Origin of the sequence: Paracoccus saliphilus (genome assembly GCF_028553805.1) — a bacterium.
GTDB classification, from domain to species: Bacteria; Pseudomonadota; Alphaproteobacteria; order Rhodobacterales; family Rhodobacteraceae; genus Paracoccus; species Paracoccus saliphilus.
The window spans coordinates 1,649,078-1,761,960 of sequence record NZ_CP067140.1 but is presented as its reverse complement, the minus strand read 5'-3'; the positions used below and the strand labels follow the sequence as shown (position 1 = coordinate 1,761,960).

The window sequence follows — 112,883 nt, the reverse complement described above, 5'->3', positions numbered from 1 at the left end:
CCTCTTGCGTGGATTCGGTCCGGATCGTCGTGCCGCCCTTGAAATCGATGCCGAAATTCAGACCGAACATCACCAGGAACACGACCGACAGCACGATCATGGCAGAAGAGATCCCGAAGGTCAGGAACTGCCAGCGAAAGAAGTCGATCTTGGTGTCCTGGGGAACCAGTTTCAGACGGAAAGCCATGTTACACCTCGATCTGGCGCGGGCGGGCGCGTTCGAACCATGTGACGGTCATCAGTCGCGTCACCCACAGTGCCGTAAAGACCGAAGTGACGATGCCGATGCTCAGCGTCACCGCAAAGCCCTTGACCGGACCCGAGCCCAGAGCGAACAGGATCGCGGCGATGATCAGCGTGGTGATATTGGCATCCACGATCGCCGACATCGCCTTTTCATAACCCAACTCTATCGCGCGGGCCGGACCGCGGGCGGTCCTCAACTCTTCTCGAATACGCTCGAAGACCAGCACATTGGCATCGACCGCCATGCCGATGGTCAGCACGATCCCCGCGATGCCGGGCAAGGTCAGTGTAGCACCGATCATCGAGAGCACACCAAAGATCAGTCCCATATTGATGGCCAGCGCGATCGAGGCGAATACCCCGAATTTTCCGTAGGACAGGACCATCAGCACGATCACGGCCACGAAACCCACCATCGAGGCAATCTTGCCCGCATCGATACTGTCCTGCCCCAGTTCCGGTCCGACCGTCCGCTCTTCGAGGAAGGTCAGCTCGGCGGGCAATGCACCGGCACGAAGCAGGATGGCCAGTTGGTTGGCCTCATCGAATGTCATGGAGCCCGAAATCTGCCCCGATCCGGTGGTGATGGCCTGCCGGATCACCGGGGCCGAGATCACCTGATCGTCCAGAACGATGGCGAAGGGCTGGCCGACATTGGCCGATGTGTAGGCACCGAATTTCCGCGCGCCAGTCGGGTTGAAACGGAAATCGACCGAAGGCTGCCCGTTCTGATCGGTCGAGGGCAACGCGTCGTTCAGCTCTTCGCCGGAGACGACGGGAGTTTCCTCGATCGTGTAGTAAACCCCCTCCTGCTCGGCATCGGGCAGCACCACCTGCCCCACATCGACCGGTGCATCCGGATCCGAGCCGGTGCCCGCGACGGGGTTGAAGGTCAGTTTGGCGGTCGTGCCGATCAGCGCCTTGAGTTCCTCGGCCGAACCGATGCCCGGCACCTGGATCAGGATCCGGTCGGTGCCCTGCCGCATGATGGTGGGTTCACGGGTGCCGACCTCGTCCACGCGCCGACGGATGATCTCGAGGCTTTGCTGGATGGTCCGGTCATCGGTTGCGACCTTTTCGGCCTCTGACAACTGGATCGTCATCGCGTTGCCATCGGCATTGATGTCCAGGCTGGACTGCCCTGCCCCGGTCAGGCTGGCAACGGGATCGGAAAAGCCGCGCGCGATCTCGACCGCCCGCGCCATCTGGTCGGGGTTGCCGATCTCGATCTTCAATGTGCCTTCCGAAGACTGCACCCGGCGGATCGTACCGATCGTGGCGCGCTCATCGGCCAATGCACGGCGCAGATCGGGCCAGAGCGCGTCCATGCGCGACTTGTAGACCTCGCTCACCCGCACCTCGGCCAGAAGATGCGCACCGCCACGCAGGTCGAGCCCCAGATTGACCAGCCCGTTCGGCAACCAGCCCGGCCAACCCGCTTCCGCCGCCTCCAGCTCCGGAGTGCTGACGCCGGTCTTCTCGACCGTGGCCACGGCATCATTATGCGCCTCGACCCGTTCGTAGAACAGGTTGGGCATGGCATAGGCCAGCCCCAGCACGCAGATCCCGATGATCAGGATGCGTTTCCAGCGGTCGATCTGAAGCATTTGGCGTCGAGCCCTCAGTTATTGGCGGCGGCCGGGGTGGTCGCGGTGATGACCTGGGCAATCGTCGAACGGACCACGCGGACCTTGACGCCCTGCGCGACCTCGACTTCCAGTTCGTCGTCGCGGGCGCTCGCGACCTTGCCGATCAGCCCACCCTGGGTGACGACCTGGTCGCCCTTTTTCAGCGCCGCAACCATTTCGCGATGCTGCTTGGCCCGCTTTTGCTGTGGCCGGATCATCAGGAAATACATGATCGCGAAGATCAGGATCAGCGGGATGAACTGCGCAAAGGCTGCGCCACCGGAACCTCCGGCGGCCTGAGCAAAGGCAGGGGTAGCAAACATGCGGTTTCCTTTCGGCTGTCAGGCCGGACCTTGAGGCCGACCAATTCGAGTTGGCGCGCAACCTATCTGCGCGGCCGGGCATTGGCAAGAAACTGCACGACACAGGATCGAGTATCGGTAAACGAAGCTGCCGAAATTGCCGTGATCCGGATGAAAATCCCCGATCTTAAGGGGTTATTAACAGTAGAGCGGCAAGGATACCCGGCATCCGAATCGCGCCAAACGCCCCAACCAAGCCGGAGTGGAATATGAAATGCATCCCCATCATGGCAGCTGTCGTCATGCTGTCATCCGCCGCTTTCGCGAAAGATTCCCCCTCCACCACGCTTTCCTCGGCGATCGAAATCGGCGACCGGAGCATCGGAGGCGACTGGAAGGGCTTTTATGCCGGATTGCAATCCGGCTCGGGCAACGCATCCCTGACTGACGAAAATGGCATCGAAGACCTGGGCGATTTCACCGGCTACGGGCTTCATTTCGGCCGTCTTGTCGATCACGGACGCTTTCTCGCCGGGGCCGAAGTCGATGCAGCCATGATCCGGCGCGACGCCGACGAGGGTCGGCATAAACTGCTGCGATTCAAAACCGTTTTCGGTGTCGATCTTGGCAGATTTGCACCCTACGGAGTTTTCGGAACCGCATATTTCATCCCTGACAGCCCGGATCTGAACCCGTCTTCCGGGCTGGTTTACGGATTGGGCGCGAATATGCAGGTTACGGATCATCTGACGCTTGGAATCGAACATACGAAACAGGGCTTCGACGATTTCAGCGGATATCCCGAAACCGACGTGAATGCCGCGCTGACACAGTTTCGCGCCTCATTCAGGTTTTGAGCCTGTACCACGGATTGATCTGTTTGCGCCGCCTGTACAGGGGTTGAACCGACCGCCCAACCCCCTTTTCAGAATATCATGTCATTTACGATGCCGGCTGCCCGCGTTCGACCAGCCGCGCGAAAAAGCTTGCGCCGAGCGGAGCGATCTCGTCGTTGAAATCATAACCGGGATTGTGAACTCCGGGCCCCTCGCCCTGCCCGAGGAACAGGTAACAGCCCGGACGCACATTCAGCATATAGCTGAAATCTTCCGCTCCCATCTCGCGGCCGATCGAATCCTCGACATTGGCATCTCCCGCCACCTCGCGGGCGATTTCGGCCGCAAAACTGGCCTGATCGGGATCGTTCACCGTGGCCGGATAGCCTTCGATATAGGTCAACTCGGCACTGACATCATAGGCCGCGCCCTGCCCCACGCAAATCTCGGAGAGGCGGCGTTGGACCATCTCGCGGACCTGGGGGTCGAATGTCCGCACCGTCCCGCAGATCCAGGCATCGTCGGGCACGATATTGTCGGCGCTGCCTGTATGGATCTGGGTCACCGAGATGACCAGATCGTCCAGTGCATAGTGATTGCGGCTGGAAATCGTCTGGATCGCGTTCACGATGGCCACCGCCGCGACGACGGGATCGGCGGTCAGATGCGGCATGGCGCCATGCCCGCCACGCCCCTTCACGTCGATCTCGAAACTGTCCACCGCCGCCATGATCGGTCCGGGCGTGGTATAAATGCTGCCCGCCCGATGGTTCGGGCTGTTATGCATCGCGAAGACCCGGTTGATACCAAAACGCTCCATCATGCCCTCGCGCACCATCGCGTCGCCACCGCCGCCATTCTCTTCGGCGGGTTGGAAGATCAGCGCCGCACGGCCGGCAAAATTCCGCGTTTCGGCCAGGTATTTGGCGGCCCCCAACAGCATCGTCGTATGTCCGTCATGTCCACAGGCATGCATCCGTCCCGGCACTTTCGAGGCCCATTCCGCGCCGGTGGTCTCTTCCATCGGCAAGGCATCCATATCGGCCCGCAGACCGATTGTCGCCCCCTCGCCCCGCCCCTTCACGATGGCGACGATTCCGGTCTGGCCGATTCCCTCGTGAATTTCATCCACACCGAATTCGCGCAGCCGGGCGGCGACGAAAGCCGCCGTCTCGTGACAGTCGAAGCCCAGTTCGGGATGCTGGTGCAGGTGTCGCCTCCACGCGGTCATCTCGTCGGTATAATCGGCGATACGGTTCAGGACTGGCATGTGGACTCACCTTCCGGGCTGTGGCAATCGATCCATCGGAGCCGAGGACGGGATGGATTGCAATGGCAGACAGCATGGATGCGGGAACCGAGATCGCCCGCCTGATCGATATCATGGACAAGTTGCGGGATCCTGAAACCGGTTGTCCATGGGATATCGAGCAGGATTTCACCTCTATCGCGCCCTATACGATCGAAGAGGCGCATGAGGTCGCCGACGCCATCGACCGAAAGGCATGGGACGAATTGCCCGGAGAACTGGGCGATCTGCTGCTACAGGTGGTCTTTCATGCGCAGATGGCGCGTGAAAAGGGGATGTTCGATTTCGCCGATTGCGCGGCGGCGATTTCCGACAAGCTGATCTTCCGCCATCCACATGTCTTCGGCGATGAGAGCCGCGATAAATCCGCCGAACAGCAGGTCAAGGATTGGGAGGCTATCAAGGCCGCCGAACGTGCCGGCAAGGCCGAACGTGGGACGCTGGACGGTGTGGCCCTGGGCCTGCCCGCCCTGACCCGGGCGATCAAGCTGCAAAATCGCGCCGCACGGGTGGGCTTCGACTGGCCCGGCGCCGAAGACGTTCTGGACAAGATCTCCGAGGAAACCGCCGAACTGGTCGAGGCGCGCGATGAGCTTGGACCCGATGAGCTCGAGGAAGAATTCGGCGATCTGATGTTCGTGATGGCCAATCTGGCGCGGCATCTGAAGATCGACCCGGAAGAAGCCTTGCGCCGGGCCAACACCAAGTTCACCCGCCGCTTCCAGTCGATCGAAGCCGCGCTGGCCGCCGAGAGCCGTCGCCCGGAAGACAGCGACCTGGCCGAGATGGATCAGCTCTGGAACCAGGCGAAGATCGTGGAGAAAGCCGACAAGTAAGAGCAGGCCGGGCCTTCACCGGAGTGCCGTGCAATACTTGCTTTGTTATCGCTAACAGAATATAGTCGTCCCAAAGCCAGAGGAGGCCGCAAGATGACCCTTCACGCCACCATCGACCGCGTCACCGACCGGATCCGCGAACGCTCGCAAGACAGCCGCGGCAAATATCTGAAAAAGATCGCCAAGGCGGCAGAGGACGGTCCCCGCCGCGCGCATCTTTCCTGCGGCAACCAGGCACATGCCTATGCCGCGATGGATGACAAGGAAGACATGGCGACGACGCGCAAGCCGAATATCGGCATCGTCACTGCCTATAATGACATGCTCTCGGCGCATCAGCCCTATGAGCGTTATCCCGACATTATCCGCCGCGCGGGCCATGCGGCTGGCGCCACGGTGCAGGTCGCGGGCGGCGTGCCCGCCATGTGCGACGGCGTCACACAGGGCCGCGCCGGGATGGAGCTGTCACTTTTCTCGCGCGACGTGATCGCGCTGGCGGCCGGGGTGGCCCTGTCGCATGATTGTTTCGACGCGGCGCTTTACATGGGCGTTTGCGACAAGATCGTGCCGGGGCTGGTGATCGGCGCGGCGACTTTCGGCCATATTCCCGCCGTGTTCATTCCCGCAGGTCCAATGCCCTCGGGCCTGCCGAATGACGAGAAGTCAAAGGTCCGCCAGCAATTCGCCACGGGTGAGATCGGGCGCGATGAGTTGATGGCAGCCGAAATGGCCTCGTATCACGGGCCCGGCACCTGCACCTTCTACGGCACCGCCAACAGCAACCAGATGCTGATGGAATTCATGGGCTTGCACCTGCCGGGATCGAGCTTCGTCAATCCCAACACACCGCTGCGCGAGGCGCTGACCGTGGCCGGGGTCGAACGCGCCGCCGCGATCACTCGCTTGGGTAATGACTACCTGCCTGCGGGCGATGTTCTGGACGAACGCGCCTTCGTCAACGGCATGGTCGGGCTCATGGCGACAGGGGGATCCACCAATCTTGTCATGCACTTACCGGCGATGGCTCGGGCTGCGGGCGTGCGGCTGGATATCGAGGACTTCCACGACATCTCCGAGGCCGTGCCGCTGATGGCGCGGGTCTATCCGAACGGGCTGGCCGATGTAAACCATTTCCACGCGGCGGGCGGAATCGGTTACATGATCGGGCAATTGCTGGATGCCGGGCTGTTGCATCCCGATGTCAAGACGATCAACGGCACCGGGCTGGACGGCTACACCGCCGAGCCCAAGCTGGAAGGCGAGCGCGTCCGGTGGGAAGCTGGCGCGAGGGAATCGCTGAACGACAAGATCCTTCGCCCGGCCCATGATCCTTTCGCAAAAACCGGCGGCCTGAAACAGCTTGAAGGCAATCTCGGCCGGGGTGTCATCAAGATCAGCGCGGTGGCCGAAGAACGTCACGTGATCGAGGCGAAAGCCCGCGTGTTCAGCGATCAGGAACAGGTGAAAGCCGCATTCAGGGCTGGAGAATTCACCGAGGACACCATTGTTGTCGTGCGTTTTCAAGGACCTCGCGCGAATGGCATGCCCGAGCTGCATTCCCTGACCCCGACCCTCGCGGTGCTGCAGGATCGGGGACTCAAGGTCGCTCTGGTGACCGATGGGCGGATGTCGGGGGCGTCGGGCAAGGTGCCCGCAGCGATCCATATTTCGCCCGAGGCTTCGGTCGGCGGGCCGCTTGCGCGGGTGCATGACGGCGACATGATCCGGATGGATGCGACCATGGGCACGATCGACTGCCTTGCCGAGGATTTCGATGATCGCAAGCCCGCCGCCTTCGACCCCGCGCCGAGCAGCGAGGGCATGGGGCGCGAGATGTTCGCCGCCTTCCGCGCTGTCGCCGGTCCCGCGACCGAAGGGGCCGGCGTGGTGGTCTGACGCGGCCCCGCAACACCAGCGCGCGTTGCGCTTTGGTGTTGCGCAACGCAAGACAACGCGCTTGACCAACAATTGCCGGGTTTTTGGCCGCACAGCGCGTACACAACCCGTACACAGCCTGTACACAGGGCGTACACAGGCAGCGTACGCTCCCGCCTGCATTCACATTTCCGTGCAGGCTGCGGTGGTGTGGCCGCGCCAGAGCGGTTTCACCCGCCAGAGATCGCCCCTCCCTTCTTCTTCATGGAAATATCCCACGGGGGTCCGGGGGTGTGAAACCCCCGGCCATCGCGGGACGCAATAAGCCATCACCCGGCGCAACCGGTAAACTCAACCGGAACCGAAACCGCTCAGGCCGCGGCCGCGGCCACCTCTGCCACCTCGTTCACCGCGCGACGCAGGTAGCAGGCGAAATCCGAAGCCAGGCAGCGGGCCGGTCCATCCGTGACATAGGCGTTCAGCCATGTCGGCGGCAGTGGCGGCAACGCCCCGCCGTGATCGATTGTCTCAAGCCCTGTCAAAGCAATTCCCGCGACCTGCAGATTGACCCCTAGATCCGCCGCCGCCAGCATCCGCCACGCCTCGCAGCCACCATCGCCGACCGACTGGCTCCATTCGATCCCGGCCTGTTCGAGCGCAGCGATGCCGACCGGGTAATAGGCGCAACGTGGCGAATTCGCGAGCGGTAGCGGCCGCTGCCGCCAGGCCGTGCCGCCGATCGCCCCGACCCAGATCAGGTCGAGCTTGGCAAGATGGATCGCACCCGGCGGCGCCTCGAATTCCGTCGTCAGGATCACATCGTGATCGCCGTTCTTCATCTGCTTGCGCAGATCCACGGTATTGCCGTCGTTGATGATCAGTTCGACCCGGGGATTATGCTCCCGGAATGCCCGCACTGCCTGCGCGACCTTGTCCAGCAGCCAGTCAGAGGTAAGCCCGACCCGCAACCGTCCCTCGGGCCGTTCCCCGGTGAAGCGTGACATGATCCTGTCATTCATCGCCACGAGCTTGCGCGCCTCGACCAGAAGTTCCGAGGCCATGTCCGACAGCACGACCCCGCGCCCCTGTTTCATCAGCATCGGCTGACCGAAGATCTCTTCCAGCCGTTTCATCTGCATCGACAGGGCGCTTTGCGTCATGTTCAGCGACTCTGCCGCGCGGGTCACCGCGCCATATTCGGCCACCGCCTGCAGCGAGCGCAGCGTGGCGATATCGAGATTCCGCATCCTTCAATCCTCCTGATGCCAACCATCAAAATCATTCGTTTTACGAATACATCCGGAAGGCGTAAATATCAACCCATCGGATGGTAAGTATCAATATTATCATCCTTCTTGATGCAATAGATCACCGGAGGTGAAGAATGGCACAGAAATCCGCAGCAATGCTACGCGTCGTGACCGGGCAAGGCATCGTCCCGCGCCCCGGTTGGATTGAGCGTATCCTGACCATGTTCGATGTCCGCAAGACGCGCATCGACCTGTCGAACCTGACCGACGAGCAATTGCGCGATGTCGGCCTGACCCGCGACGATGTCGCGGCCGAACTGGCCCGCCCCATCTGGGATGTCCCCCCGCATTGGCGCCACCGCTAAGCCTATGTGCAGGCCCTGCCCTATTCGATCGAAATGGATTTGCAGGGCCTGCACGCCGAGTGAGGAGTTCTAGGACATCCCGCCCGACAGAGCAGCGACCAGAAGCGCACCCGCCAATCCCAACCCGGCGAGTGCGCCCCCCATACCGCCCGAAGAATCGTCCGAGTCATCCTCCCCGTCACCGTTTTCCCCGCCGGATTCATCCCGCATTTCTGCCGGAGCCAACGACAAGGGAAGTTCCTCTTCGTCTTCGGGAGTGACGTCTTGTACAGATTTCGCAGAAACGCGGGGGTCAGGCGTTTTTCCGTCATCCGCCTCGGAACCATCGTCTTGCCCCGAATCGGGTTCGCCGTCTTCGGCCAGGAACTCCTTGACCCATTGCGATGGATCGATTGCCAGATTCCCCCCCATCAGTATGGTAATGATCGTGCCGTCGGGTGCCGTGATGAGGAGATCGCCCGGATGATCGTCGGTCTCGCCGGGCACGACCTCTAGCGCGGATTCGAACTCCTGCAGATCGGCGAAGAGATCACCAACGCTCAGAACATCCCTGTCGATCTCGAAATCTGCAATTGTGATCCTCTGGGCTCCATCCAGTACGAAGCTGTCATTGCCTGCCGAACCAGTGGCGATGACCTCTTCTCCGCCCAATTTCAGGACGTCACCGCCGCCGCCCCCATCAAGGACCGAGATCGCGCCCGTCGCGATAAGCCTGTCATCGCCACCCTGCCCGTACAGATAGTCATCGTGATCCGCGCCGATCAGAACATCGTCGCCATCCTGCCCGTAAAGGAAATTATTGGCGCCTTTCGTTCCGATGATCCTGTCATCTCCGTCGCTGCCCAATCCCAGGCCTAGCTTTTCCACCGGGTCAAAGCGCGACTCGGGATCGTGATCGCTCGCGGTTTTCTCGTTCCGCAGCCTTGCATCGATGACCTGTACCTCGCCATCACCCTCCAGGTCAGAATCCGCAGTGAAGGCGTTCATCGCGGCGGCATAGCTGTCCTGATGCCGAATCTCGATCTCGCCCTTTTCACCGATATAGGCCAGGCCCGAGCCGCCGGTATTGGCGCCGGGAAACCATGCGACAGCGATGTCGTTCTCGGCAAACCAGCCCAGCATCCGCGAATACTGGAAATCGGGGGCGTGATCCGAATCCGGATGATTCGTGGTTTCCCCGAAGCTGTTCGTCTCGGTCAGCACGATCGGATCGCCATCGACGACCGAGATGAACTCGGCCCAGTCCTGCTCGCGCTCGGCGCTGCTGCTCCCACCGATATTGCCCCAACCCGGATAGTGATGCACCGACCAGACGAGGTCCTCGCCAATATCCGCTCGCAGCCTGTCGATGACCGAGACACCGTTTTCACCGGTCTCGGCAAGCGGTTCGAACTGCGCACTCCACCCCCATGCCCCGACATAGATATCGCCGTCGTAAAAGCCATCGATGATCGCGGCGGTTTCGCTCATATGCTCGGCGTAGAGGCCGGTATAATGCGCAAGGCCAGGTCCCCCCTCGGCCTTGGCGAGATCGGCGGCCGCCGCGTAGCTGGCCGGTTCATTCATGATCTCGAGCCCGACGATCGCCGGCTTCATCTCGGGATTGCGCTCCAGCCAATCGCCAAATCGGGTCCAGCCGGTCTGCAGCCGGTCCAAGTATTCCCCATCCAGCGCCTTTTCGAGCCGTCCGGCTGTCATTCCCTTTTCTTCACCAAGATAGGCGGCACCATAGCCGGCATAGGTGAAGATCAGATTCTTGCCGTTATCGAGAGAGTCCTGAAGGAAGGCCTCGTAGTCGGCATGCAGATTGCCATTTCCGTCAAAGGCGTTCTCGTTGAAGCCGATCCGGAACGTGTTCACCGCGGGTAATGCGGCCGCCAATCTCTCCACCATCGCAGGCGTATAGCCCAATGGCTGGACCTGGTGATCGCCGAACGCGAGGTAATGTTTGTCGAAAGCTTCGCGGTTCTGAACGAAAACCCCGGAAGCCTTGTCCTGCGCCAACTTATCCTCTGCCCGGACCTGGATATTGATGATGTTCAGATGAGCACCGGCATTTGCCATGCGAATGATCCTTCCTGCAACAGACATGACGAGGTCGGACCGCGACACCGCAGGGGTGAAGCGGGCGGGAATCTCGCCCTTTGGACGGGTCGGGATCATTCAGGTGACGGTAGTCGACCGAAGTCGGGGCGACCGCCCCGAGAGGACAGGGCCTGCCGATATGCAAAGATTCATAACCTGATGATTCACCTTAACCGCAAATCAACCCCTGATTGCGCTTCAAGGCATGAATAAACGGTTAACCACGGCACGCGGATCGAAAGAATTATCTCTTTCCGGCCGGAATCGATTCCGTGTGATGCAATGTTGGTGTACTCAGATCAAAGCAGGAATCATGCTCTCCGGGGCAAGGAAACCCCAGATATCCTGCTGACAAAAAATAGATATGTTAAACGCCATTCAATGGCGGACCAAAGCGCTCAAGCATTCGCGTTCGAATCTGGTCCCGTGTCTGGCGATAGGCAGCCAGCTTGGCCTCGCGCCCCTCGGCCAGGCCGGTCGGATCCATGATCGGCCAATATTCAACCTCAAGGTGAAACAGGCGTGTCATCTCCAACGCAAGACGCTGGCTTGCGGGCGACAGGGCGACGATCATATCGAAACCGCCAAGATCGTCTCCCCAATCTTGCATCTCCTCGAAGCTCCGGCTGCGGTGGCTGGACAATTCGATCCCGATCTCCTCGCAGACCGCGATGGCGAAACCGTCGATCTCCAGGTCATTCTTGACCCCCGCCGACTGAACATAGGCGGCACGGCCATAGAATTGCTTCATCATCCCTTCGGCCATCGGCGACCGGACCGCATTGTGATCGCAGCAGAACAGAACCGAAGCGGGTATCTTATCCTGCGCCATGCGATCAGCCCTGTGGAATCAGCGCGCAGATCAGAGTGAAGAGGCGCCTTGCCGTGTCGATATCCAACTCGGCCTTGCCTTCCAGCCGTTCTTTCAGGGTCCGGGCACCCTCGTTGTGAATCCCCCGCCGCGCCATGTCGATGGCTTCTATCTGCGCGGGTGGCAGGCGTTTCACGGCATCGAAATAGCTTTGGCAGATCTGGAAATAATCCTTCACGACCTGCCGGAACGGCCCGAGTGACAGGTGAAACTCGGCCACTTTCTCGGCACTCTCGCCGGTGATGTCGAAAACCAGCCGTCCCTCGCGAATATCAAGCGACAGGACGAAAGGCCCATCCGGGGCAGGCTGCCCCTCGCGCCCCGGAATGGCAAAGCTGTTATCCTCGATCAGGTCGAAGATCGCCACCTTCCGCTCCTGCTCCATCTCCGGCGTGGCGGGCGCGATCGCGGAATCGTCGATCTCTATGCGGGTGATCCTGGTCATTCCGCCTTCCTTTCGTTCAGCGCCTTCAGACGCGCCTCGACCGAGGCACCATGCGCCTGCAATCCTTCCGAGGCGGCCAGTCGCGTGGCGGCGGGACCGATGGCGGCCAGGGCACCGGGTGTCAACCGGGCCATGGTCGTGCGCTTGAGGAAATCCATCACCGACAGGCCCGAGGAAAACCGCGCCGAGCGCGCCGTCGGCAGAACATGATTCGGACCGCTCACATAATCGCCCACCGCCTCGGGCGTATAGGGTCCGAGAAAGATCGCCCCGGCATGACGGCATTTCCCGGCCAGCGCCTCGGGGTCGTCCACGCATAGTTCCAGATGCTCGGGCGCGATGCGATCGGACAGGGCCGCCGCCTCGTTCAGATCGCGGGCGATGATGATAGTGCCGTAATCACGCCAGCTCGCCCCGGCGATCCCGGCGCGCGGAAGTGTCGGCAGGATCCGGTCCACCGCCCCGGCAACGGCATGGCCAAGCGCCTGATCGGTGGTGATCAGGATCGACTGCGCATCGGCGTCATGCTCGGCCTGGGCCAGCAGGTCCAGCGCCAGCCAGTCGGGGTCCTGCTCTCCCTCTGCGATGATCAGCACCTCGGAGGGACCGGCGATCATGTCGATGCCCACGCGCCCAAAGACCTGCCGCTTGGCCGCCGCGACATAGGCATTGCCCGGTCCGGTGATCTTGTCGACCGGCGGGATGGTCTCGGTCCCATAGGCCAGCGCGGCGATCGCCTGCGCACCGCCGATGCGATAGATCTCGTCCACGCCCGATAGCTGCGCCGCCAGCAGGACCAGCGGATTTATCACCCCGTCCGGCGTCGGCACGCAGACCACCAGCCGCTCGACCCCGGCCACCCGCGCCGGAATTGCGTTCATCAGGACCGAGGACGGATAGGCCGCCTGCCCCCCCGGCACATAGAGCCCGGCAGCCGATACCGGCGTCCAGCGCCATCCCAGGGTCGCGCCCTCGGGATCGGTCCAGCTCACATTCTCCGGCATCTGCCTTGCGTGATAGGCGCGGATACGCTCTGACGCGAGCGCCAGCGCGGCCCGATCCTCGGGCGAGACCTTGGCCACCTCGGCCGTGATCTCCTTGGCGGAAAAGCGCAGCCGGTCCGGCGTCAGGTCCAGCCGGTCGAATTTCGTCGTCAATTCGCACAGCACCGCATCGCCGCGCGTGCGCAAATCGGCGATGATCCCGGACACGACATCGTTCACATCGGGGGAATCCTCGCGCTTGGCCGACAGCATCGCGGCAAAGCGGGCCTCGAAATCGGCATCGGATGTGTTCAATGTGACCGGCATGGCATTCCCCTGCAATTGCGCCTTGTTAGCGGCTTGCAGTCTCGGCCTCAAGCAGGTGGAATCCGCAAATCTCCGGGCCGCGTCCGAAAGGCGGCAGAACCGTCGTCCCCACGGCCTGCGCCGCGCGAGCCGGCGGAAGGACCAGGCCTGTGAGCGAATCACGGATCGTCGCCGGATTGTGACGCCTTGTCAGGACTTTCCCGGACAATTCCCTTTCCTTTCGCGCGGAACTAAGCCAGCCTGCAAGGCGTTATCATGGTCACTCGGGAACGGGTCCATCAAGCATATGCGCGGCACAGCCTCTGCCGCATACAAGACAGGAAAGGGAGACAGATGAACCTCCGCATGACTACCATTCTCGCCGCGTCAAGCCTGGTCGCCCTCGGCGCCTGCACCGATACCACCGGAACCGGAACCGGCATGAACCGCACCCAACAGGGCGCGCTGGCCGGGGCCGCCGTCGGCGCCGTGCTGGGCGGCACCCGCGACGATGACAAGAACAACCAGGGCCGCGATGCCGCCAGGGGCGCGATCCTCGGCGCCGCCGCGGGCGCGATTGCCGGCAATATCCTCGACCGTCAGGCCGCGGCGCTGGATCAGGCGATCACCAATCCCAATGTGCAGATCGTCAATCACGGCTCCTACCTGCAGGTCATCCTGCCCGAGGGCATCCTCTTCGCCACCGATTCGGCAGCCGTGTCGGGCCCGGCGCAGAACGATCTCTACGCCGTTGCGCGCAACCTGAACCAATACCCGAACAGCCGCGTCGAAGTGATTGGCCATACCGACAATACCGGCAGCGCCGCCTACAACCAGGACCTGTCGCAGCGCCGCGCGCAATCGGTCGCCGGTATCCTGACCGCGGGCGGCGTCTCTTCGGGTCGCGTCGTCGCCGTGGGCCGCGGCGAGTCGCAGCCCGTCGCCTCGAACGGCACGGTCGAGGGCCGCGCCCAGAACCGCCGGGTCGAGATCATCATCCGCCCGACGCAGTAAAGCCAAACGAAATCGACTCAGGGGGCCGGACCAGTTCCGGCCCCTTTCCCATGGCGCCTCGGATCGCGCAGAACGATTGCTGCCACGATCCGCCCCTTCTTCTTCATGCAAATATCCCGGGGGAATCCGGTCCGGATGGGCCGGATGGGGGCAGCGCCCCCTGCCCCTCGATCTCCACCGTCACCACCTGATCGGCCAGCACGGCACCGAACCGGGAAACGGGCTCTGCTGTCCGCGACGGGGACCGATCCCGGTTCCGGCACCGGATATGATCAGTCATCTTCGCTCTAGACTGGCGGTCGGTAGCCTTCAAAGGTGATATTGTCGGCGATACCCCGCGCCGCCTCCTCTTCCTCGGCCGAACGGACGGTCCAGCACAGGATCGGCACGCCCTGCGATTTGAGCGCATCGACGCGAAGATTGTCCAGATTGCCCTTGTGATGCGAGATGAAACAGGCGCCCACCTGGTCGAAATCCATGATCGAGGCCAGGTGACTACGGGTTTCCTCGGTCAGCATGGGCCAGTCCTGCGCCGGAAAGCCGCAGCTCGTTATCCCTACGGGTATATCGGGGCTCGCCTCGTGAAACGCCTTCACGATATGCGGATTGAAGGACATTATTGCGACCGGCCCCTCGTAACCTTCCAAAACCTCGGCCACCCTTTGATGCAGCTCGCCGATCTGCGGGCCAAGCCGGCCATCCTGATCCTTGATCTCGATCAATAGCGGCACCTGCCCCGCCACCAGTTCCAGCATCTGCGCGAGCGTCGGGATCGGCTCATCGCTGCCCTGCAGGCGCTTGTCGGCCAGGAAAGCGGCGGTATAGCCAGAAATGGGACCCTTCTCCCCCGTCAGCCGTTCAAGATCGTCATCGTGAAACACCATCGGCACGCCATCGGCGGCGGGCTGGATATCCATCTCGATACCGTAACCCGCCGCGATGGCCGCACTCGCCGCCGCCAGGGAGTTCTCCGGCACCCCCTGCCCATGCAGCCCGCGATGGGACATGGGAATGCGGCTGAATTCTGGCGGCAGCTTGCGCATCACTCCACCTCGAAGATCGCTTCGATCTCGACCGCGACGCCCAGGGGCAGTGCGGCGGCCGAAACCGCGGCGCGGGCATGGCGGCCTGCATCGCCAAAGACCTCGACCATCAGGTCCGAACAACCATTGATCACCTTGGGCTGATCGGTGAAATCGGGGGTCGAGTTCACGAAGCCGGTCAGCTTGACCACCCGTTTGACCTTGTCCAGCGACCCGGTCGCCGCCCGCAATTGCGCGATCAGGGCAAGACCGCAGCGCCGGGCGGCGGCAGCGCCCGCCTCGACATCCAGGCTTTCGCCCAGCTTACCCTTGATCAGCCCGTTCTCGTCGGCGCTGATCTGGCCCGAGACGAAGATCAGGTTGCCCGAGCGGGCAAAGGGCACGTAATTCGCCGCCGGGGCGGGGGCGTCCGGCAGGGTGATGCCATTGTCGGCCAGTGTCTTTTCAAAGCTCATAGGTTCCTCACCAGTTGATATGATTGCGAAAATCGGACAGCAGGACTGTCCAGCCATCCAGTACTTCATTGAAATTGCGCCGTCCAACCCCGTCCTCGGCCAGGTTGATATCCAACTCGATCACCGGATCGCCCTCGGCATCCAGAAAGGCACTGCCGAAACGATATTCCCGGTTCCAGGCATTTACCAGAGCCAGGCCGCGCGGCTGCGCACCGTCAAAAACCGATTTGAGTTGCAATGCCCGGCATGGACCGTCGCCGCAATCGTAGAAATAGACGCTGAACAGGGTGTCGTCGACGACGCTGCGGATCCGCGGGTCACCATAGCTGTCGGTATCGCGGTAGACCGGAAATCCGGCATCCTGCATCAAGATTTCGATCACCTCGGGATCGCCTGTCACCTGCGCCGCAACATTCATCGGCATCAAGGCGAGACACAGGCTGGCGGTCAGTCGTCGCATCCGTCTCCTCATGCAGTGTTCAGGGCCCAACCTAATGCGGATTGAAAGCGAATGAAACGCCCGGACCTGCCTGCCGGTGATTTTCAACCCATGCCCAAATTTTGCCGCTGGACGCACGCAAGCGGTGTACAGGTTGTGTACATCCTGTGTACGCGCGGTGTACGGGTTGTGCAGCCGGATTCCCAGCATTTGCTGGATGAAATCGCGTCCCTGTTGCGCATGGCGACAGATGCAACGCACGGTGCCGTTGCGCGGGCCTCAGGCGACCAGCGCTTCGGCGCGTTTCAGATCGACGCTGACCAGCTGGCTGACCCCCTGCTCGACCATTGTCACGCCGAACAAACGATCCATCCGCCCCATGGTCACCGCATGGTGGGTGATGATCAAGAAGCGCGTGTCGGTGCGCTGGGTCATCTCGTCCAGCAGATCGCAGAAACGGTTGACATTGGCGTCATCCAGCGGCGCGTCCACCTCGTCCAGCACGCAGATCGGTGCGGGGTTGGCCAGGAAGACCGCGAAGATCAGCGCCAGGGCGGTCAGGGTCTGCTCGCCACCGGATAGCAGGCTGAGCGTGGACAGTTTCTTGCCCGGCGGCTGGCACATGATCTCCAGCCCGGCCTCCAGCGGATCATCGGATTCGACCAGCACCAGCCGCGCCTCGCCGCCCCCGAACAAGGTTCTGAAAAGCGTCGAGAAATTGCCGTTCACCGTGTCGAATGCCGTCAACAGCCGCTCGCGCCCTTCGCGGTTGAGACTGCCGATCCCGGCGCGCAGCTTGCGGATCGCCTCTTCCAAATCCGCCTTTTCGCCGGCCAGTTGGTCGCGCTCTTCTTCCAGTTCGCGCTTGTCCTCGTCGGCGCGCAGATTGACCGCGCCCAGGGCATCCCGCTGCGTCCGCAACCGCGCGATCCGATCCTCCAGCGCAGCGGCGGGCGTCTCGGTATCGGCATCCTCCAAGCTGTCGCGCAGCGCCTGCGGCGTCGACTCGGTTTCCTCGAAAATCCGTGCCCGAGCAACCGCCTCGCTGTCCCGCGCCGCCTCGGCCCGCGCCTCGCGTGCGGCCCGGGTTTCACGCGCCTCCGAAGCAATGCGCTCGGCATCACGCTCTGCATGGGCGGCGCTACGGGCCGCATCATCGGCGACCGACAAAGCCTCGCGCGCACGCGTCAGCCGTTCCTCGGCCTGCGCCTCACGTTCGCTGAGGCTGTCACGTTTCTCAGCCAGAACAGCGGGTTGCTCCTCGGCCTGTTCCAGTTCATCGGCGGCGGCTTCGCGGCGGCTCGCCAATTCCGAGGCCCGCGTGCCCGCCTGTTGCAGGCGCAGTTTCCAGCCCGATTCCTCCTTGGCGATTTCCTGCAAACGCTTCTGCCGGGCATTCCCTTCGCGACGCAATTCATCCAGCGCGGTGCGACGGGTCATGGTCGCGATCCGCGCCGCCTCGACCCCTGTCCGGGCATTCTCGACGGCCTGCGCAGCATCGCCGCGATCCGGCAGTTCGGCCAGCGCCCGTTCGGCCTGAGTCAGCCGGGTCTGCGCATCCGAGGCATCCGCCCGGTGCCGGGTCACCTCGCCCCGCGCCGATTCCACCCGGCTATTCGCCATCGCCAGATCGGATTCCGCCCGGGTCGAGGCCCGCGCCGCATCCGAGAGAAGCCGCTCTGCCTCGCGCCGTCCGTCGCGGGCGGATTTCTCGTGCATCGAGGCGTCGTTCAGGCGCGCCTTGGCCTCGTCATGGGCGTCAACCGCCGCATCCGCACGTTCTTGTGCTTCCTCAACTTGTGCGCTGATCTCGTTGAGTTGATTTACTTTCTGCAGATGCAGCGCGGCCGAGGAAGACGCCTCGCCAGCCATCACCCGCATCCCGTCCCAGCGGAACAGATCGCCCTCGAGGGTCACCAACCGCTGACCGGGCAACAAGTCTGCCTGCAGCTCGGCCCCGGTTGCCGCATCCGTGATCAACCCGACCTGCGAGAGCCGTCGCGCCAAGGCCTCGGGTCCGGTGACATGCTGCGCCAGCGCCCGCGCCCCTTCGGGCAAGGGCTGTGGCGAATCCCAACCGGGCAGGCCATGCCACCCGGTTTCCCCGTCCTCGGCCAGCCCGGCCCGCAAATCGTCGCCCAGGGCGGCACCGAAGGCGACCTCGTATCCCTTGGCCACCTGCACCCGGTCGAGGATCGCCTTGCCATCCGACTGCCCTCGCTCGACCAGCCGCTTGAGCGCCGCCATCTCTGCGGCCAATGCTCCCGCCTCGCCCTCGGCCTCGGATCGGGCGGCGCGGGCAGAGACTTCGGCGGCTTCGGCTTCGGTGCGGGCGGCTTCCGCGCCGCCCAAAGCTTCCTCGGCGGCCTCGGCCCGGTCGCGCGCGGCCTCTTGCGCCTCTTCAGCGTCCCGCAATGCCTCCTCGGCAGCACTCCCGACCTCGGCAGCGCGCTTGGCGTTTTCGTCGGCCTCGGCGGCGGCGCGTTCCGCGCGCTCCAACATGTCACGCAGATCCGAGGCCAGCCGCTCTGCGGATTGATGGCGGGCGGCAAGCCGCGCAGCCTCGTCGGTCAGTTCGGCCAACCGCCCTTCAACTTCGCGCAGTGCCTCGGCAGCCTCATCCGCAGCAGCGGCGGCTGCATCCACGCGTGCGTCATGGCCCTGCCCGGATTTCTCTAGCTCGGTCCGCTCCCAATCGAGCCGCTCGACCACTTCGCCCGCATCGCGGTTCAGCGCTTCCTCGCGTTCGATATCCCGGTCAAGCTGCGCGATCCGGGCGACCAGAGCCGAAACCTGCTCGGCGGCTCGCGCCTCGGCCTCGTCCAGCGCCTCGCGCTCCACGGTCAGGCGTGACAGGATCGCCGCCGCCACCTGCTCCTCCTCGCGCAGGGGGGGCAACGCCTCATCCGCCGCCTCGCGTCGCTCGGCCGCCAAGCGCGACGTCGCCTCGGCCTCAGCCGCCGCCCTGACTGCCGCCGTCAAAGCCTCGGTCGCCGCCTGCCGCGCCTCTTCGGCCTCGGACCAACGGCGATAGAGCAGCAAGCCCTCGGCCAGCCGCAAGGCCGCCCCGATCTCGCGATATTTTGCCGCCGCCCGCGCCTGGCGGGCAAGGCTCGCCGCCTGCGTGGAAAGCTGATCCAGCGTATCGTCCACGCGGGTCAGGTTGTTCTCGGCCCCGTTCAGCTTCAACTCGGCCTCGTGCCGGCGTTGATAAAGCCCCGAGATCCCCGCCGCCTCCTCAAGGATCCGGCGGCGGCTTTTCGGCTTGGCATTGATCAATTCGCTGATCTGCCCCTGCCGCACAAGCGCCGGGGAATGCGCCCCCGTCGAAGCATCTGCGAACAGCATCTGCACGTCGCGCGCCCGCACATCCTTGCCCGCGATCTTGTAGGCAGAACCGGCGTCGCGGGTGATCCGGCGCACGATGTCGAAATGATCCTCGTCATTGAAACCGGCAGGCGCCAGCCGGTCACGGTTGTCCATGGTCAGCGTGACCTCGGCATGTCCCTTGGCCGAGCGGCGCGAAGTGCCGGCAAAGATCACGTCTTCCATCCCGTCGCCCCGCATGGCGGTGGGGCGGTTCTCGCCCATGACCCAACGCATCGCCTCGAGCAGGTTAGACTTGCCGCAGCCATTGGGACCGACGACACCGGTCAGCCCCTCGCGGATGACCAGGTCGGTCGGATCCACGAAGCTCTTGAAGCCGTTGAGACGAAGGCGGTCGAAGCGCAAGGGCGAGCCCTTTCCAGAATCAGATCTATTGGGGATTGTTGCCGCGAGACCGCAACAAGTCAACCTGAACCCCAAGATATGGATGATTCAATCAAGTTATCCACAAGATGCGCACAGGCTGCCCCGGCATGAAACGGCATATTCGGATGTGATGCAAAGCCGTCTGGCACAGTCCGCATCGCTCGGCTAGCCTGCCTGTCATGATAAGCACATTGGCCATCATCCTGTCGTTCCAACTGGCCGGCGAGGTTATCTCACGCGCCCTGGCCCTGCCCTTGCCGGGGCCGGTCGTCGGGCTGATCCTGCTGCTTCTGACCTGTATCCTGCGCCCATCCGTCGCGGCCCTGATCCGGAGCACGGCGCTCGGGCTACTGCAGCATTTGTCGCTGTTCTTCGTCCCCGCCGGGGTGGGCATCGTCGCGCATTGGGAGCTGTTGCGCGAACATGGGGCAGGTCTGGCCCTTGCGCTGATGGGATCGACGGCGCTGGCAATCGCGGTCGGAGCATGGGTCTTCGCGGCAGTGGCGCGCTGGACCGGATCGACCGACCCGGATGCCCGGAAAGATCAGGGCGATGCGTGATCCGCTGCTGATATGGTCCTACCTGGCGCAGGGGCCGCTCTTGTGGCTAACTGCTACTCTCGTCACCTACCTGGCGGGGGACGCCTGTTTCCGCGCTGTCGGGCGGCAAAGCTGGGCAAATCCGGTGCTGATCGCGGTGATCCTGCTGGCCCTGTTGCTGTGGCTGACAGGCACCGATTACACGACCTATTTCGAGGGCGCCCAATTCGTCCATTTCATGCTCGGTCCGGCAACCGTCGCGCTGGCCTTGCCGCTTTACGACAACCTTCCCCGCGTCAGGAAAGCCGCCCTGCCAATGCTTGCCGCGCTGGTCGCGGGTTCGGCCACTGCCGTCGTCTCGGCCCTTCTCATCGCCCGCGCCTTCGGCATCAGCGGCCCGGTTCTCGCATCCCTGGCCCCGAAATCCACCACCGCCCCGGTCGCCATCGGCATTGCCGAGCGCATCGGAGGCCAGCCCACCCTCACCGCCGCATTGGTCCTGTTGACCGGCATTTTCGGCGCGATCATCGTCACGCCTTTGCTCAACGCCCTGAAGATCCGCGATTGGCGCGCACGCGGTTTTTCCGTCGGTGTCGCCGCCCATGGCATCGGCACCGCGCGCGCATTTCAGGTCAATGAAACGGCCGGAGCCTTCTCGGGCATTGGCATGGGACTGAATGCCGTCTTGACCGCCGTCATCGCACCGCTGGCGCTGCGCCTGTTTGGCGGTTAGGCCAGATTTTGGATATTTAAGTGAAGAAGAGCCGCTTACCCTTTCTTCTTCATATAAATATCCAGTCGGCAGATCCCGCCAGGCGGTTCACTTGCCCTTGGGGCGAAACGCCTTGATCCGTGCCGGGTCTGTCTCGATCCGGGCGGCCCCCATCAGATCCAGACAATAGGGCACTGCGGCAAAAACTGCATCGAGGCAGGTTGCGATAGCGGCAGGCTTGCCGGGAATCGTGATGATCAGCGAGGCACCACGGGTCACCGCCGTCTGGCGCGAGAGAATCGCGGTGGGAACTTCGGCCAGCGAGGCGCGGCGCATTTCCTCGCCGAAGCCCGGCAACTCCCTTTCGGCCACGTCGAACACCGCCTCGGGCGTCAGATCGCGCGGCGCGGGACCGGTGCCGCCGGTCACCAGGATCAGGTCGGCGCCGCCATCGGCCAACTCCCGCAGCTTGGTGGCCACGGTGTCGCGGCCATCCGGGACGATGTGCCGGTCGATCTGAACCGGCGAGGTCACGACCCCACGCAGCCATTCCTCGGCGCCCGGACCGCCCTTGTCCTCGTATTCCCCGCGCGACGCCCGGTCGCTGACGGTGACGATGGCGATGCGGGCGGTCAGGCGCTGTTCACTCATGGCTTGATACGGGCGTTGCGGTTGCCGATCAGTTTCAGGCGCAACGCGTTCAGGCGGATGAAGCCCGCCGCGTCCTTCTGGTCATAGGCGCCGGCGTCATCCTCGAAGGTCACATGCGCCTCGGAATAAAGCGAATGATCCGATTTGCGGGCCACCGTCCGGGCAAGACCCTTGTAAAGCTTGAGCCGCACCGTGCCGGTGACATGTTCCTGCGACTTGTCAATCAGCGCCTGCAGCATTTCGCGCTCGGGGCTGAACCAGAAGCCGTTATAGATCAGCTCGGCATATTGCGGCATGATCTGGTCCTTCAGATGCCCTGCGCCGCGATCCAGCGTGATTTGTTCAATGCCGCGATGGGCTTCCAGCAGGATGGTGCCGCCGGGGGTCTCGTAGATGCCGCGAGACTTCATGCCGACAAAGCGGTTCTCGACCAGGTCGAGGCGGCCAATGCCATGTTTGCGCCCGTATTCGTTCAGCGCGGTCAGGACCGTGGCCGGAGACATCCCCTCGCCATTGATCGCCACCGGATCGCCCTTCTCGAAGGCGATCTCGATGAATTCCGGCTGATCGGGCGCGTCCTCGGGATGGACCGTGCGCTGATAGACGTAATCGGGCGCCTCTTCACCCGGATCCTCCAGCACTTTCCCCTCGGACGACGTATGCAGCAGGTTCGCATCCACGCTGAACGGAGCCTCGCCGCGTTTGTCCTTGGCGATCGGGATCTGGTTCTGCTCGGCGAATTCCAGCAGCCGGGTGCGCGAGGTCAGGTCCCATTCCCGCCACGGCGCGATCACCTTGATCGAGGGATCCAGCGCATAAGCAGCGATCTCGAAGCGCACCTGGTCGTTGCCCTTGCCGGTCGCGCCATGGGCGATGGCGTCTGCGCCATGTGCTTGCGCAAGCTCGACCAGCCGCTTCGAGATCAGCGGGCGCGCAATCGAGGTGCCAAGCAGGTAGCAGCCTTCATAGACCGCATTGGCGCGGAACATCGGAAAAACGAAATCGCGGACGAATTCCTCGCGCAGATCCTCGATATGGATATTCTCGGGCTGAATGCCCAGCATCTCGGCCTTCTTGCGGGCGGGGTCGAGTTCCTCTCCCTGCCCCAGATCGGCGGTGAAGGTGATGACCTCGCAGCCATATTCGGTCTGCAGCCATTTCAGGATGATCGAGGTGTCGAGTCCGCCCGAATAGGCGAGGACGACTTTTTTCGGCGCGTCGGACATGCGGCTTAACCTTTTAGCAATTTTGCGCAGGGAATAAGCCCCTTTGGCGATTGTCACAAGGGGAAGCGGCAGATAGCGTTTGACAATCGCAAGTTGAGGTAACCAGCATGATCGCTTTCCGTATCGTCAAAACTGCCTTCATGAACATTTTTGTGGATTTCCCGCAAACACTTAGAATTTTTGGCCTGCCCATCATATTGGCCGCCGCCTATTTCGCCACGCTTTTCTACGTCGCTCAATCAAGCCCAATGCTGATCAGGCAAGGATACTTTCTTGCGCTGACGATCGTGGTACTTGGTTGTCTTGCGCTTTGGGCGACGGTGAATTTTCATCGCCACATCCTTCTGGACGAAAAGTTCGGCTGGCTGCCAAGGCCGCATTGGATGGAAATGCTGCGTTATCTGATGCTGATGATCCCCATGGTGATCCTGCTCGCGATCATCGGTTTCCTCCTCACCATGGCGACGAGCGGATTTGTCATGCGACTTGTAATGCATGGCGATGGCATCGCTGGCCCAATACTGATTGGGGCCATCTACTCCGTGCTGCTCGGCACCATCGGCCTGAGGTTTTATGCGGCGTTGCCAGCCGAGGCCATCGGTGAAAGTTACGCCTTCTCGTTCCGGAACGGCCATAATGTCTTGCTCGACATCTTTCTTGTCACGGTCCTGCTGACCCTCTTGCAGGTCGCCTGGAGTTTCGTTGAGCTGTGGATGATCCATGGAAACCTGTCGCCGATGGGCAATCAGACATCGCCGTCACCATTCGCCGTCGGAGCTGTTTTTGTCTATCAGTTGGTTGTTGCCGTGCTATCGGCGGTTTTCGGTATATCCCTTCTCACGACGATCTATGGCCACTACTCGGGGCGCAGGCCGGTGCGCTGACCCTTGCCAAATCCGCTCTTTCGCGGCATGGGGCGAACATGGAAAATTTTGTCGCCTCCGTCCGTCAGGCCGAGGCCGCGCTTCGCGACCTGTTCGAGCCTACACCGCTGCAACGCAACGACCATCTGTCGGCGAAATACGGCGCCGATATCTGGCTCAAGCGTGAAGACCTGACCCCTGTCCGCAGCTACAAGCTTCGCGGCGCCTATAACGCCATGCGCAAGCTTATCGCGGGCGGTGCGGGCAGCAATGCGCATGTCGTTTGCGCCAGCGCCGGTAACCACGCCCAGGGAGTCGCATTCGCCTGCCGTCATTTCGGCGCGCGGGGGACGATCTTCATGCCGGTCACGACGCCCAGGCAAAAGATCGACAAGACCCAGATTTTCGGAGGCGATGCCGTCGAGATCGTCCTGACCGGGGATTATTTCGATCAGACCCTTTCGACGTCGCAGGCGTTTGCGAAGGAACATGACGCGCAGTTCCTGTCGCCCTTCGACGCGCCGGACGTGATCGAGGGACAGGCAACCCTCGGGCTTGAATTCCTCGAACAACTGGGGCGCGCGCCCGATCTGGTTGTCTTGCCGGTCGGTGGCGGCGGCATGTCATCGGGCGTCACGCGCTATCTGGGCGAGGCTGCACCCCAAACCGGGATCGCATTTGCCGAGCCGTTGGGTGGCGCCTGCCTGCAAGCCGCATTGCAGGCCGGCGCACCGGTCGCCCTGCCCGCGATCAATACCTTTGTCGATGGCGCGGCGGTTGCGCGCATCGGCGGGCTTCCTTTCGAGACATTGTCACGTTTCACCCCGGAGGATGTACATATCGCCCCGGAGGACCGCATCTGCCGCACCATGCTGGAGATGCTGAACACCGAGGGTATCGTACTGGAACCCGCGGGGGCGCTGGCGATCGATGTGCTGGACGATCTTGGCGATCTGACCGGCAAGACGGTGGTCTGTGTCTGTTCGGGTGGAAATTTCGATTTCGAGCGTCTTCCGGAAGTCAAGGAACGCGCGCAGCGCTTTGCCGGGGTGAAGAAATATTTCGTTCTCAGGATGCCGCAGCGCCCCGGGGCCCTGCGCGATTTCCTGCAGCTTCTGGGCCCGGAGGACGATATCTCGCGCTTTGAATACCTCAAAAAATCGGCGCGGAATTTCGGCTCGGTCCTGATCGGGATCGAAACGACGGACCCTGCCAGCCTGACCCGGCTTGCCGAGCGGCTGGACCAGTCCGGCTTTGCCTATCGCGATATTACCGGCGATGAGATACTGTCCGAGCTTCTCGTGTAGGGGTCTGCAGGGTTCGTTGCGGAACCCGTAAAACTATAACGATTCTGGTGCTTTGGGTTCATCGCCTGTTTACGCGGACGGGATTAGACCCCTGTCATGAACCGTGCCGACCGATCCCTGCCATCCGCCCCGACAGACCGCCGTTTCAGGCGGCGGGCGTGGCGGGTGCTGGTTATCAGCGATCTGGCCGAACAGTGCCGGGAACTGGCACGGGCGGGTTATGATGTCGAGGCGACCGATTCAGCCGTCAAAGCCCTCGCCATCTGCCAGGTGCGGAAACCGGATTTCATTATTGCCGACTGGTCGATGCCCGACATGTCGGGCGTCGAGTTCTGCCGCGCGTTTCGCAGCATTGATCAAGGCGGCCATGGCCATGTCATCCTCTTGACCCACCATCAGGAGGGTGCGGTGGAAATCGCGACCGGTCTCGACGCGGGAATGAACGATTTCCTGACCACGCCGGTGAAAGGACCGGAATTGCAGGCGCGCTTGCTGATCGGTGCGCGAAACCTGCGGATCGGGGAAGGTCTGCGGCAGGAAAACATCCGCCTGCGCAAACTGCTGCGGCAACTGAAAGAGCTGCAGGACAGCGCCGAACGTGACCTGCTCGACGCGGGCAGGCTGCAGCAAGCGATGATGCGCGAGAATGCAGGGCAATTCGGCGAGGCGGCGATATCCATGGTGCTGCGTCCGGCACGCGAGGTTGGTGGCGACTTGGTAGGGTTCTTTCCCATCAACGATCACCGGGTCGGTATCTTTGCCCTGGATATCGCTGGCCACGGTGTCGCCGCCGCCTTGGTAGCGGCAAGGCTCTCGGCGCATCTTTCGGCAGATTCCGATCTGAACGAGGTGCTGCGTCCTCAACGGGACGGTGGCGATCCCCTGACTCCGGTGGCGCTGGCCCACCGGCTGAACCGCCTATTGCTGGAGGAGGAAAATTTCGACAGCTACCTGACGCTGATCTATGCCGATCTCGATCATGCCAATGGCCGTATCAGGATGGTGCAAGCGGGTCATCCGCACCCGGTCCTGCAGACTGCAGACGGCAGCTTTCGCCAGCTCGGCAGGGGCGGCATGCCGATCGGACTGTTTCCCAAGCCGATATTCGACGAACTCGAATTCACGATGCGGCCCGGAGAAAGGATGCTCATCGTCTCGGACGGGATCACGGAATCCTTCGATCCGGATGGCAACTCATTGGATAATGGCGGGCTCGAGGATCTGATGACCGCATATTCACGAAGTCACGGCCACGCGTTTCTCGAAGCGATGATGCTCGCACTCGACGAACGCAGCGGCTGCAGGATCCGGGATGACCGTTCAGCAGTGCTGGTTGAGTTCGGTCTGCCCCGATCAACTCGCCCGGATATCGCAACAATGAGACCACCGCCGGATCAGGACGGTCAAAAGAATGTCCAACCGTCCCTGCCGCGGCTCGGTTGCACGCGATGCAAATTCAACGGCAGTTGCGGCGATCGCGGCTAGGGCGCCCCGGAACCATCTCTATCGCCGCCCTGGAGCCGGGATCGGGCAACAGCCTCAAAGCCTGATCCAGGGAAACCCAATGCGCCTCATGACCGGGTTCGAGCGGTGCCGTGACGCGCATCACCGGTCGGGCAAGCCAGACCGAACACATCTTTTCGGCATGAAGATCATATTCCGGCATATAGCAGTAGCGCCGATATGCACAGATCCGGCGGGGGGTGGAGATCGTCCAGCCGGTTTCCTCCATGACCTCTCGGTGCAAGGCGGAAATAGGCCCCTCACCGGGATCGATCCCGCCACCGGGCAACTGGAATTCCGGTTCGGGCTCCTCCTGATGCGTCAGCAAGACCTGCCCCTCGCGCAGCAGGATCGCATAGGCACCGGGGCGGCGCCGATAATGGCGGGCGGGTTCTGGCGTGGCGCCGAAACGAGGGATCATGGAGCACTCCTCACGATACGATCCATCCCTAACGCGAAGCTCCGGCATGGGAAAGCATGTCCCTGCCCCCTTGGGATCGTCCGTGAAACCTCTATATTGGGGGCGACCCGGCCCGCAATTGCGGGCCTGACGCAATTTCAAGGATCAGTCATGAACAAGATCAACCAGATTGCCTGGGACGATACGGTCCTGCCCTTTCAGCTCGACCGTTCGGATATCCGCGGCCGAATCGCGCGGCTGGATGGTGTGCTGGATCATATCCTGTCGCGCCACAACTATCCCGCTGCGGTCAGCGCTCTCGTGGCCGATCTGGCATCGCTGGCCGCCTTGATCGGTCCCACCATCAAGCTGCGCTGGAAACTGAGCCTCCAGGTTCGCGGCAACGGTGCGGTTCGCACTATCGCCGCCGATTACTTCGCCCCGACGGCCGACGACGAACCCGCCCAGATCCGCGCCTGGGCCAGTTTCGACGCGGACCGGCTGGACGACCGCCCCCCGTTCGAGCAGATCGGCGAAGGTTATTTCGCCATTCTCATCCATCAGGGCACGGATATGCAGCCTTACCAGGGCATCACGCCCCTGGCCGGGGGATCGCTGTCCGCCTGCGCGCAAAGCTATTTCGCGCAATCCGAGCAATTGCCGTCGCGCTTCTCGTTGGCCCATGGCCGCTCGCAACTCTCGGGCGAGCCGGAGCATTGGCGGGCCGGTGGCGTCATGCTGCAGACCCTGCCGGGGCAACCCATGGAGCCGGGCAATGGCAGCAGCCGGGAAGACGGGCTGATCGAGGCATCGGATATCCTGCAAGGTGCCGAATCCGAGGATTGGAACCGTGCCAACCTGCTCTTGGACACGGTGGAATCGCTGGAATTGATCGGCCCTTCCGTGGGCCCGACCGATCTGCTCTTGCGGCTGTTTCACGAAGAGGAACCGCGGGTGTTCGACACGCAGCGGGTCGAATTCGGCTGCCCTTGCAACTCGGAGCGGGTCCGCGACACGCTGTCGATCTATTCGGCCAAGGATATCTCGCATATGACCACCGATGCGGGTATCGTTACCGCCGATTGCCAGTTCTGCGGCGCGCATTACGAGTTCGATCCCGACAGCCTCGGCTTCGAGGCCACCATCGATGCCGATGGCGCGCCGCTCGACAGCGAGAACGAAGGCAGCGGGAAAGGCAGGGCAGCCGAGTGACTTTGAAATGGTCCGAGGAACGTCTTCGCGCGGCCCTGTCGGTGGCGGCAGAGCCCAGTTCGGATTACGAGCTGAACGATGCGGCACCACCCGACACGCCCTTGCGGCCCGCCGGTGTGCTGGCGGCATTTCACGAGGATGACGGGCGGCTGGTGCTGACGAAACGCGCCTCGGGGCTGCGGCACCATCCCGGCCAGATCGCCTTGCCCGGCGGCAAGGTCGATCCCGGCGACACCGATGAAATCGCCGCCGCCCTGCGCGAGGCGCGCGAGGAGGTCGGACTGGACCCGGCGCAGGTCGATCTGATCGGGACACTGCCTCCGCATCGGACGGTTACCAGCTTTGCCATGACCCCGGTGCTGGGCATCATCCGTGGCAGCTTCATCCCCATCGCCGAACCCGGCGAGGTGGAGGAGGTCTTTACCCTGCCCTTCGCCCATATCTCCGACCCCACGCTCTACCGCATCGAGCAAAGGCGCTGGCGTGGCGGTTGGCGCAGTTATCATGCCGCGCCGCACGGGCCCTATTACCTGTGGGGTGCGACGGCGCGAATCCTGCTTGGGCTGGCCAGAAGGTTACAGGCATGACCCGGTTGCCTACCACGATCCTGGACGATCCGGCATTGATCGCGGTGCTGGATGCTGTCGAAGCACAGGGCAACCGCGCCTATCTGGTCGGTGGCGCAGTGCGCAATGCATTGCTGGGGCAACCGGTCGACGATATCGATATCGCCACCGACGCCCGGCCCGAGGATGTCCAGCGTCTGGCCCGGTCTGCGGGATTGAAACCGGTTCCGACAGGGATCGAGCATGGCACCGTCACCGTGGTCTCGGACGGGCGCGGTTTCGAGGTCACGACCTTCCGTCGCGATGTTGAAACCGATGGCCGCCGCGCCGTAGTGGCCTTCTCGGACAGTCTCGACGAAGATGCGAAACGCCGCGATTTCACCATGAACGCGCTTTATGCCGATCGCAGCGGGGCGGTGATCGACCCTGTCGGCGGCCTGCCCGACCTGGAGACGCGGCGGCTGCGCTTTGTCGGCAACCCCGAGCAACGTATCCGCGAGGATTACCTGCGCATCCTGCGGTTCTTCCGCTTTCACGCCTGGTATGGGCGCGATGCGGATCCCCAAGCCGTCGCAGCCTGTGCAGGCCTGAAAGACGGGCTGCGGCAGATCGCCCGCGAACGGATCGGCAGCGAGATGAAGAAGCTTCTGGCGGCTCCGAACCCCGTGGCCTCGGTTCTTCTGATGGCGGAAACCGGGATATTGCCACAAATTCTGCCCGATGCGGAAACTGGTGCTTTGGCCGACCTGGTGGCTCTGGAGGCACGCGAGGACATCCCTCCCGCATGGCCCCGGCGTCTGGCCACCCTGAGCGGCGGCGGGGGTTGCGCCGATGCATTGCGCCTGTCGCGGGACGAGGCCCACACGCAAGCCGCACTGGCCGAGGCAATGGCCGCGAAATGGTCCCTAAACGAGGCCGGTTATCGGCTCGGGATCAAGGCAGGCACGGATTACGCCCTGCTTGCGGGCAGTCGGGGAATGACATTACCGTCGAACTGGCCACGGCTGATCGCGCGGGCCGCCGAGGCGGGATTGCCGATCTCGGCCCGGGATCTGATGCCGCAATTATCCGGACCGGCTGTCGGACGCGGGCTGAAGGCAGCCGAGGCCCTGTGGATCGAAAGCGGTTTCACCCTACCCGCCCCGGCACTGATAGACGCAGCCCTGCAAGCAGGAGAAGATGAATGACCCTGCATCGCCGCCTCGGCCAGTTGATCGACGCGTTCCGCCCGGCGGATGGCGCGCCCCCCCGCAACCTGCTGGCCTTCTTCCGCTGGTGCCTGTCCGGCGCATGGGGCGGGCTGTCGCTGGCAGCGGTCGCCTCTGCCCTCGGCGGGGTCGCCGATGTTCTGGCAGCGGTGTTGTTGGGGGCTGTGGTTGACGCGGTGGCCCTTGGTAATCCCGCCAGCCTATGGAGCGAGAACGGCTTGCTGATCGCTGCATTCGTCGGCTTCTTCCTGCTCTTGCGCCCAGTGATTTTCGGAATCTCTTCTGCCACCTCCAGTGTGATCGTCGGGCCGAATGTCCTGCCTCTGGTGCTGTCGCGCCTGCATCGCTGGACGATGGGGCATTCGGTCACCTTCTTCGATAATGATTTTGCCGGGCGGCTGGCGCAAAAACAGATGCAGACCGCCCGCGCCGTGACCGACGTGGCGACCGAGATGGTCAATGTGGTAGCCTTCGCGCTGGCCTCGGTGCTGGGCTCGGCTGCGTTCCTGATCTCGGTCGATGGCTGGGGGGCGGCGGCGCTGATCGTCTGGCTGGGCGCCTATCTGGGGCTGATCCGCTTTTTCCTGCCGCGCATCCGGTCGCGCTCCTCTGCACGTGCCTCGGCCAGAGCCATGGTGACCGGGCAGGTCGTCGACACGATCACCAATATCAAGACGGTCAAGCTTTTCGCCCATGCCGAGCACGAGGATCGTGCCGCCCTTGGCGCGATGGCCGGCTTCCGCGAGCGGGCGCTGGATTTCGGCGTCATCAGCAGCAGCTTCCGCCTGTCGCTGATGTTCATCGCGGGGTTGTTGCCAGTGATCCTTGTCGGCGGCTCGATCATCTTGTGGCGCGAAGGTCTGGCCACGCCAGGCGATATCGCTGCATCCGGCGCCATCTCGATGCGGCTGAGCCAGATGACCGGTTGGGTCAGCATGGCGCTGATGGGGATGTGGGGCAGCATCGGCGAGGTCGAGGACGGGATGCGCACCCTTTCGCCACCCCATGCCCTGACCGACGCCCCCGATGCCGAGGATCTGGATCGCGTGGCGGGCCGGATCGAATTCGATGATATCAGCTTCGCCTATGGGCGCGACCTTGGCGGGCTGCAGGACATTGGCCTGCATATCCAGCCGGGTGAGAAGATCGGCATTGTCGGGGCCTCGGGCGCAGGAAAATCGACATTGGTGGCACTGCTGCTGCGGCTGTACGATGTCGAGGGCGGCGCGATCCGCATCGATGGCCGCGATATCCGCGACGTGACCCAGGAAAGCCTGCGCCGCCAGATCGGCATGGTCACGCAGGAAACCGCGATGTTCAATCGTTCGGCCCACGACAATATCCTTTATGGCCGTCCCGACGCCACGCAAGAGGATATCGAGGCCGCGGCCAAGTCCGCCGAGGCGCATGAATTCATCCTCGGGCTTCAGGATCATGCGGGGCGCAAGGGCTACGAGGCGCATCTGGGAGAGCGCGGCGTCAAGCTGTCCGGCGGTCAGCGCCAGCGGATCGCCCTGGCCCGCGCTTTCGTGAAGGACGCGCCGATCCTGGTACTGGACGAGGCGACCAGCGCGCTGGACAGCGAGGTCGAGGCGCAGGTTCAAGACGCGCTTTCCCGCGCGATGAAGGGCAAGACCGTTCTGGCCATCGCACACCGCCTGTCGACCATCGCCCAGCTTGACCGGATCATCGTCATGGATGCGGGCCGGATCGTCGAACAGGGCACGCATGGGCAGCTCTTGGCTAAGTCCGGGCTTTATGCGCGCTATTGGAATCGGCAATCGGGCGGCTTCCTGGGCACCGAAGAGGCGGCTGAATGAGCCTCTGGCAGATCGAACGGCTTGGGCGGCGCGGCGATGGCGTAGCCATTGGATCGGATGGGCGCGCCCTCGCCCCGCTGACCCTGCCCGGCGAAGAGATCGAGGGAGAGGCGCAGGATGGCCGCATCGCCTCTCCCCGCATCCTGACACCTTCGCCCGACCGGGTGAAACCGGTCTGCAAACATTACCGCGCCTGCGGAGGCTGCTCTCTGATGCATGCCTCGGAAGGGTTCACTGCGGCATGGAAAGCGCAGGTGGTGGAGGCGGCGCTCGCAGCGCATGGTCTTCGTGCCCCCGTGACGGGAATGCATATCTCGCCGCCACGATCCCGCCGCAGGGCGGTGCTTTCGGGTCGGAGGACAAAGAGAGGGGCGCTGATCGGATTCCATGCGCGTGCCTCGGATGTGATCGTGGAGCTGCAGGAATGTCATGTGCTGCATCCCGGGATCATGTCAGCTCTTCCCATCTTGCGGCAGATCGTGGTGGCCGGCGCATCGCGCTCGGCAGAGATCGGCCTGACCGTCATTCATAGCCCTGCCGGCCTGGACGTGGCGGCACGCGGGGGAAAATCGCTGGATGCGGCATTGTTCCAGGCGCTGGCGGGGCTCGCGGATGAGGGAGATCTGGCCCGGCTGGATTGGGACGGTGAAACCATCACCCGCCGCAGACCCGCCCTGCCGATGGGACGCGCCCAGGTGGTGCCCCCGCCCGGTGCCTTCCTGCAAGCCACCGACGAGGGCGAGGCCGCCCTGTTGGCGGTTGTGAAGGATATGACACTGGGCGCGAAACGGATCGTCGATCTGTTTGCGGGCTGCGGGACATTCTCACTGCCCCTGGCCGAGACGGCGCAGGTCCATGCGGTCGAAGGTCTGGCCGCTCCGCTGGCGGCGCTGGACGCTGCCTGGCGCGATACCCATGGCCTCCAGCGCGTCACGACAGAGATTCGCGATCTGGCCCGCCGCCCGCTGATGGCGGATGAATTGGCTGGCTTTGACGCAATCGTGATCGACCCGCCGCGCAACGGGGCCGAGGCACAGGCGCGTGAAATGGCCGCATCCGGGGTGCCGAGAATCGCTTTCGTCGCCTGTGATCCGGTTAATTTCGCCAAGGATGCGGCAATATTAACGAATGACAACTACATGTTGTCGCGCCTTCACATCGTCGATCAGTTCCGCTGGTCACCGCATATCGAAATCGTCGCCGAGTTTCGCCGCAGCTAGTCAACAACCTTAACGTTGTGCTATTTAGCGCATATAAAATAAAAAAATCCGAGGCAGTGATGTATCGAGCAACCCGTCGGACGGTCACATTCTCGCTGTTGGCCTTGCTGGCAGCCTGTGGCAAGCCGTCCTCCAAGTTCAAGTCCTATAGTGGCCCTCCGGTGACTCAAGTCGTGGTCAACAAGGGCAAGCGCCGCCTCTATCTGCTGAGCGGCAAGACCGTGCTGAAGGCCTATGATATCGGGCTGGGCAATGTGCCGGTCGGACACAAGCGGTTCGAAGGTGACGGAAAAACCCCGGAAGGGGTCTATTTCATCGACCGTTTCAATCCCAAGAGCCGCTATCACCTGTCGGTGGGCGTGTCCTATCCGGATCCGCAGGACAAGGCCTATGCGGAAGCCGTGGGACGCAAGCCGGGCGGAGATATCTTCATCCATGGCTGGGGGCCGGAGGGAAACGCGCTGGCACCGAAAAAACGAGATTGGACAGCAGGTTGCATCGCCGTGAAAGACGAGGAGATCGAAGAGATCTTCGCGATGCTGCGTCCCGGTGTGCCGATCGTCATCGCCCCCTGAACACGGCAAACGGAATTTCAAAAGCCCCGGCGGACCGGCCGGGGCTTTGTCATTTCTGCAGCAATGCGATCAGTTGCCGCCGGTCAGCAAGGTCCACCAGATTTTACCCGAGGATTCCTGGTACCACGCGATTCCCAGCCTGGTCGCCTTCGGGTCCATGATCACGTCGCGGGTGTCGCGTGTCGCCATCCACGCGTTCAGTGTCCGGATGTCATTCTCGTAGGTTTCCGAGATATTCTCGCCGACGAGATGCCCGTAGTAACCTTGGTTGCGCACTCGCTCCAGCGGAGACGAGCCATCGGAACCCCAATGCCATGCGCGGTTCTGCGCGGACATGTCACGCGAATGCGCCAGGGCCGCTGCCGTCAATTGCGGGTCCAATGTCAGCTGATTCAAGGAAATATTGGCGCGAAGAGTGTTGACTTGCTGCAACACCCGGCCAGGAATTTGGGCCTCTTCACGGGCGTCGATCTTATAGGCGGTTGGCAGTGGCTGGCCATCCGGGCCGAGTTGAGCGGCCATGCGCGGCTGACATGCGGCCAATGCGATCAGCGCAAGCACCGAAATTACTTTGAGTTTTCTCATTTATCCTGTCCCTCGACTGCTCTTGGTCATAGGCTTACCGAATGGCGGGCGGACCTTCAAACGCAAGAATGCGTGATCTTAACAGGTTTTTACTCGCAGTATTTCTCGCATCTGTTTGATTTGGCGGCTCTCTCGAAGCGCGCTATATATCTGCCATCCGCAATAGTCGGAGCAGTAAGGTCGCCCCAAAAGAGCGGCCAGAGGAACGAGGATACTTGCTGATGAGCATGACAGCTTTCAATCGCCGGGCATTTCTGGGCTCGGCCGCTGCGCTTGGCGCCACCAGCCTGGCGGCACCGGGTTTTGCGCAGCAATTCGACCCTTATACGGGGCAACCCATCTATGGTGGCGCAACAGGCGGCGGTGCCACGCCCGATGCCGGGGCGGTCCAATATGACAGCGGGACCGACCAGCGCCACAACATTTCCAGCTTCCGTGCCCAGGACTGGCGTCCCTATTTCGACAATCTGACCAATGGCGCGATCCTGTGCGACATCACCTCGCGCGCGGTCCATTTCTGGTCCGAGGATGAAAGCGTCTATCGCGTCTATCCCTCGTCCATCCCGGTCAGCAAGGACCTGACCCGGTTGGGCCGAACCGAGATCATCAAGAAGGTCGAAGGCCCGTCATGGGCACCGACGCCCGAGATGAAAGAGCGCAATCCCTCGTGGCCGGATTTCGTGCCGCCGGGGCCGGACAACCCGCTTGGCACCCATGCGCTGTGGCTGAGCTGGCAATATTACCGGATCCACGGCACCCATGACACGCGCAAGATCGGACGCAAGTCGTCGAATGGCTGCATCGGCCTGTATAACGAACATATCAAGGAACTGTTCGGCATGGCCAAGATCGGCACCCAGGTGCTGTTGATCTAGTCCGCACAGTCACCACCTGATGACAAGGGGGCCAACGGCCCCCTCTTTTTCATTTCAGACCCAACCGCCGATATTCTCGCGGATGACATTCATCATCACGTCGATATGCGCCGGATCGTCATTGAGGCAAGGAATATAGGTGAACCCCTTGCCGCCCGCATGTTCGAAGGCCTCACGGATCTCGCCGTTGATCTCTTCCAGCGTCTCGATGCAATCGGCGGCGAAGGCGGGGGATATTACCGCGATGTCGGAATGCCCCTGCCGCGCCAGCTCGGCGACATGTTCGACCGTGTAGGGGCGCAGCCATTCCTCACGGCCGAAGACCGACTGGAACGATGTGTCGATGATGCCATCCTCCCAGCCCAAACGCTCTTGCAGCAATCGAGAGGTTTTCTGGCACTGGCAGTGATAGGGATCGCCCTGCATCAGGTAGCGCTTCGGCATCCCATGATAGGAAGCAACCAGCTTCGAGGGCTTGCGTCCCTCCAGCACCCGCTCGACCGAACCCGCCAGCGCATCGACGTAATCGGGCCGATCGAAATAGGGATCGCAGGTGCGGACCGAGGGCTGCCAAGTCTGCTCCATCAACGCCCGGAAAAGCTGGTCATTCGCCGTGGCCGAGGTCGCCCCGGCATATTGCGGATAGAGCGGCAGGAAGATGATGCGGCGGCAGCCCGCCTCGACTATGCGGCCCAGGACCTCATGGGTCGAGGGATTGCCGTAGCGCATGCAGAACTCTACCATCACCTGATCGCCCCATTCGGCGGTGGCACGTTCACGCAAGGCCTGTGCCTGGTCGCGGGTGATGGTCATCAACGGGCTTTCGCCCTTTTCCTCGTTCCAGATGGTCTTGTAATTCGCGCCCGAACTGAAAGGCCGCTTTGTCAGGATGATGCCCTGCAGGATCGGCTGCCATTTCCAGCGCGGCAGGTCGATCACCCGCCGGTCCGAGAGAAACTCGTTCAGATAGCGGCGCATCGACCAGTAATCATAACCGTCCGGCGTGCCCAGATTGGCAATCAGAATCCCGGTTTTCGCGGCTGGAAACCGGGGATGATCCGCGGGCATGTCTGCTGGCGTCATGGCTTGTTCCTGATCTCGTTGAGCGCATCGGCAAGGCTTTTCTGTGCAGAGCCGGGGCGCAGGGGTTTCTGCTGTGTTTCGGACGGGGCCCATCCGGTCAGGAAAACCAGATCGAAGCTCGCCTGGATACGGGACGGATCGTCGCGGTCGGGATGGGCCTGTGCATAGACCGCCCCCGCGCGGGCGAATATCTCGCGCCGGGTGGGCCGGCGCAATCGCGCGGCCATCGCGTTCCCCTCGCCCATCGCCCGCAGGTCTTGCGCCAGATGCAGCAGGTCACGATAGCTGGCGCGCTGGCTGACCAGATCGGCGACCGGCAGTGCCAGACCCGCGCGTGCAAGCAGCGCGCCCATATCGCGGATCTCGCCCATCGGCAGGATGCGCGGCGACAGCCCCCCGGTAACTTCCGCCTCGGCCTGTGCCATGGCGGCGCGCGCCTCATGCAAGGTCTGGCCACCGAAACATACGGCAATGAATAACCCGTCCTCGCGTAGCGCCCGGGCCGATTGCACGATCTGCCCGACCGGATCGTCAGCCCAGTGCAACGCCATCGCATGGATGACCAGGTCATGCGATGCCGGGGAGAGGTCCAGCACGGGATCGTCGGATACCACCTTCGCCTGCGGAAACTCTGCCGACCAGAAGCCGGGAAAGCCGGTCACGATCGCGGGCGCATGAAAATCCCTGTTAACCTCTGACAGCCTATCCTTCATCTCTGCCGCCGCGATTCGATGCAGCACATCGGCATGCCCCCGGGACACGGCCCGGCGCCGCTGCCGCTGCAGCGCCTCAAGATCGGTCAGGGACGGACGGTCGGGACTGGATTGGGAAGAACTGCTCATGGGGATGGAACATAAGGTGCTTCGCCGCCCTATAAAAGCCGTCCTGCGCATGCTTTACCCGTCACAATGCCTTGCCTGTGGCCAGATCGTCATGAGCGAAGGCAATGACGCGCTCCCGCAGCGTGCGGCCACTGATCTCTGCCCCGATTGCTGGCAAGACACGCATTTCATTTCCGGCCTTGCCTGCACCCGTTGCGGTGCGCCGCTTCCCGATGACGGAATTGACTACGATCAGGACGTGACATGCGATGATTGCCTGGCCTTCCCCCGCCCATGGCATGACGGCCGGGCAGCGATCCTCTATTCCGGCACCGGACGGAAGCTGGTCCTGACACTCAAGCATGGCGACCGGCCGGATCTGGCCCCCGCCCTCGCAGGATGGCTGTCAGTGGCGGCCGCGCCGGTCATCCGTCCCGGTATGATCGTCGCGCCGATCCCCCTGCATTTCCGCCGCCTGCTGAAACGGCGCTACAATCAATCCGCCCTGCTCGCGCGGCATCTCGCCAAGGCGCACGGCTTGCCTCATATACCCGATCTGCTGTTGCGCAAGCGCCATACACCCGCCCAGGATCACCGCGGCGTCTCTGATCGTTTCGCCAATATCTCTGGCGCGATCATGGTCAATCCGCGTCGTATCTCGTGCATTTCAGGGAAACCCGTGCTGCTGGTCGATGATGTCATGACCTCAGGTGCGACCCTTGCCGCCGCGACCGAAGCGCTGCTGGCAGCGGGTTCCGGGCCGGTTTTTGTCACAGTGCTGGCGCGCGCCGTGAAGGATGACTAGATAGGGGCATATCCGTAAAGTGGAAAAGCCTATGACCGATCAACCGCGTATTGAAATCTACACCACCAGAACCTGCCCATTCTGCATTTCGGCAAAGTCGCTGCTGCAGCGCAAGAATCTCTCCTTCGAAGAGATCGATGTCGGCGCTCAGCCCGAATTGCGTGGCGAAATGGTCCAAAGGGCAAATGGCCGCCGTACCGTTCCGCAGATCTTCATCGGTGATACGCATGTAGGTGGTTGCGACGAGTTGTTCGCGCTGGACCGTAACGGAAAGCTGGACCCTCTGCTGGCAGGATCAGCCGCATGACCTCCGCGACGCCTGCCCCGCTAAAGGTCGCGTTGCTGCAACTCAATACCGGCGACGACCCTTACGCGAATCTCTCCGCCACGGTTCCGATGATCCGCGAGGCGGCGTCGGCAGGCGCGACATTCGTGCTGACACCCGAAGCCACGAACCTGCTGTCCCCCGACCGCAAGCGGCAGGCAGCCGTCCTGAAACCCGAGGCAGAGGACCCGACCCTGTCGGCGCTGCGGGCCGAGACCAAAGCGGCTGGCATATGGCTGTTGATCGGCTCTCTGGCCCTGAAAGGCGACGATCCCGGCGACGAGCGTTTCGTGAATCGCAGTTTCCTGATCGATCCGGAAGGCACCGTCGCCGCGCGATACGACAAGCTGCACATGTTCGACGTCACCATATCGGAGACCGAGCAATATCGCGAAAGCTCTGCCTACCGCCCCGGCGACCGGGCGGTGCTGACGCGCGCAGCAGGACAGCCGGTCGGCATGACGATCTGTTACGATGTGCGTTTCCCCCATCTTTATCGCCAGCTGGCACAGGCGGGTGCGCGCATTCTGACCGTCCCCTCGGCCTTCAGCACCACCACCGGCAAGGCCCATTGGGAGGCTCTGCTGCGTGCCCGCGCCATCGAAAACGGCTGCTTCGTGCTGGCCCCGGCGCAATCCGGCACGCATCCCGCACCGCATTCTCCCGACCGCCTGCCACGCCAGAGCCATGGCCATTCGCTCGCGGTAGATCCTTGGGGCAACATATTGGCCGATGGCGGAATATCGACGGGGGTGACCCTTGTTTCACTTGACCTTGAGGCGGTTGACAGGGCACGGTCCCGCATCCCGTCCCTGACACATGACCGGCCCTTCGATGGCCCATGAGGCGATGACCACGACGAAAAACGACATCGAGCGCGACCAAAGCAGCGACAGGCTGGCCGCCAGCCTGTTCGCCGAGGTGTTCATCGCGGATCAGCTGTCACGCAGCCTCATCAGCCATGCCCTGCCTCGCGGCATGCAGATCTCGCATTTCTCGGTGCTGAACCTGCTGGCCCATGTGAACGAGGAACGCACCCCCGCGCAACTGGCCGAAGCCTTTCACGTCACCCGTGGCGCCATGACCAATACCCTGTCCCGGCTGGAATGGGCGGGTCATATCCATATCCGCCCCGATTGGGACGATGCGCGGCGCAAATTCGTGTCGATCAGCCCGGCGGGCCGGGCCGCCCGCAACGCCGCCATCTCGGCCTTCATGCCGATCATCGGCGAGATCGTGCGCGATATCGGCGCCGAAAGGGTCCGGCTTGCTCTGCCCGTCCTGCGCGAGCTTCGCCGCAGGCTCGAGGGGGATGGCGACTAATCCGGCCGGCGTGCTGCGATGGCGTAATTCACCGACAGGTCACGATCCGACAGGCTCCAGTTCCAGGTCAGGGGATTGAAGACCATCCCCCTCGCATCGACCGGGTTCAATCCCGAAGCACTCGCCATCTCTGACAGTTCCGCCGGCGTGATGAAGCGGTTCCATTCATGCGTGCCCTTGGGCAGCCAGCGCATGATCCATTCCGCGCCGATAATGGCCGCGCCGAAGCTTTTCGCCGTGCGGTTCAGGGTCGAGACGATGGCAAGTCCGCCGGGGCGCAGCAGGTCGTGACAGGTGGCGATGAAAGCCTTTGGATCGGCGACATGCTCGACGATCTCCAGCGCCAGCACCGCATCGAACTTCTCGCCTGCACTGGCCAGTGCCTCGGCAGTCGTGGCGCGGTAATCGATCTGCAACCCCTGCTGTTCGGCATGCAGCCTGGCCACCGCGATATTGCCTTCGGCGGCATCCGCGCCTACGACCTCGGCCCCCAGGCGCGCCATCGGCTCGGCGATCAGCCCGCCGCCGCAACCGATATCCAGCAGCCGCAAGCCCTCAAAAACCCGCAGGCTGCGGCGGTCCCGCCCAAATTCAGCGGCAATCTGGCTCACGATATAGTCAAGCCGCACCGGGTTCATCATGTGCAGCGGCTTGAACTTGCCCTTCGGATCCCACCATTCCGCCGCCATGGCCTCGAACTTGGCAATTTCGATGGGGTCGATGCTTGTCATGACGGGTCCTTCTGGCGAGTTGCGGCAGTTGGGCTTATAGTCGGTCCATGGACAGATTGGCAGGACAAATCGGCGCGTCGAATGGCCGCCTCTATCGCTCGACCGAACCATATGAGCGGCGCATCGTCGATACCGGCGATGGGCATCGCCTGTATGTCGAGGAATGCGGCAATGCGGAAGGCCGCCCCGTCATCGTGCTGCATGGCGGCCCCGGCGGGGGATGCAGCCCCTATATGCGCCGCTTCTTCGATCCGGAACACTACCGAATCGTACTGTTCGATCAGCGGGGTTGCGGGCGCTCGCGCCCGGCCGCCTCGGTCGAGGGCAACACCACCGCCGATCTGGTGCGCGACATCGAACAGATCCGCTCGGTTCTGGGCATCGAGACCGCGCTGCTCTTTGGCGGCAGTTGGGGGGCCACGCTGGCGCTCGCTTATGCGCAGGCGCATCCCGAACATGTGGCGGGGCTGATTCTGCGCGGCGTGTTCCTGGGCAGACAGACCGAGCTCGACTGGTTCTATGGCGGCGGCGCGGGACGATTCTTTCCCGATCTCTGGGCACGTTTCTGCGATCCGATCCCCGAACCGGAGCGGGACAACATGATCGCCGCCTATCACCGCCGGCTATTTTCCGACGATCTCGGGCAACAGGGGCGCTTTGCCTTGCCCTGGCTGATGTGGGAAAATGCACTGGCCGGACTGCAGAATTCTGCAACCGGCCACGCGCCGCCCGAATATGCCCGCGCCTTCGCCCGGTTGGAAAACCACTATTTCGCCAATAAATGCTTCATGGATGAAAGCCAGCTTCTGCGCAACCGCCACCGGATCGAGCATCTGCCCGCCGTGATCGTGCAGGGCCGCTATGATATGGTGTGCCCACCGCTCTCGGCCTATGAACTGGCGCAAGGATGGGAGAAATGCGACCTGCGGCTGGTGCCCGCCTCGGGACATGCATTGTCGGAACCCCGGATCTCGGCAGAGCTGGTCCGGGTCATGGATGCGATCCGCGATGACGACCGCCGCGATGTGGAGGGGAAGAATTGATGCCCGCCCATGCCATCGCCCGCTTGCAATCCCGCGGATTCGGTCCTATATGCGGGTCAACAGCGGTGCAGGCTTCCACCCCCTGCCCACCGGAAGTTTCGCACGGGCCCGCTGACGGCCCGTTTTTTGTATCCGAAAGGAAGTCATGTCCAACGATCTGATCGCCAAGACCGCCATCGACCGGCGCCTTGCCGAGATCATCACCCCGGTGATCGAGGATCTTGGCTTCGAGCTGGTGCGCGTGCGCCTGCAGGGCGGCAAGACCTCGACCCTGCAGATCATGGCCGACCGGCCCGATGGCGGCATTAACGTGGATGACTGCGGCGATATTTCCGTCGCCGTCAGCGCCACGCTGGATGTCGAGGACCCGATCGAGGAAGCCTATCACCTCGAGGTCTCCAGCCCCGGCATCGACCGCCCGCTGACCCGGCTCAAGGATTTCGCGGCTTTCGAAAGCTACGAGGCCAAGCTGGAAACCAATCAGCCCATCGACGGGCGCAAGCGCTGGAAAGGCGTGCTGGCGGGTATCGAGGGCGACGAGGTCCTTTTGAATATCGAAGAGGGCGGCGAAGTGCAGACCATCGGGCTGAACTTCGACTGGTTGTCGGATGCCAAGCTGGTCCTCACCGACGACCTGATCCGGGAAATGCTGCGTCAGAAGAAAGAGGCCGGTGTCGAGATCGACAATCTGGACGAGGCCACCTTCGACGCGATCGAAACCGACGAAGACAACGAACCGGGCGCGAACAGCGCCGATGACGCAAGGAGTAAGTGATGGCGATCACCTCTGCCAACCAGCTGGAACTGCTGCAGACGGCCGAAGCCGTGGCACGCGAGAAGATGATCGAGCCTGAACTGGTCATCGAAGCGATGGAAGACAGCCTCGCCCGTGCCGCCAAGTCGCGCTACGGCGCCGAGATGGACATCCGGGTCAAGATCGACCGCAAGACCGGCAACGCGAGCTTTACCCGCGTCCGCACCGTGGTCGAGGATGACGCGGTCGAGAATTATCAGGCCGAAGTGACGGTCGAACAGGCCCGCCCCTATCTGGACGACCCAAAAGTCGGCGACGTGATCGTGGACGAAGTGCCGCCGGTCGAGCTGGGCCGGATTGCCGCGCAATCGGCTAAGCAGGTCATCCTGCAGCGCGTTCGCGAAGCCGAGCGTGACCGTCAATACGAAGAATTCAAGGATCGCGCGGGCACCATCATCAACGGTGTCGTCAAGCGCGAGGAATACGGCAATATCATCGTCGATGTCGGCCGTGGCGAGGCGATCCTGCGCCGCAACGAGAAGATCGGCCGCGAAAGCTATCGCCCGAACGACCGCATTCGCGCCTATGTCAAGGATGTCCGCCGCGAGACCCGCGGCCCGCAGATCTTCCTGTCGCGCACCGATCCGCAATTCATGGCGGAACTGTTCAAGATGGAAGTGCCCGAGATCTATGACCACATCATCGAGATCAAGGCCGTGGCACGCGACCCCGGCTCGCGCGCGAAAATCGCCGTGATCAGCTATGACAACTCGATCGATCCGGTCGGCGCCTGCGTCGGCATGCGCGGCAGCCGCGTTCAGGCGGTGGTCGGCGAATTGCAGGGCGAGAAGATCGACATCATCCCGTGGAACGAGGATCAGGCGACCTTCCTCGTGAACGCCCTGCAGCCCGCCGAGGTCAGCAAGGTCGTGTTCGACGAGGATGGCGGCCGTATCGAGGTTGTCGTACCCGATGAACAGCTTTCCCTCGCCATCGGCCGCCGCGGCCAGAATGTGCGTCTGGCCAGCCAGTTGACCGGGCTCGATATCGACATCATGACCGAGGAAGAGGAATCCAAGCGCCGGCAGGCCGAATTCAATGCCCGCACCAAGCTGTTCATGGATGCGCTGGACCTGGATGAATTCTTTGCCCAGCTTCTGGTCGCCGAAGGCTTCACCGATCTCGAAGAGGTCGCCTATGTCGAACAGGGTGAATTGCTGACCATCGACGGGGTGGATGAAGGCACCGCCGAGGAACTGCAGGCCCGCGCCCGCGATGTTCTGGAAGCCCGCAACAAGGCGGCGATGGAAAATGCCCGCGCGCTCGGTGTCGAGGACTCGCTGGTTGAATTCGAGGGTCTGACACCCCAGATGATCGAGGCGTTGGCGAAGGACGGCATCAAGACACTGGAAGACTTCGCTACCTGCGCCGATTGGGAATTGGCTGGCGGCTGGACCACCGTGGATGGCCAGCGCGTCAAGGATGAAGGCCTGCTGGAGCCCTTTGACGTCTCGCTGGAAGAAGCGCAGAATATGGTCATGACGGCGCGCGTCAGCCTTGGCTGGGTCGATCCGGCAGAACTGGAACCGGCGGCGGACCCGGAAGAAGCCGAGACCGAAGCCGAAACCGATCAGGAGGCCGGGGCCTGACCGCCCCGGATCTGGCAAGGCCGTGAGCCGAGGCGGGCGGGATAAAACGCGCGAGCAGCCCGAACGGCGCTGCATCGTCACCGGCGAGGTGCAGCCCAAGCTTGGGCTGATCCGCTTTGTCGTGGGACCGGATAGTCTGGTCGTGCCAGACTTGGCGGAAAAGCTGCCCGGTCGCGGCATCTGGATCGCCGCCGATCGTGCGGCCATCGAAAAGGCCGCAGCCAAAGGGCTGTTTTCGCGCGCCGCCAAGGCGCAGGTGAAAGCACCCGAGGATCTGGTTGGGATGGTCGAGACCGCCCTTGCACGGCGGGTCGTGGAACTGGTTTCGCTGGCCCGCAAGTCAGGCAAAGCGGTGGCGGGGTTTGAAAAGGTGAAGGGCTGGCTGGCCGATGGCAGGGCGCGTGTGCTGCTGCAGGCCAGCGATGGCTCGGACCGCGGGAAGGGCAAGCTGTGGACGCCAACGGGCGGACGCTGGTTCGGTTGCCTCACCGCCTCAGAATTGGGTTTGTCCTTCGGGCGCGATCATGTCATACACGGCGCGCTTGCGGCGGGTGGCCTGACGGACAAGGTGATCTTGGAAGCCGGCAGACTGACGGGTCTGCGCGGGCATGACGGCGGCAATACGGCCGCCGGGAAGGAATGAAGACGCAGATGAGCGATAAAGACGGTAAAAAGACACTCGGCCTCGGCGGCTCCAGCGGTCGTTCGGGTCAGGTCAAACAGAGTTTCAGCCATGGCCGCACCAAGAGCGTGGTCGTGGAAACCAAGCGCAAACGCGTCATGGTGCCAAAGACCAGTGCGGCGCAAGCCGGTGCCGGCGACAAGGCCAAACCCTCGAGTTACGCCAAGCGTGGAGGCGACCCGTCGAAACGACCGGCCGGGATCTCCGAAGTAGAGATGGAACGACGCCTGAAGGCCCTCGCTGCTGCCAAGGCACGGGAGGCGGATGAAGCGGCCGCCCGTGAGGCCCAAGAGAAAGCCCGTGAGCAGGAACGCGAACGCCGCCGCGCCGAGGCCGAAGAAAAGGCCCGCGAAGAGCGTGAACGCGAAGAGGCCCTGAAGGCGAAAGCCGAAGAGGAAGCCCGGCTTGCCCGCGAGACCGCGGAAAAAGCCAAGCAAAAGGACGCGCCGAAGAAGGCAGAGCCGGCCAAGCCAGCCGCTGCTCCGGCTGCTGGCACTGCTCCGCAGGATCAGGCAGCCGTCGAAGCTGCCGCTGCCCGCGCCGAAACGAAAGGTGTTTCCTCGACCGGTCCGCGCAAATCCGAGCGTGATCGCCCCAATCGCGGCGTCGCGGATCGTGACAGTCGCGGCAAGGCTGCCCGTGATGACAATCGCCGCTCGGGCAAGCTGTCGCTGAAACAGGCGCTGGACGGTGAAGGTGGCCGCCAGCGCAGCATGGCCGCGATGAAGCGCAAGCAGGAACGCGCCCGGCAGAAGGCGATGGGCCAGCAGCAACGCCCCGAAAAGCAATCGCGTGAAGTGCAGTTGCCGGACGCCATTGTCGTGCAGGAACTAGCCAACCGCATGGCCGAGCGTGCCGCGGATGTCGTCAAATCGCTGATGAAGATGGGCATGATGGTATCGATGAACCAGTCGATCGATGCCGATACTGCCGAGCTGGTGATCGAGGAATTCGGCCACAAGGCCGTGCGTGTCAGCGATGCCGATGTCGAACAGGTCATCGACATGATCAAGGACGCACCCGACGATCTGCGTCCCCGCCCGCCGATCATCACCATCATGGGCCATGTCGACCACGGCAAGACCTCGCTTCTGGATGCGATCCGCAAGGCCAATGTCGTCTCGGGCGAAGCCGGTGGGATCACCCAGCATATCGGCGCCTATCAGGTGCAGGCGGAATCGGGTGCGGTTCTGACCTTCCTCGATACGCCGGGTCACGCCGCGTTCACCTCGATGCGGGCGCGTGGCGCTCATGTCACGGATATCGTGGTTCTGGTGGTGGCTGCCGATGATGCGGTGATGCCGCAGACCATCGAGGCGATCAACCACGCCAAGGCAGCCAAGGTGCCGATGATCGTGGCGATCAACAAGGTCGACAAGCCGGAAGCCGATCCCGACAAGGTACGTACATCGCTTCTGCATCAGGAAGTGATCGTCGAAAAGCTGTCGGGTGATGTGCAGGATGTCGAAGTTTCGGCCATCTCCGGCCAGGGACTCGACGAATTGCTGGAAGCCATCGCGCTGCAGGCCGAAATCCTGGAGCTGAAATCCAATCCGGATCGTGCGGCACAGGGTGCCGTCATCGAAGCTCAGCTTGATGTGGGCCGCGGTCCGGTCGCCACGGTCCTGGTTCAGAACGGCACGCTGAAACGCGGCGATATCTTTGTCGTCGGCGAACAATGGGGCAAGGTCCGCGCATTGATCGACGATCAGGGCAAGCGCGTCGAAGAGGCAGGCCCCTCTGTCCCAGTCGAGGTCCTGGGCCTCAACGGCACTCCCGAAGCGGGCGACGTCCTGAATGTCGTCGAAACCGAGGCGCAGGCCCGCGAGATCGCCGATTATCGGACTCAACAGGCCAAGGACAAGCGCGCCGCCGCAGGTGCCGCGACCACGCTGGAACAGCTTATGGCGAAAGCCAAGGCCGACGAAAGCGTCGCCGAACTGCCGGTGGTGGTGAAGGCCGACGTGCAGGGTTCGGCCGAAGCGATCATCCAGGCGCTGGAAAAGCTGGGCAATGACGAGGTGCGTGTTCGCGTCATCCATCATGGCGTCGGCGCGATCACCGAATCGGACATTACCCTGGCCGAGGCGTCCCAAACGCCCGTCATCGGCTTCAATGTCCGCGCCAATGCTCCGGCCCGCACTTCGGCCAACCAGAAAGGCGTCGAGATTCGTTACTATTCGGTCATCTATGACCTGGTGGACGACATCAAGGCAGCCGCTTCCGGCCTGCTATCGGCAGAGGTTCGCGAGAACTTCATCGGCTATGCCGAGATCAGGGAGGTCTTCAAGGTCACCGGGGTCGGCAAGGTCGCTGGCTGTCTGGTCACCGAAGGTATCGCCCGCCGTTCGGCCGGTGTTCGCCTGCTGCGCGATAGCGTGGTGATCCATGAAGGCACATTGAAGACGCTGAAGCGCTTCAAGGACGAGGTCAAGGAAGTGCAGTCCGGTCAGGAATGCGGTATGGCCTTCGAGAATTACGACGATATCCGCCAAGGCGATGTCATCGAGATCTTCGAGCGTGAAGAGGTCGAACGCAGCCTGTAAGCTGCCGATTTCGATCTGGAATCCGAAAGGGGTGCCACCATGTGGCACCCCTTTCTCTTTATAGCCGTTCTGACAGGAAAAATAACGGGTTACTTGGATACAGGCTTGCCCTCATAGGTCTGTTTGCCGACACGAACGACGACATTCCCATTCGGGCTCATCCGTTCAAACAAGCCCTGAACCGAGATATAGCCACCGATCTGAATTGTACGAATCATGACACCCCTCCTGGATGCGCCGATACTTGCCTATCGCGAGCGGCGAATGAAGCGAATTATCGCTAAAATCACACTTTAGGTGGGAAAAGCTCTACCTAGAGATGTATCAGAGCCACATCTGCAAGATCGGAAGCAGGGGAATATCGGCGGGCGGCATGGGATAGTTGCGTAGATCCCGCGCATGGACCCATTTCAGCTTCTGCCCCTCTTGCGGTTGCACCACGCCATTCCATTTGCGGCAGGCGTAAAGCGGCATCAGCAGGTGAAAATCTTCGTAACAATGGCTGGCGAAAGTCAGCGGGGCGAGACAGGATTGCCAGGTGTCGATACCCAGCTCTTCCTGCAATTCGCGGATAAGCGCGACTTCCGGGGTTTCTCCGGGTTCGACCTTGCCGCCCGGAAACTCCCACAATCCCGCCATCGATTTGCCCTCGGGGCGCTGTGCCAGCAGCACGCGCCCGTCAGTGTCGATCAACGCCACGGCAGCAACAAGAATCGTCTTCATCACGAGCGGTAATCGGCGTTGATATCTATATAGCCATGGGTCAGATCGCAGGTCCACATGGTCTGCGCCCCCTGCCCCAGCCCCAGATCGACAGAGATCAGCAGTTCCTGATTCTTCATATAGGCGCTGGCCTTGGCTTCATCGTAGTTCTCGGCCCGCCAGCCATTCTCGGCCAGGATCATGTCGCCGAACCGGATGGTCAGCTTGTCGCGATCGGCCTCGGCCCCCGATTTGCCGACAGCCATGACGATACGGCCCCAATTCGCGTCTTCGCCGGCTATGGCCGTCTTGACCAGTGGCGAATCGGCGATGGCCTTGGCTATTTTCTTGGCATCCGTGTCCGAAGCCGCGCCCGTTACCCGGACCTCGACGAATTTCGTGGCACCTTCGCCGTCACGCACCACCAGATGCGCAAGCTCGCGCATGACATCCTGCAGCGCTTTGGCAAAAGCCTGTCCCGCCGGGCTGTCCAGCGAAGTGATTTCGGCGGCAGCACTGCGTCCCGTAGCCGCCAGGATCAGCGCATCCGAAGTGGATGTGTCGCTATCCACCGTGATCGCGTTGAACGTCGAGCCAAGGCCAGAATCCAGCGCATCCTGCAGTAATGGTGCGGCGATTTTCGCGTCGGTAAAGATATAGACCAGCATCGTCGCCATATCGGGCGCGATCATGCCCGATCCCTTGGCAATGCCGGTGATGCGGATCTCTCCGCCATCCCCGGCGAAAATGGCCGAGGCGCCCTTGGGAAAGGTGTCCGTGGTCATGATAGCGCGGGCCGCTTGCGCAACTCCGGCCTGATCGAGGTCACGGGTCAGGTCACCGATGATCGAAACGATCCGTTCATGCGGCAATGGCTCTCCGATAACCCCGGTCGAAGAGGAAAACACATGCGAGGCGGGAATGCCCAGTTCCGACGCCACGGCCCCGGTCACCGCATCGACCGATTCCTGCCCGCGCGCGCCGGTAAAGGCATTGGCATTGCCGGAATTCACGATGATCGCCGCGCCCGCATCGGCGGAACCGCCCCTGGTCAGCTTGGCCTGATTGTCCAGCACGCAGGCCGCACGGGTCGCCGACTTGGTGAAGGCCCCGGCGATCTGCGCCCCCTTGGCGATGCGTATCAGGGTCACATCCGTGCGACCCTGATACTTCACCCCGGCGGCAGCGCTGGCGAATTCGACGCCATCGATCGCCGGCAAGTCCGGAAATGCCGCTGGTGCCAGGGGCGATACGGGAAGACCCGCCTCGCCCATGATTACTCAGCCTCCAGCAGATCGGCCTTGTTGAGCAGCGCCGGATCGATTCCTTCGGTCTTTTCGACCTTGGACTCGCTCGACACGCGCTCGATCTCGGCTTCGATCTTGTCCCGGTGGATCTTCTGCACCAACTGCTCGCGCACCTCGTCGAGCTTCGGAGCCTCTTTCACGCGGGTTTCGTTCAACTTGATGATATGCCAACCGAAATCAGTCTGGACGGGATCGGAAACCTGCCCCGGCTCCATCGCCTTCACGGCTTCGGCGAAGGGTGGGACCATCTGATCGGGAGCGAACCAGCCCAGATCGCCCTTGTTCGGTCCACTCGGGCCGGTTGAGTTCTCTTCGGCGAGCGTGCCGAAATCGGCACCCTCATCCAGCTCTTTCTTCAGCTCCTTCGCCTTTTCCTCGTCCTCCACGAGGATATGGGCGGCCGAGAATTCGGTCGTCGGCTCGGCATCGGCGAAAAGCTCTTCATATTCGGCCTGGACCTCCTCATCCGTGGGCTCGCCCCCGGACAGTTCGGTCACGGCCGCGGCGGCCAGCGTATTGCGGCGCTGAAGCTCCAACTGGGCGCGAACACCGGCATTTTCCTTGCCATTCGCAGCCACGGCCGTCTGGCGGATCAACTGATCCAGCAGCAGGTCCCATACCGCCTGATCGGGCAGCTCGGCCATCTGGGGATCCTGCATCGACTGCTTCATCACGATCATCTGGCCCAATGTGATCGGCTGATCGTTCACGGTGGCGACAACGGTGTCGGCATTGCTCTCTTCGGCCAGCAGGGCACCGGGCACCATCATGGGCGCCGCGATCACGAAGGCGGCCAGAATCGAAGGTTTCAGCATGGAAGTTCCTTTTTTAGTCATACCCGAATCCCCCTTGGGGAAGGGCCAGCGTTGACAGTCAGGCAGGCGAGGCATACATCGCACGCAACCGTGGAAGGCGCCGCCGCCGCGTTTCGTTCAGGCCCCTGATACGGCAATGCGGCAGGTACGGGCAAGTGGCCCATATGTAACAGCCTTTCCCAACAACGTGACTGTGAAGGTAACATGCTCGGCATCGGAACTCTGGCGAAGAAGGTCTTTGGCACGCCGAATGACCGCAAGGTAAAATCGACCCGCTCGCTGGTCGCCCGGATCAACGCATTGGAAGATGAATTCAAGGCGCTGTCCGATGAAGGGCTGATCGAGAAGACCCGCGAATTCCAGCAAAGGGTACAGGGCGGAGAGCCTCTCGACGCGATCCTGCCCGAGGCATTTGCCAATTGCCGCGAAGGTGCGAGGCGCGCGCTCGGTCTGCGGGCCTTCGATGTGCAGCTGATGGGCGGGATTTTCCTGCATCAGGGCAATATCGCCGAGATGAAGACCGGCGAGGGCAAGACGCTGGTCGCCACCCTGCCCGCCTATCTGAACGCGCTGACCGGCAAGGGCGTGCATATCGTCACGGTCAACGACTACCTGGCCAAGCGCGATGCCGAATGGATGGGCAAGGTCTATCTGCAACTCGGCATGACCACTGGCGTCGTTTATCCCTTTCAGCAGGAGGCCGAGAAGCGCGAGGCTTACGCCGCCGACGTCACCTATGCCACGAATAACGAACTGGGCTTCGACTATCTGCGCGACAACATGAAGGGCAGCGTCGAAGAGATGGTCCAGCGCGATCACCATTTCGCCATCGTGGACGAGGTCGATTCGATCCTGATCGACGAGGCGCGGACACCGCTGATCATTTCGGGGCCATCGCAGGATCGTTCCGAACTTTACAAGGTGCTGGACAAATATGTCCCGCTCCTGAGCGAAGAGCATTTCAAGCTGGACGAAAAGGCCCGCAACGCCACCTTCACCGAAGAGGGCAACGAGTTCCTGGAGCAGAAACTCGCCGAGGATGGCGTCCTGCCCGAGGGACAGACCCTCTACGATCCCGAATCGACCACCATCGTTCACCATGCCAGCCAGGCGCTGCGCGCGCATAAGCTGTTCCTCAAGGACCAGCATTACATGATCCGCGACGGCGAGGTCGTGCTGATCGACGAGTTTACCGGCCGGATGATGAAGGGGCGCCGCCTTTCGGACGGGTTGCATCAGGCCATCGAGGCCAAGGAAGGCGTGGATATCCAGCCCGAGAACGTGACGCTGGCAAGCGTGACCTTCCAGAACTATTTCCGGCTTTACGACAAGCTTGCGGGCATGACCGGCACCGCCTCGACCGAGGCCGATGAATTCGCCGAGATCTACAAGCTGGGCGTGGTCGAGGTGCCGACCAACCGCCCGATTCAGCGGGTGGACGAACACGATCGCGTCTATCGCACCGCAGGCGAGAAATACGCCGCCGTGATCGAGGCGATCAAGGAATCACACGCCAAGGGACAACCCACCCTTGTCGGCACAACCAGCATCGAGAAATCCGAGATGTTGGCGGCGCTGTTGACGCAGGATGGCATTCCTCACAATGTCCTGAACGCACGCCAGCACGAGGCCGAGGCACAGATCGTCGCCGACGCGGGCAAACCGGGCGCCGTCACCATCGCCACCAACATGGCCGGTCGTGGCACTGACATCCAGCTTGGCGGCAATGTCGAGATGAAGGTGATGGAAGCGCTGAAGGCCGATCCCGACGCCAATCCCGACGAGCTGCGCGAACATATCGAGGCCGAACACGCCAGTGACAAGCAGAAGGTGATCGAGGCGGGCGGGTTGTTCGTGCTCGCCACCGAACGCCATGAAAGCCGCCGGATCGACAACCAGCTTCGCGGGCGCTCTGGCCGTCAGGGCGATCCCGGTCGCTCGTTGTTCTTCCTGTCGCTCGAAGACGACCTGATGCGGATCTTCGGTTCGGAACGGCTGGACAAGGTCCTGTCCGGACTGGGCATGAAAGAGGGCGAAGCGATCGTTCATCCCTGGGTAAACAAATCGCTTGAGCGTGCGCAGGCGAAGGTCGAGGGCCGCAACTTCGACATCCGTAAACAGCTGTTGAAATTCGACGACGTGATGAACGACCAGCGCAAGGCGATCTTCAGCCAGCGGCGCGAGATCATGGACAGCGAAGAGGTGGGCGAGATTGCCGCCGATATGCGCCACCAGGTGATCGACGATCTGGTCGATGACTTCATGCCGCCCAAGACCTACGCAGATCAATGGGATACGGAGGGGCTCAAGACAGCGGTCCGCGAACGCCTGAACATGAATCTGCCAATCGAGGAATGGGCAGAGGAAGAAGGTGTCGACCAGGAGGCGATGCGCGAGCGCATCACGGAAACGACGGATACCTATATGACCGAGAAGGCGCAGGCCTTCGGCGAAGAAAACATGCGGATGATCGAAAAGCAGGTGCTCTTGCAGATGATCGATCAGAAATGGCGCGACCATCTGCTGACACTGGAGCATCTGCGTTCGGTCGTCGGCTTCCGCGGCTATGCGCAGCGCGACCCGCTGTCGGAATACAAGACCGAGGGTTTCCAACTGTTCGAGACGCTGCTCGACGGGCTGCGCGGCGATGTGACGCAGCGTCTGGCGCAAATCCGCCCGCTGACAGAGGCCGAGCGCGAGGAAATGCTGAACCAGATGGCCGAGCAGCAGAAAGAGCGCCAAGAGCATCTGACGATGGAGCATGGGTCCGAGACGCAATCCTCGGATGACGAGGACAAGCCCGAGCCACTGGTTGAAGGGTTCAACGAAAGCGATCCCTCGACATGGGGAAATCCCTCGCGCAACGATCCCTGCCCCTGCGGCTCCGGCAAGAAGTTCAAATACTGCCACGGCGCGATCTGATCCGGCGTTCCACGCTGCGAATAGAAACTTTACCCCGACGACAAGCACGGGAATCCGGGGCGGTCACCAGACAGGTGATCGCCCCGTTTTTCTCGATGAAAGCCCTGCGCTCCCGGCAAGCGTAGGAAATTGTAAATCTTTCGGGTTCAGAACGTATCAGAAGTGCCTTGCCCGCCTCCCAACAGCTTGCCTGGGATTGCGGCATCTCCCTGCGTCTGTATTGATACGGATAGAATTACCTTGTTCATGAGTGAAACATGCGGATAAGCAGGCAATCCGGATCCCATAACGGCACGAGCGAGCTTCGCCGCGCCAGCTCGCCCGGATTTTCCCTGCTGGTCGCGGTCGGGATATTCTCGGCCGCCGTCAATCTTCTGATGCTGACCGGACCGCTTTTCATGCTGCAGGTCTATGACCGGGTGCTTGGCTCGCGCTCGGTCGAGACCCTGACGGCGTTGTTCGTCCTGGTCGTTTTCCTGTTCCTGTTCATGGGCATCATCGACCTGGCCCGTAACCGGGTGTCACAACGCATCGCAGCCCGCTTTCAGGACAGAATGGAGCCCCGCGTCTTCGATGCGGCGCTGCGCGAAGGGGCCATGGCGGGCAACGATCCGGCGGCAACGGCCAGCGGCCTGCGGGATCTGGATGCGGTGCAACGCTTCATGGGCTCGCCCGTTTTGCTATCGATCTTCGACCTGCCATGGGCACCGATTTTCCTGGCGGTGGTCTATGTCTTCCATCCCCTGCTTGGTGTCGTGGCCACGATTGGCGGGGTAATTCTGGTCATCTCGACCATCGCCAACCGGGTGTTCACCAAGGCGCCGCTGCAGGATTCGGCAATCGCGTCGAACCAGGCGCAACGGATGGCCGATCTCTACCACAACGAGGGAGAGGTGATCGGCGCGCTCGGGATGCGTGGCGCGACCTTTGCCCGCTGGCGCAAATCGCGTGGCGAGGCGCAGGATCAATCGGTGCGCGGCGCCGATCTTTCGGCCGGTTTCACGGTATTTTCCCGCAGCTTCCGGCTGTTTCTGCAAAGCGCGATCCTTGCGGCAGGGGCCTGGCTGGTCCTGCGCGAGGAACTCACGCCGGGTGCGATGATCGCCGCCTCGATCATGATGGGCCGCGCCCTCGCCCCGGTCGAGCAACTGGTCGGAGGGTGGGCCCTCGTGCAGGCCGCACAGGACGGGCGGGAGCGGCTGGCCCGGCTACTGAGCAAGCATCCGCCCCTGCCGCCGCAGACCCCTCTTCCCCGCCCCCCTGCACGGATCGAGGCGCGCCAGGTCAGCATCGTGCCTCCCGGACAGGACAGGCCGGCGCTGCGTGGCGTCAGCTTTGGGATCGAGCCGGGACAGGCGCTTGGCGTAATCGGCCCCTCGGGGGCCGGGAAATCGACCCTGGCGCGCGCCCTGATCGGGGCCTGGCCCCTGGCGGCAGGCTCGATCCGCTTGGGCGGCGCGCCGCTGGATCAGTATCAGCCGGATGTGCTGGGCAGCCTGATCGGCTATTTGCCGCAGCAGGTGACGCTGTTCGACGGCACCATCGCCGAGAATATCGCCCGCCTCTCACCCGAGCCTGACCCCGCGCGGGTGGTGAACGCGGCCAAGGCGGCGGCGGCGCATCAGATGATCCTCGATCTGCCGGATGGTTATGACACAAGGATCAGCCAGACCGGCGGGCGGCTGTCGGGCGGTCAGGTCCAGCGGATCGGGCTGGCCCGTGCGCTCTATCCTGATCCGGTCCTGCTGGTTCTGGACGAGCCGAACTCTAACCTCGACAATCAAGGCTCCGAGGCGCTGAACCAGGCGATCCGGCGGGTCAAGACCCAGGGCGGCGCGGTCATCATCATGGCCCATCGTCCGGCTGCGATCACCGAATGCGAGAGCCTGATGGTGCTGGAACATGGAACCCGCCGCGCCCTCGGCCCACGCGATGCCGTGTTGAAGGAGATGGTGCAGAACTCGGCCCAGATCCTCAGTGCCCGGAAGTCGGGTGATCGGGGAGGCGTGACATGAACGATCACGACCAGCATCCCGCACCAGCCGCCGACCGCACGGATGAGGCAAGCTCGCCCCCGCCGCCACCCGCGTCACCGCCGCCCCCACAGCCCGAACGTTGGTCCGTCCGCGGGTCACTGCTGCTTGGGATTGTGGCGATCATCCTGCTGTTCGGCGGTTTCGGTGTCTGGGCGCTCCAAAGCCGGATCACGGGTGCGGTCGTCGCGCCGGGTCAGGTCGAGGTGCAGCAACAGCGGCAGGTTGTGCAGCATCCCGATGGTGGCGTGATCGAGGACATCCTGGTCGAGGAAGGCGAAACCGTCTCGGCCGGGCAGGCATTGCTACAACTGGATGGTACGCTGTTGAAGACCGAGCTTGTCATCGTCGAAGGCCAGTATTTCGAGATACTCGCCCGCCGGGGCCGGCTGGAGGCCGAGCGCGCCGATGCCGAAGCGCCGGATTTCCCGGTGGAACTGCTTGAAACGGCGAAGGGCGATCCCAAGCTGGCCAGCCTGATCGAGGGCCAGAAAAGCCTGTTCACCGCCCGCCGCGACACGATGTCCCAATCTTTGGAGCAACTGGCGAATCAATCGCAGCAGATCAACGAGCAGATCACCGGTATCGATGCCCAACTTGCCGCCCTGTCCGAGCAGCGCAACCTGATCGGAGAAGAGCTGGAGGACCAGCAATCGCTGCTGGACCGCGGTCTGGCACAGGCTTCGCGCGTGCTGGCCCTGCGGCGCGAGGCAGCGCGGATTGACGGGCAGATCGGGGAATTGCAGGCCAGCCGCGCCTCGGCCGAAACGCGGCAGAGCGAGCTGGACGTGCAGCGCCTGCGCATGACCGCTCAACGCCGCGAAGAGGCCGAAACCCAGTTGCGTGACCTGGGCTACCGCGAATTGGAACTGGCCGAGCGCCGCCGCAGCTTGACCGAGCAGATCAGCCGGCTGGAATTGCGTGCCCCTGCGGCGGGCATCGTCTATGACCTGAAGGTCACGACGCCGCGTTCGGTCATCCGGGCCGCCGATCCGCTGATGTATATCGTGCCGCAGGACCGGCCGCTGGTCATCGGCGCGCGCATCGCAACGATCAATGTCGACGAGGTGCAGCCGGGGCAGCCCGTGGCGCTGCGCTTTGCCGCCTTCTCGTCGCGGACCACCCCCGAGATCAGCGGCAAGCTGTTGCGGGTCTCGGCCGATGCGCTGATCGACGAAGCCACCCGCGCGCCCTATTACCGCGCAGAGGTCACCATCCCGCCCGAGGAACTGGACAAGCTGGGCGAGTTGGCCCTGATCCCCGGCATGCCGGTCGAGGTCTATATCCAGACCGGCGAACGTAGCCCGATGACCTATCTGCTGAAACCCATGATGGATTATTTCAATCGCGCATTCCGCGAAAACTGAATGGTGCGCAGCAACTGACGGGTTGTCTTTTCTTCCCCGCTATCTCACGCTCCGAGCATCATTTTCGGAGGAGATTGCCGATGCTCAGAGTCCTGTCCCGGCCAGCCACCCGCCTGATGGAACGCTGGCTGCCCGATGCCTTCATCTTCGTCATCGTCCTGACCTTGCTGGCCGCAGTCGCGGCCATGGCAACGCAAGGAACCTCTCCTGTCGCGCTGGTCGAGATGTGGGGCAACGGTTTCTGGGCGTTGCTGCAATTCGCGATGCAGATGCTTCTGGTCCTGGTGACCGGCTTCATCCTGGCCAGTTCGCCTCCAATCAGGCGACTGCTCGCCGCCATCGCCGGACTGGCGACTTCGCGTGGTTCGGCGATCATCCTGGTGACGCTCGTGTCACTGGCGGCAAGCTGGCTGAACTGGGGCTTTGGCCTTGTCGTCGGCGCGATCTTCGCCAAGGAACTGGCACGCCAGATCCGCGTGGATTACCGATTGCTGGTCGCTGCGGCCTATTCCGGTTTCGTCATCTGGCATGGCGGGTTGTCCGGTTCGATCCCACTGACCATCGCAACCGAAGGCCATTTCACCGCTGAACAGATCGGGGTCGTCTCCACGTCCGAGACGATTTTCTCGACCTGGAACCTCTTGATCGTTCTGGCACTGGTCATCGCCGTGCCACTGGTCAACCGGCTGATGATGCCGCTCGAGCATGAGCAGGTGCTGGTCGATCCGGCCCAGTTGGGCGATACGAGCCAGCCCCACCGCCTGCCCCCCGATGCGACACCGGCGGAACGGCTGGAAAACAGCCGCATCCTGATGTGGCTGATCGGGGTGCCGGGGCTGATCTGGCTGGCCTTCTATTTCGCGGGCGGCGGCGGGATCAACCTCAACGTGGTGAACTTCCTGTTCCTGTCCCTGGGCATACTCTGCCACGGCACGGCCCGCAGCCTGCTGAGCGCGCTGGACGAAGGCGTTCGCGGCGGTGCGGGGATCGTGATCCAGTTCCCCTTCTATGCCGGTATCATGGCGATCATGACGGATAGCGGATTGGCCGCCAGCCTGTCGGAATGGTTCGTATCCATCTCGACCGCGCAGACATTGCCGTTCTGGAGCTTCATCAGCGCCGGGATCGTCAATATCTTCGTCCCCTCGGGCGGCGGGCAATGGGCGGTGCAGGCGCCGGTCATGCTGCCCGCAGCCGAGGCGTTGGGGGCCGATATCCAGCGCGTGGTCATGGGGGTGGCCTGGGGCGATGCCTGGACCAATCTTCTGCAGCCCTTCTGGGCCCTGCCGATGCTGGGCATCGCCGGCCTGAAAGCGCGCGACATCATGGGGTTCTGCGTCATTCAACTGCTGACCACAGGGATCATCATCGGGGCATTGCTGTATCTATTGTAACCACGTGGAAATAGCCGAACCACCGGAGGATGCGGCCCGCGATAGCTGGGGGGCTTTGCGCCCCCCAGACCCCCACAAGATATTTTCGTGAAAAAGAAAAGAGTTAGACGGCAGGCGGCGACCTGTCATCCCGACCCTAGCGATCCTCGAACAAATCGAGCTGGGCGTCGTCGCGATCCTCGTCCTGCTCGAAACCTGACAGGGTGATGCCCAGCAAACGGGCGCCGCGCGGGTCAGGCAATACGGTCGCGGCCAATTCACGGGCGAGCGCCAGCATCTCGGCCTCTGTTCCCACCGCATGCGGCAGGGTCCGGGCGCGGGTGACCTGCTTGAAATCCGAGAACTTGACCTTGACCGTCACGGTTCGGCCCTGCAGCTCGTTTCTGGAAACATGCCGCCAGACCTTTTCCGCCAGCGGTGCAAGGGCGTCATGCGCCTCTTCCAGGGTCATCAGGTCGGTGAAATAGGTATTCTCGGCCCCCACGGATTTGCGGATGCGGTCGGGGCTGACCCGGCGGTGATCGATCCCGCGCGAGATATTCCAGTAATACCGCCCCGATTTGCCGAAACGACGGGTGAGGAAATCCAGTTCCTGCGCGCGCAGATCGGCGCCGGTCTGAATGCCCATCGCCTGCATCTTCGCCGCCGTGGCCGGGCCTATACCATGGAATTTCCCCACCGGGAGGGTCAGCACGAAATCGGGCCCCCGCTCGGGAGGGATGACGCAAAGACCATCGGGCTTGTTCTGATCCGAGGCCAGTTTCGCCAGAAACTTGTTATAGCTTACGCCCGCACTGGCGGTCAGCCCAGTCATTTCCCGGATACGGGCCCGGATCTCTCGGGCGACCTGAGTGGCGGTCTGGCCGGGCCAGAGATGATCGGTCATGTCCAGATAGGCCTCGTCGAGCGACAGAGGCTCCACCAGCGGGGTGTAATCATGGAAAATATCGCGGATCTGGCCACTGACCGCGCGATAGACATCGAAGCGGTGGCGCACGAAGATCAGGTCCGGGCAAAGCCGCTTTGCCGTGACCGACGGCATGGCCGAGCGCACCCCGAACTTCCGCGCCTCGTAGCTGGCAGCCGCAACCACGCCGCGCAGCGCGGCGCCGCCCACTGCCACGGGCTTGCCCCGCAATTCCGGGTGATCGCGCTGCTCGACCGAGGCATAAAAGGCATCCATATCGATATGGATGATCTTGCGGACCTGTTCGGGTCCGGCATCACGGGGCGCATTCGCCCCACCCGTCATTCGACGAAGGCACGGGCCGCGCCCGCCTCCATCCCCTCGCCCAAACGGTCGAAGCGGACATGGGCGATGCCACGCCCGTTCGATTGGGTGAACAATGTCCCGACCGCGCGGCCGTCGCGGGTGATCGGCGTGCCGACCGGAGCCTCTCCCTCGATCCGCAGGGTCGTCAGCCCCTTGCGGAGCTCGGCCTTGTGCTTCATCCGCGCGGTAACCTCTTGCCCGACATAGCAGCCCTTGCGGAAATCGACGCCATGCAGGCGCTCGAACCCGGCCTCGAGGATGAAGCTCTCGTTCGGGAGCAGTTCAATCAATGTCTCGGGAATCGTGTGGGCTACCCGGATCGCGTCCCAATCGCTGCCATCCTCGCCGGTGCCGCCATACAGACGCCAGCCAAGCGCCTCGTGCCGCGGATCGGCGACCGCGCCTTCCGGGGCCGGGCCGGTGCCGCGCGCGACGGTCATGTCGACAGGTTCGAGCGTGACCTTGGAACGCAGCTTGTAAAGCGTCAGGCGACGCATCAGATCCTCGGTCAGATCGGCATGGACGTCGATCAACAGTGCATCATCCTGCGGCACGATCAGGAAATCCGCGAGGTATTTTCCCTGCGGCGTCAGAAGCGCCGCCCAACAGGGTGCGCGCGTGACATCGTTGGTCACGAGGCCTTGCAGGAAATCCACCCGGTCCTCTCCGGTGATGCGGATGATCTGGCGCGTCATGAAGGTTCTCCGAATTGCATTGCGACAAGGCTGGCATAGTTGCCGCCCCTGCTCATCAACTGGTCATGACTGCCCTGTTCGACAACCCTTCCGTCACTGATCACCACGATCTTGTCGGCATTGCGGATGGTCGAAAGCCGATGCGCGATGACCAGCGTGGTGCGCCCCTTGGAAAGCCGGTCCAGCGAGTCCTGCACCAGCCGCTCGCTCGCGGAATCCAGCGCACTTGTTGCCTCGTCCAGCAGCAGGATCGGCGCATCGCGCAGCACGGCACGGGCAATGGCCACCCGCTGACGCTGCCCTCCCGAGAGGGAAGAACCACGCGGCCCCGCGGCACTATCCAGACCCCGGCTCAGTCCATCGGTGAATTCCGAGACATGCGCGACCTCCAATGCCTGTCTGAGCGCGTTTTCGTCGGCATCGGGACGCCCCATCAGGATATTGTCGCGCAAGCTTTCATCGAATAGCGCAGCCTCTTGCGACACGGTCGAAAACTGGTCGCGAAGCGTTTCGAGATCGTATTCGGCGACCGGAATCCCTCCCAGCAAGACCCGCCCGCCATCGGGATCGACCATCCGGGTGAGCAGGTTGAACACGGTGGATTTGCCGGCCCCCGAGGGTCCGACCAGCGCGGTGGTCTGGCCCGCCTCGGCGCGAAAGCTCAGCCCGTGCAGCACTTGCTGGCCGTCATAGGACAGCCGCACGTCATCCAGTTCGATTGCGGTGTCGGCGGGCGCGTCGCGGCGCGGTCCGGGCAGAATGGTGGGATGCGTGTCCAGTATCTGGTAAATCCGCTCGAGACTCGCGGCGGCGGTCTGCCAACTGCCCGCCAGCCCGCCAAGGCGCCGCATAGGCTGGAAGGCCAGCGCCAATGCAGTGAAGAAGGACATGAAATCGCCGACGCTGCGCGTGCCCTCCATCACCTGGCTGCCGCCAAGCGCCAGCACCGCCACGAAACCGATACCGGTCACGATATCGGTCAGCGCGGGCATCAGCACACTGGTCGCGGCAACCTTGATCTCGGCCCGGCGGATACGCCCGATGATCTCGCCGAAACGCCGTGTCTGCGCCCCCTCGGCCCTGTTCAGCCGGATCGAGGCGATGCCATGCAGGATCTCGTCCAGCCGGGTGGCTCGCAGGCTGGCATTGGCCCGGGATTGCCGCATCTTGCGGCGGATATAGCGCTGGATCAGCGCCGCCGGCGCGACCAGCAGCGGTATCCCGATCAGCGCCGCCACCGTCCAGGTCGGATCGATGGTGACGGCGACCGCGAACAGCCCTATCAGCGAGATCACGTCACGCGTGGCGCCGGTGATGATGGTTGCCCAGACCCCCTGCACGGCGATGGTATCGCCCTGGATCCGCTCGATCAGCGCGCCGGGGGAATTGTCCCGGAAAAACCGGCCATCCAGCGTCAGGATATGCGCCAGCATGTCGCCCTGCATCTCGGTCGAGATGTTCAGCGAGATTCGTTTCAGCAATGACCGGCTGGCGATCAGGGTCAGTGCGCGCAGCAGGAATATCGAGAAGATCGCGCCACCGACCCACCAGAGCGCATCGGCCTCCTTGCCGACGAAGACCCGGTCGAAAAGCGGTTTCAGCATCCATGAGATCAGCGCCAGCGTCGAGCCTTCGATCGTCATCAGGGCAAAGGCCAGGGCCATGGAACCGCGATGCTGGTGAAGGTAGTTCTTCCAGAGCCTCCCGAACAGGCGACGTGATGGAAGCTCCTGCGTGGCGGATTGTGTCACGGGAATGATCATCTCCTTGGCCGAACCGGGAAGTTCCAACCCATGGCAGCCGGGCCGAAAACCTCTGTACCGCCATAGCCTGACCCGGCAGTCGCGGGCAAGCCGCGAGTCCGAACCCGGGTTACCCGTTGACGGCGGGCGGGAAGAGGCATACCGATTTTGCAGTTTGTGAAGGAAAGCCATCATGAGCCTGGCCTTTGGGCATCCCGTCATCGCCATTCCCGGTCCGTCGCCAACCCCGGACCGCGTGCTGCGCGCCCTGCATCGCGCCTCGCCCGATATTTACGGAGAGGAAGTGCCGGAACTGAACCTCCGCGTCATGGCACAGCTCAAGCGGCTTGCGGGGACGACGGCCAACCTTGCCCCCTATATCGGCAATGGCCATACAGGGTGGGAGGCCGCGGCGGCCAACATGTTTGCGCCGGGAGATCGGGCATTGGTGCTGGTCTCGGGGCATTTCGGCGCGTCATGGGCCGCCCAGATGGCAGAGATGGGTATCGCGGTCGAGATCATGGATTTCGACAATGCGCCGGTCGATCCGGAACGCCTTGCGGCAAGACTGGCAGAGGATCGCGAAGGGCTGATCCGCGCGGTGATGGTTTGCCAGACGGATACCGCGAGTTCCGCCGCCGCCGATATTCCCGCCATTCGTGCCGCGATGAAAGAACATCCGGCATTGCTGGTCGTCGATGCCATCGCTTCCCTGGGATGTTCACCGATGCATATGGATGACTGGGGCGTGGATGTCCTGATCTCGGCGAGCCAGAAAGGGCTGATGTGCCCCCCGGGGACGGCTTTCATCTGGTTCTCGGAGCGTGCCGCCGCGCGCGGACCCACTTCGTTCACGACTCCGGTCTGGGACTGGCATCGGCGCGCCGAAGCCGAGCCGCTATACCGCTTCTGGAGTGGCACCGCGCCAGTTCCGCAGCTCTTCGCTTTGGACGAGGCGCTGCGGATTCTCCTGGACGAAGAAGGGCTGGAAGCGGTCTGGGCACGTCATGCCGCCCTGGCCGAATCTGTCTGGGCGGCTGTCGAGGCCTGGGGCGCGGGGAACCCCGGTATCAGGCTTACCGTGGCCGAACCGGCGGGTCGCGCGCATTCCGTCACGGCGCTATCGCTACCCGAAGCCAATGCCTTGCGCAGTTGGGTGACGCAGAAGACCGGCGTCACCCTTGGCGTCGGACTCGGAGCCAAGGATCCCGACAACGCGCTGCGTGTCGCGCATATGGGTTACAGCAACGCCGCCATGATCATGGCCACGCTTGGCGCGATGGAGGCCGGGATGACCGCACTCTCCATCCCCCATGGCTCCGGCGCGCTCGATGCCGCCGCCAAGGTCATCGCGGCCCGCGCCTGATGCGGTAGCTCGAGACGGTTTTGGCAGTACCCCGGGGGTGCATGACATGGCCGCACCAAGCGCCCTTCTTCTTCATGCAAGTATCCCGGGGGTCCGGGGGCAGAGCCCCCGGCCTCTTACTGCATCGACTATCGCGCGGTCTCGCGGATGATTTCGCCCTTCGGATCCAGTTCCAAAGTCACGGATTCTCCCTGCGGATTGGTCGCTTCCAGCAGGATGCGCGGTCCATCTATATGCAGGAAACCGAACTTCTCGTAACCGGCATCCGACAACTGCTTGTTAACCTCGGAAGGTTCGAATTCCAGCGCGGGCATCCTCCGGGGACCGGCATCATTTCCATCGGGATTCGGAGCCATCCTACGCATATGCTTTTCCCGTGCTCCATCCCCGTGATCGGGTCCCCAGTGACGGCCCTCGCGATGCATTCTCTTGCCGTCCGGTCGCTTGTCATCGTCATCTCGGCCAAAGCGCAGCAGGCGGCCGTCCTGATCGAACAGCGCGAACATGTCCTCGCCCAGGGCATCCTCTCCCTTCACGCCAAGCATCTCGCGACGTGAGCCGATTTCCTCGATCACCGCAAATTGGCCGATCACCTCGTTGTCACGGATCGATTGCGGCAAGAGTGATTCGATCAACGCTTGCGGCAGCGGGCCGTCATCGGCCTCGACCCCTATCAGTTTTCCCGAATTATCAACGCGCGCCTCGATCTCGATGCCGTCACCGGTTCTGCCTTCGATCTCGCGGAAACCGCCACGCTTGATCTCGGATTCAATGTTTTCCAGCTTCAGCGCCTCGAGTTCCGGCGGCAGGGCGGGCTGCGCGGTTCCGGCAGGCGAGCCGGACGGGCGCTGATCGTCCTGCACCCCTGTCTGGGCCATGACGCCGCCACCGATGCTTGCGATTACGGCAATAATGGCCGTAGCACCCAAAATCTTATCTCTGCTCATGAAACATCCTTTCATTCTTGTCGATTGGCGGCAATTCCGCCACCGGACGAATCATGTTTAACCGTTCGGCGCCGAACGAAATGCCAATGAGCCATTTGGTTTTCGTTTGGTCGCAATTCGTCATAATGGCAGCCATGCACCGTCTCGCCCCGATCCTTGTCTCGCTGCTCATGATGCCGGTTCTGGCGGCCGGGCAGGATATCACGCCCCGGCCGGAGGCAACGATCAACGCATTCCGCCCCCTGCCCCTGCACGAGATCGCGGAATCGGTCAGCGCCCGCTACCGGGGGCGTATCATCGCGGCGGATATCAGGCCCCCGCATCCCTTCGAACGGCAATTGGGAGCCGAGCTCATATATGAAATCCGGCTGATCACCCCCCAAAACAACCTGCTGAATATACGTCTGGACGCCCGGACGGGGCGATATATGGAGATCGCGGGGCGCGGCCAGATAGAGGCACGCAAGCAGACAGAGGACAAGAAATGAGGGAACCATGCGGGCTTTGATCGTCGAGGATGACCCGGTTCTGTCCGAACAGCTTGCTACGGCCATGCGCGACGCGGGTTTCGTCACCGATCTGGCGATGGACGGCACTCAGGGCGAATACCTGGGCGCGACGGAAAGCTATGACGTGGCGGTGCTGGATCTCGGGCTGCCCGGCATGCCGGGAATCGATGTGCTGACCCGCTGGCGCGACCAGGGGATCGGGATGCCGGTACTGATCCTGACCGCACGCGGCGACTGGACCGACAAGGTCGCGGGATTCCGGGCTGGGGCCGATGACTATGCCGTGAAGCCGTTTCGCCTCGACGAGGTCGTGCTGCGCGCACAGACCCTGATCCGCCGCGCCGCCGGCCATGCCCGCCCGGTGATCGAGGCGGGATCCTTGCAGCTGGACAGCCAGCTTGGGCTGATCACCCGCGACGGCATGGCCCTGAAACTGACGGCCTTCGAGACCCGCATTCTCAGCTACCTGATTCACCACAAGAACCGCATCGTCAGCCGCACCGAACTGAGCGAGCATCTTTACGAGGCCGACACCGACCGCGACTTCAAATCCATCGAGGTGGTCATCGGACGCCTGCGCAAGAAGATCGGCGACGGCATGATCGAGACGCGGCGCGGCGAGGGCTATATCCTGCGGGCAGCTGCCTGATGCGATCGATCCGGGGGCGGCTTCTGATCCTGGCGGCGGTATGGCTGAGCGTGGCGTTGCTGGCGGCTTTCCTGTTCATATCGCAACTGCTGGAAAGCTTCGTGACCGACCGTTTCGATGCCGAAGCGGCGGCCATTTCGGATGCCCTGACCGCCTCGCTGGAGGTCGATGACAGCCGGGTCGAGCTTGACGATGCCCCGTCTGACCCGCGATTCCTGCTTCCCCTCAGCGGCTGGTATTGGCAGATCGCGGCAGATGGTCGTGTCGTGGCACGTTCAGATTCGCTGCTGGACGGGCGGCTGGATGGTCCCGCGGGAGATTTCGTAGGCGGCCATGGCACCGGCGCGGATGGCGCGGAATTGCGAGTCCTCCGGCGCGAAGTGACGATCCCGGACAGTGCCTCGCGGATCGCCATCACGGTCACTGCGCCGCAAGCCCGGATCGATGACAACCTGCACCAGATCATCCGGCCTCTGGCGATCGCGCTGGCGATTTTGGGGCTTGGCCTCGCCGTGGCCAGCCTGTTGCAAGTGACCATGGGGCTGCGCAGTCTTGACCGGTTGCGCGCGGATCTCGCGGCAGTGCGGGCCGGTCATGCGCACCGCCTCACCCTGCCCGATGTCAGCGAATTGCGCCCCTTGACGGGCGAGATCAATGCCAGCCTCGATCAGAACGCCAATCTGCTGGCCCGCTCGCGTCAGCATCTGGGCAATCTCGCCCATTCGCTCAAGACGCCCCTTTCGGCGCTTTCGAATGAGTTGCCGGGCGATCATCATGGCCAGGCGCTGATTACCCGGATGGACCGGCTGATCGGCTGGCATTTGCGACGCGCCCGCTCGGCCGGTCCGCGCGAATTGGGGCAGCGCGTCCCGGTCCGTCCGGTCATCGATGATATCTTGCTGGTGCTGCGCTGGCCGGTTCACGACAAGGGCATGACGGTGCAGACAGATTGCCCGGACCATGCGGGTTTCGCGGGCGAGAGGCAGGACCTGGAAGAGATGATCGGCAACCTGACCGAGAATGCCGTCAAATGGGGGAAAAGCCGCGTGGTCATAAGCGTTACCCCCGCCGGGAACCACCTGGACATCCGCATCGAGGATGACGGGCCGGGCATGGCCGAGACCGACGCCCCGCGCGCCCTGATCCGAGGCGCAAGGCTGGACGAGCAAGGCCCCACGGGATCCGGGCTTGGGCTTGCGATCGTCGCGGACCTTGCGGCGCTGCATGGCGGAGAGTTGCGGCTGGAACGCGCCCGGCTTGGCGGGCTGGCAGCGGTGCTGCGCCTGCCAGCCTGAGCTTCACGACAGGCAGGGCAGCCTCACGCCCCGCCTTATCCCCAGATTTCCTCGAACTCCCGCCATTCGCGCGCGCTCATCCCTGATTGCTCTTGCGTCACCGTTTCTCCCGCCAGACGCCGCTTCAGCACGGCAATGGCCTGCGCGGACAGGCTGACCGACTCCATTCGGTAATCGCGGAACGCCGCGAACGCCGCCGGAACCCAATCCGCCACGATCCCGCAAAGCGCGTCGGCATAGGCGCGAATCTCGAACTGCGCATGGGCATCGGCGCGCAAGCGGAGGAAATGCAGCAGGTTGTGCAGATCGACCTTCCAATACCACTGGGTATAGATATTGGCGGGCAGGTTCATCCGGGCCAGCTCGCGCGCCAGCCCCTGCTGGCCGTCCTGGCTCAGCATCGCCTCGTAATGGTCATAGCTGCGCATCGAATCCTCGCGCAGCAGATCCAGCACGCGCGCCGCCTCTTCGCCCTGCAGAACCTCGTCCCGGCCCTGGTTGTTCTGTTGCGATTGCGCGGCCAGATGCTCGGGCGCGGGAATGTAGAACTCGCGGTCGAGGATCGAGTAGCGGGCTGAATACTCGTTCACATTGGCAGTGCGGTGGCGGATCCACTGCCGCGCGACGAAAACCGGCAGCTTGACATGCAGCTTGACCTCGCACATTTCGAACGGGGTCGAGTGCCAGTGCCGCATCAGGTAGCGGATCAACCCCTCGTCATTCTGCACCGATTTCGTGCCGCGCCCATACGAAACCCGCGCCGCCTGACAGATCGCCGCATCGTCGCCCATGTAATCCACCACCCGGACGAAACCGTGATCCAGCACCGGATGGGCGGTGTAGAGATGCCGTTCCATCCCCTCGGAGACCACCCGCAAGGTCTGGCGTGGGGATTGGCGCAACTGGTCTATCTCGGCCTGCTGTTCGGGGGTGACTGGCGTATTCATGGTGGATCATCTCTCGTTCTGACACATCATCTTGTGCCATCCGCAGCCGAGTCGTTCAACCGAATTGCATCGGAACCGATCCGATTGCCAGTCCTGCCAGAGCATGACAATCTGTCGCCCGATCGGCATTCCAGCAAGGAGACTCGCAATGAATATCCGCTATCTGCACACCATGGTCCGGGTAAAGGATCTGGACAAGACAATGGAATTTTTCCGCCTTCTGGGGCTGGAGGAGACCCGCCGCATCGACAATGACAAGGGCCGTTTCACGCTGGTCTTCATGGCCCCGCCGGGACAGGAGGAATGCCCGGTCGAACTGACCTATAACTGGGACGGAGACGAGGGCCTGCCATCGGACAGCCGCCATTTCGGCCATCTCGCCTATCGCGTCGGCAATATCTACGACATGTGCCAGACGCTGCAGGATGCCGGCGTGACCATCAACCGCCCCCCGCGCGACGGGCATATGGCCTTCGTGCGCAGCCCCGACAATATCTCGATCGAATTGCTGCAAGAGGGCGATGCCCTGGCGCCCGCCGAACCCTGGGCGAGCATGGACAATACCGGTCACTGGTAACGCATCGCCCCGCCATGCCGTTTTCCATGGCGGGGCGCGACTCGTGCCAGGGTCAATAGATATAGCGTATCCGCTCGCTCCAGAAGGCATCGATATGGCGAAGTTGCTGGTTGACCCTTGTCAAAGGCGGGTCGCTCAGAATCCCTGACTGATGCAGCCCTTGGGCATGGCGGATGAACAATTCGCGCATGACATGGCGTATCTTGAGCCCCTCATCCGTCAGCCTCACCCGGACGGAACGGCGGTCCAGATCGCATCGTTCATGGTGAACATAGCCCATCGCCACCAGCTTTTTCAGGTTATAGCTCACATTCGAGCCCTGATACATGCCGCGTGACCGCAATTCGCCGGCGCTAACCTCGTCCTCGCCGAGATTGTAGAGGATAAGCGCCTGAACCGGCGTCAGGTCCTGCCGACCCAAACGCTCGAATTCATCCTTGATCAGATCCAGCAAACGCCGATGCAACCGCTCCAGCAGTTGGAGGGTCTGCATATAAGCTTCGATATTTTCCGAAGCCTTGTTGGAATATTCACCCGAGTCCAAGGCGATCCGAACTTGTGGCACACGGGAAAGCATAGCCGGATTTATCCTGTCTTGCGTCTCGATTGACCCAAGAATGTCCGGGAAAAGCGAATCTTCGGTTAAGCCGCCGCAGATACTGAAAATATGATCGAATTTCCTTGGCCGGAGTGCCGCAGGCAGGCTACCTGCCTGACGCGGCGAAACGCCCGGCCGCATGCGCCGCGATCCTGTCCAGCAGCGGTGCAAGCGCGGCCGGTTCTGTCCCGTCCCCCTGCCCGCTCAACCGGGCAGTGATCCAGCGATACAGATCCTGGTCGTTTTCCGTCAGCAGAGCCTCGTATATGCCATATTCGGCATCATCCAGCTCTTGCAGGGGCCCGTCCGAGAACGGCCCGAGGATCAGGTCCATCTCCTTCATGCCGCGCCGCCAACTGCGCATCCGCAACCGCCGCAGCCGGGTATCCGGGGTATCTGCTTCTGCCATGGCCCTGCTCTCCTTGCCGTTCCGCCGATGCTTGTGGCCCGGCGGCAAACAACCTATGCCATGACAGGACCAAGTTCAAACCAGCAGGACCGGCAGAATGAGCTTTCTTTCCGATACGCTCGCACGGGTGAAACCTTCCCCCACCATCGCCATGACGACACGGGCCGCCGAGTTGCGCGCCGAGGGCCGTGACATCATCGGCCTCTCTGCCGGAGAGCCTGATTTCGACACGCCGGAACATATCCGGCAAGCGGGGAAGGCAGCGATCGATGCCGGGCATACGCGCTATACGGCGGTAGACGGCACACCTTCGCTGAAACGCGCCATCTGCGATAAATTCGCGCGCGAGAACGGGCTGGATTATGCGCCGTCGCAGATCACTGTCGGTACCGGCGGCAAGCAGATCCTGTTCAATGCGCTGATGGCCACGCTGAATCCCGGCGACGAGGTGGTCATCCCCGCGCCCTATTGGGTCAGCTATCCGGACATGGTGCTGCTGGCAGGTGGCACGCCGGTCATCGTTCCCTGCGGCATCGCTGACGGCTTCCGCCTGACTCCGCAGGCGCTGGAGGCCGCGATCACGCCGCGCACGAAATGGCTGATCCTGAACTCGCCCTCGAATCCTTCCGGGGCTGGCTATCACCGCGACCATATGCGCGCACTGACCGATGTACTGCTGCGACATCCCGACATATGGGTGCTCAGCGACGATATCTATGAGCATCTCGTCTTCGATGATTTCGAGTTCACCACCCCGGCGCAAATCGAGCCTCGCCTGAAGGACCGCGTGCTGACCATGAACGGCGTCAGCAAGGCCTATGCGATGACCGGCTGGCGCATCGGTTACGGTGCAGGACCCGAGCCGCTGATCAAGGCGATGGCCAAGCTGCAATCGCAATCGACATCGAATCCCTGCTCGATCAGCCAATACGCCGCCGAAGCCGCCCTGACCGGCCCGCAGGACTATATCTCGACCAGCCGGGCGGTGTTCCAGCGCCGCCGCGACCTGGTGGTCGAAGGGCTGAACGCCTGCCCCGGCATCGACTGCCCGACCCCACAGGGCGCCTTCTATGTCTATCCATCCATCGCGGGCTTGCTCGGCAAGACCTCCCCCACCGGCACCAGGATCGACAGTGACGAAGCCTTCGCCAATGCGCTGCTCGAGGAAACCGGCGTCGCCGTGGTCTTCGGAGCCGCCTTCGGCCTCAGTCCGCATTTCCGTATCTCTTACGCGACCAGCGACGAACAACTGACCGAAGCCATGTCCCGCATCCGCCGCTTCTGCGAAACATGTAGCTGAGGGCAGCCGAAAAGCGCGACCCGCCCCCTTCTTCTTCATGCAAATATCCGCGCCGCAGGCACGCCGCCCACAAGGGGCGGCGTTCGCTCACTGCTCCGATCCATCGGACAGCTTGTCCGAACCCGTCTTCTTCACACCCAGATGACAGGGAATCTTGAACCGCCGGTTCTTCTCGGCCCGCCGCTTCGACCAGCGGTCAAGCCAGCGCCAGAAACCCCGAATCCTCATCTCACAGCGCCGTCCAGCCGCCATCGACGCTGATCGTCGTTCCGGTGATCTGGGCCGCCGCATTGCTACACAGGAAGACGGTCGTGTCACCGATTTCCTCGACAGTGGCGAATTCCTTCGAGGGCTGCCGTTCCAGCATCACCTTCTTGATCACGTCCTCGCGGCTCATGTCATATTCCTTCATCGTATCGGGAATCTGCGCCTCGACCAGCGGAGTCAGGACATAGCCCGGACAAATCGCGTTGCAGGTGATCTTTTCCTGCGCGGTCTCGAGCCCGGTCACCTTGGTCAGTCCGACAACGCCGTGCTTGGCGGTGACATAGGCCGATTTGAACGGGCTTGCCGTCAAACCATGGGCCGAGGCGATATTGACGATCCGCCCCCACCCGGCCTTGCGCATCATCGGCAGGGCCGCCGCGGTCGTGTGAAAGGCCGAGTTCATGTTGATGGCGATGATCGCATCCCATTTCTCGACCGGGAATTCCGGGATCGGCGCGACATGCTGGATACCGGCATTGTTGACCAGGATATCGCAGGCCCCGGCCTTCTCGATCAGCGCACGGCATTCGTCCGCCTTCGACATGTCGGCCTTGATGTAGCGCACCTTCACACCATGCTCGCGCGCCATTTCCTCGGCCAACGCGTGATCCTCGTCACGGTCGGTAAAGCTGTTCAGCACGACCCCGGCACCCGCCTTGGCCAATTGATGAGCCACGCCCAGGCCGATACCGGAATTCGACCCCGTCACAACCGCAGTCTTGCCCGTCAGAAATTTCTCAAACATCACGTCCTCGAACTTGCGTTTTACCTGCAGGCATCCTAACCGCTCCAGCTATCGCCTGCAGCCGGAAACGACAGCTTGCGCAAGGCTACAGCGAGGTCACCGATCACAATGAATTGCGGTCATCCTGTTGAAAGGAACCCTTCCGCGACCGGGCTGTTTGGTCGTCAGCGGACCACGAAACATCGCCCGTCCCCTTGTCGGGCACATAAAAAAAGCGCCCGCACAAGGCGGGCGCAAGTCATGAGGCAGGTTTCATACAGGCAAGAAACCTATCGAGCAGTGAGTTATTTATACGCGAGTCGGCCCCCGAGTCCAACACCGAAGTTTTCCCCGGCATTGACGCGTCAGGAGCAAGACTGTTGAAATCACAGCCAAAGCAAGAATGACGAGGCGAGCGGCAATGCGAATCTACAAAATCCTTAACAATTACGCGATGAGACGTGTCTTTCTTGCTGCCGCGCTGTCCGTTTCGGGTGTTGCATCAATGCCGCTGGCAAGCCTTGCAGAGCCCGCCCATGGTATTGCAATGTATGGAGAACCCGCCCTCCCCGAGGGTTTTCCCCATCTGCCATATGCGAATCCCAAGGCTCCGAAAGGAGGAGCGATTCGCTTGGCTGAAAAAGGTTCCTTCGACTCGCTGAAACCATGGGTTTTGAAGGGAAACCCCGCCTGGCCGATCCTGTTTCAGCCGGGACTTGTGGCCGAAACGCTGATGTATCGCTCGATCGACGAACCATTCACATTATATGGACTTTTGGCCGAATCCGTCGAAACCGACCCGGATCGCAGTTGGGTAGAGTTCACCCTGCGTCCCGAAGCACGGTTCTCGGATGGTTCTCCCGTGACAATCGAGGACGTGATGTGGTCCTACGAGACCCTGGGCGAAGAAGGCCATCCCCGCTACCGGGGCGCATGGTCCAAGGTGGCCAGCATGGAGCAGACCGGAGAGCGCAGTGTCCGCTTCACCTTCAAGGAACCTGATCGCGAAATGGCCTTGCTGATGGGGATGCGCCCGATCCTGAAAAAGGCGCAATGGGAGGGCAAGGATTTCAGCCGTCCCGGTCTCGAAATCCCGATCGGCTCTGCCCCCTATGTCATCGACCGGGTCGATCCTGGCCGGATGATCAGCTTCAAGCGCAATCCCGATTATTGGGGCAAGGATCTGCCGCTCAGCCGCGGTTTCTACAATTTCGACGAGATCCGCTTTGACTATTTCGGCGATTCGAACGCCATCTTCGAGGCATTCAAGGCAGGGGATATCGATGTCTGGCGCGAATTCTCGCCACTGAAATGGGAAACCGAGTTCGATTTCCCCCTGGTGACCGAGGGCAAGGTCGTCAAATCCGAAATCCCGCATAAACGTCCGTCAGGGATCATGGGGCTGGTCATGAACAGCCGCAAACCGATCTTCGCCGATTGGCGCGTACGCCAGGCGATGATCGAGGCGTTCAACTTCGAATTCATCAACAACGCGCTGAACGGCGGCCGAGAGCCTCGGATCACCTCTTATTTCGCCAATTCGACACTCGCCATGCATCCCGGTCCTGCCGAGGGCCGCGTTCGGGAATTGCTGGAACCATATGCCGAGGATCTCCTTCCCGGCACGCTGGAGGGCTATACCCTGCCCGAAGGCGGCCGCCGCCCTCTTGACCGGGCCGGGCTGCGCAAGGCCATGCAATTGCTGGCCGAAGCGGGCTGGACGGTGCAGGATGGCGTGCTGCGAAATGCCGATGGCCGCGCGTTCAGCTTCGAGATCCTGCTGAACCAGTCGGGCAGTTCCATGCGCAACGCGTCGGAAATGCAGCAGATCACCGACATCTATATAGAGGCGCTGCGCAACCTGGGCATCAGGGCACGCGTGACCATGCTGGATTCCGCGCAGTTCATACAGCGCACCAATAATTACCAGTTCGATATGGCCTGGTATGAACGCGCCCTGTCGCTCTCTCCTGGCAACGAACAGATGCTGTATTGGGGCCACGAGGGTGTGACACAGCCCGGCAGCCGGAACTGGATGGGCATGAACAGCCCCGCCGCCGAGACGATGATCGGGGAAATGCTCAATGCGGATGGTCCCGGGAATTTCAACGCCGCCGTGCGCGCGCTGGATCGGGTGTTGACGGCCGGGCGCTACGTGATCCCGGTCAGCTATCCCCCCATCTCGCGTCTGGCTCATTCGTCCAACCTGTTGTATCCTGATCAAAAACCACTTTATGGCGACTGGCCGGGCTTCATGCCCGAAGTCTGGTGGCAGGAGAAAGAGAAATGAGAGCAGTCATGATCGTCACGCTGGCCTGCACATTGCTGGCTGGCTGTAACAGCGTCGCAGGTGTGGGCGAGGATATCACGGGCATCGCCCGATGGGGTCAGAGCTTCTTAGGAGGGGGCTATTGATGAAATGGCATCACGTTCAGGAAAACTGGTCCGCGTTCTATGAAGCCATCGTGGACAAATGGCCCGAGGTCGACGAGACCGAACTGGACGAGATCGATGGCGACCAGCGCGCCTTTATCGCCTATCTGGCCGAAGCGACCGGACAGGAGGTCGCGGAAATACGCGAGGAATTGCGGGAATGGCTGAGGGGTGAAATTCCCTCGGACATCGTCATGGATCCGATCCACGACAACCATTCCATCGCGCTCAGTTCGAAATATGTGAACGAGGGCGAGGATGAATATGACGATGACGCCCATTTCGGGGATGACCGGGACGATTAGGAACCGAGCGGGCCTTGGCGCGAGCGGGATATCTCGGCATGACGCGGCTCAGTCCGTAAAGGTATTTGAGCAAAGAAGAAGAGGCTGGTTCGGGGCCGATTAGGTCGCATAATGGTTTTTCTTCGACCCTGTGCGCGTTAACCGCCACGCGGTCCCCACAGGATGATGGCAGCCCCGGTCAGGCAGATCGCCGCGCCGGTCAGGTCCCAGCTATCGGGGCGCTGTCCCTCGACCAGCCACAGCCAGACGAGCGACGAAGCGATATAGATACCGCCGTAAACGGCATAGGCGCGCCCGGCCTGATCGGCGGGGCTGAGTGTCAGCAACCACGCGAACAGCGCCAGCAATGCCATTCCCGGCAATAGCCAGTAGATCGGCTTGTCCAATCTGAACCATGCCCAGAAAGCGAAACATCCGGCGATCTCGGCCATTGCCGCGGCGAAGTAGATGGCGACGTTTTGCATGGGCGCGGGTATAGGGCTTGCACCGGGCCCGGTCCATCCCGCGTTGCATGGTCCATATCCTTGTGGCAGCTTGCGTCAGCGCGCGCCGGATGAAGGCGTTGCAGGATCATTTTGCCAGGTGTTCGCCTTGTTTTGACTGCTCTATCACCCAGGAACCGTGGTTCATTTCAGGTTGAGCAATCCCGGATGATCTGACAAAGCCTGCGTCAACGCGAAAGGGACGGCAAGCGGGCGGGTCACAATGACAAATGTTCTGAAAATCGCCGTGGGCAGCATTGTTGTCGGACTTGTCGTCCTGGCCCTGAAGCTGCTGGCATGGTGGCTGACCGGCTCGGTCGCGCTCTTGTCGGATGCGCTCGAGAGCACCGTCAATGTGGCAACCGCCTTTGCCGCCCTGATCGCGATCCGCGTCGCCGCCCGCCCCGCCGATGCCGGCCACCCCTATGGACATCACAAGGCGGAATTCTTCAGCGCCGTTCTGGAAGGGGTCATGATCATTCTCGCGGCCCTGCTGATCATGCGCGAGGCCTATCTCGGTTTTCGTAACCCGCCGGAGCTTGACGCCCCTTTCACCGGCATGGCGATCAACGCCATGGCCGGGGTGATGAACGCTATCTGGTGCCGGGTGCTGATCTCACGCGGGGGGAGGCTGAAATCCCCTGCCCTGGTTGCGGATGGCAAGCATCTCTTGACGGATGTGATCACCTCGGGCGCGGTGCTGCTTGGTGTCGCGCTCGCGGTCATGACCGGTTGGACGGTACTGGATCCCCTGCTGGCGGGACTGGTCGGACTGAATATCCTATGGTCGGGCTGGAAGCTGACCGCCTCTTCGCTCAGCGGTCTGATGGATGAGGCGGTATCCGACGATACCCTGAACGTGATCCGCGGCATCATATCCGACCGCGCGACCGGGGCCATCGAGGCCCATGACCTGCGGACGCGCCATGCCGGGCGCGTGACATTCATCGATTTCCATCTCGTCGTGGACGGACAGACCACAGTCGACGAGGCCCACGGCATCTGCGACCGTATCGAGCAATCCCTGCACGCGAAACTGCCCGAGGCGCAGATCACCATCCATGTCGAGCCGGAGCACATGGCCAAGCATTCCGGCGTCCTGGTCTTGTAACAAGCCCCGAATCCGGGGCGTCAGGCATTCAGGGATTTGACGAAATCACGATCCACCGGGCGCGCCCAATAGGAGAGCCCGCCCCTGGTGAAACAATGCCCGTGACCTGACCCGGTCAGCACTTCGGCACAATTGTTCAGGTTGTTCTCGATCAGGATGATCGGCTCGAATCGTTCTATCGTCGATTCGGCGCCTTTCAGCACGCTGTTCTCGTGGCCTTCGACATCCGGCTGGATCAGGCAGAGATCCTCGATGGGCAGGTCGTCGATCCTGAATGTCGGCACCCGTTCGAGCCGCCCGTTATGTTCATCCCGCAGGCCCGATGCGCCGCCCAGAAATTTGCCGACCGCGCTATGCGTCGCGATTTCCGTCAGACCATTGCAATCCGACAGGACGGCATTCATCCTGAACCTCGCTGCGTTTTAGCCATTTCCTGGCAAATCTCAGCCATGAAACATATTTACATTGCCTGAATGCGTTGGATGTTCCGCAAGAAATCGCTGATCGTCAGGCTGCCAGCCGCAGCCAGACCGGCACGTGGTCGCTTGGCTTTTCGGCTGCACGCGCCTCGCGGTCCACGCCGGTCTCAACAAGCAGATCGGCGGCTTGCGGCGACAGCAGCATATGATCGATCCGGATGCCGTCATCCTTGCTCCAGGCGCCGCCCTGAAAGTCCCAGAATGTGAACGGCCCGCGCGTGGACCAGGGATCGCGCAGTCGGATCGCATCCGACCAGCCCTGCCATTGGATAGCCCGCATCGCAGCCCGGCTTTGCGGCAGGAACAGCGCGTCGTCTTCCCATTTCTTCGGGGTTGCGGCATCGCGCGTCTCGGGGATGACATTGTAATCGCCCAGCATCACCACCGGCATCTCGCTGGCGAGCAATTCGGCGGACCGAATCCGCAGGCGCTCCATCCATGCCAGCTTGTAATCGTATTTCGGCCCCGGCACCGGGTTGCCATTGGGCAGGTACAGCCCCGCGATCCGGACCGCCTTGTCCCCGACAACAGTCGCCTCGATATAGCGCGCCTGTTCGTCACTCTCGTCACCGGGCAGGCCGCGCATCACGTCTTCGATCGGCAGTTTCGACAGGATGGCGACGCCGTTGAACCCCTTTTGTCCATGGGTTTCGACATTCCATCCCAGATCCTCGAAATGCGCGCGCGGAAAGGCCTCATCGATGGATTTGATCTCTTGCAGGACCACGACATCGGCCTCGGCCGCGCTCAGCCAATCCGTCAGCGCCATGATCCGCGCCTTGATGCCGTTGATATTGAAGGATGCGATTTTCATGCCGGCATCTTGGTCGGACCCGGGCGGAATGACAAGCAGTGATGCGAATGGATCAGAGCGAAAACGACGTCCCGCAACCGCAGCTGGAGGTCACGTTCGGGTTGTCGATCGTGAAGCGCGCGCCGATCAGCTCGTCGGTGAAATCGATCACCGCGCCGGCAAGGTAAGGCAGCGACACCGGATCGACCACGACTGCCTGGCCATCGGCTTCCAGCACCAGATCGTCATCCTCGGCCTTGTCCAGCCGGATGTCATATTGGAAACCCGAGCAGCCACCGCCCGACACTGCCACCCGCAGGGGGCGGATTTCGCCCGAGGTATTGATCTCGGCCAGCTGGGCAAAGGCGCGTTCTGTCACTTTCGGAGGCACGTTCATGGGGCGTTCCCGTTCTCAAAGACACGTATGGAATATAGGCTTGCCACGCGCCTCTCGCAAGGATGGTCCATGACTGCGCCCTATGCCTGCCAACCCGACGACAGCCGTGGCCGCCTCTGGCCCGAACGGATGTCCACCTTCCGCTCGCCCTGGCAACGGGACCGGGATCGGATCATCCACTCGTCGGCCTTCCGGCGATTGAAGCACAAGACGCAGGTTTTCGTCGAGCATGACGGAGAGGAATATCGCGGTGATTATTACCGCACCCGCCTGACCCACACCATCGAGGTCGCCCAGGTCGCCCGCACCATCGCCGGGGTACTGGACCTGAACACCGATCTGGCCGAGGCGGTGGCGCTGGCCCATGACCTTGGCCATCCCCCCTTCGGCCATACCGGCGAGGATGCGCTGTCGGCGCTGATGGCCCCATATGGCGGCTTCGATCACAACGCGCAGGCGCTGCGAATCGTAACCCGGCTAGAGCGGCATTATGCCGATTTCGACGGGCTCAACCTGACATGGGAAACGCTGGAGGGGATCGCCAAGCATAACGGACCGGTTCTGGAAAAGAACGCGACAGGCGATCCGGTCAGCGCGCCGTTGCCCTATGCCCTGGCCGAAGTCGATGCGGCGTGGGATCTCGAACTGCACACCAATGCGAGTGCCGAGGCGCAGGTCGCGGCGGTGGCCGATGACGTCGCCTATAATCACCATGACCTGCATGACGGGCTGCGCGCCGAACTGTTCACCGAAGAAGAACTGGCGGAACTGCCGGTGATCGGCCCAGCCTTTGCCGAGGTGGATCGTCTCCATCCCGGTCTCGACCGGATGCGGCGGCGGCACGAGGCACTGCGGCGGGTCTTTGGCGTCATGGTCGAGGATGTGATTGCAGTGGCCGAAAACCGTCTGGCCGGGTTGCAGCCGCAATCGGCGCAGGAAATCCGCGACATGGAAGGGCCGATCATCCGCTTCTCCAAGCCGCTGTATCAGAATATCAAGGCGATCAAATCCTTCCTGTTCCAGCGCATGTATCGCGCCCCTTCGGTCGTCGATGAACGCCACCGCGTCACCAAGATCGTCAACGATATGTTCCCGCTTTTCATGAACGATCCAGCGCAGATGCCAGAGGGTTGGCGGCGCAGCGCCGAACAGGCGGAGAGCGAGACCGAACGCGCGCGGCTTGTGCTCGACTATGTGGCGGGCATGACCGATCGCTACGCCATCGCCGAGCATCAGCGCCTGTTTCCGGAGTAAGAATCTTTTATCGGCGTTGGAGTTCTTAATGAATTATCAGCACCGCTCATAATCTTGTAGAGAATTATGAATTTGTGGCCACTGCAAACACTGCTTATGTTGCGGGCTTCCTGACGAAGGTGACGACCATGACCGGCAGACTGCCCCCCTCCCCCGTATTCAAGGCGCTGAACAGCGCCGCCGCCGAGCGCATCCTGATCCTCGACGGCGCAATGGGCACCCAGATCCAGGCATTGGGACTGGATGAGGACGACTATACCGGCCGCGCCTCGGGCCATGTCTGCCGCCATCATTCCGAACATCCGCAAAAGGGCAATAACGACCTGCTGATCCTGACCCAACCCGAAGCGGTCGAGGACATCCATTACCGCTATGCCAAGGCGGGCGCCGATATCGTCGAGACGAACACATTCTCATCGACAACCATCGCGCAGGCCGATTACGGGCTGCAAGGCGCTGTGCACGATCTGAATGCCGAGGGCGCGCGCGTCGTGCGCAGGGCATTGGATCGCGCCACCGCCGAGGACGGCAAGCCCCGTTTCGTCGCCGGGGCACTGGGGCCGACCAACCGGACCGCCTCGATCAGCCCGGACGTGAATGATCCGGGCTATCGTGCGGTGACCTTCGACGAATTGCGCGCAGCCTATCTGCAACAGGCAACGGGATTGATCGAAGGCGGTGCGGATATCCTGCTGATCGAAACGATCTTCGACACGCTGAACGCCAAGGCCGCCATCTTCGCCTGTCTTCAGGCGATGGAGGCGCATGGCCAGGCTCTGCCGCTGATGATCTCGGGCACGATTACCGATGCCTCGGGGCGTACCCTGTCGGGGCAGACGCCGACGGCCTTCTGGCATTCCGTCAGCCATGCGCGGCCCTGGACGGTGGGGCTGAACTGCGCGCTTGGCGCCGCCGCCATGCGCCCGCACCTGGCCGAGATGTCCGGGGTGGCCGACACGCTGATCTGCGCCTATCCCAATGCCGGCCTGCCCAACGCCTTCGGCCAATATGACGAAGGCCCGCAGGACACCGCCGAACAGGTGGCCGAATTCGCCCGCGAGGGGCTGGTGAATGTTGTCGGCGGCTGCTGTGGCACCACACCCGAACATATTACCGCCATCGCCGAGGCCGTGGCGGAATTCAGCCCGCGAAAGGTTCCCGAATATGCCTGACCGCCAGCTTCGTCTCTCTGGTCTCGAACCCTTCGTCCTGACGCCCGATATTCCCTTCGTGAATATCGGCGAGCGCACGAATGTCACCGGCTCGGCCCGGTTCCGCAAGCTGATCACCAATCGCGACTATGCCACCGCGCTGGAGGTCGCCCGCGACCAGGTCGAGAACGGTGCCCAGATCATCGATGTGAATATGGATGAGGGACTGATCGATTCGAAGGCGGCGATGGTCGAATTCCTGAACCTGCTGGCGGCGGAACCCGATATCGCCCGCGTGCCGATCATGATCGACAGTTCCAAATGGGAAGTGATCGAGGCCGGGCTGCAATGCGTGCAGGGCAAGCCGGTGGTGAACTCGATCAGCCTCAAGGAGGGCGAGGAACAGTTCCGCCATCATGCGGGGCTGTGCCTGGCCTATGGCGCGGCGGTCGTGGTCATGGCCTTTGACGAACAGGGCCAGGCCGACACCCTGCAACGCAAGACCGAGATCTGCGCCCGCGCCTACAAAATCCTGACCGAAGAACTGGGCTTTCCGCCCGAGGATATCATCTTCGATCCGAATATCTTCGCCGTGGCGACGGGTATCGACGAGCACAATAATTACGGCGTCGATTTCATCGAGGCCACCCGCTGGATTCGCCAAAACCTGCCGCATGTTCATGTCTCGGGCGGGGTGTCCAACCTGTCCTTCAGCTTCCGCGGCAACGAGCCCGTGCGCGAGGCCATGCATGCCGTGTTCCTCTATCACGCCATTCAGGCGGGGATGGATATGGGTATCGTCAATGCCGGGCAATTGGCGGTCTATGACCAGATCGACCCGGAACTGCGCGAGGCCTGCGAGGACGTGGTTCTCAACCGCCGCGACGACGCGACAGAACGGCTTCTCGACATCGCCGAACGCTATCGCGGCGAGGGCGGCGAGAAGAGGCGCGAGAAAGACCTGTCATGGCGCGAATGGACCGTCGAGAAGCGGCTGGAACATGCGCTGGTCAACGGCATCACCGACTATGTCGAGGCCGATACCGAAGAAGCCCGGCAATCGGCCACCCGCCCCCTCGACGTGATCGAGGGGCCACTGATGGCCGGGATGAACGTGGTGGGCGACCTGTTCGGCGCGGGCAAGATGTTCCTGCCGCAAGTGGTGAAATCCGCCCGCGTCATGAAACAGGCCGTCGCGGTGCTGCTGCCCTACATGGAAGAGGAAAAGCGCCTGAATGGCGGCGGCGAACGTGAAAACGCCGGCAAGGTGCTGATGGCCACCGTGAAGGGCGATGTGCACGATATCGGCAAGAATATCGTCGGCGTCGTGCTGGCCTGCAACAATTACGAGGTGATCGACCTGGGCGTGATGGTGCCCTCGCAGAAGATCCTCGAAGTGGCGAAGGAACAGAATGTCGACATCATCGGCCTGTCCGGCCTGATCACCCCTTCGCTGGACGAGATGGTGCATGTCGCCTCGGAAATGGAACGCGAGGGTTTCCACGTCCCCCTGCTGATCGGCGGTGCCACGACCTCGAAGATCCATACCGCGGTCAAGATCTCGCCGCGCTACCACAAGGGCGCCGCCGTCTATGTGACCGATGCCAGCCGTGCGGTGGGCGTGGTGTCCTCGCTGCTCAGCCCGGCGCAGCAGCAGGCCTATGTGGAAAATATCCGCAGCGAATATGCCGAGGTCGCCGACCGCCACGAGCGCAACGAGGCCGCCAAGCAGCGCCTGCCCCTGTCTACCGCCCGCGCCAATGCGCTGAAACTGGACTGGACGGATTTCAAGGCCCCGGCCCCGTCCTTCACCGGTTCCCGCATCATCGACGATTGGGACCTGTCCGAGATCGCCCGCTATATCGACTGGACGCCCTTCTTCCAGACATGGGAGATGAAAGGCGTCTTCCCGCGCATCCTCGAGGACGAAAAGCAGGGCGAGGCCGCGCGGACGCTCTATGCCGAGGCCCAAGAAATGCTGGCCCGGATTATCGAGGGTAAATGGTTCCGCCCCCGCGCCGTGGTCGGCTTCTGGCCCGCCAACGCGGTGGGCGACGATATCCGCCTCTATACCAACGAGGAGCGGGGCGAGACATTGGCCATGCTGCACACGCTGCGTCAGCAGGTGGCCAAGCGCGGCGGGCGTCCGAACGTGGCCCTGTCCGATTTCGTCGCCCCCGAAGGCGTGGGGCCGGATTATGTTGGCGGCTTCGTGGTGACGGCGGGCCCCGAGGAATCCGAGATCTCCACCCGCTTCGAGCGTGCCAATGACGATTACTCTGCCATCATGGTCAAGGCGCTGGCCGACCGCATCGCCGAGGCCATGGCCGAAATGCTGCACGAGCGCGCCCGCAAGGAATTCTGGGGCTATGCGCCGAACGAAGCCTATACCCCAACGGAACTGATCGCCGAGCCCTATCACGGTATCCGCCCCGCCCCGGGCTATCCGGCCCAGCCCGATCATACCGAGAAGGAGACCCTGTTCGACTTGCTGGACGCGGAAGCGGCAACGGGCGTGAAACTGACCGAGAGCATGGCCATGTGGCCGGGATCGTCCGTTTCAGGCTTCTATATCGGCCATCCCGAGGCCTATTATTTCGGCGTCGCCAAGGTCGAGGAGGACCAGGTTCGCGACTATGCCACGCGCAAGGGCATGTCCCTCGAGGAAACCGAGCGCTGGTTGGCCCCGATCCTGAACTATATACGGACGGACGCGGTGGCCTGATCGGCCTCCGCCCCCTCCTCCCTTCTTCTTTGTTCAAGCACCTCGGGGTTGCCGGATGGTGCGCCACTGGTTCGAGAACCGGCCGGCGACGGGCAGAGCCACGGTCTAAATATCCACCACCACCTTGCCGATAGGGTTCGAGCAGCAGGCGAGGATATATCCCTCTTCGATATCCTCATCCGAGATGCCGCCATTATGGACCATATGCACCTCGCCCTCCAGCTTGCGGGTCTTGCAGGTCCCGCAGAGACCGAAGGTACAGCCCGAGGGGATATTCAGCCCATTGGCCTTGGCGATCGTCAGCACGGTGTCGGTCTCGTGGCAGCGCGCACTGATGCCTGACGCGGCAAAGACCAGCTCTGCCCTGACTTCCTCGTCGGGGACGACATCATCCAGGTCCGGGGCCTGTGCCTCGGTCTCGACCGGGGCGCCAAAGCTCTCCTGATGGTAGTGGTCCATGTCATAGCCGAGCGAGATCAGGATATCCCGCACGGCCTGCATGAAGGGCTCGGGGCCGCAGCAGAACACCTCTCGCTCAAGATAGTCGGGAGCCATCAGGCCCAGCATGAGCTGACTCATCCGTCCGCGATATCCATGCCAGGACCGGAATTCGTCATGTTCCTCGACGGTGATATGCAACTGCAGGCCCGATTCCCGGTTCGCCATGTGGTGCAACTGTTCATTGAACAGCACATCCGAGGGACGGCGCGCGGCATGGACGAAAACGACATCCGGTTTTTGCCCGCTATCCCATAGCCAGGTGGTCATCGACATCATCGGCGTGATGCCCGAACCGGCCGAGATGAACAGGTATTTCTTTGCCGGGTTACGCTGCAGGCTGAAGATACCCGACGGCCCCCAGGCCTTGATCTTCATTCCCGGCCTGAGATTGTCCATCATCCAGCGCGTACCGACCGAATCCGGCTGCGCCTTTGCGGTGATCGAGATATGCATCGGCCGCGAGGGCGAGGATGACAGCGTATAGGTGCGCTGCACATTCCCACCCGGCACCGGCAAATCCAGCGTGATGAACTGGCCCGGTTGATAGTCGAACCAGGCACCGGACGACGCGCGAAAGGTGAAGGTGGTCGTATCCACCGTTTCGGGGATCATCTGGGTGAATTCCAGCCATTCGGAATCGTCCCATGGCTCACCCGACCAGTTTATGCGCTGCTTTCCCATCACTTACTCCGCTGCCGTTTGTAGCCCCAAACGGCTGGACATCACGCCACAATACCAATCGACCAGATGCAGCACGCCCATTTCCTGCCGCGGCGAATAGGGGCCGGGCTCATATGCAGGGCTGAGAATGCCGGCCTGGTTTTCCTCGACCACGCGGCGATCCTCGTCATTGGTGGCCAGCCACACCTCGGTCAGCTTGGCCAGGTCGTAATCCTTGCCCTCGACCGCGTCCTTGTGAACCAGCCATTTCGTCGTCACCTCGGTCTCGGTCGGGCTGATCGGCAGGATGCGGAACACGATGGCATGATCGGGCAGGAAATGGTTCCAGCTCGTGGGGAAGTGATAGAACATCATCGCCCCGGCATCGTTCCAGGGGATGGAGCCCATGCGCCGCGACACGGCGGCCTTTCCCGACATGGTAAAGCTTTCGGCGTGATCCATCAGCGGCACCCGCGCCATGCGCCACTGCATATCCGGAGCGTTCACGAAACGGGCCGGCAAACCGGCAGCGTCGCAGCGCTCCCAATGCTGAAGAATCTCGTTGCTGGCGGAATTCGGGCCCTCCATCACGGTCATCTCGGGATCGTCGGAATAGGTCCGGCACAACGAAGGGTGCGATCCGCCGCAATGATAGCATTCACGGTTGTTTTCCATCACCAGCTTCCAATTGCCCTTTTCGACAATGGTCGAGCTGAAGGCGACTTTCGCATCCGCGAGCGCACTGGGAGCAAGATAGGTCATCAAGTTCTTGGCGAGATCATTGACCGCCGGGGGAACCTTGGCGATGCAAATGAAGACCATGCCGCCGATATCGACGCAATGGACCGGTTTCAGTCCGTATTTGGACGCATCGAAGCCCTCACCCATATCGCGGGCATAGACCAGCTTGCCGTCCAGATCATAAGTCCATTGATGATAGGGGCAGACCAGCTTGGGATTGCTGCCCGAACTCTTGGGGCAAAGCCGCTGGCCGCGATGACGGCAGACATTATGAAAGGCGCGAATTCGGCCATCGGCCCCGCGAATGACAATCACCGGATATTGCCCGACATTCAGCGTGGCGTAGTTCCCGGTCTTGGGAATCTCGCAGGCCGGGACGGCGAACAGCCATTCACGGTACCAGATCTGTTCCAGATCGTCCTGAAGCGCCTGCTGACCGCAATAGAGGTCGCGCGGCAAAGAAAAACCGGGCTGACGCGCCGCGATCAGTTCGGCGGTGGAAGGGACTGTGGTCATCGCGCACCTGTGGTTCCATCTTGCGCTCTCAGCGCTCTTTGACATGTCACGGGCCGTCCTATCGCTGCGATATGGCCGCCTGTCTTGCTAAACTAACCTCGGCGGCGAATCCGTGCGGACAATTTGCGACACAACGATGGCGGATTGAGACACGGGCGATTAATCACGCTCTATTGACTGCCCCTGTCCTAGCGGCACCGGACGACCCTAGCCCACTGTTCCGGGAGATGTATTTGCCTCATGCCGGATTGTCGCGGGCATACAGATCCGCGTAGCGGGTGATATCATCCTCACAGAGATAAGAGCCGGTCTGAACCTCGACCAGAATGACCGGCAATTTGCCCGGATTTTCCAGACGATGGGCTGCGCCGAGCGGCACGTAGATCGACTGGTTCTCGGTCACCAATGTCCTGATATCGTCTATCGTCACCCGGGCCGTGCCCGATACGACGATCCAATGTTCCGAACGGTGCATATGCCGCTGCAGCGACAGGGAGGCACCGGGCTTGACGACGATCCGCTTGACTTGAAAACGATCGGCAAGCGCCAATGTCTCGAACCAGCCCCAAGGGCGATGATCGCGGGGAAAGGCGGTCGCCTGCTTCCGGTTCCCGGCACTTAATGCACCGACCGCCCGCCGCACCTCCTGCGCCCGATCCATCCCCGCCACGAGGACCGCATCGCTCGTCGCCACGACCATCATGTCGTTCAACCCGATTCCCACGACCTGGATGTCGCCATCCGAGCGCAGCAGCAGGTTCCGGCAATCGATCGCGGTCGAGTTCGAATCGGCCACCACGCCATTCTCGTCCGGGGTATGGCGTAAATCCTCGCGCCATACCGCGTCCCAACCGCCCAGATCGGCCCAGTGACAACCTAGGCGCAGAACGGACAGGTTACGGGCTTTTTCCATCACGGCGTAGTCGATCGACTGATCAGGCAACCCCTCCCACGGGGCAGATGCGAGCCGCAGGAATCCCAGGTCAGTCTGCCCATGATCCAGCGCGGCCTGAACGGGCACCAGATATTCCGGCGCATGGATACGAAACGCCTCGATCATATCCTTGGCACGAAAGAGAAAAATTCCCGCGTTCCAGAGATGCCGGCCATCGGCGCACATCTGTTCTGCCTGTTCGGGGGCGGGTTTTTCGACGAAACGCTGCAAGGGCTGTGGACCGTCGCCCGTTTCGGCCAATTCGAGATATCCATAGCCGGTTTCGGGCCGGTCGGGCGGGATGCCAAAGACGACAATTCGGCCCTCCCGCGCAAGTCTTGCCCCCTCCCTGACCGCTCGGGTGAAAGCCTCGGCATCGGGAATCACGTGATCGGATGGCGCGACAATCACCAGCCCCTCGGGGTCGCGATCCACGACCGCCAATGTGGCAGCGAGAATCGCGGGCGCGGTGTTGCGGCTGACCGGTTCGATCATCACGGTGGCCGAATTCACCCCGATCTGTTCAAGCTGCTCTGCCACGATAAAGCGGAAATCGGCGTTCGTCATCACCGTCAGCCCGCTGTAATCCGGCCCGGATAATCGCTGGACTGAGGCCTGGAACAAGGACCCATTGTCCAAAAGCGGCGTGAACTGCTTGGGAAAGCTCTTGCGCGAAACCGGCCAAAGCCGCGTCCCGGAGCCACCAGCCATCAGAACCGGCGTAATCTTTCCCATAGCGTGATCGCCCATCCGCCAATACACCCGTCGCTTTTATGTCATGAGCATGGCGACCTAACCGGCCCCCCGCTTCGGAACGATATGCGACGAGGATATGTTCAGGAAAGAAGATGGATAAAGTTGTCAGTATTTTGCCCGGCTCATTCAGGTTGTCTTGTTGCTCCCTTCAAGGGCGTTCAAAAGGATTCTCCTGACCTCGGGAACGTACCTGTTCCCTCGAACGATTGCTTCGAACACTTCCGGAGCATCGCTGCTTACCATCGCGACAGCTTCCATCAGCAACTCGAAGCTTCGGGTTCTGATTTTCGGGGAATGCTCAAAATTGCCGAGCGCATGGGCAAGCAGATGCGTCAGGCCCTGAGTGACGGCCGCCTGCCGATCATGCTCTTCAGGGGTCGTGACCAGGACCTGCAATCCCAGAACAGAACGAAGAAAATGCGCCAACGGACGCCATTTCTGTCCCCGCACCGGACAAATCACCATCTGAAGCCCTGATATGCCGTTCCTGGCAGTTTGCGGGCCGAACATGGGATGGGTCGCAACAATCTCCACTGTTTCGGGCAATATCGCCCGCATAAGCCGAACGGGCTCTTCCTTTATCGAACAGGTGTCGATCATGACCTGTCCCGATCTCAGAAATGCGGACAATCCGGTCAGACAATCCTCCAGACCGGATGCCGGCACAGCGAGGACAATCAAATCGGCCCGAGCAACAGCAGAGACATCGACGACAGCAATATCCAGAGCACGGGCTTTATCCTGAGCTTTCGGCGAGGGGTCATTGATCGCGATATCCGCATGATCGGCAAGTATCCTTGCGACCAATTCACCAAATGCACCGAAGCCAACGATGATCATGAAGGGGCGTGTCATATCCTGGTCTTTCAGAAAGGGGGCCAGGATCGCTACTGATGCTCATATTCGACCACTGGCAGTTGCAGCGGTCGCACGAATGCCTGCCGCTCCTAGGGGAGCGGATAATAGAAGGAAGGAAAGGCCTGCGTGAACATCATCATGCCCCATGTCTAGGTTGCGGCTCAGGCATCGTCAATATCCGGCAGGAAGCCTGCTCTGCCTCATCGCTTCCGCGCGACGATATAGGGACGTCCGACTTCGCTCTTGGTTGCGTGATGTTCCGTGGCGGCGATATCGAAACCGGAGCTAGAAAGCAGCTCGCACAGCTCCGTGCTTCGGAAAGCCTCGACATAAGGGGCCTTTCCGATCGCCCGCAAGACAGGCAACAAGACAAGCCGTATCAGCGGGTTCATATCCCCAAGGCAGGGCGTCTTGGAAATGAACAAACCTCCGGGCACGAGCATTGCATGGATTCGATGGAGCGTTCCCGGCAGGTCGCGAACCAGGTGAAGGTAGTTGAACCCCAGAACAGCGTCGAACTGCCCGGTTTCGGACTCAAGCGTATCCGCCGTCGCTATGCGGAAGGTCAGCGGCGAAACAGGGCTGGCCGCGTGTTTCTCTTCGGCGATCCTGATCATCTCGGTGGAAACATCCGTGGCCAGATAGCGTTGCGTCGCCTCCGCAAGCCGGAGCGCGGTCGTGCCGGTCCCGCAGCCCAGTTCCAGCACCCGACCGCCTGATCCCAACAGCTTTCGGGTCCGGTCCAATGTGCGTTCATATCCCGGCATATCCGAAATCGTGGATTTGGCGTATTTCCGGGACGTCCGATCCCAGAACCGGGCGTCGCTTGCCATGCTCATGATATGATGCTCCTGTTCCCGGTATCCAGAATATATGCAGCATACGTAAACTATGTGAACATGCACCAGATCGGGCCGAAATCGGACTTGATCCCGGCGAGATTGACCGCCCGTGCCGGATCAGTCTGCAGATTCCACCAGATCCCGGACCGATTTTCCTTGCCGCCCATTCCTGGGTTGGGCGGCAGGCTTTCTTGGGTTTCCTGCCACGTAAACCTGCGCGATGGCGCGATCATCTCCCATGATCTGCAAGATGAACAGCTCTTCGGCCAATGCCTCCGCCCGCTCCATCCGCAAGGCCATCGCATCGGTCGCCCCGGCGTCGAGAACCACCAGATCGGCATCCGATCCCGGCTCCAGCGTGCCGATCCGGTCCTGCATCCCCAGGGCTAGCGCATTGCCCCGCGTCGCCCAGTGGAAGGCCTGCAACGGGTGCAGCTTCTGCCCGCGCAGTTGCAGGATCTTGTAGCCCTCGTTCAGCGTCTGCAGCATCGAATAGCTGGTGCCGCCGCCGACATCCGTAGCGATACCGCTGACGATACCCGCCGCACGCAGCCCCGCCTCGTCGAACAGGCCCGAGCCGAGGAACAGGTTCGAGGTCGGGCAGAACACCGCACGGCTTCCGGTTTCCGCCATCCGGGCGATCTCGCGCTCGCGCAGATGGATCGAATGGCCCAACAGGAGCTTATCCGATAGCAGCCCGTATTTTTCATAGATATCAAGGTAATCCCGTGCCTCGGGATACAGGCTCAAGGTAAATTCGATTTCTTCGAGATTTTCGCTCAGATGGGTCTGGACATGGCAATCGGGGTGCTCGCGCACCAGCGCGCCGGTGGCCTCCATCTGCCCGGGCGTCGAGGTGATGGCGAAGCGCGGCGTGATCGCATATCGCTGCCTGCCCCGCCCGTGCCATTTCTCCAACAGGCGCTTGCTGTCGTCATAGCCCTGCTGCGGCGTGTCCAGCACGGAATCGGGCGCATTACGGTCCATCATCACCTTGCCCGCAACCATCGCCATGTCTCGCGCCTCGGCGGCGGAGAACAGCGCCTCGGCACTGGTGGCATGGACCGAGCAGAAGGCGACACCCGTTGTCGTACCATGTGCGGTCAGCTGGTCGAGAAATAGCCCTGCCATGCGGGTGGCGTGATCGGGATCGGCGAAACGCGCCTCTTCGGGGAAGGTATAGGTGTTCAGCCAGTCCAGAAGCTGCGCGCCCCAGCTTGCGATCACCTGCACCTGTGGAAAATGGATATGCGGATCGATGAAGCCCGGCATGATCAGATGCGGGCGGTGGTCGATCTCGGCCAGATCCGGGCGGGCGAGCACGGTGTATTCGTCCACGGCAAGGATGCGGCCATCCTCGATCAGGATGGCACCGTCCTCGATATAGCGGTGGTTGTCGTCAGTCTCAGAGGGATCGGCATGAAAGCCGAGCACTCGGCCCCGGATTAACTGTTGCATGGATATTTTTCTGAAGAAGAAGTTGCGGTCAGCCGGGTCATCAACTCGGCGGCGGTATAGGCGGCAATCACCGCCGGGCGTTTATCGGTTGAGAACCCCGCGCCGATCGGCAAGGTCAGTTGCGCGGGATCGATGCCACGGTCGCGGGCGAAGCGGTTGAACTGCGAGCGTTTCGTGGCGCTGCCGATCATGCCGATATAGGTGAGGTCATTGCGCGACAACGCCTCGGTACCCAGCATGAAATCCAGCGCATGGTCATGGGTCAGGATGACGATGGCGGAACCGGGGCGGGCGGCGCGGATCTCGGCCTCGGGCAGCGGGGTCAGACGGGTTTGCAGGCCGGAGGCGGCAAGCGCCAATTCTTCGGGGCGCTGGTCGATCAGCGTGGCGTTGACCGGCAGCGGTTGCAGCGCCAATGCCAGTGCCCGACCGACATGGCCCGCGCCGAAGATCAGCACGTCGGGATGGTCCTGCGGCGTCGCGGGTTTTCGGTCTAGGCTCAGCCGAACGCGTCCTCCGCAACATTGCCCAATCTCGGGGCCAAGGGGGATATCCATCTCGGCCTGCGCCTCGCCGGTTTGCAGCATCCGCCGGGCGCGGTCGATGGCCATATATTCCAACTGACCGCCACCAATGGTGCCCTCGACCCGATCCGGACCGACGAACATCTCGGCCCCCGCATCGCGCGGGGTCGAGCCCCTGGCCGATATGACGCGGACCCGGATCATCCCTTCAGCCGGTTCACGGCCATCAGCACACGCTCGGGCGTGGCGGGGGCGTCGAGGCGGGCGGGTTCGCGGTATTCCGCCACCGAGGCAACAGCCATGTTGATCGCCTCGAACACCGAGATGCCCAGCATGAAGGGCGGCTCTCCCACGGCCTTGGACCGCTTGATCGTGCGCTCGCTGTTTTCCGACCAGTCGGCCAGCGTCACGTTGAAGATGCGCGGGCGGTCCGAAGCGAGCGGGATCTTGTAGGTCGAGGGCGCATGCGTGCGCAGCTGGCCCTTGTCGTCCCACCAGAGCTCCTCGCAGGTCAGCCAGCCGGTGCCCTGCACGAAGGCGCCCTCGACCTGACCCTTGTCGATGGCCGGGTTCAGGCTGCGGCCGACATCGTGGATCACATCGGCGCGGTCGATCACGTATTCGCCGGTCAGCGTATCGACGGAAACCTCGGAGACCGCCGCGCCATAGGCGAAGTAATAGAACGGCCGTCCCTGACCCGTAGCGCGGTCCCAGTGGATCTTGGGCGTCTTGTAGAAACCCGCCGCCGACAGGTGGATGCGGGCCATATAGGCGGCCTTGATCACCTCGTTCCAGGGGATCGCCGTCTCGCCCGCCACGACATGACCGGGCACGAAACGCACATCCTCTCGCGGGGCCTGCCAACGCTCGGAAACGAAATCGACCAGCCGGGTCTTGATCTGCTCGGCTGCGTCCAGCGCCGCCATGCCGTTCAGATCGGTCCCCGATGAGGCCGCGGTGGCCGAGGTATTCGGCACCTTCTCGGTCGTCGTCCGGGTGATCTTGATGCGCGAGATATCGCATTGGAAGGCCTCGGCCACGACCTGCGCGACCTTGGTATTCAGACCCTGCCCCATCTCGGTCCCGCCATGGTTCAGCGCGATGGAGCCGTCGGAATAGACATGGATCAGCGAACCGGCCTGATTGAACCATGTCGCGGTAAAGCTGATGCCGAATTTCACCGGGGTCAGCGCGATGCCCTTGCGGATCACGCCTCCCTTCGAGTTCCAGTCCAGCACCGCCTGACGGCGGGCCTGGTAATCGCTGCTCGCTTCGAGTTCCTCGAAGATGCGCGGCAGGATCTGGTCGCTGATCTCCTGGTGATAGGGGGTCAATTGCCCGTTCTTGTAGAGGTTCTTCTGCCGGATCTCGTAGGGGTCGCGGCCAAGCGCATAGGCGATCTCTTCGATCATCCGTTCGGCCACGATGACGCCTTGCGGTCCTCCGAAGCCGCGAAAAGCGGTGTTGCTGACGGTATTGGTGCGCATCGGATGGCTGCGCAGAAGCACATCGGGGTAGTAATAGGCGTTGTCGGCATGGAACAGCGCCCGGTCGGTCACGGGGCCGGATAGATCGGCCGAGAAACCGCAGCGCGCATACCAATCGCCCTCGACGGCCAGGATATGGCCCTCGTCGTCGAATCCGACCTCGTAATCGACCACGAAATCATGGCGCTTGCCAGTGGCGATCATGTCGTCGTCGCGATCGGGGCGGATCTTCACCGCGCGGTTCCATTTCTTCGCAGCCATGGCGGCGACGCAGGCAAATAGGTTCATCTGCGTCTCCTTGCCGCCGAATCCCCCGCCCATGCGGCGCACATTCACGACCACCGAATGCGATGGCACATCCAGCACATGGGCGACCATATGCTGCACCTCGCTTGGATGCTGGGTCGAGACATTGACTGCGACATCCTCGTCCTCGCCCGGCACCGCCATGGCGATCTGGCCTTCGAGATAGAAGTGATCCTGCCCGCCGATCCCGAACCGTCCCTTGATGCGGCGCGGAGCCGCAGCCATCCCGGCCCCGGCATCGCCGCGTTTCAGCGTCAGCGGCTCGGTCACGTAATCCATCCCGGCGTCGCGCGCAGCAACGGGGTCGAGTGCGAAGGGCAGTTCTTCATAGCCGATCTTGGCCATGTGGGCGGCACGGCGGGCCTGGTCGCGAGTCTCGGCGATGACGGCAAAGACGGGCTGGCCCCAGAACTTCACCTCCTCCTCGGCGAAGACGGGATCGTCATCCTTGCCATTGGGCGAGACATCATTGACGCCCGGGATATCCTTGGCGGTGAGCACGCCGATCACCCCGGGCGCGGCCAGCGTCTCGGTGAAATCCATCCCGGTGATCCGGCCATGGGCGCATTGCGCCAGCCCCAGATAGGCATGGATCAGGCCATGAGGCTCGGCCAGATCGTCGGTATATTCCGCCCGGCCGGTGACATGCTTGATGGCCGAATCGTGGATCGTTTCGGCGTGGGCAACGCCCTTGATTGCGGTATCGTCTTTCATGCTCATTCTCCCACCGCGTATTGCAGCCGCACGGGCAGATCGGGTTCGGATTGCTCCAGCCAGAAGCGGCGGAACAGGTTGGCGGCGATGACCTGACGGTATTCGGCGCTGGCCCGCCAATCGCTCAGCGGCTGGAAATCTTCAGCCACGGCACGGGCGGCGGCGTCGAAGCTGTCAGCGGCAAAGGGCTGCCCGGTCAGCGCGGCCTCGGCCTTTGCGGCACGTTTGGGAATCGCGGCCATGCCGCCGAATGCGACCTTCGCCTGCGTGATGATACCATTTTCAACGCTCAGGCAAAAACCGGCGGCGACGGCGGTGATGTCGCTGTCGCGGCGCTTCGAGATCTTGTAGGCGGCCAGTTTCGCCTGCGGACGTGTCGGGATGATGACCTCTTCGACGAATTCGCCGGGAGCGCGGTCCTGCTTGCCGTAGTCGATGAAGAAATCCTCCAGCGCCACCTCGCGCCGCACAGCACCCTTGCGCAGCACGATCCGCGCACCGAGCGCGATCAGCAGGGGCGGCGTGTCGCCGATGGGCGAGCCATTGGCGATATTCGCGCCAATGGTTCCCATGTTGCGGACCTGCCAACCGCCAATGCGCAGCCAGTAATCATGCGCGGCGGGAATATGCTTGGCGATCAGCGGGGCAGCCTCGCTATAGGTCACGCCCGCGCCGAGGCGGATCTCATCGCCATTCACCTCGATACCCTTCATCAGGTGGCCGATGAAAACGGCGGGGGAGATATCGCGCAGGAATTTCGTCACCCACAGCCCGACATCGGTCGCGCCCGCGACGATTGTCGCATCGGGGTTCTCTTCCAGCACCGCCGCGAAATCGTCCACATCGGCGGGAATGATCGCACGTTCGTCGCCCTTGGACAGCTCGACCCGGCCCTCGCGCATCGCGTGCAGCCGTGCCGCCACCGCGTCGCGCTCGACCGCCAACGCATCCATCGCCTGCCCGCCCTGCCGCCCGGCAGCCAGGGCGGCCTTCACGATCGGCTCATAGCCGGTGCAGCGGCAGAGATTGCCCTGCAGCGCCTCTTCGATCTGCGTCACACCCGCCTGCGGATCGCTCATCCACAAGCCGTAAAGCGACATGACGATCCCCGGCGTGCAGAAGCCGCATTGGCTGCCGTGATGCTCGACCATCGCCTTCTGGATCGGGTGCAAACCGCCGTCTGGGCCGCGCAGATGCTCGACCGTGACGACATGGCAGGCATGGCAGGACGCCAGGAACCGGATGCAGGCATTGATCGGCTCATAGACCAGCCCATCCTCGGTCAAGCGGCCCAACAACACCGTGCAGGCGCCGCAATCGCCCTCGGCGCAGCCCTCCTTGGTGCCGGTCAGGCGACGGGCGATGCGCAGATGATCCAGCAATGTATCCGAGGCCCCGACCTCGGTCAGCCTGATCTCCTGATCGTTGAGCAGAAAGCGCAGCTCGGGCTTCATGGCAATCCTCCTGGCTGTGAAACCGTCCGAAGCGTAAGCCGGAAAGAATCGTTGCGAAATCGGTCCCGACGCGGAAGACTTTACACGATTCCTTGAAAGCGGCCTAACCCGATGTCCTATCTTGAAAGTCTGAGAGTCTTTGTCCGCGTGATCGAACTGGGCTCGATCACCGCCGGTGGCAGGGACTTGCGTCTGTCACCCGCCGTTGCCTCGAATCGTATCAAGGATCTTGAAAATCGCTTCGGGGTGCGGCTGCTGAACAGGACCACGCGGCGGCTGACCCCGACCGAGATCGGTCGCGCCTTCTATGACCACGCCCGCCGCGTCATCGACACGCTGGACGAGGCAGAGGCGATGGTCAGCAGCTTTTCGGGCAAGCCGCAGGGGGTGATCCGGCTGACCGCGCCCCTGGGTTTGGGGCGACGATTGATCGCGCCCCTGATCCCGCCGTTCTGTCACGAGAATCCCGGGGTGGAATTTCGCCTGCGCCTATCGGACCGCAACGTGAATATCGTCGAGGACGCCATTGATCTGGCTTTCTTTTTGGGAGAGCCTGCCGATTCCACGCTGAAGTGGCGCAAGATCGCGGATTGCCCAAGGATGCTGGTTGCCTCACCCGAATATCTCGCCGCGCATGGCACGCCGGAACAACCCGAGGATCTGGCCGATCACAACTGCCTTTTGCTGCGATATCCGCGCAGCCCGGAATATTTCTGGGTGCTTCAGGCCCCGGATGGACCGAAGAAGATGATGGTTTCCGGGCGCTTCGATACCGATGACGGGGATGTGCTGACCTCATGGGCGCTTGGCGGAGAGGGAATCGCGAATCGCCCGTTCTATGAAGTGGCCGGTGATATCGAGGCAGGGCGTTTGGTGAATGTTCTTCCCGACACCCCGCCCATGCCGGCCCAATTCGGCAGCCTGACCCCGCATCGGCGCTTGCAGGATCCCAAGGTCCGCATGTTCGCGGATTATGCCGTGCGGGAACTGAAGAAAGTCTTCTGACGATATCTCAATAGTTTATCTAGGCCTCGTCATCGGCAAGCAATCCCTGCCCGGCATGCCGCAACGTATCGGCCAGCTCGTCGAACCACCCATCCGCCGGGGTCGAGGCACGACGCATCAAGAGCACCTGCCGCGCAGGCTGCGGATCGGGAAAGCGGATCGCGGCCAGCCCCGGCGCCGCCGCCATTTCCTGCCTCCGGGCGATCTCGGGCAGGAAGGTCAGCCCCATCCCCTGCGCCGCCAGACGGCACAGGGTCGAAAGCGATGCCGCCCCCAGGTCCAACCGTCCTCCCCGGCGAGACAGCCCGCAGACTTCCAGCGCCTGATCGCCCAGGCAATGCCCCTCGTCCAGCAACAGAAGCTGCGCCGGATCCAGCGATTGCGGACGCAGATCGTCCGCACGGTCGGAAAAACCGGCGATACGGCCGGAACTGCCTGCCAACAGGAAGCGATCGGTGAACAGCGCCACCGCGACCATGCTGTCATTCTCGGGCGGGGTGGCCACGACCGCGGCATCGAGACGACCGGATTCCAATTCGTTCAGAAGCCGCTCGGTCATCGCCTCGCGCAGATGCAGATCGCGCCCGATGTCGCTGGCACGCAGCTCCGGCAGCGCCTCGGGCAGCAGATAGGGGGCAACGGTCGGGATCATCCCTAGCCGCAACCGACCGCCCTGCCCCGGTTGGCGCAAGGCCTGCTCCAACCCGGACATCGTCGCCAGGACCCGCCGGGCATGATCGGCCAGCGCACGTCCGCGCGGTGTCAACACGATCCCGGTCGGCGTCCGTTCGACCAGTTGCCCGCCCGCCATGTCCTCCAGCGCGCGGATCTGCATCGACAGGGCTGGCTGGGTCACGTGGATCGTCTCGGCCGCGCGGGTGAAATGCCCCTGCTCGGCCAGGGCCAGGAAATATCGCAATTGGCGGAAGGTGATATTCATAAGATCTGCTGATCGAACAATCCGAAATACTGGCTTTCAGCTTATCTCGCTCCCGGCGGGTTATCAACCTAGCCTCATGGCAAGGACCCGGAACTCAACCGATCGGAGGTGCGTATTTGCCATAACGTTCCTCGTAGTGCCGTTCGAGCCGCATCAGCGCCAGGCGCAGCACGATCTTGCCCGAGCGCGCCGTCCAGCCCAAACGCCGCTCGGTCATCACCATTCCTTCGAGAAAGCAGCAGATGCGCAACGCGACATCGCCAAGCCCCGGCCCCAGGTCGCGCAGCGCCGCCGCCACCCGATCGCGTGCAGAGATCGACCCGCCCCCGAAAGCGTTGCGGCCAACATCGATGCCGGCAGTCAGGAAGCCCTCCCAGTTCTGGGTGACGCGGGGGCCCATCTGGGCGAGTTCGAAATCCTCGCGCAGACGTTCCCCGGCGGCGACCATCCCGGGAGTCAGGAAGGGCTGCCCATCCATGTCACGATGGCGCGCCAGAAGCAGCAAGGGGCTTTCGGCAAGATTGACACGGGTTCGGCGGCGGCGGCCATCTTCGGGATCCTCGATGATACGATCCCCCTGGACCCGGTGTTTCCCGGCGTGATCCTCTGCATCCTGCCCCCCGGTTTTCAGCATTCGCCGCAAGGCTTCGCGCCCCGCAGGGACCAGCACATAACGCTGGATACGCCCGCCTTGAACCGATTGCGCCACCCATCCGCGCAGCGCCATCGCCTCGGCCATGCTCCGATCCAGAACCGCGGTGCGGATCTCGTCACGGGTCACGATGGCTTTCTCCATGCCCTTGGCCGTGACCATCACCGCCCCCGGCTCGGCCAGCCTGCGCAGCACTTGCCGGAACTGCCGCTCATCCTGTTCCGCCGCGGGCGCTTCGGCGCGGGCCGAAAGCGCGGCATCAACCAGCGGATCGTCGCGGCGTTCCTCGAAGCGGCGGACGCGGCGCAACACGGTCGAGGCATGACAGCCCAGTTCGCGCGCCAATGCCCGGATCGGCACTCCGTCCCTGATATGACGCAGGTAAAGCTCCACGTCGTCGGGTTTGCCAGTATCGGGCCCGGGCGCCTGCCGGCGCGGCTCGCCGACCTCATGGGTTGCCGGGAAATTCTGTCTCTGGATCATTCTGTTGCCTCTCTAGCTCTCGCGGGCAAAGTGAACCATTTTCCCGCGCTGGAAATCGCCCGATGAATTGCTCGGCAACTCGTGGGCAGAGACGCAACATTCCCTAACAAACGCTAAATTTTCCTTTCCCTTACGTGCGCTGCACAGCTCAATTCCGCAACAGTGCCCCGATCATGTGATCATGGCGGCCTCACGACAGCGACAGAGAGTCCCCATGACCGCATTCACCGACATCACGGCCTTCCATCCCGCCAGGGCGATCCAACCGTCGCGCCGTCCACGCAGCCTGGTCCGGGCAGGTCTGGCCGGTCAGGCCGGATGGCATCGCAGACGCGACCTCCCCCGGCTCTTGCGCAGCCCGACCTGTCCCCCGGCGGGCAGTGCCTTGCCGCGCCTGAAGGAAGAGGAAGAACGTCTCAACGAAGCCCGGCTGGCGCGCGTGCCGCATTATGACATGCAGCGGCATGTCCTGGTCATGATCGCCCTGATGGCCGAGATACGCGCATCACCCCCGCCGGTCACCGCCCCCGGAACAGCGATCCGAGCACGCCTCTGACCAGTTCCTTGCCGGCGCGGCTGCCCAATTGCCGGGCAAGGCTCTTGCCGAATGTCTCGGCGATACTGTCCGAACGCGAAGAGCGCGAGGATTTCGGCTTCGCCGGCTTTGGCGGCTCATAGCGGCGGGCCTGCTTGTATTCCTCGTTACCCATGTCGAACAGGTCGTCATCCGCTTTGGCGGGCGCCCTCTCCTCCGCCTCGGCTCCGGCTTCCTCGGCGCGTTTGGCGAGGATCTCCTGCGCGGATTCCCGGTCCAGCGTCTTGCCGTATTTCTCCGCCATCGGAGACGCTTTCATGACCTCGGCCCGTTCGGAATCCGAAACCGGACCAAGCTGGCTGAAAGGCGGGCGGATCAGCGTGCGCTGAACGATTCCCGGCACACCCTTGTTTTCCAGCAGCGAGGTCACCGCCTCGCCCGTGCCGACATTCTGGATTGCCTCGGCAGTGTCGAAATCGGGATTGGGCCGGTAATTTTCCGCCGCCATGCGCAGCGCCTTCTGGTCCTTGGCGGTAAAGGCCCGCAGCGCGTGTTGCACCCGGTTGCCAAGCTGGCCCAGGATATCCTCGGGAATATCGGTCGGGTTCTGGCTGATGAACCAGACGCTGACCCCTTTCGAGCGGATCAGCCGCGCGACCTGCTCGACCTTCTCGATCAAGGCCTTGGGCGCGTCGTCGAACAGCAGATGCGCCTCGTCGAAGAAGAAGGCGATCTTGGGGCGCTCGGGATCGCCCACTTCGGGCAATTGTTCGAACAGCTCCGACAGCAGCCACAGCAGGAAGGTCGCATAGAGGCGCGGCGAGTTCATCAGTTGATCGGCGGCGAGGATGTTGATCATTCCCTTGCCCGCCTGATCCTGCCGCATGAGGTCGGCCAGTTCCAGCGCCGGTTCCCCGAACAGCTTGTCGCCGCCCTGATTTTCCAGCACCAGCAGCGCGCGCTGAATCGCCCCCACGCTGGCCGAGCTGACATTGCCGTATTGCAGCGATAGTTCGCTCGAGTTCTGCCCGACCCAGACCAGCATCGCCTGCAAATCCTTCAGATCCGCCAGCGCCAGCCCCTGCTCGTCGGCCACGCGGAAGGCGATGTTCATCACCCCTTCCTGCGCCTCGGTCAGATCCAGCAGGCGCGACAGCAGCAACGGCCCCATCTCGGCGGGCGTGGTGCGGACGGGATGCCCCTGTTCGCCCCAGACATCCCAGAAGGTGACGGGGAAATCCTGGTAATCCAGTTCCAGCCCGATCGTATCTGCGCGCTTCTTGAACGCCTCGTGCAGCTTGGCCTGGTCGCTGCCAGAACGCGACAACCCGGCCAGATCGCCCTTCACATCGGCCAGGAAGACCGGCACCCCGGCCAACGACAGGTTTTCGGCCAATATCTGCAAGGTCACCGTCTTGCCGGTCCCGGTCGCGCCAGCGATCATGCCATGCCGATTGGCATATTTCAGCAGCATGGTCTGCGGCGTGCCGTATTCCTCTCCGCCGCCGCCCACGAAGATCGTTCCCGCGTCACCATCCAGAATTTGCGCCATCCCGCCCTCTTTCTTCCCCGAACCGTTTTTATCGCAACCTGACAATACAATCTTAATCCGCATGTGCCAGCATGGTCTTGTTCGGGAATTTGGAACATATCCTCGAACACTCCTCCCTGCTGGGATGTCGCGCCTTCGGGCGCGGCATTTCAGCAGGAACCCTTTTCCATTGACAGCATCGCACTCTTGCGCCCTTCTCCCGCTGCTCTCCCATCGGCAATGCAAGGAAACGGGATGCGGATCGGACTGGTGATCTTTGATTGCGACGGTGTCATCGCCGATAGCGAGGTTCTCTCGGCCAGCGTCATGATCGCACAACTGGCGGAGCTGGGCCTGTCGATCGGCCCCGACGATGTCCGCCGCGATTTCCTGGGCCGCAGTTTCCCGACCGTGGCCAAGGTCATCCGCGAGCGGTTCAATCGCGCCCTGCCCGAGGATTTCGAGGCCGAGTACCGCCGCCGCCTGCTCTTGCGTTTCGAGGACGAGCTTGCCCCGACCCCCGGCTTACCGGCAATGCTGGCGCAGTTGCGCAAACCCTGCTGCGTCGCCACCTCCTCCAGCCGCCCCCGAGTGGAAAGGACATTGCAACTCATTGGCCTGTCGGAGTTTTTCGGCCCCCATGTTTTTACCTCCAGCCAGGTGGCGCATGGCAAGCCCGCCCCCGACCTGTTCCTCTTCGCGGCAAACCGAATGGGCGTCGATCCGGCCGCCACACTGGTAATCGAGGACAGCCTGCCGGGGATCGAGGCCGCCCGAGCCGCAGGCATGCGCGTGCTGGCCTATCGCGGCGCCTCGCATCTGCGCGGCCATCCTCTTGCCACCCCCGCCGATGTGCACAGCTTTGACAACTGGGAGGATTTCCCGCACCTCTTGGAAGAAATCGAAACATTTGGAGAGATCCGGTGAGCACAGGACGTTTCACGCCCGACACGACACGGCTGGACGATGCCGCGCGCGCCGGATGGCTCTATTACGTCGCGGGCAACACGCAGGACGAGATCGCCCGCAAGCTTGGCGTCAGCCGCCAGAGCGCGCAGCGACTGGTGGCGATGGCGGTCAGCGAAAAGCTGATCAAGGTCCGGCTCGACCATCCAATCGCCCGGTGCATGGATCTCGCTCGCGCATTGACCGACCGCTATGGCCTGAACGGCTGCGAGGTCGTGCCCTCCGACCCCGGCGCGCCCGATCTGCTGACCGGCATCGCCATCGCCGCCGCAGCCGAGATGGAAAAGACGTTGAAATCGCCCGAGCGCCGGGTCATCAGCCTTGGCACCGGCCGGGCGGTGAAAGCCACGGTCGAGCAGTTGCCGCGTATGTCCTGCCCGCATCACGTGGTCGCATCGCGGCTTGGCAACATGATGTCGGACGGCGCCGCCTCGCCCTACAACGCCACCATTCACCTGGCCGAGCGGATAGGCGCGCCGCATTACCCCAATCCCCTGCCGGTGCTGGTCAGCCATCCCGACGAACTAGTGCAGATGCAGGAACAGGAGGCGGCGCGGAATACGCTGGAACTGTGCCGCCACGCCGATCTCTCGGTGGTCGGCGTGGGCCAGATGGATGAAAGCGCCCCCCTCCATGTCGATGGTTTCGTCTCCGCCGCCGAGATGGCAGAACTGGCCCGCGCCGGAGCCACGGGCGAGATCACAAGCTGGGTCTATGATCGCGAAGGCAATATCATCGATTGCGCCTTCAATCGCCGCGTCGCCTCCGCACCACTGCCGCGCAACAGCGAACGCCCGGTGATCGCCGTCGCCTCGGGCGAAACCAAGCTGCCGGCGATTCGGGCGGCATTGATCGGGCAATTGGTCAACGTGCTGGTGACCTCCGAGGCTACGGCCGAACGGCTACTCGCCTGAATATCGCGCTTCATTCCTGAACGATTACAATCCCTTGCACGCAGTGTTTCGAGCCCTGCATGCAGGTTTCGCATTTGATGATTGACAGAATCTTGACAATTTGCGAATATTTGCCCATCGGATTGGCATTTGCTCAAACCGTAAGGGAGGACATCATGACCACGACTTTCCGCATCCTGATGGGTGCAACCGCGCTTTGCGCCTCGGCCGGCCTCGCGGCAGCCCAGGACGTGACGCTGACCGTCGCCACCGTGAACAATGGCGACATGATCCGCATGCAGGGCCTGACCGGCGAATTCGAAGCGGCCCATCCCGACATCAAGATCGAATGGGTAACGCTCGAGGAAAACGTCCTGCGCGAGAAGGTCACCACCGACATCGCCACCAATGGCGGCCAGTATGACGTGATGACCATCGGCACTTACGAGGTTCCGATCTGGGGCAAGCAGGACTGGCTCAAGCCGCTCGAGATGAGCGCCGAATACGATGTCGATGACCTGCTGCCCGCGATCCGCGAGGCACTGAGCGTCGACGGCACGCTTTACGCCGCCCCCTTCTATGGCGAAAGCGCCATGGTGATGTATCGCACCGACCTGATGGAGGCCGCCGGGCTGGAGATGCCCGAAGAGCCGACATGGGATTTCATCCGCCAGGCCGCCGAGGCGATGCATGACCCCGATAGCGGGGTCTACGGCATCTGCCTGCGCGGCAAGGCCGGTTGGGGCGAGAACATGGCGCTGCTGACCTCGATGGCGAATTCCTTCGGCGGAAAATGGTTCGATGCGGAATGGGTTCCGCAATTCGATCAGCCGGCCTGGAATGAGGCCATGAGCTTCTATGTCGATGTGATGGGCAATTACGGCCCTCCCGGCGCCTCCTCGAACGGCTTCAACGAGAACCTGGCACTGTTCCAGACCGGCAAATGCGGCATGTGGTACGATGCCACGGTCGCGGCGGGTTTCGTGACCAATCCCGACGATTCGACCGTTGCCGACAAGGTCGGCTTCGCCCAGGCTCCAAGCGCCGAAGGCGGACAGAAGGCCAACTGGCTCTGGGCCTGGTCGCTGGCGATCCCGGCCAGCTCGGAAAACCCCGAGGCCGCGCAAACCTTCATCGAATGGGCGACCTCCAAGGGCTATACCGAGCTGGTAGCCGAGAACGAGGGCTGGCTGGCCGTGCCTCCGGGCACCCGCACATCTCTCTACGAGAATCCGGAATATACCGAGGTCGCGCCCTTCGCGGAGATGACCCTGGCTGCGATCAACTCGGCCAATCCGGGCAGCCCGACCGTGGATGAGGTGCCCTATGTCGGCGCGCAATATGTCGCGATCCCGGAATTCCAGGGAATCGCCACCACCATCGGTCAGCTCTTCTCGGCCGCCGTCACCGGCCAGACCAGCGTCGAAGAGGCATTGACCGCGGCGCAGGCCACCGCCACGCGAGAGATGCGCCGCGCCGGCTATCCAAAGTAAGTAGCCCGGCCGACCGGAACGGCTCGCTCGATCCCGGTCGGCCTTTCTCCGCTTTCACGCCGGCTCCGCCAAACGGTGCCCCGTCCCGCCCCCTTCTTCTTCAGGCAAATATCCTCGGGGGGCGCCGGGGGGCAGACAGCCCCCCGGCTATCGCGGGACGCAACAGGCCCCGGACCCAGCCCGGCGCAACCTGAAGGAACTGCCCCATGGCCACGCAACGTGCGCATAAGGCGGCGCGGTTGATGATCTCTCCATCCGTGATCCTGCTTCTGGCGTGGATGATCATTCCGCTCGGGACGACGATCTACTTCTCGTTCCTCCGCTACAATATCCTGACCCCGCCCGCCTCCTGGACCGGGTTCGAGAATTACTACTATTTCCTGACCGACCCGGCCTTCATCCCGGCGCTGGTCAACACGCTGGTGCTGGTGCTGGGCGTGCTGGCGATCACCACCATCGGCGGCATCCTTCTGGCGCTTCTTCTGAACATGGAGTTCTGGGGCCAGGGCATCGTCCGCATCCTGGTGATCTCGCCCTTCTTCGTCATGCCGACCGTCTCGGCGCTGGTGTGGAAAAACATGTTCATGAACCCGGTCAACGGGCTGTTCGCGCATCTCTTCCGCGCATTCGGGCTGCAGCCGGTGGATTTCCTCTCGACCCTGCCGCTTCTGTCCATCGTCATCATGGTGGCATGGGCTTGGCTGCCCTTTGCCACTCTGATCCTGCTGACGGCGCTGCAGTCTCTCGACAGCGAGCAGATGGAAGCCGCCGAGATGGATGGTGCGGGCTGGCTCAGCCGCTTCTTCTACCTGACCCTGCCACATCTGACCCGCTCGATCACCGTGGTCGTGCTGATCCAGACGATCTTCCTTCTGGCGGTCTTCGCCGAGATCTACGTCACCACGGCAGGCGGTCCGGGCTATGCCTCCACCAATATCCCCTTCCTGATCTACAACCTCTCGCTCAAGCAGTTCGACGCGGGCATGGGCGCGGCCGGAGGGGTGATCGCCGTCATCATCGCCAATATCGTCGCCTTCTTCCTGATGCGCGCGGTCGGCAAGAACCTGGAGCTCTGACATGGCGAGACAAACCACAACGGGCCAGCGCGCCCTCGTCACACTCGTCGCATGGGGTATCGGGATACTGATCTCCTTCCCGATCATCTGGACCGTGCTGACATCCTTCAAGACCGAGGCCACGGCCATCGCCTCGCCCCCGGTCTGGTTCAACTTCGACTGGACGCTGCAGAACTATATCGACGTCAATACCCGCTCGGATTACGCCCGCTATTTCATGAACTCGGTGGTGATCTCGATCGGCTCGACGCTTCTGGGGCTGGCCATCGCCATTCCCGCCGCCTGGTCGATGGCCTTCCAGCCCACGAAGAACACCAAGAACGTGCTGATGTGGATGCTGTCCACCAAGATGATGCCTGCGGTCGGCGTGCTGGTACCGGTCTATTTGGGGCTGCGCAGCATGGGGCTTCTGGATACGCGCACCGCGCTGGTCATCATCATGATGCTGATGAACCTGCCGATCATCGTCTGGATGCTGTTCACCTATTTCCGCGAGATCCCCGGAGAGATCCTGGAGGCCGCGCGGATGGACGGCGCCAATCTGCGCAACGAGATCATCTATGTGCTGACCCCCATGGCCGTGCCGGGCATCGCTTCGACGATGCTTCTGAACGTGATCCTTGCATGGAACGAAGCCTTCTGGACGCTGAACCTGACCACGACGAATGCCGCGCCCTTGACGGCCTTCATCGCCAGCTTCTCGTCGCCACAAGGCCTGTTCTACGCGAAACTCAGCGCGGCCTCGACCATGGCCATCGCCCCGATCCTGATCCTCGGCTGGTTCAGCCAGAAGCAACTCGTCCGCGGCCTGACCTTCGGCGCCGTGAAGTAACGGAGAAGAACAATGGGACAAATCACCCTTGAAAATGTCGCCAAGAGCTTCGGCGAAGTCGAGGTCATCCCGCCGCTGGACCTGACCATCGAGGATGGCGAATTCGTCGTCTTCGTCGGTCCCTCGGGCTGCGGCAAATCCACGCTCCTGCGCCTGATCGCGGGGCTGGAGGATGTCACGGGCGGCAAGATCGTGATCGATGGATCGGATGCCACCCAGGCCTCTCCGGCCAAACGCGGGCTGGCCATGGTGTTTCAGTCATATGCGCTTTACCCGCATATGTCGGTGCGCAAGAACATCGCCTTTCCGATGAAGATGGCGGGCATCGACGACGCCGAGCAGAAACGCCGGATCGATTCGGCGGCAAAGGCACTGAACCTGACCGACTACCTGGACCGCCGCCCGGGCCAGCTTTCGGGCGGTCAGCGCCAGCGTGTCGCCATCGGCCGGGCCATCGTGCGCGAGCCGTCGGCCTTCCTGTTCGACGAGCCGCTGTCCAACCTGGATGCCGCCCTGCGGGTCGGCATGCGGCTGGAGATCAGCGAGCTGCATAACCGTCTGAAGACCACGATGATCTACGTGACCCATGACCAGGTCGAGGCGATGACCATGGCCGACAAGATCGTCGTCCTGCAGGCAGGCCGGATCGAGCAGGTCGGCAGCCCGTTGGAACTGTATCGCAATCCCCGAAATGTCTTTGTCGCGGGCTTCATCGGCAGCCCGAGGATGAACCTGTTCACGGGCGCAGCGGCGGCGGAATACGGCGCCGAGACCATCGGTGTGCGCCCCGAACATATCTCGGTCTCTGCCGATAGCGGCAAATGGAAAGGCCGAATCGGCGTGTCCGAACATCTGGGCTCGGACAGTTTCTTCTATGTCGAGGACACCGGGCTGGCCGATGCAATCACCATCCGCGCCGATGGCGAGGTGGCTTTCCGTCATGGCGACGAGATCTGGCTGACCCCCGCCGAGGACAAGATCCATCGTTTCGACAAGAACGGCGACCGTATGTAGTCGCGACCATGGCGACGGCTCGCCCGCCGCCATGTCCCAAACCCCCGACCACGCCTTTATTCCCGAGGCAGCCTGACGAAAGGTTCCACTATGGCTACCGCCCTGTCGCAATCCACCCTGAACGATCTGGCGGCCAGCGTCAGCCGCCCCGGCTATGATCGCGCCGCGCTGCGGCCCGGTATCCTGCATGTCGGCGTCGGCAATTTCCATCGCGCGCATATGGCATGGTATCTCGACCGGCTTTTCGAACAGGGTGAGGGCCATGACTGGGCGCTGATCGGCGCGGGTGTGCGTCCCGGCGATGCCGCCATGCGCGAGAGGCTGCAGGCGCAGGATTGGCTGACCACGCTGGTCGAGCTGGACCCGAAGGGGTTGAACGCCCGAATTATCGGCTCGATGGTGGATTTCGTCGAGGTCGCGCCGGAACCCGTGATCGCCGCCATGTCAGATCCGGCGATCCGCATCGTCTCGCTGACGATCACCGAGGGCGGCTATTACGTCGATGCGCAGACCGGCGGGTTCGATGCCAGCCATCCCGACATGGCCCATGACGCCGCCAATCCCGAGGCCCCGCAAAGCGTGTTCGGCATGATCCTTGCCGCCCTTCGCCGCCGCGAGGCCGCGGGCATCCCGCCCTTCACCGTCATGTCCTGCGACAACCTGCCCGAAAACGGCCATGTCTGCGCCCGCACCGTGACCGGGCTTGCGCAACTGATCGACCCGGCATTCGGGAATTGGGTGACTGAGAACGTGGCCTTCCCGAACTCCATGGTCGATTGCATCACTCCCGCCACCTCGGATCGCGAGCGGTCGCTGGTTCGCGACCGCTTCGGCGTCAATGATGCCGCCCCGGTGGTCTGCGAGCCCTTCCGGCAATGGGTGCTGGAGGACAATTTCCCGCAAGGTCGCCCGCCGCTGGAAAAGGCCGGGGCGGAATTCGTCGTCGATGTCAGCCGCCACGAGCTGATGAAACTGCGCATTCTCAATGGCGGCCACGCGGCCATCGCCTATCCCGCCGCGCTTCTGGGACACCATTTCGTCCACGAGGCGATGGCCGACCCACAGATCGAGGCGTGGCTGCGGGCGCTGGAAACCCGCGAGATCATCCCGACGCTTACCCCCATCGACGGCGTGGATTACGGCGATTACCTGGAGTTGATCGTGAACCGTTTCGCCAATCCCGAGATCGGTGACACCGTCGCCCGCCTCTGCTTGGACGGCTCGAACCGGCAGCCGAAATTCGTCCTGCCCACCATCGGCGATGCCCTGAGCGACGGCCGCGCCATCGAGGGTCTCGCGCAGGAGGTCGCCTTCTGGTGCCGCTATTGCGAGCGCCGCGACGAGGCGGGAAATGAAATCGCGCCGAATGACGACAGTCATGAAACCTTGCGCGAACGTGCACTTGCCGCGCGCGAAAACCCCCTGGCTTTTCTGGAAAACCGCACGGTCTTCGGTCCGCTGACTGACGACAGCCGCTTTCAGGAAGCCTTCTCGCGCAAACTGACTTTGCTTCATCAAGGCGGCACCCGCGCCGCCATCGACAGCTATCTCGCCGGGTAACGCGCAGGCTGCGCAGAACAAGAAAGATCACCCGGCGAGGCGCGGGCGGTGCTCCTCCTGCCGCCCGCGCATTCATGACGTTGTTCTCACCGAATCTGAATCCGCCAGGATTGCATCCCACGATGGCCGGGGGCTTTACGCCCGTCGCCGGCTGGTCTCTCGAACCAGTGGCGCGACCTGCCCGCGACCCCAGAAAGGTATTTACAACGAAGAAGAAGGGCCGCGCGATCGGTAAAATTGCGTTCAAATTGATCCTGAACCATGCCACGGCGCGTTGCGGGAACCTCGCCCTTATAGTAACCATCAGAGGCAAACAGGCAAAGGACATCTCATGCGCGCTTTTCTGCTGAGGCTTATCGCCCTGCTGACCCTGGCCGCACCGGCGCAGGCATTCGATACGAATGCCGAAACAGCATGGGTCTACGACGTGGCGACCGGCACCGTGCTGATGGAAAAGAATGCCGACCGGCCGATCCCGCCCGCCTCCATGTCCAAGCTGATGACGACTTACATGCTGTTCGAGGCATTGCATGAAGGGCGGGTGGAGATGGATACACGCCTGCCCGTCTCGACCAAGGCCCGGCAGATGGGCGGCTCGACCATGTTCCTGAACGAGCAGGACCGCCCCACCGTGGAAGAGCTGATCAAGGGCATCATCGTGCTGTCGGGCAATGACGCCTGTGTCGTCGTGGCCGAGGGGCTGGCCGGCACCGAAGAGGCTTTCGCCCGGCAGATGACGGAGCAAGGCAAGGAGCTGGGACTGACCAATTCGGTCTTTACCAATGCCTCGGGCTGGCCCCAGCCACGCCATCGGATGACCGCCCATGACCTGGGGATTCTCGCGATGCACCTGATCCGCGACTTTCCCGAGCTTTACAAGAATTTTGCCCTGACCGAATTTCCCTTTGACAATCGCGCCCCCGCAAATCGCTTCAACCGCAACCCGCTGCTGAAACTGGGGATCGGCGCGGACGGGCTGAAGACGGGCCACACGCAAGAGGCCGGTTACGGGCTGGTCGGTTCGGCCGTGCAGGATGGCCGCCGGGTGATCTTTGTCATTACCGGATTGCAAACCGACACCGCCCGCGCCGAAGAGGCCGAGCGGATCGTGAACTGGGCCTTTCGCCAATTCACCATGGAAACGCTGGTTCCGGGTGGTGAAACCGTGGTCAGGGTTCCGGTCTGGCTGGGCACCGCGTCGTATGTCGAGCTGACCACGAAGGACGGTGTCAATGTGCTGATCCCCGCAGGTGCGCAGGATCAGGTCAAGGTCGAGGCGGTTTACAACTCGCCCATCCCTGCCCCCATCGCCAAGGGCGACCAATTGGGGCAACTGGTGGTGACGGTGCCCGGCTCCAAGGATGCCGTCACGCCGCTTCTTGCCGTGCAGGACGTTCCCGAAGCGGGATTCATGGGCCGGATGAAGGGCGCCGTGATGCGGCTTGGCAGCAAGGCCATCGACGCCGTGGGCGGCTGATGTTTCTCAGTTTCGAGGGGATCGACGGCTGCGGCAAGTCCACCCAGGCACGGCTTCTCGCCGAGACCCTGCGGAGCGAAGGGCGTGACACCGTGCTGACCCGTGAACCCGGTGGCAGCGAAGGGGCCGAGGAAATCCGCCGGCTGCTGGTCGAAGGCGCAGGCGAACGCTGGTCGGCAGAGACCGAATGCCTGCTGTTCACCGCTGCCCGCCGCGATCACCTGGAACGGACGATCCGACCGGCACTGGCTGCGGGCAAGACCGTCATCACCGACCGTTTCGCCGATTCCACCCGCGTCTACCAAGGTGCTGCGCGGGGCGAGTTGCGCGCCATGGTGGACCGGCTGCACGATTTGATGATCGCGGTGGAACCCGACCGGACATTCGTGATCGATATCGACCCGGCCACGGCGCTGGCCCGCGGCAATGCCCGCGGCGGCAAGGAAGATCGCTTCGAAAGCCTCGGGCTGGGGTTTCAGCAAAACCTGGCGGCGGGGTTCCGTGCCCTGGCGCAGGAATATCCTGATCGCGTCCGGCTGATCGATGGCAGTGGCAGCGTCGAAGATGTCGCCGCCCGTGTCCGGGCCGCGGCATGAGCCGCGATCCGCAGGATATTCCCGAACCCGACCGGGTTCCCGGCGCGCCGCATCCGCGCATGACCCCGCATGTGATCGGTCAGGACCCCGCCATCCGCGATTTTGTCGAGGCTGCACAGGGCGGGCGCCTGCATCATGCCTGGCTGCTGACCGGGCCTCGCGGTGTCGGCAAGGCCACGCTCGCGTGGGCCATTGCCCGCTGGCTAATCTCGGGCGCGGGCAGCGACGATCTCTCGGTGCCCGAGGACGACCCCGCCGCGCGCCGCATCAGGGCCCTTTCGGAACCCGGCCTGCAGCTGATCCGCCGCCCCTGGGACGACAAGGCAGGCCGGTTGCGCGCCGAGATAACGGTGGACGAGATCCGGCGGCTCTTGTCCTTCTTTCACCTCTCCTCATCAGAGGGTGGGCGCCGTGTCGCCATCATCGATGCCGCCGATGAGATGAACACCGCCACCGCCAATGCCCTGCTGAAAGTGCTGGAGGAACCGCCCAGCAACGGGCTGATCCTGATGATCGCCCATCAGCCCGCGCGACTTCTGCCGACCATCCGTTCGCGTTGCCGGACGCTGCGGCTGAACCCGCTGACGCCCGAGCTGATGACGCAGGCGCTCTCGGGACTAGGCGTCGAAGACGATACCGAAGCATTGGCGGCCCTGTCCGAAGGCTCGGTGGGCGAGGCCCTGCGGCTCGCCGGACAGGACGGGCTTGCCCGCTATCGCCAGATCGTCGATCTGTTCGCCACGCTGCCCCGGCTGGACCGGATGGCCGCGGCGAAACTGGCCGAGGGCGCGGCGGGCCGGGCCAATGCCGATGGCGATCCGTTCGACCTGACCACCACCCTGCTGGACCGTTTCCTGACCCGCACTGCCCGCGCCGGGCTGATGGGCGCGCCATTGCCGCAGGCTGCACAGGGCGAAGGTGCCCTCATGGCGCGGCTGTCGCCCGACGATCTGGCGGCGCGGGCATGGGCCGACGCGCAGGCGCGGCTTTCGGCCCGCGCGCGCGCCGGCCGGGCGGTCAACCTTGACCCTGCCGCTCTGGTGATGGATATGCTGACGGAACTGGCGCATCTGCCGCCCGCTCAATCCGCCCCGCCTGCCACGAGTTGATCCCATGACCCAAGAAGCGGCCTTCCCTCCGCCGATTGTCGACAGCCACTGCCATCTGGACTTTCCCGATTTCGACGGAGAGCATGACGCATTGCTTGCCCGCGCGACCGAGGCCGGAGTCACGCGTATGGTCACGATCTGCACCCGGCTGCGGCTGGAACCGCAGGTCCGCGCGCTGGCAGAGGCGCATGAGGGCGTGTTCTACGCCGCCGGAACCCATCCGATGAGCGTGGCGAATGAGCCCATGGCAACGGTGGAGGAACTGGTCGCACTGGCCGATCACCCGAAATTCGTCGGCATCGGGGAAACCGGGCTCGATTATCACTACACCGCCGAAAGCGCGGGCGCGCAGCAGGAAAGCCTGCGCCTGCATATCGAGGCCGCCCGTCGCACCCGGCTGCCTCTGATCATCCATGCCCGCGATGCCGATGAGGACATGGCCCGCATCCTGACCGAGGAATATCGCGCCGGGGCCTATTCCTGCGTCATGCATTGCTTCAGCTCGGGCGCGGAACTGGCGCGGGCCGCGCTTGAACTGGATTTCTACCTGTCGATGTCCGGCATCGCCGCATTCCCCCGCTCGTCTGAGCTGCGCGAGATTTTCGCCGCCGCCCCGGTGGATCGCATCCTGGTCGAGACCGACAGCCCCTATCTTGCGCCGCCGCCCCATCGCGGCAAGCGCAACGAACCGGCCTATGTGGCGAAAACCGCCGCAGTCGGTGCCGAGGTTTTCGACATGGATTACCCTGAATTTGCCCGCCGGACCTCGGAGAATTTCGACCGCCTGTTCTGGAAGGCAAGCGGGGGAACGGCGTGATCCGTGCGACCATCCTTGGCTGCGGCTCTTCCGGCGGTGTGCCACGGATCGGCGGCCGGTGGGGCGCTTGCGATCCGAAAAATCCGAAAAACCGCCGCCGCCGCTGCTCGCTTCTGGTCGAGCGGGAGGGAAGCGAAGGCGTCACCCAGGTGCTGATCGATACCGGCCCTGACCTGGTGCCACAGCTTCTTGATGCGGGTGTCGCCACGCTGGACGCGGTGATCTATTCCCATCCCCATGCCGATCATATCCACGGCATCGACGATCTGAGGCAGCTCGTCTACAACGCGCGGCGCAGGATGCCGGTCTGGGCCGACGCGCCGACGACGCAAGCACTGACAGAGCGGTTTGACTATATTTTCGAGGCGCCCGAGGGCAGCCATTACCCCCCGATCGCCGATCTGCACCGGCTGGACGGCCCCGTGACCATCGACGGCCCCGGCGGTGCGCTGAGCTTTCATCCATTCCGAGTTCCGCATGGCGGGATTACCGCGCTCGGTTTCCGCATCGGCGGGCTGGTCTATCTGCCCGATGTCTCGGAAATCCCCGAAAGCGCCTGGCCGCTGATCGAGGGGGCGGAGACATTCATCTGCGACGCGCTGCGCCCAGAACCCCATCCCAGCCATGCCCATCTGGCGCAGGCGCTGGACTGGATCGAGCGTTCGGGATGCCCGCGCGGCGTGCTGACCAACATGCATATCGACATGGATTATAACGAGGTCATGGCCCAGACCCCCGACCATATCCTGCCCGCCCATGACGGGATGGTCATCGAGGTTTCGGCAAAAACTCCCAGCCTGCCCCCGATGATGGCAGACCTGCTTTGAGCGCCCTGTTCACCATCATCCTGCCTGTCTTCCTGGTCGTGGGTTTCGGTTACCTGGTCAGCTGGCGGGGATGGTTCGGTGAAAGCGCAGTCAACGGTCTGATGAATTTCGCCCAGAATTTCGCGGTGCCGACCCTGCTTTTCGCCTCCATGGCCCGGCTCGACCTTGGCTCGGAATTCCGTGCCACCCTGCTGATCCCCTTCTATGTCGGCGCCTTCGCCAGTTTCACGGCCGGATGGGCGGCGGCGAAATACCTGTTCAAGCGCGGGCCCGAGGATTGCGTGGCAATCGGATTCGTCTGCCTGTTCTCGAACAGCCTGTTGCTGGGCATTCCGATCACCGAGCGCGCCTATGGCCCGGATGCGCTGCATGGCAACTGGGCGATCATCGCGCTGCATTCGCCATTGCTCTATACCTTCGGCATCAGCGTGATGGAATTCACCCGTGCCCGCGACAGCGGCCTCTCGCTTGGCCGAGTCGCGATACGGGCCCTGTCCGGGGTGCTACGCACGGCACTGGTGATCGGTATTCTCTGCGGTCTGGCCATGAACCTGCTCATGCAGGCCGGGCTGGTCATGCCGGCGGGTTTCTGGGCCGCGGTCGAGATGATCTCGCGCGCGGCGCTTCCCGCGGCGCTGTTCGGGCTTGGCGGCATCCTCTATCGCTACCGGCCCGAGGGCGACATGACGACAATCGCCATGTGCTGCGCCTGTGGGCTGATCCTGCATCCGGCGATCACCTTCGGCCTCGGCAAGGCGGTCGGGCTCGATACCGCGGGGATGCGTTCGGCGGTGATGACAGCGGCAATGGCGCCGGGGGTCAACGCCTATCTCTTCGCCAATATCTACGGCGCGGCCCGGCGCGTGGCCGCCTCATCCGTGCTGATGGGAACCGCGCTGTCGATTTTCAGCGTCTGGATGTGGTTGACCATTCTGCCCTGAGATCGGCCCTTGTGGGTGTCATGGAAACAGAACCCGAGGGGAGACCCCTCAGATACCCTCGCCGACGAACGCCTTCTCGACGACGAATTCCTTCGGCTCGGAATTCGCCCCCTCGCGCATACCGAAACCTTCCAGCACCGCCTTCACATCCACGTTGAAGGCCAGGCTGCCGCAGATCATCGCGCGGTCGGCATCCGCCGAAACCGGGGGCAGGCCCAGATCCGCCATCACCTTGCCCGAGCTGAGGTTATCGGTGATCCGGCCCATCTGCGGCGTTTCCTCACGCGTGGTGGTCGGATAATAGAGCAACCGGTTGGCGAAATCCTCGCCGTAAAGCTCGCCCAACAGGGGA

109 protein-coding genes (2 of these 109 running past the window's edge) are annotated in these 112,883 nt (G+C 62.7%); 58 read left to right on the top strand and 51 right to left on the bottom strand.

Features of this window, described 5'->3' with window-relative positions:
• The 3 genes in view from secF to yajC are tightly spaced (at most 14 nt apart) and all read right to left on the bottom strand, a layout consistent with a single transcriptional unit that may run on beyond the window.
• Window positions 1-187 carry the 5' portion of a protein translocase subunit SecF gene (gene secF / locus JHX88_RS08400; protein ID WP_076526250.1) on the bottom strand. Its footprint begins 788 nt before the window's first position, so only the first 187 of its 975 coding nucleotides appear in the window; its start codon is at window positions 185-187; its stop codon lies beyond the left edge, outside the window.
• Window position 188: 1 nt separating this feature from the next.
• The gene (gene secD, locus JHX88_RS08395) at window positions 189-1,853 is read right to left on the bottom strand and encodes a protein translocase subunit SecD (protein WP_076526248.1); all 1,665 of its coding nucleotides are present in this window, start codon (window positions 1,851-1,853) and stop codon (window positions 189-191) included.
• Window positions 1,854-1,867: 14 nt separating this feature from the next.
• A complete protein-coding gene (gene yajC, locus JHX88_RS08390) occupies window positions 1,868-2,197 on the bottom strand; it encodes a preprotein translocase subunit YajC (protein ID WP_076526246.1) in 330 nt (109 codons plus the stop codon).
• 248 nt (window positions 2,198-2,445) lie between these two features.
• Here yajC and JHX88_RS08385 point away from each other — a divergent pair, with 248 nt between their 5' ends.
• Window positions 2,446-3,033, top strand: a complete 588-nt coding sequence (locus tag JHX88_RS08385) for an outer membrane beta-barrel protein (protein ID WP_141225829.1) — start codon at window positions 2,446-2,448, stop codon at window positions 3,031-3,033.
• 85 nt (window positions 3,034-3,118) lie between these two features.
• On the opposite strand, the gene JHX88_RS08380 is transcribed toward JHX88_RS08385, so the two are convergent.
• On the bottom strand, window positions 3,119-4,282 hold the full coding sequence (locus JHX88_RS08380; RefSeq protein WP_076526242.1) for a M20 aminoacylase family protein: 1,164 nt from the start codon (window positions 4,280-4,282) through the stop codon (window positions 3,119-3,121).
• Window positions 4,283-4,344: 62 nt separating this feature from the next.
• On the opposite strand from JHX88_RS08380, the gene mazG reads away from it, so the two are divergent.
• Both mazG and edd read left to right on the top strand, forming a co-directional pair.
• Entirely contained in the window at window positions 4,345-5,157 is an 813-nt protein-coding gene (mazG, locus tag JHX88_RS08375; protein ID WP_076526240.1) for a nucleoside triphosphate pyrophosphohydrolase, read from the top strand.
• Between the two features lie 93 nt (window positions 5,158-5,250).
• Complete coding sequence (gene edd / locus JHX88_RS08370; protein ID WP_076526238.1) at window positions 5,251-7,053, top strand: phosphogluconate dehydratase; 1,803 nt, start codon at window positions 5,251-5,253, stop codon at window positions 7,051-7,053.
• 350 nt (window positions 7,054-7,403) lie between these two features.
• Here edd and JHX88_RS08365 read toward each other — a convergent pair whose 3' ends face one another.
• Window positions 7,404-8,279, bottom strand: a complete 876-nt coding sequence (locus JHX88_RS08365; RefSeq protein ID WP_076526237.1) for a LysR family transcriptional regulator — start codon at window positions 8,277-8,279, stop codon at window positions 7,404-7,406.
• A 137-nt stretch (window positions 8,280-8,416) separates the two neighbouring features.
• Between JHX88_RS08365 and JHX88_RS08360 the strand changes: the two genes are divergently transcribed.
• Window positions 8,417-8,647 (top strand): DUF1127 domain-containing protein, encoded by a 231-nt coding sequence (locus JHX88_RS08360; RefSeq protein WP_272848218.1) that lies wholly within the window; start codon window positions 8,417-8,419, stop codon window positions 8,645-8,647.
• A gap of 69 nt (window positions 8,648-8,716) precedes the next feature.
• On the opposite strand, the gene JHX88_RS08355 is transcribed toward JHX88_RS08360, so the two are convergent.
• The 4 genes from JHX88_RS08355 to hisD all read right to left on the bottom strand — a co-directional run bounded on the left by JHX88_RS08355 (window position 8,717) and on the right by hisD (window position 13,358).
• On the bottom strand, window positions 8,717-10,711 hold the full coding sequence (locus tag JHX88_RS08355; RefSeq protein ID WP_076526235.1) for a hypothetical protein: 1,995 nt from the start codon (window positions 10,709-10,711) through the stop codon (window positions 8,717-8,719).
• 388 nt (window positions 10,712-11,099) lie between these two features.
• Window positions 11,100-11,564 carry an arsenate-mycothiol transferase ArsC gene (locus tag JHX88_RS08350; protein ID WP_076526231.1) on the bottom strand — a complete coding sequence of 155 codons (465 nt, stop codon included), beginning with the start codon at window positions 11,562-11,564 and terminating at the stop codon, window positions 11,100-11,102.
• Between the two features lie 4 nt (window positions 11,565-11,568).
• Window positions 11,569-12,048 (bottom strand): UPF0262 family protein, encoded by a 480-nt coding sequence (locus JHX88_RS08345; RefSeq protein ID WP_076526230.1) that lies wholly within the window; start codon window positions 12,046-12,048, stop codon window positions 11,569-11,571.
• Window positions 12,045-13,358 carry a histidinol dehydrogenase gene (hisD, locus tag JHX88_RS08340; RefSeq protein ID WP_076526228.1) on the bottom strand — a complete coding sequence of 438 codons (1,314 nt, stop codon included), beginning with the start codon at window positions 13,356-13,358 and terminating at the stop codon, window positions 12,045-12,047. Before hisD ends, JHX88_RS08345 begins: the two co-directional genes overlap by 4 nt.
• A gap of 333 nt (window positions 13,359-13,691) precedes the next feature.
• On the opposite strand from hisD, the gene JHX88_RS08335 reads away from it, so the two are divergent.
• Window positions 13,692-14,351: a YiaD family glycine zipper/OmpA-like lipoprotein gene (locus JHX88_RS08335; RefSeq protein ID WP_076526225.1), complete on the top strand. Its 660-nt coding sequence runs from the start codon at window positions 13,692-13,694 to the stop codon at window positions 14,349-14,351.
• Between the two features lie 103 nt (window positions 14,352-14,454).
• On the opposite strand, the gene JHX88_RS08330 is transcribed toward JHX88_RS08335, so the two are convergent.
• The 5 genes from JHX88_RS08330 to JHX88_RS08310 all read right to left on the bottom strand — a co-directional run bounded on the left by JHX88_RS08330 (window position 14,455) and on the right by JHX88_RS08310 (window position 20,020).
• Entirely contained in the window at window positions 14,455-14,631 is a 177-nt protein-coding gene (locus JHX88_RS08330) for a hypothetical protein (RefSeq protein ID WP_176011443.1), read from the bottom strand.
• Window positions 14,632-14,638: 7 nt separating this feature from the next.
• Complete coding sequence (locus JHX88_RS08325; protein WP_076526224.1) at window positions 14,639-15,394, bottom strand: glycerophosphodiester phosphodiesterase family protein; 756 nt, start codon at window positions 15,392-15,394, stop codon at window positions 14,639-14,641.
• Complete coding sequence (locus JHX88_RS08320) at window positions 15,394-15,849, bottom strand: RidA family protein (RefSeq protein WP_076526222.1); 456 nt, start codon at window positions 15,847-15,849, stop codon at window positions 15,394-15,396. The genes JHX88_RS08325 and JHX88_RS08320 overlap by 1 nt, the downstream gene beginning before the upstream one ends.
• Before the next feature lie 7 nt (window positions 15,850-15,856).
• Window positions 15,857-16,309 carry a YbjN domain-containing protein gene (locus tag JHX88_RS08315; protein ID WP_076526220.1) on the bottom strand — a complete coding sequence of 151 codons (453 nt, stop codon included), beginning with the start codon at window positions 16,307-16,309 and terminating at the stop codon, window positions 15,857-15,859.
• Window positions 16,310-16,567: 258 nt separating this feature from the next.
• Complete coding sequence (locus tag JHX88_RS08310) at window positions 16,568-20,020, bottom strand: chromosome segregation SMC family protein (protein ID WP_076526218.1); 3,453 nt, start codon at window positions 20,018-20,020, stop codon at window positions 16,568-16,570.
• A gap of 200 nt (window positions 20,021-20,220) precedes the next feature.
• On the opposite strand from JHX88_RS08310, the gene JHX88_RS08305 reads away from it, so the two are divergent.
• Window positions 20,221-20,601, top strand: a complete 381-nt coding sequence (locus JHX88_RS08305) for a CidA/LrgA family protein (protein ID WP_076526216.1) — start codon at window positions 20,221-20,223, stop codon at window positions 20,599-20,601.
• Window positions 20,594-21,313, top strand: coding sequence for an LrgB family protein (locus tag JHX88_RS08300; RefSeq protein WP_076526214.1), 720 nt, complete (start codon window positions 20,594-20,596; stop codon window positions 21,311-21,313). Before JHX88_RS08305 ends, JHX88_RS08300 begins: the two co-directional genes overlap by 8 nt.
• An 87-nt stretch (window positions 21,314-21,400) precedes the next feature.
• On the opposite strand, the gene mog is transcribed toward JHX88_RS08300, so the two are convergent.
• The gene (gene mog / locus JHX88_RS08295) at window positions 21,401-21,943 is read right to left on the bottom strand and encodes a molybdopterin adenylyltransferase (RefSeq protein WP_076526212.1); all 543 of its coding nucleotides are present in this window, start codon (window positions 21,941-21,943) and stop codon (window positions 21,401-21,403) included.
• Window positions 21,940-23,169, bottom strand: coding sequence for an argininosuccinate synthase (locus JHX88_RS08290; protein WP_076526211.1), 1,230 nt, complete (start codon window positions 23,167-23,169; stop codon window positions 21,940-21,942). The genes mog and JHX88_RS08290 overlap by 4 nt, the downstream gene beginning before the upstream one ends.
• 107 nt (window positions 23,170-23,276) lie before the next feature.
• Between JHX88_RS08290 and JHX88_RS08285 the strand changes: the two genes are divergently transcribed.
• The 3 genes from JHX88_RS08285 to JHX88_RS08275 all read left to right on the top strand — a co-directional run bounded on the left by JHX88_RS08285 (window position 23,277) and on the right by JHX88_RS08275 (window position 26,824).
• Window positions 23,277-24,053, top strand: a complete 777-nt coding sequence (locus tag JHX88_RS08285; protein ID WP_076526209.1) for a hypothetical protein — start codon at window positions 23,277-23,279, stop codon at window positions 24,051-24,053.
• A gap of 38 nt (window positions 24,054-24,091) precedes the next feature.
• A complete protein-coding gene (ilvA, locus tag JHX88_RS08280; protein WP_076526207.1) occupies window positions 24,092-25,339 on the top strand; it encodes a threonine ammonia-lyase IlvA in 1,248 nt (415 codons plus the stop codon).
• A gap of 96 nt (window positions 25,340-25,435) precedes the next feature.
• Window positions 25,436-26,824, top strand: coding sequence for a PP2C family protein-serine/threonine phosphatase (locus tag JHX88_RS08275; RefSeq protein ID WP_076526205.1), 1,389 nt, complete (start codon window positions 25,436-25,438; stop codon window positions 26,822-26,824).
• On the opposite strand, the gene JHX88_RS08270 is transcribed toward JHX88_RS08275, so the two are convergent.
• On the bottom strand, window positions 26,796-27,263 hold the full coding sequence (locus JHX88_RS08270) for an NUDIX domain-containing protein (RefSeq protein ID WP_076526203.1): 468 nt from the start codon (window positions 27,261-27,263) through the stop codon (window positions 26,796-26,798). The two genes, JHX88_RS08275 and JHX88_RS08270, sit on opposite strands and share 29 nt — an antisense overlap.
• A 150-nt stretch (window positions 27,264-27,413) precedes the next feature.
• On the opposite strand from JHX88_RS08270, the gene hslO reads away from it, so the two are divergent.
• From hslO to JHX88_RS08240, 6 genes are read left to right on the top strand one after another with little or no spacing between them, the layout of a single operon-like run.
• Window positions 27,414-28,454 (top strand): Hsp33 family molecular chaperone HslO, encoded by a 1,041-nt coding sequence (hslO, locus tag JHX88_RS08265; protein ID WP_076526201.1) that lies wholly within the window; start codon window positions 27,414-27,416, stop codon window positions 28,452-28,454.
• Window positions 28,451-29,041, top strand: coding sequence for an NUDIX hydrolase (locus JHX88_RS08260; RefSeq protein WP_076526199.1), 591 nt, complete (start codon window positions 28,451-28,453; stop codon window positions 29,039-29,041). Before hslO ends, JHX88_RS08260 begins: the two co-directional genes overlap by 4 nt.
• On the top strand, window positions 29,038-30,207 hold the full coding sequence (locus JHX88_RS08255) for a CCA tRNA nucleotidyltransferase (RefSeq protein ID WP_076526198.1): 1,170 nt from the start codon (window positions 29,038-29,040) through the stop codon (window positions 30,205-30,207). Before JHX88_RS08260 ends, JHX88_RS08255 begins: the two co-directional genes overlap by 4 nt.
• The gene (locus JHX88_RS08250; protein ID WP_076526196.1) at window positions 30,204-32,048 is read left to right on the top strand and encodes an ABC transporter ATP-binding protein; all 1,845 of its coding nucleotides are present in this window, start codon (window positions 30,204-30,206) and stop codon (window positions 32,046-32,048) included. The genes JHX88_RS08255 and JHX88_RS08250 overlap by 4 nt, the downstream gene beginning before the upstream one ends.
• Window positions 32,045-33,268 carry a class I SAM-dependent RNA methyltransferase gene (locus JHX88_RS08245; protein WP_076526194.1) on the top strand — a complete coding sequence of 408 codons (1,224 nt, stop codon included), beginning with the start codon at window positions 32,045-32,047 and terminating at the stop codon, window positions 33,266-33,268. The genes JHX88_RS08250 and JHX88_RS08245 overlap by 4 nt, the downstream gene beginning before the upstream one ends.
• A 59-nt stretch (window positions 33,269-33,327) precedes the next feature.
• Entirely contained in the window at window positions 33,328-33,843 is a 516-nt protein-coding gene (locus JHX88_RS08240; RefSeq protein ID WP_076526192.1) for a L,D-transpeptidase family protein, read from the top strand.
• Between the two features lie 69 nt (window positions 33,844-33,912).
• Here the strand turns inward: JHX88_RS08240 and dalA are convergent, their stop codons facing one another.
• Window positions 33,913-34,428, bottom strand: coding sequence for a divisome-associated lipoprotein DalA (dalA, locus tag JHX88_RS08235; protein ID WP_076526189.1), 516 nt, complete (start codon window positions 34,426-34,428; stop codon window positions 33,913-33,915).
• Between the two features lie 215 nt (window positions 34,429-34,643).
• On the opposite strand from dalA, the gene JHX88_RS08230 reads away from it, so the two are divergent.
• Entirely contained in the window at window positions 34,644-35,303 is a 660-nt protein-coding gene (locus JHX88_RS08230; RefSeq protein WP_419182362.1) for a L,D-transpeptidase, read from the top strand.
• Window positions 35,304-35,357: 54 nt separating this feature from the next.
• On the opposite strand, the gene hemH is transcribed toward JHX88_RS08230, so the two are convergent.
• Together hemH and JHX88_RS08220 are read right to left on the bottom strand one after the other, a co-directional pair.
• Complete coding sequence (hemH, locus tag JHX88_RS08225; protein WP_076526184.1) at window positions 35,358-36,386, bottom strand: ferrochelatase; 1,029 nt, start codon at window positions 36,384-36,386, stop codon at window positions 35,358-35,360.
• On the bottom strand, window positions 36,383-37,228 hold the full coding sequence (locus JHX88_RS08220; protein ID WP_076526181.1) for a methyltransferase domain-containing protein: 846 nt from the start codon (window positions 37,226-37,228) through the stop codon (window positions 36,383-36,385). The genes hemH and JHX88_RS08220 overlap by 4 nt, the downstream gene beginning before the upstream one ends.
• On the opposite strand from JHX88_RS08220, the gene JHX88_RS08215 reads away from it, so the two are divergent.
• Genes JHX88_RS08215 through JHX88_RS08200 form a run of 4 tightly spaced genes read left to right on the top strand, consistent with a single transcriptional unit; the run spans window position 37,227 to window position 39,660 of the window.
• Window positions 37,227-38,012 (top strand): ComF family protein, encoded by a 786-nt coding sequence (locus tag JHX88_RS08215; RefSeq protein WP_076526179.1) that lies wholly within the window; start codon window positions 37,227-37,229, stop codon window positions 38,010-38,012. The genes JHX88_RS08220 and JHX88_RS08215 overlap by 2 nt on opposite strands.
• Before the next feature lie 31 nt (window positions 38,013-38,043).
• Window positions 38,044-38,319 (top strand): glutaredoxin 3, encoded by a 276-nt coding sequence (gene grxC / locus JHX88_RS08210; protein WP_076526177.1) that lies wholly within the window; start codon window positions 38,044-38,046, stop codon window positions 38,317-38,319.
• Window positions 38,316-39,182: a carbon-nitrogen hydrolase family protein gene (locus JHX88_RS08205; RefSeq protein ID WP_076526175.1), complete on the top strand. Its 867-nt coding sequence runs from the start codon at window positions 38,316-38,318 to the stop codon at window positions 39,180-39,182. Before grxC ends, JHX88_RS08205 begins: the two co-directional genes overlap by 4 nt.
• A gap of 4 nt (window positions 39,183-39,186) precedes the next feature.
• Window positions 39,187-39,660 carry a MarR family winged helix-turn-helix transcriptional regulator gene (locus JHX88_RS08200; RefSeq protein ID WP_076526320.1) on the top strand — a complete coding sequence of 158 codons (474 nt, stop codon included), beginning with the start codon at window positions 39,187-39,189 and terminating at the stop codon, window positions 39,658-39,660.
• Here the strand turns inward: JHX88_RS08200 and ubiG are convergent.
• The gene (gene ubiG / locus JHX88_RS08195; protein WP_076526174.1) at window positions 39,657-40,391 is read right to left on the bottom strand and encodes a bifunctional 2-polyprenyl-6-hydroxyphenol methylase/3-demethylubiquinol 3-O-methyltransferase UbiG; all 735 of its coding nucleotides are present in this window, start codon (window positions 40,389-40,391) and stop codon (window positions 39,657-39,659) included. The two genes, JHX88_RS08200 and ubiG, sit on opposite strands and share 4 nt — an antisense overlap.
• 47 nt (window positions 40,392-40,438) lie before the next feature.
• Between ubiG and pip the strand changes: the two genes are divergently transcribed.
• From pip to infB, 5 genes are all read left to right on the top strand, one after another.
• Window positions 40,439-41,434, top strand: a complete 996-nt coding sequence (pip, locus tag JHX88_RS08190; RefSeq protein ID WP_076526172.1) for a prolyl aminopeptidase — start codon at window positions 40,439-40,441, stop codon at window positions 41,432-41,434.
• A 145-nt stretch (window positions 41,435-41,579) separates the two neighbouring features.
• Window positions 41,580-42,209, top strand: coding sequence for a ribosome maturation factor RimP (gene rimP, locus JHX88_RS08185; protein ID WP_076526171.1), 630 nt, complete (start codon window positions 41,580-41,582; stop codon window positions 42,207-42,209).
• A complete protein-coding gene (gene nusA / locus JHX88_RS08180) occupies window positions 42,209-43,837 on the top strand; it encodes a transcription termination factor NusA (RefSeq protein ID WP_076526169.1) in 1,629 nt (542 codons plus the stop codon). The genes rimP and nusA overlap by 1 nt, the downstream gene beginning before the upstream one ends.
• Before the next feature lie 22 nt (window positions 43,838-43,859).
• The gene (locus JHX88_RS08175) at window positions 43,860-44,480 is read left to right on the top strand and encodes an RNA-binding protein (RefSeq protein WP_076526167.1); all 621 of its coding nucleotides are present in this window, start codon (window positions 43,860-43,862) and stop codon (window positions 44,478-44,480) included.
• A gap of 8 nt (window positions 44,481-44,488) precedes the next feature.
• A complete protein-coding gene (gene infB, locus JHX88_RS08170; protein ID WP_076526318.1) occupies window positions 44,489-47,065 on the top strand; it encodes a translation initiation factor IF-2 in 2,577 nt (858 codons plus the stop codon).
• Window positions 47,066-47,154: 89 nt separating this feature from the next.
• Here infB and JHX88_RS08165 read toward each other — a convergent pair whose 3' ends face one another.
• The 4 genes from JHX88_RS08165 to JHX88_RS08150 all read right to left on the bottom strand — a co-directional run bounded on the left by JHX88_RS08165 (window position 47,155) and on the right by JHX88_RS08150 (window position 49,889).
• The gene (locus JHX88_RS08165) at window positions 47,155-47,283 is read right to left on the bottom strand and encodes a hypothetical protein (RefSeq protein WP_272848216.1); all 129 of its coding nucleotides are present in this window, start codon (window positions 47,281-47,283) and stop codon (window positions 47,155-47,157) included.
• Window positions 47,284-47,389: 106 nt separating this feature from the next.
• Complete coding sequence (gene mutT / locus JHX88_RS08160) at window positions 47,390-47,788, bottom strand: 8-oxo-dGTP diphosphatase MutT (RefSeq protein ID WP_076526165.1); 399 nt, start codon at window positions 47,786-47,788, stop codon at window positions 47,390-47,392.
• Window positions 47,788-49,041, bottom strand: coding sequence for a bifunctional glutamate N-acetyltransferase/amino-acid acetyltransferase ArgJ (gene argJ / locus JHX88_RS08155; protein WP_076526163.1), 1,254 nt, complete (start codon window positions 49,039-49,041; stop codon window positions 47,788-47,790). The genes mutT and argJ overlap by 1 nt, the downstream gene beginning before the upstream one ends.
• Window positions 49,042-49,043: 2 nt before the next feature.
• Window positions 49,044-49,889 (bottom strand): peptidylprolyl isomerase, encoded by an 846-nt coding sequence (locus JHX88_RS08150; RefSeq protein WP_076526161.1) that lies wholly within the window; start codon window positions 49,887-49,889, stop codon window positions 49,044-49,046.
• Window positions 49,890-50,093: 204 nt separating this feature from the next.
• On the opposite strand from JHX88_RS08150, the gene secA reads away from it, so the two are divergent.
• The 4 genes from secA to JHX88_RS08130 all read left to right on the top strand — a co-directional run bounded on the left by secA (window position 50,094) and on the right by JHX88_RS08130 (window position 57,605).
• Window positions 50,094-52,811, top strand: coding sequence for a preprotein translocase subunit SecA (gene secA, locus JHX88_RS08145; RefSeq protein ID WP_076526159.1), 2,718 nt, complete (start codon window positions 50,094-50,096; stop codon window positions 52,809-52,811).
• A gap of 257 nt (window positions 52,812-53,068) precedes the next feature.
• Window positions 53,069-54,826 (top strand): type I secretion system permease/ATPase, encoded by a 1,758-nt coding sequence (locus tag JHX88_RS08140; RefSeq protein ID WP_076526157.1) that lies wholly within the window; start codon window positions 53,069-53,071, stop codon window positions 54,824-54,826.
• Window positions 54,823-56,211: an HlyD family type I secretion periplasmic adaptor subunit gene (locus JHX88_RS08135; RefSeq protein ID WP_084203144.1), complete on the top strand. Its 1,389-nt coding sequence runs from the start codon at window positions 54,823-54,825 to the stop codon at window positions 56,209-56,211. Before JHX88_RS08140 ends, JHX88_RS08135 begins: the two co-directional genes overlap by 4 nt.
• 80 nt (window positions 56,212-56,291) lie before the next feature.
• Window positions 56,292-57,605, top strand: coding sequence for a short-chain fatty acid transporter (locus JHX88_RS08130; protein ID WP_076526155.1), 1,314 nt, complete (start codon window positions 56,292-56,294; stop codon window positions 57,603-57,605).
• 136 nt (window positions 57,606-57,741) lie between these two features.
• Here the strand turns inward: JHX88_RS08130 and dinB are convergent, their stop codons facing one another.
• Genes dinB through JHX88_RS08115 form a run of 3 tightly spaced genes read right to left on the bottom strand, consistent with a single transcriptional unit; the run spans window position 57,742 to window position 61,330 of the window.
• Entirely contained in the window at window positions 57,742-58,857 is a 1,116-nt protein-coding gene (gene dinB / locus JHX88_RS08125) for a DNA polymerase IV (RefSeq protein WP_076526154.1), read from the bottom strand.
• Window positions 58,854-59,573 carry a CAF17-like 4Fe-4S cluster assembly/insertion protein YgfZ gene (ygfZ, locus tag JHX88_RS08120; RefSeq protein ID WP_076526152.1) on the bottom strand — a complete coding sequence of 240 codons (720 nt, stop codon included), beginning with the start codon at window positions 59,571-59,573 and terminating at the stop codon, window positions 58,854-58,856. The genes dinB and ygfZ overlap by 4 nt, the downstream gene beginning before the upstream one ends.
• A complete protein-coding gene (locus JHX88_RS08115; RefSeq protein WP_419182366.1) occupies window positions 59,570-61,330 on the bottom strand; it encodes an ABC transporter ATP-binding protein in 1,761 nt (586 codons plus the stop codon). Before JHX88_RS08115 ends, ygfZ begins: the two co-directional genes overlap by 4 nt.
• Window positions 61,331-61,508: 178 nt before the next feature.
• On the opposite strand from JHX88_RS08115, the gene JHX88_RS08110 reads away from it, so the two are divergent.
• Complete coding sequence (locus JHX88_RS08110; RefSeq protein ID WP_076526150.1) at window positions 61,509-62,681, top strand: pyridoxal-phosphate-dependent aminotransferase family protein; 1,173 nt, start codon at window positions 61,509-61,511, stop codon at window positions 62,679-62,681.
• A 128-nt stretch (window positions 62,682-62,809) separates the two neighbouring features.
• Here the strand turns inward: JHX88_RS08110 and JHX88_RS08105 are convergent, their stop codons facing one another.
• Window positions 62,810-63,628 carry a hypothetical protein gene (locus JHX88_RS08105; RefSeq protein WP_076526148.1) on the bottom strand — a complete coding sequence of 273 codons (819 nt, stop codon included), beginning with the start codon at window positions 63,626-63,628 and terminating at the stop codon, window positions 62,810-62,812.
• 86 nt (window positions 63,629-63,714) lie between these two features.
• Between JHX88_RS08105 and JHX88_RS08100 the strand changes: the two genes are divergently transcribed.
• Genes JHX88_RS08100 through JHX88_RS08090 form a run of 3 tightly spaced genes read left to right on the top strand, consistent with a single transcriptional unit; the run spans window position 63,715 to window position 66,081 of the window.
• Window positions 63,715-64,116: a PepSY domain-containing protein gene (locus JHX88_RS08100; RefSeq protein WP_141225828.1), complete on the top strand. Its 402-nt coding sequence runs from the start codon at window positions 63,715-63,717 to the stop codon at window positions 64,114-64,116.
• A gap of 7 nt (window positions 64,117-64,123) precedes the next feature.
• Window positions 64,124-64,786, top strand: coding sequence for a response regulator transcription factor (locus tag JHX88_RS08095; protein ID WP_076526146.1), 663 nt, complete (start codon window positions 64,124-64,126; stop codon window positions 64,784-64,786).
• Window positions 64,786-66,081, top strand: a complete 1,296-nt coding sequence (locus JHX88_RS08090) for a sensor histidine kinase (protein WP_076526144.1) — start codon at window positions 64,786-64,788, stop codon at window positions 66,079-66,081. The genes JHX88_RS08095 and JHX88_RS08090 overlap by 1 nt, the downstream gene beginning before the upstream one ends.
• 35 nt (window positions 66,082-66,116) lie before the next feature.
• On the opposite strand, the gene thyX is transcribed toward JHX88_RS08090, so the two are convergent.
• Complete coding sequence (gene thyX / locus JHX88_RS08085) at window positions 66,117-67,028, bottom strand: FAD-dependent thymidylate synthase (protein WP_076526142.1); 912 nt, start codon at window positions 67,026-67,028, stop codon at window positions 66,117-66,119.
• A gap of 148 nt (window positions 67,029-67,176) precedes the next feature.
• Here thyX and JHX88_RS08080 point away from each other — a divergent pair, with 148 nt between their 5' ends.
• Complete coding sequence (locus JHX88_RS08080; RefSeq protein WP_076526140.1) at window positions 67,177-67,605, top strand: VOC family protein; 429 nt, start codon at window positions 67,177-67,179, stop codon at window positions 67,603-67,605.
• Window positions 67,606-67,657: 52 nt separating this feature from the next.
• On the opposite strand, the gene JHX88_RS08075 is transcribed toward JHX88_RS08080, so the two are convergent.
• A complete protein-coding gene (locus tag JHX88_RS08075) occupies window positions 67,658-68,098 on the bottom strand; it encodes a MarR family winged helix-turn-helix transcriptional regulator (protein ID WP_272848260.1) in 441 nt (146 codons plus the stop codon).
• Window positions 68,099-68,309: 211 nt separating this feature from the next.
• A complete protein-coding gene (locus JHX88_RS08070) occupies window positions 68,310-68,612 on the bottom strand; it encodes an FAD assembly factor SdhE (protein ID WP_076526138.1) in 303 nt (100 codons plus the stop codon).
• Window positions 68,613-68,709: 97 nt separating this feature from the next.
• Here JHX88_RS08070 and JHX88_RS08065 point away from each other — a divergent pair, with 97 nt between their 5' ends.
• On the top strand, window positions 68,710-69,912 hold the full coding sequence (locus JHX88_RS08065; protein ID WP_076526136.1) for a pyridoxal phosphate-dependent aminotransferase: 1,203 nt from the start codon (window positions 68,710-68,712) through the stop codon (window positions 69,910-69,912).
• 87 nt (window positions 69,913-69,999) lie between these two features.
• On the opposite strand, the gene JHX88_RS08060 is transcribed toward JHX88_RS08065, so the two are convergent.
• Both JHX88_RS08060 and JHX88_RS08055 read right to left on the bottom strand, forming a co-directional pair.
• Complete coding sequence (locus JHX88_RS08060; RefSeq protein WP_176011442.1) at window positions 70,000-70,140, bottom strand: hypothetical protein; 141 nt, start codon at window positions 70,138-70,140, stop codon at window positions 70,000-70,002.
• 1 nt (window position 70,141) lies between these two features.
• Window positions 70,142-70,924 (bottom strand): 3-hydroxybutyrate dehydrogenase, encoded by a 783-nt coding sequence (locus JHX88_RS08055; RefSeq protein ID WP_076526134.1) that lies wholly within the window; start codon window positions 70,922-70,924, stop codon window positions 70,142-70,144.
• A 400-nt stretch (window positions 70,925-71,324) separates the two neighbouring features.
• On the opposite strand from JHX88_RS08055, the gene JHX88_RS08050 reads away from it, so the two are divergent.
• The 3 genes from JHX88_RS08050 to JHX88_RS08040 are packed head-to-tail and all read left to right on the top strand — an operon-like array spanning window position 71,325 to window position 73,641.
• Window positions 71,325-73,193, top strand: coding sequence for an extracellular solute-binding protein (locus JHX88_RS08050; RefSeq protein ID WP_076526132.1), 1,869 nt, complete (start codon window positions 71,325-71,327; stop codon window positions 73,191-73,193).
• Window positions 73,190-73,318, top strand: a complete 129-nt coding sequence (locus JHX88_RS08045; protein WP_272848215.1) for a hypothetical protein — start codon at window positions 73,190-73,192, stop codon at window positions 73,316-73,318. Before JHX88_RS08050 ends, JHX88_RS08045 begins: the two co-directional genes overlap by 4 nt.
• Window positions 73,318-73,641, top strand: a complete 324-nt coding sequence (locus JHX88_RS08040) for a hypothetical protein (protein WP_076526130.1) — start codon at window positions 73,318-73,320, stop codon at window positions 73,639-73,641. Before JHX88_RS08045 ends, JHX88_RS08040 begins: the two co-directional genes overlap by 1 nt.
• Window positions 73,642-73,778: 137 nt before the next feature.
• On the opposite strand, the gene JHX88_RS08035 is transcribed toward JHX88_RS08040, so the two are convergent.
• The gene (locus JHX88_RS08035; RefSeq protein ID WP_076526128.1) at window positions 73,779-74,105 is read right to left on the bottom strand and encodes a YnfA family protein; all 327 of its coding nucleotides are present in this window, start codon (window positions 74,103-74,105) and stop codon (window positions 73,779-73,781) included.
• A gap of 241 nt (window positions 74,106-74,346) precedes the next feature.
• Between JHX88_RS08035 and JHX88_RS08030 the strand changes: the two genes are divergently transcribed.
• Window positions 74,347-75,234, top strand: a complete 888-nt coding sequence (locus JHX88_RS08030) for a cation diffusion facilitator family transporter (protein WP_076526126.1) — start codon at window positions 74,347-74,349, stop codon at window positions 75,232-75,234.
• Between the two features lie 20 nt (window positions 75,235-75,254).
• On the opposite strand, the gene JHX88_RS08025 is transcribed toward JHX88_RS08030, so the two are convergent.
• The 3 genes from JHX88_RS08025 to JHX88_RS08015 form a co-directional block, all read right to left on the bottom strand.
• On the bottom strand, window positions 75,255-75,638 hold the full coding sequence (locus JHX88_RS08025; protein ID WP_076526124.1) for an FkbM family methyltransferase: 384 nt from the start codon (window positions 75,636-75,638) through the stop codon (window positions 75,255-75,257).
• Window positions 75,639-75,741: 103 nt separating this feature from the next.
• Window positions 75,742-76,527: an exodeoxyribonuclease III gene (xth, locus tag JHX88_RS08020; RefSeq protein ID WP_076526122.1), complete on the bottom strand. Its 786-nt coding sequence runs from the start codon at window positions 76,525-76,527 to the stop codon at window positions 75,742-75,744.
• A 52-nt stretch (window positions 76,528-76,579) separates the two neighbouring features.
• Entirely contained in the window at window positions 76,580-76,903 is a 324-nt protein-coding gene (locus JHX88_RS08015; protein WP_076526120.1) for a HesB/IscA family protein, read from the bottom strand.
• 69 nt (window positions 76,904-76,972) lie between these two features.
• Here JHX88_RS08015 and JHX88_RS08010 point away from each other — a divergent pair, with 69 nt between their 5' ends.
• The 3 genes from JHX88_RS08010 to metH all read left to right on the top strand — a co-directional run bounded on the left by JHX88_RS08010 (window position 76,973) and on the right by metH (window position 82,033).
• Window positions 76,973-78,157, top strand: coding sequence for a deoxyguanosinetriphosphate triphosphohydrolase (locus JHX88_RS08010; RefSeq protein ID WP_076526118.1), 1,185 nt, complete (start codon window positions 76,973-76,975; stop codon window positions 78,155-78,157).
• Window positions 78,158-78,285: 128 nt separating this feature from the next.
• The gene (locus JHX88_RS08005) at window positions 78,286-79,329 is read left to right on the top strand and encodes a homocysteine S-methyltransferase family protein (RefSeq protein WP_076526309.1); all 1,044 of its coding nucleotides are present in this window, start codon (window positions 78,286-78,288) and stop codon (window positions 79,327-79,329) included.
• A complete protein-coding gene (gene metH / locus JHX88_RS08000; protein ID WP_076526116.1) occupies window positions 79,322-82,033 on the top strand; it encodes a methionine synthase in 2,712 nt (903 codons plus the stop codon). Before JHX88_RS08005 ends, metH begins: the two co-directional genes overlap by 8 nt.
• Before the next feature lie 105 nt (window positions 82,034-82,138).
• On the opposite strand, the gene JHX88_RS07995 is transcribed toward metH, so the two are convergent.
• From JHX88_RS07995 to xdhA, 9 genes are all read right to left on the bottom strand, one after another.
• Window positions 82,139-83,215 (bottom strand): FAD-binding oxidoreductase, encoded by a 1,077-nt coding sequence (locus JHX88_RS07995; protein ID WP_076526114.1) that lies wholly within the window; start codon window positions 83,213-83,215, stop codon window positions 82,139-82,141.
• Between the two features lie 3 nt (window positions 83,216-83,218).
• On the bottom strand, window positions 83,219-84,451 hold the full coding sequence (locus JHX88_RS07990) for an aromatic ring-hydroxylating oxygenase subunit alpha (RefSeq protein ID WP_076526112.1): 1,233 nt from the start codon (window positions 84,449-84,451) through the stop codon (window positions 83,219-83,221).
• A gap of 238 nt (window positions 84,452-84,689) precedes the next feature.
• Window positions 84,690-86,120, bottom strand: a complete 1,431-nt coding sequence (locus JHX88_RS07985; protein ID WP_076526110.1) for a mannose-1-phosphate guanylyltransferase/mannose-6-phosphate isomerase — start codon at window positions 86,118-86,120, stop codon at window positions 84,690-84,692.
• Window positions 86,121-86,267: 147 nt separating this feature from the next.
• Window positions 86,268-86,996, bottom strand: coding sequence for a prephenate dehydrogenase (locus JHX88_RS07980; protein WP_084203138.1), 729 nt, complete (start codon window positions 86,994-86,996; stop codon window positions 86,268-86,270).
• Between the two features lie 203 nt (window positions 86,997-87,199).
• Window positions 87,200-87,838 carry a class I SAM-dependent methyltransferase gene (locus tag JHX88_RS07975; protein ID WP_076526108.1) on the bottom strand — a complete coding sequence of 213 codons (639 nt, stop codon included), beginning with the start codon at window positions 87,836-87,838 and terminating at the stop codon, window positions 87,200-87,202.
• 120 nt (window positions 87,839-87,958) lie between these two features.
• On the bottom strand, window positions 87,959-89,299 hold the full coding sequence (guaD, locus tag JHX88_RS07970; RefSeq protein ID WP_076526106.1) for a guanine deaminase: 1,341 nt from the start codon (window positions 89,297-89,299) through the stop codon (window positions 87,959-87,961).
• Window positions 89,287-90,027, bottom strand: coding sequence for a xanthine dehydrogenase accessory protein XdhC (gene xdhC, locus JHX88_RS07965; protein WP_076526104.1), 741 nt, complete (start codon window positions 90,025-90,027; stop codon window positions 89,287-89,289). Before xdhC ends, guaD begins: the two co-directional genes overlap by 13 nt.
• On the bottom strand, window positions 90,024-92,330 hold the full coding sequence (xdhB, locus tag JHX88_RS07960; RefSeq protein ID WP_076526102.1) for a xanthine dehydrogenase molybdopterin binding subunit: 2,307 nt from the start codon (window positions 92,328-92,330) through the stop codon (window positions 90,024-90,026). The genes xdhC and xdhB overlap by 4 nt, the downstream gene beginning before the upstream one ends.
• A gap of 2 nt (window positions 92,331-92,332) precedes the next feature.
• Window positions 92,333-93,784, bottom strand: a complete 1,452-nt coding sequence (xdhA, locus tag JHX88_RS07955; protein WP_272848214.1) for a xanthine dehydrogenase small subunit — start codon at window positions 93,782-93,784, stop codon at window positions 92,333-92,335.
• A 111-nt stretch (window positions 93,785-93,895) separates the two neighbouring features.
• Here xdhA and JHX88_RS07950 point away from each other — a divergent pair, with 111 nt between their 5' ends.
• A complete protein-coding gene (locus tag JHX88_RS07950) occupies window positions 93,896-94,789 on the top strand; it encodes a LysR family transcriptional regulator (protein WP_076526098.1) in 894 nt (297 codons plus the stop codon).
• Window positions 94,790-94,808: 19 nt separating this feature from the next.
• Here the strand turns inward: JHX88_RS07950 and JHX88_RS07945 are convergent, their stop codons facing one another.
• Together JHX88_RS07945 and JHX88_RS07940 are read right to left on the bottom strand one after the other, a co-directional pair.
• Window positions 94,809-95,729, bottom strand: a complete 921-nt coding sequence (locus tag JHX88_RS07945) for a hydrogen peroxide-inducible genes activator (protein WP_076526096.1) — start codon at window positions 95,727-95,729, stop codon at window positions 94,809-94,811.
• A 94-nt stretch (window positions 95,730-95,823) separates the two neighbouring features.
• The gene (locus tag JHX88_RS07940; protein ID WP_084203136.1) at window positions 95,824-96,864 is read right to left on the bottom strand and encodes a DUF6456 domain-containing protein; all 1,041 of its coding nucleotides are present in this window, start codon (window positions 96,862-96,864) and stop codon (window positions 95,824-95,826) included.
• A 214-nt stretch (window positions 96,865-97,078) separates the two neighbouring features.
• On the opposite strand from JHX88_RS07940, the gene JHX88_RS07935 reads away from it, so the two are divergent.
• Window positions 97,079-97,420 carry a DUF6477 family protein gene (locus JHX88_RS07935; protein ID WP_076526094.1) on the top strand — a complete coding sequence of 114 codons (342 nt, stop codon included), beginning with the start codon at window positions 97,079-97,081 and terminating at the stop codon, window positions 97,418-97,420.
• Here the strand turns inward: JHX88_RS07935 and JHX88_RS07930 are convergent.
• Window positions 97,383-98,951: a helicase HerA-like domain-containing protein gene (locus JHX88_RS07930; protein ID WP_076526092.1), complete on the bottom strand. Its 1,569-nt coding sequence runs from the start codon at window positions 98,949-98,951 to the stop codon at window positions 97,383-97,385. The genes JHX88_RS07935 and JHX88_RS07930 overlap by 38 nt on opposite strands.
• 234 nt (window positions 98,952-99,185) lie before the next feature.
• On the opposite strand from JHX88_RS07930, the gene JHX88_RS07925 reads away from it, so the two are divergent.
• From JHX88_RS07925 to JHX88_RS07865, 13 genes are all read left to right on the top strand, one after another.
• Window positions 99,186-99,857 (top strand): HAD family hydrolase, encoded by a 672-nt coding sequence (locus JHX88_RS07925; protein WP_272848213.1) that lies wholly within the window; start codon window positions 99,186-99,188, stop codon window positions 99,855-99,857.
• Window positions 99,854-100,810 carry a sugar-binding transcriptional regulator gene (locus JHX88_RS07920; protein WP_076526088.1) on the top strand — a complete coding sequence of 319 codons (957 nt, stop codon included), beginning with the start codon at window positions 99,854-99,856 and terminating at the stop codon, window positions 100,808-100,810. The genes JHX88_RS07925 and JHX88_RS07920 overlap by 4 nt, the downstream gene beginning before the upstream one ends.
• 155 nt (window positions 100,811-100,965) lie before the next feature.
• The gene (locus tag JHX88_RS07915; protein WP_076526086.1) at window positions 100,966-102,282 is read left to right on the top strand and encodes an ABC transporter substrate-binding protein; all 1,317 of its coding nucleotides are present in this window, start codon (window positions 100,966-100,968) and stop codon (window positions 102,280-102,282) included.
• 206 nt (window positions 102,283-102,488) lie between these two features.
• Window positions 102,489-103,358, top strand: a complete 870-nt coding sequence (locus tag JHX88_RS07910) for a carbohydrate ABC transporter permease (RefSeq protein WP_076526084.1) — start codon at window positions 102,489-102,491, stop codon at window positions 103,356-103,358.
• A 1-nt stretch (window position 103,359) separates the two neighbouring features.
• The gene (locus JHX88_RS07905) at window positions 103,360-104,190 is read left to right on the top strand and encodes a carbohydrate ABC transporter permease (protein WP_076526082.1); all 831 of its coding nucleotides are present in this window, start codon (window positions 103,360-103,362) and stop codon (window positions 104,188-104,190) included.
• 12 nt (window positions 104,191-104,202) lie between these two features.
• Entirely contained in the window at window positions 104,203-105,204 is a 1,002-nt protein-coding gene (locus JHX88_RS07900; RefSeq protein WP_076526080.1) for an ABC transporter ATP-binding protein, read from the top strand.
• Between the two features lie 90 nt (window positions 105,205-105,294).
• Window positions 105,295-106,764 carry a mannitol dehydrogenase family protein gene (locus tag JHX88_RS07895; protein ID WP_076526078.1) on the top strand — a complete coding sequence of 490 codons (1,470 nt, stop codon included), beginning with the start codon at window positions 105,295-105,297 and terminating at the stop codon, window positions 106,762-106,764.
• A gap of 331 nt (window positions 106,765-107,095) precedes the next feature.
• Window positions 107,096-108,241 (top strand): D-alanyl-D-alanine carboxypeptidase family protein, encoded by a 1,146-nt coding sequence (locus JHX88_RS07890; RefSeq protein ID WP_076526075.1) that lies wholly within the window; start codon window positions 107,096-107,098, stop codon window positions 108,239-108,241.
• Window positions 108,241-108,837, top strand: coding sequence for a dTMP kinase (gene tmk, locus JHX88_RS07885; protein WP_076526073.1), 597 nt, complete (start codon window positions 108,241-108,243; stop codon window positions 108,835-108,837). Before JHX88_RS07890 ends, tmk begins: the two co-directional genes overlap by 1 nt.
• Entirely contained in the window at window positions 108,834-109,946 is a 1,113-nt protein-coding gene (locus JHX88_RS07880; RefSeq protein WP_076526071.1) for a DNA polymerase III subunit delta', read from the top strand. Before tmk ends, JHX88_RS07880 begins: the two co-directional genes overlap by 4 nt.
• A gap of 4 nt (window positions 109,947-109,950) precedes the next feature.
• Entirely contained in the window at window positions 109,951-110,763 is an 813-nt protein-coding gene (locus JHX88_RS07875) for a TatD family hydrolase (protein WP_076526070.1), read from the top strand.
• Window positions 110,760-111,590, top strand: coding sequence for an MBL fold metallo-hydrolase (locus JHX88_RS07870; protein ID WP_076526068.1), 831 nt, complete (start codon window positions 110,760-110,762; stop codon window positions 111,588-111,590). Before JHX88_RS07875 ends, JHX88_RS07870 begins: the two co-directional genes overlap by 4 nt.
• Complete coding sequence (locus JHX88_RS07865) at window positions 111,587-112,531, top strand: AEC family transporter (protein WP_076526066.1); 945 nt, start codon at window positions 111,587-111,589, stop codon at window positions 112,529-112,531. The genes JHX88_RS07870 and JHX88_RS07865 overlap by 4 nt, the downstream gene beginning before the upstream one ends.
• 48 nt (window positions 112,532-112,579) lie before the next feature.
• Here the strand turns inward: JHX88_RS07865 and JHX88_RS07860 are convergent, their stop codons facing one another.
• Window positions 112,580-112,883, bottom strand: the 3' portion of a protein-coding gene (locus JHX88_RS07860) for a ferredoxin--NADP reductase (protein ID WP_076526064.1). Its footprint extends 539 nt past the window's final position; the window shows 304 of its 843 coding nt (coding positions 540-843); its start codon lies off the right edge, out of view; its stop codon occupies window positions 112,580-112,582.

Coding starts and splice junctions, on each gene's coding strand:
- secD (WP_076526248.1), bottom strand. CDS start 1,853: ATGCTTCAGATCGACCGCTGGAAACGCATCCTGATCATCGGGATCTGC.
- yajC (WP_076526246.1), bottom strand. CDS start 2,197: ATGTTTGCTACCCCTGCCTTTGCTCAGGCCGCCGGAGGTTCCGGTGGC.
- JHX88_RS08385 (WP_141225829.1), top strand. CDS start 2,446: ATGAAATGCATCCCCATCATGGCAGCTGTCGTCATGCTGTCATCCGCC.
- JHX88_RS08380 (WP_076526242.1), bottom strand. CDS start 4,282: ATGCCAGTCCTGAACCGTATCGCCGATTATACCGACGAGATGACCGCG.
- mazG (WP_076526240.1), top strand. CDS start 4,345: ATGGCAGACAGCATGGATGCGGGAACCGAGATCGCCCGCCTGATCGAT.
- edd (WP_076526238.1), top strand. CDS start 5,251: ATGACCCTTCACGCCACCATCGACCGCGTCACCGACCGGATCCGCGAA.
- JHX88_RS08365 (WP_076526237.1), bottom strand. CDS start 8,279: ATGCGGAATCTCGATATCGCCACGCTGCGCTCGCTGCAGGCGGTGGCC.
- JHX88_RS08360 (WP_272848218.1), top strand. CDS start 8,417: ATGGCACAGAAATCCGCAGCAATGCTACGCGTCGTGACCGGGCAAGGC.
- JHX88_RS08355 (WP_076526235.1), bottom strand. CDS start 10,711: ATGGCAAATGCCGGTGCTCATCTGAACATCATCAATATCCAGGTCCGG.
- JHX88_RS08350 (WP_076526231.1), bottom strand. CDS start 11,564: ATGGCGCAGGATAAGATACCCGCTTCGGTTCTGTTCTGCTGCGATCAC.
- JHX88_RS08345 (WP_076526230.1), bottom strand. CDS start 12,048: ATGACCAGGATCACCCGCATAGAGATCGACGATTCCGCGATCGCGCCC.
- hisD (WP_076526228.1), bottom strand. CDS start 13,358: ATGCCGGTCACATTGAACACATCCGATGCCGATTTCGAGGCCCGCTTT.
- JHX88_RS08335 (WP_076526225.1), top strand. CDS start 13,692: ATGAACCTCCGCATGACTACCATTCTCGCCGCGTCAAGCCTGGTCGCC.
- JHX88_RS08330 (WP_176011443.1), bottom strand. CDS start 14,631: ATGACTGATCATATCCGGTGCCGGAACCGGGATCGGTCCCCGTCGCGG.
- JHX88_RS08325 (WP_076526224.1), bottom strand. CDS start 15,394: ATGCGCAAGCTGCCGCCAGAATTCAGCCGCATTCCCATGTCCCATCGC.
- JHX88_RS08320 (WP_076526222.1), bottom strand. CDS start 15,849: ATGAGCTTTGAAAAGACACTGGCCGACAATGGCATCACCCTGCCGGAC.
- JHX88_RS08315 (WP_076526220.1), bottom strand. CDS start 16,309: ATGCGACGACTGACCGCCAGCCTGTGTCTCGCCTTGATGCCGATGAAT.
- JHX88_RS08305 (WP_076526216.1), top strand. CDS start 20,221: ATGATAAGCACATTGGCCATCATCCTGTCGTTCCAACTGGCCGGCGAG.
- JHX88_RS08300 (WP_076526214.1), top strand. CDS start 20,594: ATGCGTGATCCGCTGCTGATATGGTCCTACCTGGCGCAGGGGCCGCTC.
- mog (WP_076526212.1), bottom strand. CDS start 21,943: ATGAGTGAACAGCGCCTGACCGCCCGCATCGCCATCGTCACCGTCAGC.
- JHX88_RS08290 (WP_076526211.1), bottom strand. CDS start 23,169: ATGTCCGACGCGCCGAAAAAAGTCGTCCTCGCCTATTCGGGCGGACTC.
- JHX88_RS08285 (WP_076526209.1), top strand. CDS start 23,277: ATGATCGCTTTCCGTATCGTCAAAACTGCCTTCATGAACATTTTTGTG.
- ilvA (WP_076526207.1), top strand. CDS start 24,092: ATGGAAAATTTTGTCGCCTCCGTCCGTCAGGCCGAGGCCGCGCTTCGC.
- JHX88_RS08275 (WP_076526205.1), top strand. CDS start 25,436: ATGAACCGTGCCGACCGATCCCTGCCATCCGCCCCGACAGACCGCCGT.
- JHX88_RS08270 (WP_076526203.1), bottom strand. CDS start 27,263: ATGATCCCTCGTTTCGGCGCCACGCCAGAACCCGCCCGCCATTATCGG.
- hslO (WP_076526201.1), top strand. CDS start 27,414: ATGAACAAGATCAACCAGATTGCCTGGGACGATACGGTCCTGCCCTTT.
- JHX88_RS08255 (WP_076526198.1), top strand. CDS start 29,038: ATGACCCGGTTGCCTACCACGATCCTGGACGATCCGGCATTGATCGCG.
- JHX88_RS08250 (WP_076526196.1), top strand. CDS start 30,204: ATGACCCTGCATCGCCGCCTCGGCCAGTTGATCGACGCGTTCCGCCCG.
- JHX88_RS08245 (WP_076526194.1), top strand. CDS start 32,045: ATGAGCCTCTGGCAGATCGAACGGCTTGGGCGGCGCGGCGATGGCGTA.
- JHX88_RS08240 (WP_076526192.1), top strand. CDS start 33,328: ATGTATCGAGCAACCCGTCGGACGGTCACATTCTCGCTGTTGGCCTTG.
- dalA (WP_076526189.1), bottom strand. CDS start 34,428: ATGAGAAAACTCAAAGTAATTTCGGTGCTTGCGCTGATCGCATTGGCC.
- hemH (WP_076526184.1), bottom strand. CDS start 36,386: ATGACGCCAGCAGACATGCCCGCGGATCATCCCCGGTTTCCAGCCGCG.
- JHX88_RS08215 (WP_076526179.1), top strand. CDS start 37,227: ATGGGGATGGAACATAAGGTGCTTCGCCGCCCTATAAAAGCCGTCCTG.
- JHX88_RS08220 (WP_076526181.1), bottom strand. CDS start 37,228: ATGAGCAGTTCTTCCCAATCCAGTCCCGACCGTCCGTCCCTGACCGAT.
- grxC (WP_076526177.1), top strand. CDS start 38,044: ATGACCGATCAACCGCGTATTGAAATCTACACCACCAGAACCTGCCCA.
- JHX88_RS08205 (WP_076526175.1), top strand. CDS start 38,316: ATGACCTCCGCGACGCCTGCCCCGCTAAAGGTCGCGTTGCTGCAACTC.
- JHX88_RS08200 (WP_076526320.1), top strand. CDS start 39,187: ATGACCACGACGAAAAACGACATCGAGCGCGACCAAAGCAGCGACAGG.
- ubiG (WP_076526174.1), bottom strand. CDS start 40,391: ATGACAAGCATCGACCCCATCGAAATTGCCAAGTTCGAGGCCATGGCG.
- pip (WP_076526172.1), top strand. CDS start 40,439: ATGGACAGATTGGCAGGACAAATCGGCGCGTCGAATGGCCGCCTCTAT.
- rimP (WP_076526171.1), top strand. CDS start 41,580: ATGTCCAACGATCTGATCGCCAAGACCGCCATCGACCGGCGCCTTGCC.
- nusA (WP_076526169.1), top strand. CDS start 42,209: ATGGCGATCACCTCTGCCAACCAGCTGGAACTGCTGCAGACGGCCGAA.
- infB (WP_076526318.1), top strand. CDS start 44,489: ATGAGCGATAAAGACGGTAAAAAGACACTCGGCCTCGGCGGCTCCAGC.
- JHX88_RS08165 (WP_272848216.1), bottom strand. CDS start 47,283: ATGATTCGTACAATTCAGATCGGTGGCTATATCTCGGTTCAGGGCTTG.
- mutT (WP_076526165.1), bottom strand. CDS start 47,788: ATGAAGACGATTCTTGTTGCTGCCGTGGCGTTGATCGACACTGACGGG.
- argJ (WP_076526163.1), bottom strand. CDS start 49,041: ATGGGCGAGGCGGGTCTTCCCGTATCGCCCCTGGCACCAGCGGCATTT.
- JHX88_RS08150 (WP_076526161.1), bottom strand. CDS start 49,889: ATGCTGAAACCTTCGATTCTGGCCGCCTTCGTGATCGCGGCGCCCATG.
- secA (WP_076526159.1), top strand. CDS start 50,094: ATGCTCGGCATCGGAACTCTGGCGAAGAAGGTCTTTGGCACGCCGAAT.
- JHX88_RS08140 (WP_076526157.1), top strand. CDS start 53,069: ATGCGGATAAGCAGGCAATCCGGATCCCATAACGGCACGAGCGAGCTT.
- JHX88_RS08135 (WP_084203144.1), top strand. CDS start 54,823: ATGAACGATCACGACCAGCATCCCGCACCAGCCGCCGACCGCACGGAT.
- JHX88_RS08130 (WP_076526155.1), top strand. CDS start 56,292: ATGCTCAGAGTCCTGTCCCGGCCAGCCACCCGCCTGATGGAACGCTGG.
- dinB (WP_076526154.1), bottom strand. CDS start 58,857: ATGACGGGTGGGGCGAATGCGCCCCGTGATGCCGGACCCGAACAGGTC.
- ygfZ (WP_076526152.1), bottom strand. CDS start 59,573: ATGACGCGCCAGATCATCCGCATCACCGGAGAGGACCGGGTGGATTTC.
- JHX88_RS08110 (WP_076526150.1), top strand. CDS start 61,509: ATGAGCCTGGCCTTTGGGCATCCCGTCATCGCCATTCCCGGTCCGTCG.
- JHX88_RS08105 (WP_076526148.1), bottom strand. CDS start 63,628: ATGAGCAGAGATAAGATTTTGGGTGCTACGGCCATTATTGCCGTAATC.
- JHX88_RS08100 (WP_141225828.1), top strand. CDS start 63,715: ATGAGCCATTTGGTTTTCGTTTGGTCGCAATTCGTCATAATGGCAGCC.
- JHX88_RS08095 (WP_076526146.1), top strand. CDS start 64,124: ATGCGGGCTTTGATCGTCGAGGATGACCCGGTTCTGTCCGAACAGCTT.
- JHX88_RS08090 (WP_076526144.1), top strand. CDS start 64,786: ATGCGATCGATCCGGGGGCGGCTTCTGATCCTGGCGGCGGTATGGCTG.
- thyX (WP_076526142.1), bottom strand. CDS start 67,028: ATGAATACGCCAGTCACCCCCGAACAGCAGGCCGAGATAGACCAGTTG.
- JHX88_RS08080 (WP_076526140.1), top strand. CDS start 67,177: ATGAATATCCGCTATCTGCACACCATGGTCCGGGTAAAGGATCTGGAC.
- JHX88_RS08075 (WP_272848260.1), bottom strand. CDS start 68,098: ATGCAGACCCTCCAACTGCTGGAGCGGTTGCATCGGCGTTTGCTGGAT.
- JHX88_RS08070 (WP_076526138.1), bottom strand. CDS start 68,612: ATGGCAGAAGCAGATACCCCGGATACCCGGCTGCGGCGGTTGCGGATG.
- JHX88_RS08065 (WP_076526136.1), top strand. CDS start 68,710: ATGAGCTTTCTTTCCGATACGCTCGCACGGGTGAAACCTTCCCCCACC.
- JHX88_RS08060 (WP_176011442.1), bottom strand. CDS start 70,140: ATGAGGATTCGGGGTTTCTGGCGCTGGCTTGACCGCTGGTCGAAGCGG.
- JHX88_RS08055 (WP_076526134.1), bottom strand. CDS start 70,924: ATGTTTGAGAAATTTCTGACGGGCAAGACTGCGGTTGTGACGGGGTCG.
- JHX88_RS08050 (WP_076526132.1), top strand. CDS start 71,325: ATGCGAATCTACAAAATCCTTAACAATTACGCGATGAGACGTGTCTTT.
- JHX88_RS08045 (WP_272848215.1), top strand. CDS start 73,190: ATGAGAGCAGTCATGATCGTCACGCTGGCCTGCACATTGCTGGCTGGC.
- JHX88_RS08040 (WP_076526130.1), top strand. CDS start 73,318: ATGAAATGGCATCACGTTCAGGAAAACTGGTCCGCGTTCTATGAAGCC.
- JHX88_RS08035 (WP_076526128.1), bottom strand. CDS start 74,105: ATGCAAAACGTCGCCATCTACTTCGCCGCGGCAATGGCCGAGATCGCC.
- JHX88_RS08030 (WP_076526126.1), top strand. CDS start 74,347: ATGACAAATGTTCTGAAAATCGCCGTGGGCAGCATTGTTGTCGGACTT.
- JHX88_RS08025 (WP_076526124.1), bottom strand. CDS start 75,638: ATGAATGCCGTCCTGTCGGATTGCAATGGTCTGACGGAAATCGCGACG.
- xth (WP_076526122.1), bottom strand. CDS start 76,527: ATGAAAATCGCATCCTTCAATATCAACGGCATCAAGGCGCGGATCATG.
- JHX88_RS08015 (WP_076526120.1), bottom strand. CDS start 76,903: ATGAACGTGCCTCCGAAAGTGACAGAACGCGCCTTTGCCCAGCTGGCC.
- JHX88_RS08010 (WP_076526118.1), top strand. CDS start 76,973: ATGACTGCGCCCTATGCCTGCCAACCCGACGACAGCCGTGGCCGCCTC.
- JHX88_RS08005 (WP_076526309.1), top strand. CDS start 78,286: ATGACCGGCAGACTGCCCCCCTCCCCCGTATTCAAGGCGCTGAACAGC.
- metH (WP_076526116.1), top strand. CDS start 79,322: ATGCCTGACCGCCAGCTTCGTCTCTCTGGTCTCGAACCCTTCGTCCTG.
- JHX88_RS07995 (WP_076526114.1), bottom strand. CDS start 83,215: ATGGGAAAGCAGCGCATAAACTGGTCGGGTGAGCCATGGGACGATTCC.
- JHX88_RS07990 (WP_076526112.1), bottom strand. CDS start 84,451: ATGACCACAGTCCCTTCCACCGCCGAACTGATCGCGGCGCGTCAGCCC.
- JHX88_RS07985 (WP_076526110.1), bottom strand. CDS start 86,120: ATGGGAAAGATTACGCCGGTTCTGATGGCTGGTGGCTCCGGGACGCGG.
- JHX88_RS07980 (WP_084203138.1), bottom strand. CDS start 86,996: ATGACACGCCCCTTCATGATCATCGTTGGCTTCGGTGCATTTGGTGAA.
- JHX88_RS07975 (WP_076526108.1), bottom strand. CDS start 87,838: ATGAGCATGGCAAGCGACGCCCGGTTCTGGGATCGGACGTCCCGGAAA.
- guaD (WP_076526106.1), bottom strand. CDS start 89,299: ATGCAACAGTTAATCCGGGGCCGAGTGCTCGGCTTTCATGCCGATCCC.
- xdhC (WP_076526104.1), bottom strand. CDS start 90,027: ATGATCCGGGTCCGCGTCATATCGGCCAGGGGCTCGACCCCGCGCGAT.
- xdhB (WP_076526102.1), bottom strand. CDS start 92,330: ATGAAAGACGATACCGCAATCAAGGGCGTTGCCCACGCCGAAACGATC.
- xdhA (WP_272848214.1), bottom strand. CDS start 93,784: ATGAAGCCCGAGCTGCGCTTTCTGCTCAACGATCAGGAGATCAGGCTG.
- JHX88_RS07950 (WP_076526098.1), top strand. CDS start 93,896: ATGTCCTATCTTGAAAGTCTGAGAGTCTTTGTCCGCGTGATCGAACTG.
- JHX88_RS07945 (WP_076526096.1), bottom strand. CDS start 95,729: ATGAATATCACCTTCCGCCAATTGCGATATTTCCTGGCCCTGGCCGAG.
- JHX88_RS07940 (WP_084203136.1), bottom strand. CDS start 96,864: ATGATCCAGAGACAGAATTTCCCGGCAACCCATGAGGTCGGCGAGCCG.
- JHX88_RS07935 (WP_076526094.1), top strand. CDS start 97,079: ATGACCGCATTCACCGACATCACGGCCTTCCATCCCGCCAGGGCGATC.
- JHX88_RS07930 (WP_076526092.1), bottom strand. CDS start 98,951: ATGGCGCAAATTCTGGATGGTGACGCGGGAACGATCTTCGTGGGCGGC.
- JHX88_RS07925 (WP_272848213.1), top strand. CDS start 99,186: ATGCGGATCGGACTGGTGATCTTTGATTGCGACGGTGTCATCGCCGAT.
- JHX88_RS07915 (WP_076526086.1), top strand. CDS start 100,966: ATGACCACGACTTTCCGCATCCTGATGGGTGCAACCGCGCTTTGCGCC.
- JHX88_RS07910 (WP_076526084.1), top strand. CDS start 102,489: ATGGCCACGCAACGTGCGCATAAGGCGGCGCGGTTGATGATCTCTCCA.
- JHX88_RS07905 (WP_076526082.1), top strand. CDS start 103,360: ATGGCGAGACAAACCACAACGGGCCAGCGCGCCCTCGTCACACTCGTC.
- JHX88_RS07900 (WP_076526080.1), top strand. CDS start 104,203: ATGGGACAAATCACCCTTGAAAATGTCGCCAAGAGCTTCGGCGAAGTC.
- JHX88_RS07895 (WP_076526078.1), top strand. CDS start 105,295: ATGGCTACCGCCCTGTCGCAATCCACCCTGAACGATCTGGCGGCCAGC.
- JHX88_RS07890 (WP_076526075.1), top strand. CDS start 107,096: ATGCGCGCTTTTCTGCTGAGGCTTATCGCCCTGCTGACCCTGGCCGCA.
- tmk (WP_076526073.1), top strand. CDS start 108,241: ATGTTTCTCAGTTTCGAGGGGATCGACGGCTGCGGCAAGTCCACCCAG.
- JHX88_RS07880 (WP_076526071.1), top strand. CDS start 108,834: ATGAGCCGCGATCCGCAGGATATTCCCGAACCCGACCGGGTTCCCGGC.
- JHX88_RS07875 (WP_076526070.1), top strand. CDS start 109,951: ATGACCCAAGAAGCGGCCTTCCCTCCGCCGATTGTCGACAGCCACTGC.